The sequence below is a fragment of the Paracoccus sigandri genome (assembly GCF_003709565.1).
Lineage (GTDB): Bacteria > Pseudomonadota > Alphaproteobacteria > Rhodobacterales > Rhodobacteraceae > Paracoccus > Paracoccus siganidrum.
The window spans coordinates 1-96,604 of record NZ_QNRC01000016.1 but is presented as its reverse complement, the minus strand read 5'-3'; the positions used below and the strand labels follow the sequence as shown (position 1 = coordinate 96,604).

The following is a 96,604-nucleotide window of genomic DNA, read 5'->3' as shown; positions in this document are numbered from 1 at the left end:
GGGTGAAACCGGCGGTGCTGGAGCCCGAGACGGCGAAGCTGATCGAGGGCGACCCGGCCGAGGGGGTGCTGTGCATCAGTGACAGCTGGCCGGGGCAGATGCGCACGCTGTGGGGCGACCACCAGCGCTTCGAGGAGGCCTATTTCCAGCAATATCCGGGCTATTACTTCACCGGCGACGGCTGCCGCCGCGACGAGGACGGTTATTACTGGATCACCGGGCGGGTCGATGACGTGATCAACGTTTCCGGCCACCGGATGGGCACGGCCGAGGTGGAATCGGCGCTGGTGGCCCATGCCAAGGTGGCCGAGGCGGCGGTGGTGGGCTATCCGCATCCGCTGAAGGGCCAGGGGATCTATGCCTATGTGACGCTGATGAACGGCGTCGAGCCCTCCGAGGATCTGCGCGCCGAGCTGGAGAAATGGGTGCGCACCGAGATCGGCCCGATCGCCAAGCCCGACCTCATCCAGTGGGCGCCGGGCATGCCGAAGACCCGTTCCGGCAAGATCATGCGCCGCATCCTGCGCAAGATCGCCGAGAACGACTTCGACAGCCTCGGAGACACATCAACCCTCGCAGAACCCGAAGTCGTCGACGAACTCATCAGAAACAGGATGAATCACTGACGCGGGCAGCCCTGGAAGGAAGCCGCCGGGACGGCTCCCGGCGGCGGTTCGGCGCGGCGCCCTAGAAGCCGCTGACCCGCGGCAGCCAGGTCGAGATGGCGGGAACGAAGGTCAGGATCATCAGGATCGCGATATTGGCCAGGAAGAAGATCGGCATCTCGCGCAGGATCGAGGTGACAGGGATCTTCACCACCGAGGAGACCACGAAGAGCAGGCTGCCCACGGGCGGCGTGACCAGCCCCATCGTCAGGTTGACGATCACGATGATGGCGAAATGGATCGGGTCGATCCCCAGCGAATGGGCGATGGGCGCCAGGATCGGCACCAGGATCATCACGCCGGGCAGCGGGTCCATGAACAGGCCGAAGACCAGCAGCAGCAGGTTCACCGCCAGCAGGAAGACGATCGGCGACAGTTCCAGCGCGACGATGTATTGCGCCACCGATTGCGGCACGCGCTCGATGATCAGCACCCAGGCGAAGGCGCGCGCGGCGGCCAGGATCAGAAGGATCGCCCCCGAGGTGATCGCCGCCGTCGCCAGGATCGACGGCAGCGCCGACAGCTTCAGGCTGCGATAGACGAACATGCCGCAGAACAGCGCGTAGAAGACCGCGACGACCGAGGCCTCGGTTGGCGTGAAGATGCCGCCGCGGATGCCGCCGACGATCAGCACGATCAGCATCAGCGCGGGCAGGGCGGCGATGCTGTTTCTCAGCATCTGCCCCAGCGCCGGCCGGTCGGCCGCGGCGCGATAGTTGCGCCTGCGGCTCATGATGTAATTCGCGCCCGCGAAGCAGCACGAGATCAGCAGCCCCGGCAGGATCCCGGCCATGAACAGCCCGCCGACCGAGACGCGTTCATCCTGCATGGCATAGATGATCATGGTGATCGATGGCGGGATGATCGGACCCACGATCGCGGCCGAGGCGGTCAGCGCCGAGGCATAGGACTTGTCGTAGCCCTCCTTCTCCATCATGCGGATCATCATCGCGCCGGGCCCCGCCGCATCGGCCAGCGCCGAGCCGGAAACCCCCGCGAACAGCGTCGAGGAGAAGACATTGGCATAGCCCAGCCCGCCGCGCATCCGCCCGAAGAACTGCGCGGCGAAGCGCAGCAGGATCAGCGTCATGGCGCCGCCGGTCATGATCTCGGCCGCCAGCACGAAGAAGGGCACGGCCATCAGCGGGAAGCTGTCGAGGCCGGTGAACATCTCCTTCACCACGACGATCGAGGGGTAGCGCCCCTGGATCATCACCGCGCCGAAGGCGGAAATGGCGATGGCGAAGGCCACCGGCATCCCGACGACCAGAAGGATCGCGAAGATCGCGAAAAGCGAGATGGCCATGATCGTCCCTCAGCCCTTGACGGCGGCCACGTCGGCCTCGGTCGCGTGGTCGAAATGGCCCTCGGCCAGGAAGCGCCGGGCAAGCAGCAGCGTGTGGATCAGCAGCAGGCCGAAGCCGACCGGCATGGCGTAATAGATATAGCTGAACGGGATCCGCGTGGCCGGGGTCAGCTGGCGGCCCATGCGCGACAGGTATTCCCAGCCCGCGAAGACCATCCACCCGAAGAAGACCAGCAGCACGGCCAGGATCAGCAGCCGCGCGATGCGGCGCGGGGCCGCCGGCAGGCGGCCGTGGACCTGGCTGACCGAGACCAGCATCCCCGCCCGCAAGGCCAGCCCGGCGCTGAGGAAGGTCATCCAGATCATCAGATAGCGCGCGACCTCCTCGGCCCAGACGATCGAGTCGTTGGTCAGGTAGCGCAGCACGACATTGGCGAAGACGATGCAGCACATCGCCGCCAGCAGAAGCACCAGCACCCAGCGGTTCACCGCGATGAATATTCTCTCGGCCATGACGGGCTCCTTCGGCCGGGGCGCACACCGTCAGAGGGCGCCCCGGCAATCTGCACCGGCGGGGATTACTCGACCTTGCCGATCTCTTCGATCAGTTCGGCGCCGAACATGCGGGCATAATCCTCATAGGCCGGGGCCAGGGCCTCCTGCAGGGCGGCCTTCTGGTCCAGGTCCAGCTCGTTCACTTCCATGCCGCCATCGGCCATCGCCTGCGCGCCCGAGGCCTCGGCCTCGTCCACGAAGGCCCGCATCGCGAGGCCCCCTTCGACGGCGCCCTTGCGGAAGGCTTCCTGCTCGTCCTCGGACAGGCCGTCCCAGAAGATCTTCGACACCATCAGCACGTTGGGCGCATAGACATGGCCCGACAGCGTCAGGTATTTCTGCACCTCATTGAGCTTGGCCGAGACGATCACCGACAGCGGGTTTTCCTGCCCGTCGATGGTGCCCTGCTGCAGCGCCGAGACCACCTCGGGCCAGGCCATCGGCGTGGGGGCGGCGCCGAGCGTCTTGAAGGCCTCGATATGGACCGGGTTCTCCATGGTGCGCAGCTTCAGCCCGGCCAGGTCGCCGGCCTCGGCCACCGGGTTGCGGTTGTTGGTGATGTGGCGGAAGCCCTGTTCGCCCCAGGCCAGCGCGACCATGCCCTGGTCCTCGAATTTCGCCAGCATCTCCTGGCCGATCGGGCCGTCCAGCGTGGCGCGGGCATGGTCGAAATCGCGAAACAGGAAGGGGATGTCGAAGACGCCCGCCTCGGGGACGAAATTCGACAGCGTGCCCGAGGAGACGATGGTCGCCTCGACCGTGCCCAGCTGCAGCCCCTCCAGCACCTCGCGTTCGCCGCCCAGGCCCGAGGAGCCGTAATGGACGAAGCTGAAGGCGCCGTCGGTCTCGGCCTCGGTCACCTCGGCCCATGTCAGCGCGCCGGCGCCGTAATGCGAATTCTCGGGCAGGGCATAGCCGATCTTCACCTCGGTCTGCGCCTGGGCGGCGCCGGCGAAGGCAAGGGCGGCCATGCCGAACAGGGTAACTTTCATGCTCATCTGATCTTCCCATCATGCCAGAAATTGCAGCATCTGCTGACCGATGCGAAAGCAAATGTAAAGCGCAAACAGCCCGGTCCGGGCCGCCCCTGGCTGGGCCGGGGCGAAGCCGGCCTCAGAAATCCAGGCCCAGGTCCAGCGTGCGCGCCGAATGGGTCAGCGCCCCGACCGAGATGTAGTCGACCCCGGTCGCGGCGACCTCGGCGATCCGCTCCAGCCGCATGTTGCCCGAGGCTTCCAGGACCAGCCGCCCCCCGGTCATCGCCACCGCCTCGCGCAGCGTGGCGGCGTCCATGTTGTCCAGCAGCACGACATCGGCGCCGCCTTCCTCCAGCACCTCGGCCAGCTGGTCCAGCCGGTCCACCTCGATCTCGACGCGCATCATGTGCGAGGCATGGGCCTTGCAGGCGCGCAGCACCGGGCGGATGCCGCCGGCGGCGGCGATGTGGTTGTCCTTGATCAGGATCGCGTCCGACAGGCCGAAGCGGTGGCTGAAGCCGCCGCCATGGCGGACGGCCTGCTTCTCGACCAGCCGCAGGCCGGGGGTGGTCTTGCGGGTGCAGGTGATGCGGGCCTGCGTGCCCCGCGTTTCGGCCACGAAGGCGGCGGTCATGGTGGCGATGCCGGACAGGCGGCCGGCGAAGTTCAGCGCCACCCGCTCCGCCGACAGGATCGCGGCCGCGCAGCCCTCGACCTCGGCCAGCGTGTCGCCGGCCGCGAAAGCCTGTCCGTCCGGGCAGAGGATGCGCAGCGCCAGCGCCGGATCGACCAGCCGGAAGGCGATGGCGGCAAGCTGCATCCCCGAGGCCACGCCCGCCTCGCGCGCGACGATCCGCGCGCCGTAGCGGGTGCCCGCCGGGATCACCGTGCGGGTGGTGATGTCGCCGGATGTGCCCAGATCCTCGGCCAGGGCGGCGCGGACCAGCGGTTCCAGGATCAGGTCGGGCAGGGGGGGCAGGGCGGTCATGTCGTCTCCGGTTCGGGGGCGGGGCGCAGGGCCAGCGCCTCGGCCAGGGTCAGCCGCGACCGCCGCGCCTGCGGCAGCGTTTCGGGGAAGTCGCTGCGGCAATGCGCGCCGCGGCTTTCGCGCCGCATCAGCGCGGCCGCGGCGATCAGCGTCGCGGTGGCGGTCATGTTCAGCAGCGCCGGGCAATCGGGCTGGGCGGCCTCGATCGCGGCGATGCGGGCAAGGCAGCGGCTGAGCCCAGGGGCATCGCGGATCACGCCCGCGCCTTCGGTCATCGCCCGGCGCAGCCGCGCGACCAGCGCCGGATCGGGGCCCGCGGCGGGGGGCGGATCGGGCAGGGCGACGGGGGCGGCATCCGGGATGGCGCACAGTTCCCCGGCGATGGACAGGGCCGCGCGGCGGGCATAGACCAGCGCCTCCAGAAGCCCGTTCGAGGCCAGCCGGTTCGCGCCGTGCAGCCCGGTCGAGGCGACCTCGCCGCAGGCCCACAGCCCGGCAAGGCTGCTGCGCCCGTCCGCATCGGTGGCGACGCCGCCCATGTGGTAATGCGCCGCGGCGGCGACCGGGATCGGCTGCGTCACCGGGTCGATGCCGGCCAGCGCGCAGGCCTGCGCCACCGCCGGGAAATCGGCCAGGATGCGCGGCCCCAGCGCGGCGCGGGTGTCCAGCATCGGGCGCAGACCGGCCTGCGTCTGGGCATAGATCGCGCGGGCCACGACGTCGCGCGGCGCCAGTTCGGCATCGGGATGCAGATCGGCCATGAAGCGCTGGCCCAGCCGGTTGACCAGCTGCGCGCCTTCGCCACGCAGCGCCTCGGTCGCCAGCGGCGCGGGATCGGCGCCGCAATCGATGGCGGTGGGGTGGAACTGGACGAATTCGGCATCCGCGATCACCGCCCCGGCGCGCGCGGCCATGCCGACCGCCTGCCCCCGGATGCGCGGCGGGTTGGTGGTCAGCGCGTAAAGCCCGCCCGAGCCGCCGCCTGCCAGCAGCACCGCCGGGGCCGTTATCCGCAGCGCGGCCGAGCCCTCGGCCCGCGCCACCTCGACCCCGGTGACGCGCCCGGTGTCATGGGCCAGCCCGGTCGCCAGCCAGCCCTCGGCCACCTGCACCGAGGCTGCCGCGCGCGTGGCCGCGACCAGCGCGCGCATGATCTCGGCCCCGGCCTGGTCGCCCTTGACCCGCACCACGCGGGCGAAGCTGTGGGCGGCCTCGCGCGACAGCACATAGCCGCCATCGGCCGCCCGGTCGAAGGGCGTGCCAAGCCCGGTCAGCTTCAGGATATGGGCGCGCGCCTCGGCCGTGACCATGCGGGCGATGTCGGGATCGACCGTGCCCGCGCCCGCGCGCAGGGTATCAGCGGCATGGGCATCGGCGCTGTCGGCGGGATCCATCGCCGCCGCCACCCCGCCCTGCGCCCAGGCCGAGCTGGCCCCCTGACCCAGCGGCTCGGGCGAGATCATCAGCACCGGGCGCGGCGCCAGCATCAGGGCGGCATAGAGCGCGCCGAGGCCCGCGCCGACGATCACGATCCGGCCCGTGGCGATCCCCTGCATCGGCCGGTCTCAGGCCGCCAGGCGGCGCGACAGGTCGATCATGCGCTCAACCGCCCGCCGGGCGGGCGCGGCGATGGCGGGATCGACCTCGACCGCGCCGCTCATGCTGTGCAGCGACCACAGCACCTTTTCCAGGGTGATCTTCTTCATGAAGGGGCACATGTTGCAGGGGCCCAGGAACTCGACCTCGGGCAGCTGGTCCGAGATGTTCGAGGCCATCGAGCATTCCGTGACCAGCATCGCCTGTGCCGGCTTCTCGCGATGCACCCAGTCGATGATATGGGCGGTCGAGCCGGCGAAATCGGCCTCGGCCACGACATCGGGCGGGCATTCGGGATGGGCGATGATCTTCAGGTCGGGATGCCAGGACCGGAAGTCGCGCAGGTCCTGCGGGGTGAACTGCTCATGCACGATGCAGGCGCCGTCCCACCAGACGATGCGCTTCTGCGGCACCTGCGCGGCGACATTCTGCGCCAGCCACTTGTCGGGCGTCATGATGACCGTGTCGCCCTGCATCGCGGCGACGATCTGGGCGGCATTCGACGAGGTGCAGCAGATGTCCGAGGCCGCCTTCACCTCGGCGGTGGTGTTGACATAGCTGACCACCGGCGCGCCGGGATAGCGGGCGCGCATCTCGGCGATGCCCTCGGCGGTGATGCTTTCAGCCAGGGAACAGCCGGCCTCCATGTCGGGCATCAGCACGGTCTTCGCGGGGTTCAGGATCTTCGAGGTCTCGGCCATGAAATGCACGCCGCATTGCACGATCACCTCGGCTTCGACCCGCGTCGCCTCGATCGCCAGCTGCAGGCTGTCGCCGACCACGTCCGCGATGCCGTGATAGATCTGCGGCGTCATGTAGTTATGGGCCAGCACGACGGCGCCGCGTTCCTTCTTCAGCCGGTTGATCGCGGCGACATAGGGCGCATGGATCGCCCAGTCGGGCAGCGGCATCACCCGGTCCATGCGGGCATGGATGTCGGACATGCTCTCGGCCAGCTCCAGCGAGGGGGCAAGGTCGTAATGGTCGTGAAGCTCGGTTCGGATGGCCGTCAGGTCAAGCAATGCGGTCTCCTCGGGGTCGCGATGCCTAGCGGGAATCCCGGCGCGGCCTGGCAGGTGCGAACGGGACGGTTCAGCCTTGAGACGCGGTTCCTAGCGCGAAGTTGACGCATGGGCAACGAAAAAGCCGGGATCCGCGGCATGAAAGCGACCGTATCGCCGTCATAAGCGACCGTCGCGACACTGTCACGCAGGAGTTTGGCGCCGCTCATCCCCGCTTTGCGGCCTGTTTCGCGGCCCGGCGCGCGGCGCGGGCCTCTCGCGCGGCTTTCTGGCGCGGCGCGCCATAGGCCAGCCACATCGCCGCGGCCCACCACAGCGCCACCATGGTCCAGATATCGGCCATCAGCCGCTGCCAGGCATCCTGTCCCGGCGGGTTCATCTGGAAGGCGTCGCCCAGGATCGACAGCAGCACGCAGATGACGAAGGACCACAGCCCGCCCCGGCCGATCTGCTGCAGCGCGACACCCAGGCGACTGTTTGCAAGCCGCTCCATGATGTCGGCCAGCGGCACTGCGACCAGCCAGCTGGCGGCCATGATCGCCAGGTAGCGGGTGCCGTCCAGGTTCCACTTGTCGATCTTGCCGCCATAGACGACCTTCAACGCCCGGCGCAGCGGCAGGGCGGCATCGCCGAAGCGCGAGGCGATGACGATGGTGGCGCCGAAGACGAACATGCCGATCGACAGGATCGTCAGCAGCCGCGCGTGGCGCAGCAGCAGCGGCATGAATTCCTTGCGAAACAGCCCCATCGCCACGCCCGAGAAGAACAGCAGCTGCCAGCCGAAGGGGTTGAACAGCAGCCCGCCCGTGGCGCGGTGGTTGGGAACCAGCCCGTTCAGGATCGGCGCGAACCACCACAGGACCAGCGATCCCGCCGCGAAGCTCAGCGGCCAGCGCCGCAACAGCGGCACCAGCAGCGGCACCAGCGCCAGCAGCACCACATAGACCGCCAGCACGTCCAGAAGGTTCGGCTGCAGCCACATGGTCGCCAGCACGCCCAGGTAACCCAGCGGGTTCTCCATCACCCAGACCGAATACTGGAACCAGATGGCGGTGTGCTTCATGTCGACGGCGAACAGCCATGCCGACAGCAGCGCCATGATGACCCCGCCGATGACCAGCGCGCGCCAGACCTCGAAGGCGCGGCGGGCAAAGCGCCATTGCGCGGCGCGCATCCCCTCGGTCCGCTCGACCGACAGCCAGACCAGCCCGACCAGGAAGCCCGACAGCAGCACGAACAGTTCGGCCGCGTCGAAGATCGAGAAATTCGCCAGCGTGAAGCGGCGCAGCGGCGAGATCGGCATATGGTCGATCATGATGCAGACCAGCGCGTAGCCGCGCAGCATGTCCAGTGCGACAAGGCGTTTCATCGGGGAAGGGCGCTCCATTGCCGCAGCAGCGCGGGGTCCGAGACCAGCGCGTCGGTCTCGGCCTTGTCGAGAAAGCTCAGCGCCTCGGCCTGGCTGGCGGCATTGGCGATCTTGGCCGCCGCGGTGATCTGGTCCAGCCGCTCGGCCGCGGGGCGGTCCTGGGGCGCGGGCAGCATCGAGACGTGCCGCGCCAGCATCTGCGGGTCCTGGCCCAGCCGCGCCAGCGTCCCCGCGTCGCGGGCGGGGCGGGGCAGGCTGCGGGCGATGGCGGTGGCCTCGGCCATGACGGGGGGCGGCATCCGCTCCTCGGGCGTGACCAGCAGCCCGCGCATCCGCGCCCACCGCCCGAAGACCGGGCTGGCCGAGAAGCGCGAGGTGAAGGGCGACAGGATCAGCCCGGCCAGGATCGGCGACAGCCAGACCAGCTGCCAGGGCGAGAAATTGGCCAGCACCGCCAGCGTGCCCAGCCCCAGCGCCACATGCACCCAGTGGCGGCTGAGGACCACGGCCCAGCCCGGCATGGACCCGGCGCGCACCTGCGCCTGCCAGCCGCTGTCATGGCCGCGCAGGATCTCGTAGATCTGGCGGGTCTGGGTCAGCATCTGCACCGGCGCGATCAGCGCCGACAGCAGGATCTCGAACAGGGCCGAGGCGAAGATCCGCGCCCGCCCGCCGGAATTGCGCGCCAGGGGCCGCCACCAGGCGCGCAGCGTGCCGATCAGCTTGGGCAGCAGCAGAAGGCCCATGGCGGCGGCGAACAGCCACAGCATCCGCCGCGAATCGAAGACCGGCCAGGTCGGGAACAACTGGTAGGCATTGGGGAAATATTCCGGCGTGGACAGCAGCACCGTGGCTGACAGCACCAGGCCGACCAGGATCAGTGCCAGCCAGATCGGGCTCATGACAAAGCCCATGATGCCGATGATGAAATGCGCCCGGCTGACGCCGCGCATCCCGCGCATCCCCATCAGGCGGATATGCTGCAGGTTGCCCTGCGCCCAACGCCGCTCGCGCGCGGCCATGTCCAGAAGCGTCGGCGGGCAGCCTTCGAAGCTGCCGCGCAGGTCGTGGTCCAGCCGCACCTTCCAGCCGCAGCGGCAGAGCGCGGCGGCCTCGACGAAATCGTGGCTGAGGATGGTGCCGCCGAAGGGCGGCTTGCCGGGCAGGCGGGGCAGGCCGCAGCTTTCGGCGAAGGCGCGCACCCGGATGATCGCGTTATGGCCCCAGAAATTGCCGGTATTGCCCGACCAGGCGGCGACGCCGCGGGCGATCATCGGGCCATAGACGCGGCCCGCGAACTGCGTCAGCCGGGCGAAGATCGTCTCGCCGCCGACCAGCATCGGCATGGTCTGGATCAGCGCCAGTTCCGGGTCGGCCTCCATCCGCGCGGACAGCTCGCGGATCGTGGCGCCGCTCATGACGCTGTCGGCGTCCAGCACCACCATCTGGTCATAGCGCCCGCCCCAGCGGCGGATGAATTCCGAGATGTTGCCGGTCTTGCGGTCGATGTTGTCCTGGCGCCGCCGGTACCAGATCGGCAGCGGCGACTGCGCGCGCGCGGCCGCGACGGCCTGGGTCTCGGCCACGGCCACGGCGGGGTCGCGGCTGTCGGACAGCACGAAGATCTCGGCCCGGTCAGCCATGCCCTCGGCCGCCAGTTCGCGCGCCAGCGCCGTCAGCAGCCCCAGCGAGGCCGAGGCGTCCTCGTGATAGACCGGCATCAGGACGACCAGCTTCGCCTCGCCCGGCACCTCGGGCGTGCGGTGGCGCGGCGCCAGCAGCCCGGCCAGCGTGGCGAAGAAGGAGAAGCCCACCCAGGCGAAGGTCGGCACGAACAGCACCAGAAGCGCGATCTGCATCGGCGTCGGCTTGTCGCCGAAGGTGATCAGCATCTGCTGGAAGCCGATCCAGGCCGCCGCCGCCGTGCCGCCGAAGGCGATCAGCCGCGCCAGCCAGGTCGCCGGCGATTCCCAGCGCGACGGCCAGGCCTTGCTGGGCCGCGCGCGGAAATCCTGCTCGGGCATGTCCAGCGGCGCCTCGGGCGGCAGCGCCGGCAGCGCGGTCATGGGGCTGGTCATGCCGTCCAACGGGACATCCAGCTTTCGCTGAGAGCGAGCCCGTCCTTGTTGCGCAGGACCGCCTGCAGATCGGCCAGCTGCGCGTCGCCCGGCTCGAATTCGAAGGCCAGCCGCAGCACGCCCTCCCTCGGCAGCCGCTTCTGATAGGCGTGCAGGATCTGCCCGGCCGAGCAGGTGACGTGGATCTCGGGCAGGTTCTCGGCGAACAGCCGCAGGTCATAGTCGATGATGTAGCTGCGCGCGGCGCTGTTGTTGATCGAGCGCCCCGAGCGGGTCTGCCGGATCTCGGCCAGCGGCGCATCGACCGGCGGCAGGTCCGAGAAGGTCAGCCGATAGCGGAACTCGTGCCGCTCGCCCGCCGCCAGGGGTTCCTTGGGCTGCCAGTAGCAGACGATGTTGTCGTTGAACTCGTTCTCGACCGGGATCTCGATCAGGCGCACCTCGCCGGGGCCCCAGTTGCCCTCGGGCTCCACCCAGCCCGAGGGGCGCAGGTGATACATCGCCTCGGCGTCCTGGTAGCTGGTGAAGTCGCGGGCGCGCTGGGTCAGGCCGAAGCCCTGCGGGTCGCGATCCACGAAAGAGGCGATCTGCAGCGCCCGGTGCGAGGCCAGGCTGCGCCACAGCGACAGGCCCGAGCCGGTGCGCATCTGCAGCCCGTCGCTGTCATGGACGGCGGGGCGATAGTCGTCGACATTGCGCCGACTGCCCGGCCCGAACCAGAACATCGAGGTCTGCGGCGCGATGCCCGCCCCCGCCAGGTCCACGCGGGGAAACAGCGCCATGCGGGTGCGGATCAGCGTCCGCGCGCCGGGGGTCACGTCGAACTGATAGGCACCAGCGACCGAGCGGCTGTCCAGGATCGCGTGGATGCGGATCCAGTCCTGGCCCTCGGCGGGCTCGTGCAGCCAGAAATCGGTGAACAGCGGGAATTCCTCGCCATCCGGGCTGCCGGTGCGGATCGCCAGCCCGCGGGCCGAAAGCCCGTAGATGGTGCCACGCGCCACGGCGCGGAAATAGCTGGCGCCCTGGAAGACCAGGAATTCGTCCATCACGCCGGGGCGGTTCAGCGCGGTGCGGACGCGAAAGCCCGACCAGCCCATGTTGCCGGTGGTTTCCAGGTCCGGCCCGTCGGGGAAATGCGAGGGATCGAAATCCAGCATCGAGGGGTCGAAGCCCAGCAGGCCGGGGACACCGTCGCGCACGATGCTGATATTGACCGGCTCGTCGAAGATCGCGCCCGGCCCCAGCAGGTCCAGCCGGAACTTGTCGTGGCTGCCCCAGGGGTCGTGGTCGCGGCGGAAGCGGATGCCGCGATACTGGTCGTAGCTGAGATTGGCGAATGAGCCGACCAGCTCCGAGGCCGGCTGGCGATAGTCGGCGCCGGCCCGCTCGGCGGCCAGGGCCGCGACATCCTCGAATCCGAAGGGTTTCGTTTCGGGCAGTTGCGGTCCCTGCATGCGCGGATCGGGGCCGGGCGCGGTCTGCGCTTCGGCTCGCGTTGTCAGGACGTGGCCCCCGGCGGCCAGCGCGGTGGCTGCGTTAAGAAAGTGACGGCGCTTCATGAGAGGAGTTCGATGCCAAAAACCCGTTTATGATAAAAGGACTGGGCGTGACCGACAAGTCGATCGGTAACGCCGCGATGCCGCAGGGGGTTCCTCCGCTGCGACCGTGGGGCTGGTATGGCCGGTTTTCGCCTATTGTCGGGCCAGCCATTCGGTGATCGGCCGCCGAAGATTGGTCAGCCCCTGTGCTTCCGCCTCGTCGATGACCCGGCGCAGGTCGCCGATCGAGACGCGGCGGATCAGATGCTTGACCGGCCCGATCGAGGCCGGGCGCATCGACAGCCGCCGGATCCCCAGGGCGGCGAAGGTCAGCGCCTCGATCGGGCGGCCGGCATCCTCGCCGCAGAAGGACAGCGGCACCCGCGCCTCCTCGCAGCACTGCACGATCTGGCGCAGCAGCGACAGGAAGGACACGTTCAGCGTGTCGTAGCGGCGGCGGACCCGTTCGTTCTCGCGGTCGGCGGCGAAGAAGAACTGCTTGAGGTCGTTGCCGCCGATCGAGACGAAGTCGCACATCTCGAAGAAGCGCCGGGGCGCGAAGGCCAGCGAGGGCGTCTCCAGCATCGCGCCGACGCGGATGTCGCTCGGCATCTCGCGGCCCAGCTTCTGCTCGCGCGACAGCTCCTGCATCAGCACGCGGTAGGCTTCCTCGTATTCGCCGATATCGGCGACGAAGGGGAACATCACATGCAGCGGGCGCCCGGCCGAGGCGCGGATCAGCGCCTGAAGCTGCATCCGCAACACGCCGCGCTTGTCCAGCCCGACCCGGATCGCGCGCCAGCCCATCGCCGGGTTCGGCTCGTCCTGCGGCTTCATGTAGGGCAGCACCTTGTCGGATCCGATGTCCAGCGTGCGGAACATCACCGGCCGGCCCTTCGCATTGTCCATGACGCGGCGGTAAAGCGCCGCCAGTTCCGCGCGGCGCGGCACGTGGCTGCGGATCAGGAACTGCAGCTCGGTGCGGAACAGGCCGACGCCCTCGGCGCCCGAGCCTTCCAGCGAGGGCAGGTCGGCCATCAGCCCGGCATTCATGTAGAGCTGGATGGTCGTGCCGCAGGTGCCGGTGGCGGGCAGGTTGCGCAGGCTGGCATAGCGGTTCTGCGCCTCGGCCTGCATGGCGATCTTGTCGCGGAAGGCGACGGCGACGGTTTCCTCGGGGCGCAGATGCACCAGCCCCTGGTCGCCATCGACCAGGATCGGATCGCCGTTCAGCGCCTCGGAGGTGATGCGCGCGGCATGGATCACCAGCGGGATGGCCAGCGCGCGGGCCACGATGGCGGCATGGCTGCCGACCGAACCTTCTTCCAGCACGACGCCCTTCAGCTTGCGGCCGTATTCCAGCAGCTCTGCCGGGCCGATGTTGCGCGCCACCAGGATCGGGTTCTGCGGCATCTCGGCGCCGGTGTCGCTGCCCTGTCCGGTCAGGATCCGAAGCAGCCGGTTCGACAGGTCGTCCAGGTCGTGCAGCCGGTCGCGCAGATAGGGGTCGGCGGCCATTTCCAGCCGGGCGCGGGCCTGCGACTGTTCCTTCTCGACCGCTGCCTCGGCGGACAGGCCCAGCCGGATGTCCTCTTCCATCCGCTTCAGCCAGCTGCGCGAATGGGCGAACATCCGATAGGTCTCCAGCACCGCCGCATGTTCGCCGTCGCCGGTCATGTCATTGGCGGCCAGCATCGAATCGACGGTCTGGCGCAGCCGCTCGACGCCTTCATGCAGGCGGACCAGCTCCTTGTCGGGATCGTCGCCGACGGGGTTCGAGACGACCACGCGCGGCTCGTGCAGCCAGACCCGGCCCTCGGCCGCGCCTTCCTGCGCCGTCGCGCCGCGGATCATCAGCGGGAAGCGATGCGCCTGCGGCATGCTGTCGGACTGGCCGCCCTGGAAGGCGCCCAGCTCGGTCATCTCGGCCAGCACCATGGCCACGACTTCCAGGCCATAAAGCTCGTCTTCCGAAAACTGCCGCGACTCTCGGGACTGGACGACCAGCACGCCCAGGCGTTCGCCCACGCGCTGGATCGGCACGCCCAGGAAGCTGGGAAAGACCTCTTCGCCGGTCTCGGGCATGAAGCGGAAGCCGGGCTCCGAGGGCGCGTCGGCGGTGTTCACATGGCGGCCGCTGCGGGCGACGCGGCCGACCAGCCCCTCGCCCAGCCGTAGCCGGGTCTGGTGGACGGATTCGGGCCGCAGCCCCTCGGTCGCGCAAAGCTCCAGCGTCTCGGGGTCGCGGAACAGGTAGATCGAGCAGACCTGCGTGCCCATCGAATCGGCGATGTGATGGGTGATCTGGTCAAGCCGGTCCTGCCCGCCGCCGGGGGCGGCCAGGATCTCTTTCAGCCGCTGCAGCAGCTTGCGTGAATCGCTGTCCTTACGGTCTTGCATCGGCGAGCCTGCCTTTGCTGACGAAGTGGCCGCACGGGCCGTGCCGGCCGAGGCCGGATCGGTCTTCGTGCCCCGTGTCAGGCCGTTTCCAGTCCGAAGGCATCATGCAGCGCCTGCACCGCCAGTTCCATATACTTCCGGTCGATCAGCACCGAAATCTTGATCTCGCTGGTGGAGATGACCTTGATGTTGACGTTTTCGTCGGCAAGCGCCTTGAACATCCGCGCCGCGACGCCGGCATGGCTGCGCATGCCGATCCCGACGACGCTGACCTTGGCGACCTCGGTATCCACGACCAGCTCGTCATAGGCGATATGGCCGGCGGCCTTGGCCTCCTCCATCGCCTTCTTGGCGCGCTCGACCTGGTTGATCGGCACCGAGAAGGTCATGTCGGTGACCGAGCCCGGATGGTCCTCGTAGTCCTTTTCCGAGATGTTCTGGACGATCATGTCCACGTTCACGCCCGCATCGGCCAGGGGCGCGAAGATGGCGGCCGAGATGCCCGGCCGGTCCTCGACCGTCACCAGCGTGATCTTGGCCTCGTCGCGCGAATAGGCGACGCCGTTGACGACTTTCGATTCCATGATTTCATCCTCATCGCAGACCAGCGTGCCGGAGGTTTCGTCGGTATCCTCGAACGAGGATAGCACGCGCAGACGGACCTTGTAGCGCATTGCCAGTTCGACCGAGCGGGTTTGCAGCACCTTCGCGCCGAGGCTGGCCAGTTCCAGCATCTCCTCGAAGGCGATCTTTTCCAGCTTGCGCGCCTTCGAGGTGATGCGCGGGTCGGTGGTATAGATGCCGTCCACATCGGTATAGATGTCGCAGCGCTCGGCGTCGAAGGCGGCGGCGAAGGCCACCGCGGTGGTGTCCGAGCCGCCGCGCCCCAGCGTGGTGATGCGCCCGTCGGGGCCAAGGCCCTGGAAGCCCGCGATGACCGCGACCTTGAAGCCCTCGGCGAATTTCTGGTCCAGATTGGCGCGCGGGATGTCGACGAAGCGCGCGGCCGAATGGGCGGCGGTGGTGTTGATCGGCACCTGCCAGCCCTGCCAGCTGCGCGCCGGCACGCCCATCTCCTGCAGGGTCAGCGCCATCAGCCCGGCGGTGACGTTCTCGCCCGAGCTGACCACCGCGTCGTATTCGCGCGCGTCGAACAGCGGCGAGGTCTGCTCGACCCAGCCGACCAGCTCGTTCGTCTTGCCGGACATGGCGCTGACGATGACGATGACGTCATAGCCGCGATCCACCTCGCGCTGGACCTTCTGGGCGGCGTTCCGGATCCGATCCAGGTCGGCCACGGAGGTTCCACCGAATTTCATGACCAGAAGCGGCATCCGAGGGCCTCCAGCAAGGGGTTTCATTCGGCGGGGTTTTTATGGGCGGGTGCGGGGAACCGCAAGGGGGCCTGCGGCGTCGCGACGCGCCGGGACGCGGTTTTTCGCGCGGGCGGCCGACGGTCGATCGTGGCGGGCGGCTGCGGCGGGCGGCTCAGTTCACCTTCTGGCGCGGGCGGAAGGGCAGGGGCGCCACCGGCACGCCTTCCTCGATCAGCTTGCGGGCCTCCTCGGGGCGGGCCTCGCCATGGATCGCGCGGCTGGGGCGGTGGCCTTCATGCATGGCGCGCGCCTCCTCGGCGAACTTGAGCCCGACATAGTCGGAATTCCGCTCGACATGTTCGCGCAGCTTTTCCAGCGCCGCCTCGGCGGGGTTGCGCGGTTCGGTCAGGCTGGTCTTCTCGGCCGGGACGGCCGGGGCCATCAGCGCCTTTTCCACGCTTGCGCTGCCGCATCGGGCACAGCTGACCTGACCGGCCGCCCGCATCGTCTCGAACCCTTCGGACGAGCGGAACCAGCCGTCGAAATCATGCCCGTTCGCGCAGCGCAAGCTATAGCGGATCATGCGGTTACCCCAAATTGCCACTATTGAATATCGGGTCGGCGCGCGCCCTGCGCAAGATCGCGCAGCCGGGCGAGCAGGGGGGCGGGATCGCCCGCGCGTTCCTCCAGCAGGGCGCGGGCGGCATGGCCCATGCGCCGCGCTTCTTCGGGCGCCGTGGCCAGGCGGGCGACGGTGGCGGCCAGGTCCTGCGCGGTGACGGGCAGGGCGGCCCCGGCCCGGTCCAGCGCGGCGAAATTCGCGGCGTGGTTGCTGACATGCGGCCCGTGCAGGATCGCGCAGCGCCAGGCGGCGGGCTCCCAGGGGGTATGGCCGCCCCGGTCGGTCAGCGATCCGCCGACCAGGCAGATGCCCGCCCGCGCATACCAATGCGCCATCTCGCCCAGGGTATCGGCCAGCAGGATCTCGGCATCCTCGGCCCCCGAGGACCGGCGGGCGACCGGCAGGCCGCGCGCGGCGATCAGCGCGGCGACCTCGTCGCCCCGGCGCGGGTGGCGGGGCGCAAGGATCAGCCGCAGGCCGGGGCAGGCGGCGCGGGCGTCGATGAAGGCCTCCAGCACCTGCGCTTCCTCGCCCTCATGGGTCGAGGCCGCCAGCCAGACCCGGTCGCGGGCCGGGTCGTCGGGCGGCGGCGGGATCGCGGCGGGGGCCAGCAGCTTCAGGTCCAGCCGGGGCAGGATCGCGGCATCGGGCAGGCCCAGGGCGCGCAGCCTTGCCTCGCTGCCCGCGTCCTGCGCCGACAGCGCCTCGATCCGGCCCAGCACCGGCGCGATCACCCCGCGCAGCCGCCCCCAGCGTGCCGCCGAACGCGCCGAGATCCGCGCCCCGATCATCGCCTGCGGCACGCCCCGCGCCGCCAGCAGCCGCGACCGCAGCGGCCAGAACTCGCCCTCGACGGTCAGCGCCAGCCGCGGCCGGGCGGCGTCCAGGAACCGCCCCAGCGCCCCCGGCACGTCCAGCGGCGCCAGCCGCGCAGGCAGCCCCCAGCCGGCGGCCATGTCGCGTCCCGTGGGGCTGTTCGCCGTGACCAGCACCCGCATGTCCTGGGCCAGCGTCTCGATCACCGTCCGGGCCGAGACCAGCTCGCCCACCGAGGCGCCATGTACCCACAGTTCGGTCGGCTGGGGCGGGGCGTCCATCACCAGCCGCTCGCGCAGCGATTCGCCGCCGCCAAGGCGCGCGCGCAGCCGCAGGCCGGCTTCGGCAAGGCGGGCGGCGGCAAGGTGAATCATCGGCGGCATCCGGTCAGCAAACGGGCCTTCGTTGTAAGGCGGCGGGGGCGCGCTTGGGAAGCCTATCGCGTCCGTTCCGTGGCGATCCGGGGTCGCAGGGGCAGCCGTTTGAAAACGCATGGAAATCCTGACGATCGGCGAAAATCTTCTCAAATACACGATAAACACAGTAGACATTTTGTTATTTTGAGGCATCCTTCCGCAAGGAATGACGGGCCGGGTGCCCGACTGGCTGAAGGGACGACCGCAGATGGACGCGCTTGATCTGATCGACCGAAAGATCGTTGCCGAGCTGATGCGCGACGCGACGATGCCCGTGGCGCGCATCGCCGACAGGGTGGGGCTGACGCAAACGCCCTGCTGGAAACGCATCCAGAAACTGGAAGCGACCGGCGTGCTGACCGGCCGCGTGGCGCTGGCCGATCCGGCGCGGCTGGGCTTCGGCCTGACCGTCTTCGTCGGCGTCGAGGCCCCGGACCACAGCGCCGAATGGCGCAAGCAGTTCGCCGCCGCCATCGACAGCCTGCCCGAGATCATGGAGGTCTATCGCATGGCTGGGGAACTGGACTACCTTCTGCGCGTGGCCGTGGCCGACATGCGCGATTTCGACCGGCTCTATCGCGACCTGACGGACGCGGTGCCGATCAAGAACGTCACCTCGCATTTCGTGATGGAGCGGATGCGCTTCACGACCTCCTACCCGGTCGACACCCGCAACCGCTGAGTTCGCCCTGCGCTCCTGATAGCGCGAACTTCCTTGACAGCCCGCCCGCTCCTGCGCCATTGCCTGCGCAGCTTCGGTTCCGGCGTTCGCGCGCCGGATGAAAAGGGAACGCCGGTGCGCCGGGACCGTCCGCGGTCCCTGGCAATTCCGCGGCTGCCCCCGCAACTGTAAGCGGTGAGCGACGGCCACAGGTGCCACTGGAACCCCGGTTCCGGGAAGGCGGGCCGAAGCGGCGATCCGCAAGCCAGGAGACCTGCCGAGGCGATCACCCATTTCCGGCGCGGGGCGCGCCTGGAAAGCGGCCGTTCCGCAGAGGTGACAGTCACCGATCCTGTGGCGGCCCCGTGCCTGCCGCGGTCACAACTGCAAACCGCAGGCCGTGCCTGCGCAGGAAAGGTCCGGGCATGTTCCGTTCCCGTTTTTCGCTGATCGCCCTTGCCGCCGCGACGATCCCCTATGCCGCCACCGCCCAGGACGGTACGCTGATGCTGGACGAGATCATCGTCTCGGGCGGGCTGACCCCCTTCGCCGCCGACAGCTATGCCCGCGCCCATACCGTGCTGACGGGCGAGGAGATCGAGGCGCGCGGCATCGCCACCGTGCAGGACGCGCTGCGCGGCGTTCCGGGCGTCGCCGTGACCTCGACGGGCGAGACCCTGACCGGCATCCGCATCCGGGGCGGCGAGTCCAACCACGTGCTGGTCCTGATCGACGGGGTCGCGGCGAATTCCCCCGGCAGCGGCGACTATGTCTTCAGCGGCATGCTGGCCGAGGATATCGAGCGGATCGAGATCCTGCGCGGCCCGCAATCCTCGATCCACGGGCCCAACGCCGCCTCGGGCGTGATCTCGATCACCACCCGCCGGGCCGAGGCGCCGGGCCTGACCTATGGCGGCGGCGTCGAACTGGGCGGTCAGGGCACCCGCGCCGCCAATGCCCATATCCGCGCGATGGGTGCGCGCGGCGCCATCAGCTTCTTCGCCGCCACCCGCCGCACCGATGGCGAGGATACCTCGCGCACCCCCGGCGGCGATCGCGATTTCAACGACCGGACGGTGCTGGGCCTGAACGGCTCCTACGACCTGACCGAGACGGCCAGCGCCGGTTTCACCCTGCGCCGAAGCTGGCAGGAATACGGATATGACCAGGCCGGCTCATATGATGACGAGGGCTTCCCCGTGCTGGTCGATCATCCCGACGACTACGTCATCGACATGCCGCTGATCGCCGACCGGGACGAGCTCTATGGCTCGATCTGGCTGGAGGCCGAGGCGATGGACGGCAGGCTGCTGAACCGGCTGACCCTGTCGGGCACGAACCAGACCGCCGACCATTTCCGGGATGGCGTGCCCGATTACGACGATGCCGCGCGCCGTCGCGACTTCCGCTATACCGGCACCTGGGCCATCGACGGCACCGACGCCCGCGATGCCGCGCAGAAGCTGAATTTCGCCGTCAGCAGGCAGCGCGAGACCTTCGCCTATCGCTATTCCTTCACGTCCGGCAGCCATCAGCGCGACATGACCTCCTTCGCCGTCGAATATCAGGGCAGCTTCGACAATGGCGCCAGCCTGCAGGCCGGTATGCGGCGCGACCTGAACGACGTCTTCCGCGACGCGACCTCGTGGAGCATCGCCGGTGCCTGGCAGGTGCCGGGCCGCGATCTGCGGCTGCGCGCCGCCGCAGGACGGGCCACGGTCAACCCGGACATGTTCCAGCAATTCGGCAGCTCTGGCAGCTATCGCGGCAACCCGGACCTGAGGCCGGAAACCACGCTGGGTTACGAGATCGGCGCCGATCTGGTCCTTGCCGGCGGGCGGGGCGAATTCGGCGCGACGCTGTTTCACGGCGATGTCGAGGACATGATCGTCGGCGCCGGCGACAGTTCGCGCAATATCGACGGAACCAGCACCCGCAAGGGGGCCGAATTCACCCTGTCCCACGAGGTCGGCGGCTGGCTGCGGGTCGGGGCCTCCTATACCTATACCGATGCCCGCACCGAAAGCGGCGAGCCGGTCGTCCGCGCGCCGCGCCATCAGCTGGGCCTGAACATGGGCGCGCTGTTCGCCGGGGGGCGGGGCATGGTCGCGGCCGATCTGCGCCATGTCGCGGGTAGCCACGACGCAGAGTGGTATAACACAGTGTGGCCGGATGAGCCCGCAGTCACCCGACTTCCCGACTTCACCACCGTCAACCTGGCGGCGCATTACGACCTGACCGACAATGTGCGGCTGAATGCGCGGGTCGTGAACCTGTTCGACGAGGATTATTCCGAAGCCTGGGGCTATTACGGCCAGGGCCGCACCGCCTATCTGGGGCTGCAGGCGAAATGGTGATCCGCCGGCCTTGCCGCGGCGGGTGGCGCCCATGAAGCGCTGCCACGGCCGGTTGGCGACCCGCAAGCCGCAAGGGCGCAGGCCATGACCGCGCGCCGCTATCACCTGCTGCTGGCCGGGCTGTCGGCGCTGGTGCTGGCGCTGTTTCTGGCCTCGCTGCTGATCGGGCCGGCGGGGATGCCGCTGGGGGCCAGCCTTGCCGCGCTGTTCGGCGGAGGCGAGGACATCCTGGTGCTGGTGATGCGCGAATTGCGGCTGCCGCAGGCGCTGCTGGGGGCGATGGTCGGCGCGGCGCTGGGGCTGACGGGGGCGGTGATGCAGGGCTTCCTGCGCAACCCGCTGGCCGAGCCGGGGCTGATCGGCACCTCGGGTTCCGCCGCGCTGGGGGCGGTGCTGGCGATCCATACCGGGCTGGCCGCCGCCTGGCCGCTGGGGCTGCCGCTGGCGGCGCTGGCGGGGGCGCTGGTCTCGGTGCTGGTGATGCTGCTGCTGGCCGGGCCGCGCGGCGGCACGCTGGTGCTGATCCTGGCGGGGATCGCGATCTCGGCGCTGGCCGGGGCGGCGACCTCGCTGGTCCTGAACCTGTCGCCCAATCCCTTCGCCGCCAACGAGATCGTCTTCTGGATGATGGGCTCGCTGGCCGACCGCTCGATGGTGCATGTCTGGACGGCGGCGCCCTTCATGGCGCTGGGGCTGGCGCTGCTGTGGCGGATCGGCCCGGCGCTGGACGCGCTGACGCTGGGGGAGGACACGGCCGCCAGCGCCGGCATCCGGCTGGGGCGGCTGCGGCTGGCGATCGTCGGCGGCGTGGCGGCGCTGGTCGGGGCGGCGACGGCGGTGGCGGGCGCGATCGGCTTCGTTGGGCTGGTGGTGCCGCACATGCTGCGCCGCGCCGTGGGGGCCAGCCCGGCGCGGCTGATCCCGGCCTCGGCCCTGGGGGGCGCGGCGATGGTGCTGGCCGCCGATATCGCGGTGCGGCTGGTCCTGCCGGGGCGCGACCTGAAGCTGGGGGTGCTGACCGCGCTGATCGGCGCGCCCTTCTTCCTGCACCTGATCCTGAAGACGCGGAGGCAGGGGCTGTGACCGCGCTTCTGGACCTGCAGGACCTCGGCGTCTGCCGCAACGGCCGCCCTGTGCTGGAGCGGATCGGGCTGCGCATCGGGGCGGGCGAATTCGTGGGCCTTCTGGGCCCGAATGGCGCGGGCAAGACCACGCTGCTGCGCGCCGCCCTGGGCCTGCTACCGGCCGAGGGCCGCTCCTCTCTGGCCGTGATGGGCAATGCGGAACGCGCGCGCGCCGCCGCCTTCATGCCGCAGGGGCGCGAGATCGCCTGGCCGATGCCGGTGGAATCGCTGGTGGCGCTTGGCCGCATCGCCCATCCCGGCGCCGCCCGCGCGGCGGACCGCGCCGCCGTCCAGCGCGCCATTACCGCCCTGCACCTGGAGGACCTGCGCCATCGCCCCGCCACCGAACTGTCGGGCGGCGAGCAGGCCCGCGCGCTGATCGCCCGCGCGCTGGCCCAGGAATCGCCGCTGCTGGTCGCGGACGAGCCCATCGCCGGGCTGGACCCGGCCGCGCAGATCTGGGTCATGCGGCTGTTTGCGCGTCTGGCCGGTCAGGGCGGCGGCGTGCTGGCCTCGCTGCACGACCTGGGGCTGGCGGCGCGGTTCTGCACGCGGCTGGTCATGCTGCACCAGGGCCGCATCGCCGCCGACGGCCCGCCCGAGACCGTGCTGACCGCCGCCAACCTGGCCCGCGTCTTCGGCATCACCGCCCATCTGGCGCGTGGCCCCCAGGGCCTGCTGTTCCAGCCGCTGGACATCATCCCCTGAGCCCGCAAGGCTCGACGCATCGGAGAAGGCCATGCCGCATGATGACCCGACCAGGTTCCTGACCGAGGCCCTGACCCAGCCCGAGACCGGCTGGTCGATGGGCTCTTTCGGGGCGATCTGCGAATTTCACCATGTCGCGGGCGACCCCGTCCCGCAGCGGCTGCCGGGCTGCGCCGTCGTCACCGCCCGCGGCGGGCTGCGGCTGGACGACATCGCGGCGATCCGCCCCGTCGCCTGGGAGGCGCTGAGCCCGCGCCTGCATCGCTGGCAGCAGGGCATCTCGCTCTGCGTCGAGGCGGGGCGGGCGCCGATGGCCCGGCGCGACGTGCTGACCGAGCTTGGCCCCGACGAGGGCGCCCTGCGCGAGGCCGATCGCGGCGCCATCCTGTTCGACATGGGACTGGCCCAGCCGCAGGTGGATTTCTGCATCCGCAGCCGGGATCCCGACCTGATCGCGCTGCTGCGGGCCGAGGCCGGAAAGCCGCTGGCCGATCCCGATTGCCGCGCCATGCCCGCGATCCTCAAGGCCCATCCGCATCGCGTGGCGCTGACCCGGATCGGCCGGGTCGAGGTGTTCCAGAAGATCGGCGGGCCCGATACCGGCGGCGTCTCTCCGGTCGGGCCGCATTCGCATGTGCTGCCCAGGCTCTTGCGCGCGGGCCGCAGCCATTCCGCCAACACGCCGATCCCCGACGGGCTGGTCCCGGTCGCCGGCCTGCATCCGCCCAGCCCGGTCATGGACCCCTTGGGCGCGGATCGCGATTTCGACCCCGCCGCCTTCGCCGCCTTCCAGCGGTTGCTGGCGCTGTGGGGCGATCCGGCGCATGGCGACCTGAAGGCCGAGACCTGGTATGCGCTGGCGGCGGGCGACGGCCCCGACCGGCTTGCCGCGCCGCAGGACCGCTTCTCGCGCATCGCGCTGCGGGTGGCGCTGCGCCAGGCCGCGCGCCGCGACGGCCCGTCCGAGCTGCTGTCGCGCTGGCGCGCCGCCTTCGACCGCGCGAGCCCGGCCGAGGCCGAGGACGATGATGCGCCCGGACATTGAGAACGGGGCCGGGCAGGGCGCCACCGTCTTCGTCTGCCGGGAGTGTCCCGGCGGGGCGGACCGGCTGGAGCGGGTCAGGCGCGCGCTGTCCGGGACGGGCTGCGACACGCGCCCGTCATCCTGCCTGTCGGGCTGCCGCAGCGGCGCCTCGGTCGCGATCCGGGCGCCGGGGCGGATGGCTTGGCTCCTCGGCCCCGTGACCGAGGATGACATGGCCCATCTACCTGAATTCATGCGGCTTTACCGCGCCGCCCCGCAGGGCGCGATCACCGATGCCCGTTCGCTGGGAACGCTGCGCCTGCGGGTGCTGGCGCGGATCCCGGCCCTGCCGTAACCGCTTGACCGGCTTCGGCCCCGCTGTCACAGTGGGCCCCGCGCATGGCGCTGCCGGACAGCCCCGGCAGACAGGGAACATGGCAGGCCCCGGCCTGAACCAGACCGCCCCCGCGACTGTGAGCATCGAGCTTTCGGGACAAGCCACTGTGGCGGCTCGCCATGGGAAGGGTCCCGCAAGCGATGACATGCGAGTCAGGAGACCGGCCCTGCGCATCGGTTCCAATCCGCCGTCGGGGATGACGGCAAGGAGGTTTGATATGGCCACACTTACCCGCAGCGCAGGCGCGGATACGGTCTCGGCGGCGAATATCGCCGTCGTGGCGCTGCTCGGCGCGGTGCTGATCTTCGTCGCCGGCCTGGCGCAGTCCGAAACGCTGCACGACGCCGCCCATGACGTCCGGCACGCGACCGGCTTCCCCTGCCACTGAGATGCTGTCGAAATTGCTGACCAGCGCGCTGATCGCTGGTGCTGCCGCGGGGCTGATTGCCGCCCTGCTGCAGCTTGTCTTCGTGCAGCCCGTCCTGCTCCATGCCGAGCTTTACGAGGGCGGCGAGCGCACGCATTTCGCCGCCGCCTCGGACCACCACCATGGCGAGGAGCCCGACCCCGAAGCCGCACCGGCCGATCACGACCATGCCGCGGCCGGCCACGACGCCCCCGGCATCGGCTTCGAGGCCGGGCGCGACGGCCTGTCGATCCTGTTCTCGATGCTCGTCTATGCGGGCTATGGCCTGCTGCTGGTGGCGCTGATGGCACTGACCGAGAATCGCGGCCACCGGATCGCCCCGCGCGAAGGCTTGCTGTGGGGCCTGGCCGGCTTCATCGGCGTGCAGCTGGCCCCGGCCTTCGGGCTGGCGCCGGAACTGCCCGGCATGGCGGCGGCGGATATCGGTGCGCGCGCGCTCTGGTGGGTGGCGACGGTGGTGCTGACATGCGCGGCGCTGTGGCTGATCGCCTTCGGCAATGGCTGGGGCGCATGGGCGCTGGCGATCGTGATGGCGCTGGCGCCGCATCTGGTCGGCGCCCCCCATCCGGCCGAATTCACCGGCCCGACCCCGCCCGAGCTGGCCGCCCAGTTCGCCGGCCGCGCCCTGGGCGCCGGGCTGGTCGCCTGGACGCTGCTGGGCCTCTTCGCCGCCAGCCTGTGGTCGCGCGCGCGATCGGCCTGACGCCCGCACGTGCAAGCACGCCCCGCGCGGCCCATCGCCGCGCGGGGCCTCCTGCTTTCCGGGCGGCGAAAGAAGATCCCCTGCGGCCAGGAATGGGCGGATTTCCGCCGATCCCGATGGCTGCCGCGAGGGCAAAAACCCCTTCGCTGGTGATGCCGGGGATTTTCTGTATAGTTCCGCCCAAAAACAAGGATACGAGGGCGGAGTCATGAGGATCGTTCCGAAGCTGAAGGTTGCGCTCTGCGCGACGCTGATCGCAGCGGTTGCCGCACCGGTTTCGGCCCAGGGGCTTCGGCTTTCGGGCTCATCCAGCAAATCGCGCAGCGAACAGTTCGAACGCCAGACGCGGCTGATGGATTCGCGGCTGGCGGCGCAATACCAGCGCTCGGCGCGGCTGCAGCCCGGCGGCGATCGCAACGCCAGCACGGCCGGCAATATCGAGCTTTCGGCCAATATCCCGGCCTATCGCGGCCGGCGCAGCGAATTTCTGCCCCATGCCCGCGCGGCGGCGCAGCGCCACGGCATCCCCGAGGACCTGTTCCTGCGCCTCGTGCAGCAGGAATCGGGCTGGAACCCGCGCGCCGTCTCGCACAAGGGCGCGACCGGTCTGGCGCAGCTGATGCCCGGCACGGCGGCAAAGCTGGGCGTCAACCCCCACGACCCGCTGCAGAACCTGGACGGCGGCGCGCGCTACCTGCGGATGATGTACAACCAGTTCGGCAACTGGCGGCTGGCGCTTGCCGCCTATAACGCCGGCCCCGGCGCGGTCCAGAAACACGGCGGCATCCCGCCCTATCGCGAGACGATGAACTACGTCCGCATCATCCACGGCAGCTGAACCGCACAAGCCGCTTTCATCTTGGCGCAAATATCCTCGGGGGGTGAATTGCGCCGCAGGCGCAAGAGGGGGCGCGAGCGCCCCCTTTCTTGGTCAGACCTCCTCGATGCGCAGCTCGACCGGTTCGCCGACCAGCACGCCGGTCTTCGGCAGCGCCTCGATGGCGAAATCGATCGCCTCGGGCGTGGTCTTGTCGGTGACGATCAGCACCGGCACGCTGGCCCCGTCGGGATGGCCGTATTGCCGCATCCGGTCGATCGAGATGCCGGCATCGCTCAGCACGGTGGCGACCTTGGCCAGCGCGCCCGGCTTGTCCAGAAGCTCGATCCGCAGGTAATAGGCGGCCGGCACCGCGGTCCGGGCGGGGCGGGCATCGGTCAGCCCGGCGGCGGGCTGGCCGAAGACCGACAGCCGGACGCCGCGGGCGATCTCGACGATATCCGACATGACCGAGCTGGCGGTCGGACCCTCGCCCGCGCCGGCGCCGCGCAGCACGATCTGGCCCACGCTGTCGCCCTCGATCACCACCATGTTGGTGCCGCCCATCAGCTGCCCAAGCGGGCTGTCGGCGGGCACCAGGCAGGGCGACATGCGCTGCTCCAGCCCGCGCGGCGTGGTCTGCGCGACACCCAGAAGCTTGATCCGATAGCCCATGTCGGCGGCGCGGCGGATGTCGTCGATGCTGACCCGCTCGATCCCCTCGATCTCGACCGCGTCGAAATTCACCCGGGTGCCGAAGGCGATCGAGGACAGGATGGCCAGCTTGTGGCCGGCGTCGATCCCGCCCACGTCCAGCGTCGGGTCGGCCTCCAGATAGCCCAGCTGCCGCGCCTCCTCGAAGACCGCGTCATAGGGCAGCCCGGCGCTTTCCATCCGCGTCAGGATATAGTTGCAGGTGCCGTTCATCACCCCCATGACGCGGGTGATGCCGTTGCCCGCCAGCGATTCCGTCATCGTCTTGATGACCGGGATGCCGCCCGCCACCGCGGCCTCGAAACGGATCACCCGGCCCAGGCTCTCGGCCAGCTCGGCCAGCTCCTGGCCATGCATCGCCAGCAGCGCCTTGTTCGCCGTCACCACGTCCTTGCCCGCGCGCAGCGCCGCCTCGATGCTGGCCTTTGCGACGCCGCCCTCGCCGCCGATCAGCTCGACATAGACATCCACGTCCTCGGCCCGCGCCACCGCCATCGGGTCCTCTTCCCAGCGATAGGGCGACAGGTCGGCATCGCGGTTCTTCATCCGGTCCCGCGCGCTGACCGCGGTGATCGCCACCGAACGGCCCGAGCGCCGCGCCAGCAGCTCGGCATGTTTCTGGACGATCTTGACGACACCGATCCCGACGGTGCCAAGCCCGGCGATGCCCAGGCGGAGGGGGGACGACATGAAAGCCTCTCGTCTTGGATTTGACGGGTGTTAGCGCGCCGCCGCCCGCGTTGCAACGCCCGCCTTTCACGCCCCCGTCAGCCCGGTCGTCCGGCCCTTTCATCTTGGCCCAAATATCCTCGGGGGGTGAATTGCGCCGCAGGCGCAAGAGGGGGCGCGAGCGCCCCCTTCCTTCGCCCTATGCCGGCTCGTCTCCGGCCGGCGCGGCGTCATGCCCGGCCCATTCGCCGGCGATCCCCGTCGCGCGCATGATCGACACCACCCGCCGCGCCACCTTCAGCGTCTCGGCATGGATCGCGTGGACATCGGCGGCGCCCATCTCGTCGGGATGGCGTTCGCCGCGGGTGTTGATGAAGGTCGGAAACCAGCGGCCCGGCTGGCTGCCCGGCCGCCACGAGGCATGGCACAGCAGGTTGCGCTTCAGCCGGATGTCGTCCAGCGCCTCGGCCAGGATGTGGCGGTCCTCGATCCGCGCCTGCCGCATCGCCGCCCCGAAGCTGTCGATCAGCGTTCCCAGCGTGTCGTCGGCGATCTCCTCCATGCGGCGCAGCCATTTCTCCAGCGCCTCGTCGCTGGCATCCTCGCCAAGCCCCTGCCGCGTCAGCGAGAAGATCGCCCGCTTCAGGGCTTCCTCCAGGAAGCCGAAGGCGGATACGGCGTGGCCGATGGCGGCGGCCATCTCGTCGGACAGGCGGTCGGGTGCGCGGGGCAGGCTCATGGCGCTGTTCTAGCGCCGCCCAAGGGGGCTGTCTGCCCCCTTTTCAAGCGGCGGCACGGGGCGTCAGATGCGGATCTCGGCGCCGCTCTCGTCCAGCTCCCATTGCAGGCGCCGCCCGGCGGCGGGGGCGGCCTCGGCCAGCAGCGCGAAATGGATCTCGGAGGGGCCGGGGGCGCGGGCAGCTGCGGGGCGGTCCGTGTCCAGCCAGGACCACAGCGCCGCGTCGGGCTTCATCCGCTCGCTCTCCGCCACCAGCCGCCAGCCGGGGGCGGTATGGACCGCAAGGATCCGCCCGCCCCAGGGCATCGCGGTTTCCAGGCACATCAGCGCCAGCATCACCAGCCGGATCTCGGGGCGCGCGAAATCGCCCTCGGCCTCCAGCCGGACCTCGATCCGGCCCTGGGCGGAAAATGTCGCGGCCAGCCGGTCAAGCTCGGCCCGGCCGATGCGCTGGTCGCGGGGGGCATGGCCGAAGGCCAGCCGGAAGGCCTGGATCCGCTGCTGCGCGGCCTGGACGGATTCGGCGATCAGCCGCAGTTCGGGGCTTTGCGCCAGGCCCGGAAACTCGGGCGACATCTGCAGAAGCTCGACCCCGTTGCCGATGGCGCCAAGCGGGGAAACCAGGTCGTGGCACAGGCGCGAGCCGACCAGGGCGGCCAGCTGGTCGGCAGCGATGCGCGCGGGCGCGGTGGGTGCGGTTGTCTGGGGGATCATCGGAGCATACCTTTTAACCATGAACGGACGTGTTAACCATGAATGGACGGGCCGAGAGATGAACGAGATACTGGAGCCCGGAATGATCGTGCGTCACCCCGGCGCACCCGAATGGGGCGAGGGGCAGGTGCAGTCGCGGATCGGCGACCGGATCACCGTCAATTTCACCGAGGCGGGCAAGCGCGTGATCGACGGCAGCCGGGTGACGCTGAGCATCGTGCGTCGGGACGAACTATAGGCACTGGGCAACAGGAACATGGCCGCAGGATGCAATCATGGATTGTTTTAATCAATGATTTTCAACCGGCCAGCGGCCCTGCGGCGGCACGACCTGTTGCAATGAAGTGTCGCCCCGCCTAGACAGGCGGCGCCCCACTCGCCAACCTTCCCGCAGGCCGCATGCGAACAGACCCGTCCTATTTCGACATCCGCATCGCGCAGAGCGAGGACGACCTGCTGGCCGCGCAGCGCCTGCGCTATCGCGTCTTCGTCGAGGAGCTGGGCGGGGACGGGGCGCTGGTCGATCACGAGAAGCGCTTCGAGCGGGACGAGTTCGACCCGGTCGTGGACCATCTGTGCCTGATCGACCGCCGCCGCTCGCGCGAGGATCTGGACCATGTCGTCGGCGTCTACCGGCTGCTGCCGGGCGTCCGGGCAGCGCGTTTCGGGCGTTTCTATTGCGACGGCGAATACGACCTGGCGCCGCTGAGGAACTGCGGCCGCCCGTTGCTGGAACTGGGCCGCTCCTGCGTCGATCCGGCCTTTCGCGGTGGCTCGGGGATGTTTCTTCTGTGGAACGCGCTGGCCGATTACGTGCTGGACCACGGGATCGAGCTGCTGTTCGGCGTGGCCAGCTTCCACGGCACCGACATTCCGACGCTGGCGCCCTCGCTGTCCTGGCTGCATCACCACCACCTGGCGCCCGAGGGCCTGCGCCCCGTCGCCCGGCCGCAGGGCTATCAGCGCATGGACCTGATCGCGCCCGAGCGGCTGGACCGGCGCGAGGCGATGATCGGGATGCCCGCGCTGATCAAGGCCTATCTGCGGCTGGGCGGGCTGGTGGGCGAGGGGGCCTTCATCGACCGCGATTTCAACACCACCGACGTGTTCCTGCTGATGGATACCGCCGCCATGTCCGACAAGCACCGCAAGTTCTACGAAAGCCGCTGGCAGGGGCAATGAGCGACCAGCGCCCCCTGCGCGAGGCGACCTGGCGGGGCGAGGCCACGCCCGTCCTGCCGCGCCCGCGGGGCATCGCCGGCTGGTGGCGGGTGCTGCGGCGCGGGGTGCCTGCGGTGCTGGTGCTGCTGGCCGGCGTCCTCCTGATCCTGCCCATGCGCGGTCTCGAGCGCCTGGTCCACGGCGCGCGCCGTCCCTGGACCGGCCCGCATGTGCAGCTGGTCTGCCGCCTGACCCTGGCCGCCATGGGCATCCGCTGGCGGCGAGAAGGCCGGCCGATGGACGGCCCCGGCGCGGTCGTCGCCAACCATTCCAGCTGGCTGGACATCCTGACCATGAATGCCGCGATGCCGGTCTTCTTCGTTTCCAAGGCCGAGGTCGCGGGCTGGCCCGGCATCAATATCCTGACCCGCGTCACCAACACCCATTTCGTGGTCCGCGACCCGCGACTTGCCCGCCAGCAGGCCGAGGAATTCGCCGCCCGCATCCGCGCCGGGCACCGGCTGCTGTTCTTCCCCGAGGGCACCTCCAGCGACGGGCGCCGGGTGCTGCCCTTCAAGCCGACGCTGTTCCAGGGCTTCCTGGACCCCGGCCTGCCCCGGGACCTGGCGATCCAGCCGATGAGCGTGACCTATCACGCGCCGCCCGGCGCGGACCCGCGCTTCTACGGCTGGTGGGACGACATGGAACTGGGCGCCCATCTGCTGACGGTGCTGTCGGCGCCGCGCCAGGGCGACGTGGTGGTGCGGCTGCATACGCCCGTGCCCGTCGCCGGACACAGCCGCAAGACCCTGGCCGCGCAGACCGAGGCCGAGGTGCGCGCGGGCTTTCTGGCGGATCTTGCGCCCCCCGGCTGAGCGCCCGCCCTTTGACGGGACCCCCTCCGACCCCATATCCTGTATCCGCCAGCCGATCTGCGGAAGGATATGCCCATGAGCCGCTTTGCCGCCCCGATCGCCGAACAGATCTGGGACATGAAATACCGGCTGAAGGATGCCGGAGGCCAGCCGCTGGACCTGACGGTCGAGGACAGCTGGCGCCGGGTGGCGCGCGAGCTGGCCTCGGTCGAACCCGATCCGGCGCTGTGGGAGGACCGCTTCTACGCCGCGCTCGAGGATTTCAGGTTCCTGCCCGCCGGGCGCATCCTTGCCGGCGCCGGGACCGGCCGCGCGGTCACGCTGTTCAACTGCTTCGTCATGGGCACCATCGAGGACAGCATGGCCGGCATCTTCGAGGCGCTGAAGGAAGCCGCACTGACCATGCAGCAGGGCGGCGGCATCGGCTATGACTTCAGCACCATCCGCCCGAAGGGGGCCGAGGTCAGCTCGATCGCCGCCGACGCCTCGGGGCCGCTTTCCTTCATGGATGTCTGGGACGCGATGTGCCGGACGATCATGTCGGCGGGATCGCGGCGCGGCGCGATGATGGCCACGATGCGCTGCGACCATCCCGATATCGAGGCCTTCATCGAGGCCAAGCAGGACAGCGCCCGGCTGCGCATGTTCAACCTGTCGGTTCTGGTGACGGACGCCTTCATGGAGGCGGTGAAGGCGGATGGCCCGTGGGAGCTGCAATTCGGCGGCAAGGTCTATCACACGGTCCAGGCGCGCGACCTGTGGAACCGGATCATGCGCGCGACCTATGACTATGCCGAGCCGGGGGTGATCTTCATCGACCGGATCAACCAGCTGAACAACCTGCATTACGCCGAGACGATTTCGGCCACCAATCCCTGCGGCGAACAGCCCCTGCCGCCCTATGGCGCCTGCCTGCTGGGCTCGGTCAACCTGGCGCGGCTGGTCGCGGATCCGTTCACCGATGCGGCGCGGCTGGACGAGGCGGGGCTGGACGAACTGGTCCGCGTCGCGGTGCGGATGATGGACAACGTGGTGGACGTCTCGCGCTTCGCCCTGCCGCAGCAGGCGGCCGAGGCGCGCGCGAAACGCCGCCTCGGCCTGGGCGTGACCGGGCTGGCCGATGCGCTGATGATGCTGGGCCTGCGCTATGGCGTGCCCGAGGCGGTCGCGCAGACGCGGGCCTGGATGAAGACCATCGCCCGCTCCGCCTATCTGGCCAGCGTGGACCTGGCGCGCGAGAAGGGCTCTTTCCCGCTGTTCGATGCCGATGAGTTCCTGAAATCGGGCTTCATGCAGCGGATGGATGCGGATCTGCGCGACGCCGTGGCCCGGCACGGCATCCGCAACGCGCTGCTGACCTCGATCGCGCCCACCGGCACGATCAGCCTCTATGCCGGCAATGTCAGTTCCGGGATCGAGCCGGTCTTCGCCCATGCCTACAGCCGCAAGGTGCTGCAGAAGGACGGCTCGCGCACCGAGGAAGAGGTGGTCGACTATGCCGTGCAGCTGTGGCGCGAGCGGCATGGCGACGCGCCCCTGCCGGATCATTTCGTCAATGCCCAGACCCTGGCGCCCCGCGATCACGTCGCGATGCAGGCGGCGGCGCAGGAATGGGTGGACAGCTCGATCTCGAAGACCATCAACTGCCCCGAGGACATATCCTTCGAGGATTTCAAGGATGTCTACCTGGCCGCCTGGAACCTGGGCTGCAAGGGCTGCACCACCTATCGCCCGAACGACGTGACCGGCAGCGTGCTGTCGGTCAGCGAGGCGGCCGATGCCGTGCCCCAGGCCGACCGGGGTGCCGACGTGGTCTACCTGACCGAGCCGCTGGACCGCCCCGCCGCGCTGGAGGGCGCGACCTACAAGCTGAAATGGCCCGCCAGCGAACATGCGATCTACATCACCATCAACGATATCGTGCAGGCCGGCCACCGCCGCCCCTTCGAGATCTTCATCAATTCGAAGAACATGGAGCATTACGCCTGGACGGTGGCGCTGACGCGGATGATCTCGGCCGTGTTCCGCCGCGGCGGCGATGTCAGCTTCGTGGTCGAGGAGCTGAAGGCGGTCTTCGATCCGCGCGGCGGCGCCTGGATGGCTGGGCGCTATGTCCCCTCGATCCTTGCCGCCATCGGCGGCGTGATCGAGCGCCACATGATCGAGATCGGCTTCCTGGAGGGCGAGGGCATGGGCCTGAAGACCGACCCCAAGGCGACGGCGCTGGCCATCGGCGACCAGCCCCGCGGCCCCGCCTGTCCCAGCTGCGGCCAGTTCGGGCTGCAGATGATCGAGGGCTGCATGACCTGCCCCAGCTGCGGCTATTCGGAATGCGGCTAAGCGCGGGCGGCCGGTTGTGCAGCCAATCATAAAATGACCCTTGCACGGTGTTTTTGACCCTTCCTGCAAGCATAAAATGACCCTTGGAAAATCCTGGTCTGGTTTTTCCGTTTAAAGTCAATTCAGTATGGAATCGCTTGCCTGCAGGCCTTGCCGCCGTTTTCTGCATCGCCGATGTGCCGCCGCCCCCGTTGACCGACAGGGTGTCGCTGAGCATGGTCGCGACATGCCCTCCGGTCTGGCGGCCAAGCAGTAGCTCCCCGCGCGCTCTGGACCTCACCAGTTCCTATCCTCTTGGCCGGGAAAGCACCGCTTTCCCGAACGGGATGGCCTTGTCTCTGGAAGGAGCTCCACCATGCCTGGCGGCTTCGTCCTGCACAGCTGAACCCAACCCTGTCCTGCCTCACCGCACGGCCGGCTGACTCCCGGTCGATGACCGAGCATGGCCGAAAGAACCCCCGCCCATGTCCCGTATTCCGTTCCTCCTCGTCCGAACCTTCGATCCCGCGGAAACGCTCGCCTCCCTCGAAGAACGCTTTCTCCGGCATTTGGGCAAACTGCGTGGCGTTGACCCGTTCGCCGATAACGAAGCCTGGGAGCACACCGAGCCGGAAACTGAAGATCCTCCCATGATCCGTATTGCCGATCAGCACCGGATTCGCGAGCGAATCAAGTGCATCCTGGTGGTGCGAAGCGCGATCAGCGGATTCGGTCGCCAGAAAGCCGAGGACCGCGCCCGCCTGGAAAAGCTGCACGACGGTGTCCGCCTTGTCGGCATCACCTCGGAGGCCCATGCTGACGAGGTCGCTGCCCGGTTGCACGGCGAATTCCCCCGGCTCGGCGCGGCCTCGGAGTCCGTCTGGTGGTCGCTGCGCCGATCGGTCCGCGACGGCCTTCCCGGCGTCAGATTGGAGCCGCTGCTCCTGGACGGTCCACCTGGAATTGGCAAATCGGCCTGGTCGCGCCATCTGGCGAAACTGCTCGGCACGCCGATCACGGAGATCGATGCAACGAACGAAAGCGCCAGCTTCGGCATCGTCGGTTCGCAACGCGGTGGGGGCAATTCGGCCCCGGGTCGGGTGCTTTCCGACATGCTGCAGCACAGGGTCGGCAACCCGCTCGTGGTGGTCGACGAGATCGAGAAGTCAGGCACCCCCGTATACTCGAAGGATCGCGTCTTCGATCTTCCCTCCGCCCTGCTGCCGCTGCTCGAGCCCGCGACGGCCAGGCGCTGGACCTGTCCCTACCACGAGTTGCCCTTCGACATGGGCTGGATTGGTTGGGTGCTGACCTCGAATGACGCCTCCTTGCTGCCGGAACCCCTGTGGAGCCGCTGCCCGCCCCTGCGGCTGCATAACCCTACAATCCCCGAACTTGTGGTCTTCGCCCGGCGCGAGGTGACCTGCCATGGGATTTTTCCTCCACCGTCGATTAGAGCCCTCCCCCACGTGAGGACGGAGAATGAAGCGAACGCGATTCACGGATGAGCAGATCATTGGCATCCTAGCCTAACACGAGGTAGGTGCGAAGTGCGCGGACCTATGTCGTAAACACGGCGTGTCGGAAGGCACCTTCTACAAATGGAAGGCCAAGTTTGGCGGCTTGTTGGTGTCGGAGGCTAAGCGGCTGAAGGCGCTCAAGGAGAGAACGCGAAGCTGAAGAAGCTCCTCGCCGAGCAGATGCTGGATCTGGTCGCGATGAAGAATCTGGTCTCAGAAATGTATGGTCCGCCCCGCGGTTGCAAGATTGTCGTGCGTGGCCGTCCGGCTTGCGTAAATGTATCCGGCCTCTGATCAGTTAGCCGCTTTTGGCGGCAAGGCCTTGATGAGATCCGCGCCTCGGATTTCAGATGAGTGGTGCGGGATCGGGTCCCGCTTTCTTGCGCGTAGCTTACCCGAGGTCGATCAACCGTTTGGTCATCACTTTTCACTGCAATCGGTTCTGCGGTCGTCCGGTCAGCTCAAAACTGCCCCCTTCGACTGCAGATAGACGGTGCCGGGCTTCGTCAAGATTGCCCAGACGATCCGGGCCAACTTGCTGGCCAAGACGACGACGGCCTTGTTGCGATGGGTTCCAACGTCCTCTCTTGGGCCTGCAGCCTACGTCATGGAGGAGCACTTTTCAGGGGGCAGACCAGTCGATGGCCCGGGACCCGAGGGTCCCTGTCGATCGAAAACCGACCAGGATGCGCCATGACGCCCGGCGGGCGTGGCCATGGGGCGAGCTGGGGTGGCCTTCAGGCAGGGGCGATGCAGCTGATCAGGCCCGCGCCATGGGCATGGCATTCGGTATCGGATGACGGCGTCGCGCAGGCGCAGGGCAGGGGAAGCGAGGCGGCAAGCAGCAGGGCGCGGATCATCGGGCCTCAGCGGTTGGCGCGTTCGATCGGCGGCGGCGGGACGCGCTGGGTGACCAGGTGGCTCTTGCGCTTCTCGTAGAAGGCGTTGCCGCCCGCCACCAGCACGTAATGCATGTTGTCATAGGGGAAGGTGTAGCCGTTGGTGTGGAAGAACATCGCGTTCTCGATCCGGGGCTGGCGTTCGCCGCGCAGCACCGCGATCGCGGCCTCGCGGACATCGGGCAGGGCGCTGGAATCCATCGGCCGGGTCAATACGCCGGGGGCGAACTGCCCCCTCTGGCCCACCACCCCGCAGACGGTGTCGGGGAACTGCTCGGATTCGACGCGGTTCATGACCACGGTGCCGACGGCGATCATGCCGGCGCGGCTGGAGCGGTTGGCCTCGAAGAAGATCGCCCGCTCCATACAGTTCAGATCCTGGGGCGAATAGGGGCGCGGCGCGGAGGAGGGGGCCGAACACCCCGTCAGCGCAAGAAGCGCAACGGTGACGGTCGCGGCAAGCCGCGTTCTCGATGCCTGGATTGTCATAGGCTTGCTTTGTTTTACTGTCCCACGCGGGGATTCTGGCGCGCGCATCCGGTCCTTTCAACCGCAAAGGCGCCGTGGCCGGAGCCTTGCGCGGAATTCGGCATACAACCGCCGATCACCTTCGCCCGTGGGCAGCAGGACCGCCGCCAAAGATCGGGATCATCGGCGTCGAATTGCCGGATGCGGAAGCGGCGCCGACCAGGCCGGCGCCGCATGTCCGTCGGGCGATCCCGGCTAGAGGATGAAATCATCCGCCGTCAGGCTGGTGACGCCATTCACCTGGATTTCGAAATCATGGATGCCATCGCCGTCCACGTCGCCGCGCACCAGCCGGTTGGCGCCGGACTGGACGGTCCACAGCCCATGGGCGCTGGCCTGCTGCCCGCTCCAGCTGAAGGCCTGGTCGCCGTTCAGCGTGGCATTGGCGTCGATCCCGGAAAGCTGGATCACGTCCGTGCCGGGAACGAAGTCGCGGATCACGTCGCGATTGGCGCCCTTCGCGCTGTCGCGGAGGCTGTTGAAGACGAAGATGTCGGTACGATCTCCTGTCGAGCCTGCGGTGTTGAGCCGTTTGCGTGACTCAAGCACGTCCTCACCGAATTGCCTCAGCGACCGGACGACGCCGATATTGAAGACCTGCTGCCCTTCAACTTCGCCAAGAACGATCCAGCCTGATCCGCTCCTGGCCGTGCGACCCCTCACGTAACTCTATCGCGTGCAGGGAAAAGCAGGCTTGCTTAACGGTTATCCCGGCAATGCTGCCACCATTCGATGACGGAAATCCCGCATTACTCGACCCGATCCGCTGCAATCCGCGCGGACCGTTTTGGGAAATCCGCGCCACAGCATCGTGACACGACTGATCGCCCGTGAGGGCCGCTTCTGCTTTTCCGAAGTCGCGCCTCGCCCGGCTGCCATCCTGCTCGGGTCCATCCACCGCACCGCTCTGCCTACACCCCATCGGGCAGCTTCGATCGCATCGCCTGCCTGCGGTCCAGCCTTTCGCCGTCGACAATGAAGGTGCCGTCGCCCACCGCGTGCAGGGTCCGCTTTTCCCCGCGATTGCCGTCGATCCAGGCCGCCAGCCCGTCCAGCACGACGATGCCGTGCGGCTCGATGATGTCGACCACCCGGCATTCGACATTGGCGAGGCAGTCGCGGATCAGCGGCGCGCGGACATGGCGGGCGGCCAGGCTCTGCAACCCGAACCGTTCGAACTTGTCCACCTCGGCGCCCGAGCAGGTGCCGATGCCGATCACCCTGTCGATCATGTCCAGCGTCGGGATGGCGATCACGCATTCCCGCGTCTGGCACAGCGCGGTCCAGGAATGGTTCCACGGGCCGGTGGTGATGGCGAAACGCGGGGTGAAATCCATCACCATGGTCCAGGTGATGGTCATCACGTTGTCCCGCTGGCCGTCATGCGTGGTGACCAGGGTCACCGGACCGGGCTCGATCAGGGTGAAGGCGCGGTTCAGCGGCAATTCCTGCATGATGCTTCCTTTCAGCGGGTTTGGGATTCGCCGGTCAGCCCGCCCTGTTCGATCCAGCGCATGAGGATCTCGACGATCCGGGCCTGTTCGGCCTCGCTCAGGGGCCGGCCCGGCGGGATGCCGTGCCATTTCGCCAGGCAGGACCGGCAGCAGGTGGCGGTGGCGTGCTGGGCGATGAAGACCGGATGGCCGCGCATCGGGGTCTGCCTCCCGTCGTTCTTCGGCAGGGCCGGGGCCAGCCTCGCGGCGATGAAATCCTCGGCATGGCTGCGGATCGTGGCGGGGCCCTTCGCGGCCAGGTAGGCGCGCTCCTTCGGGCCCAGCCGGAAGCGGCGGCGGAAATCCGACCGGGCGAGGCGGGCGAAAACCGTGTCCCCGCTCATGGCACCAGCACCGCCGCGCCCTGGAAACGGCCGTGGCGCAGGTCGTCCAGCGCCTCGTTGGCGCGGGCCAGGGGATAGGTCGTGGTCTCGGCCCGCACGCCCGCCCTGGGCGCAAGCGCCAGGAACTCGGCCGCGTCAGCGCGGGTCAGGTTGGCGACCGAGAGGATCTGCCGTTCCTCCCACAGGATGGAATAGGGGAAGGACGGGATGTCGCTCATGTGGATGCCGCCGCAGACCACCCGGCCGCCCTTGCGCACCGCCCGCAGCGCCAGCGGGACCAGCGCACCCACCGGCGCGAACAGGATCGCGGCGTCCAGCGGCTCGGGCGGCATCTGATCGGAACCGCCGGCCCAGGCCGCCCCCAGCTGCCGCGCCAGGGCCTGCGCGGCACCGTCGCCCGCGCGGGTGAAGGCATAGACCTCGCGCCCCTGCCAGCGCAGCACCTGCGCCAGCAGATGCGCGGCCGCGCCGAAGCCGTAAAGCCCGATCCGCCGCCCCTCGCCCGCCATCTTCAACGAGCGCCAGCCGATCAGCCCCGCGCACATCAGCGGCGCAGCGGCGACCGGATCAATGAGGCTCTCTAGCGGAAAGGCATAACCGGCATCGGCGACGACATGGGTGGCGAAGCCGCCGTCGCGGGTGAAGCCGGTGAATTGCGGCGCGTCGCAGAGGTTCTCGCGCCCCTCGGCGCAATAGGGGCAATGCCCGCAGCTGTGGCCCAGCCAGGGGACGCCGACGCGGCTGCCGGGGATCAGGGCGACGCCCGGCCCCGCGGCCTCGATGCGGCCGACGATCTCGTGGCCGGGCACGATGGGCAGCGGCCCGCCCGGCAGCTCGCCGTCCACGACATGCAGGTCGGTGCGGCAGACGGCGCAGGCCTCGACGCGCAGCCGGACCTCGCCCGGACCGGGCTGTGGCAGGGGGCGTTCCTCCCAGGCCAGCGGTTCGCCGATCCGGCGCAGGACCATGGCGCCCATCCGGCCGGCGGGAAGATGCTGCGGTGACGTCATCGGTGCCTCCTGTCGCGGGGCTTCCTGCGCATTCTGGCAGGGCCGGGACGGGCTGCCAATCGCGCATCGCCTGCCGGACCTGCGGCGAAAGGCGGCAGGGGGTGGTCCAAACGGGCAGGCGTTCGGCCTGTCCCTCGACGAGAACGGGCCGGTGCCGACGGAACGATACTGCGCCAATATTGTCGACAGTCGCCATTTTTGGTTGCCCCATGGGTATTTTCGGCTTAGCTGGACGCCGAACACAACCACTGACGGGTGAGGGATGCGTGCTTCTGTCCTTGCGTCTTGCGTTCTCATCATTGCCGGACTTGCGGGATGGATTGCCTCGGCTCTGGCATTGCCGCTGGCCTGGGTGCTGGCGCCGATGCTGGTTGTGGCGCTTGCCTCCATGTCGGGCCTTCGGATGCCCGAGATCCGCACGGGACGACGGATCGGACAGCTGATCGTCGGCTCGGCCATCGGCCTGACCATGACGCCGGAAGCGGCAGGGATGCTGGTCCTGTGGTCGCCTCTGATGGTGCTGACCGCGCTGGTCGCGATCGGCGTCACGGTGCTGCTGACGGTTCCTTTCGCCCGGCTGTCGGGGCAGGGGACGGCCACCGCCTTCTTTTCGCTGACACCCGGAGGGCTTTCGGAAATGGCCCATGTCGGCGCGGCCGAAGGCGCAAGGACCGAGGTGGTCGCCCTGGCCCAGGCGGTGCGCGTCGCCGTTCTGGTGACGCTTCTGCCGCTGCTTCTGCGGAATTTCGGCGAGGACGGCGGCCTTCTGTCACAGGAGGGGCGCCCGGATCTGCCCGCATTCGTCTATGCGGGGGTGCTGCTGGCCTGTCTGGTTTCGATCCGGCTGGTGCGCTACATCGGGGCCAACAATCCCTGGATGATCGGCGCGCTGCTGGCCGCGGCGCTTCTGGCCGGGTCGGGGCTGGTATCGGGGCGAACGCCGGCGATTCCCTTTGCGCTTGGCCAGTATCTGATCGGCATTTCCATTGGCGCCCGGTTCGAACGCGAGCGGATGAAGGGCATATTGCGCATCCTTGGCCTTGCCATGGGGATGGTGCTGGTCATGTCGCTTCTGCTGGCGGGCTATGCCTGGCTTCTGTCGCGGATCAGCGGGCAGGGGCTTTCGACGACGATCCTGCTGACCTCGCCGGGGGGGATGGCCGAGATGGCGCTGACCGCCACCGCCTTGCATCTGAATGTGATGCTGGTCGCGGGGTTTCATTTCGTCCGATCCTTCATCGTCAATGCCTATGTGTCGAATTTCTATCGCCTGTTCCTGCGCTGGGGCGTCTTCGGCCATATCGAGCGTCTTCTGGACAGGCTGGCGGGGGCGAGACGCCGCTGATCGGGACCGAACATCTGAAGGAGGAGGAAAGCGATGCAGAGGAATGGCGAAGGGGACCGGATGCTCTCGGGCCAGGTGGCGCTGGTGACCGGCGGGGTGCGGCGCATCGGACGTGCGATCGCGCTCGCCCTGGCGGGCGCGGGTGCGGATGTGGTGATCAATGCCCGCAGCTCTGCCGAAGAGGCCGGCGCCGTGTGCAAGGAGATCGAAGCCCTGGGCGCGCGCGCGGCGGTGCATCTGGCCGATGTGACCGATGAGGATCAGGTCACGCGCATGCGGGACGAGGTGCTTGATCGCTTCGGCCGTCTGGACATCCTGGTCAACAATGCGGCCATCCGGCAAGAGGCGGCACTGACCGAGATGAGCCTTGCCGAATGGCGCGGCGTGCTGTCGGTGATCCTGGACGGGGCCTTCCTGACCAGCCGCGCGTTCCTGCCTGCGATGGCCGGGCAGGGCTATGGCCGGATCATCAATATCGGCGGTGTCAGTTCCCATACCGGCGCCAGCCGGCGTGCCCATGTCGCCGCGGCCAAGGCCGGGATCGAAGGTTTCACCCGTGCGCTTGCGGTGGAATTCGCCGGTTGCGGCGTCACCGCGAATTGCGTGGTCCCCGGCAAGATCGGCGGCAAGCGTTCGGCTACGTCGGGCGAATCGTTCAGCCTGCATGGCCATGAACTCCGCCCCATCGTCGGCCGCGAGGGACGGCCCGAGGATGTCGCCGCCATGGTCCTGACGCTCTGCGGCCCCGCGGGCGGCTTCATCACCGGGCAATCGCTGCATGTGAACGGCGGTTTGTTCTTGACATGAGGCGCGAATCCCGCGAGCTTAAAATTGTCGACAGACGACAGTTTACTATCAGGGCGCAGGGAGGCGTCCGGGAGGGGGAATTATGAAGTATCATGGAATCCGGGGGCTGCTGGGCGCGGCCGCCGTCGCCACGGCCCTTGTGACCGCGCCGCCCGCCCTGGCGGATTATCCGGTCCAGACCGTCCGTCTGATCACCCATTCCAGTCCGGGGGGCGGGATGGATGTCTTCCTGCGCAAGATCGGCCAGCATCTGGGCCCGATCATGGGCGTCAATTTCGTCGTCGAGAGCGTGACCGGCAGCGGCGGGGCGGCGGCCATGGCGGCCGTGGTGAACGGCCCGAAGGATGGCAGCGTCTTCTACGGCTCGACCCCGACCCACATCATCACGTCGCTGCTCAGCAATCCGTCGGTCACCTATGAAGAGATGGCGCCGGTGGTCAATCTCTTCAACGATCCGCAGACCGTCTATGTGCTGGCCGATAGCCCCTATCAGACCCTGGGCGATATCGTGGCCGATGCGCAGGAAAATCCCTCCAGCGTCGTGGTCTCGGTTTCCACGCCCGGCTCGCTCGACCGTCAGGTGATGGAGGAGTTCCAGGCGCTCACCGAGACCTCGATGATCGTGCTGACCCATGACGGCGGCGGCGACGCGATCCTCAGCGTGCTGAACGGCACCGCCCAGGTGGGCGTCAGCGAAATCGCCGAGCTGCGCGGCCAGATGGAGGCCGGCAAGGTGCGCATCATCGCCACCTATACCGATGAGCGCGTGCCGGGCATCGGCGACGTGCCGACGGCGCGGGAACAGGGCTATGACCTGGTCGTGTCGAAATTCCGCGGCATCGCCGGCGCGAAGGACCTGCCGCCCGACGTGATCGCCGCCTGGGAAGAAGGCGTGGCGACGCTGATGAAAGATCCCGAATTCCGCGACTGGTACGAGGCCGAGGGCCTGCAGAACGCCTATCAGACCCAGGCCGAGGCGCTGGCCGCGCGTGATGAATTCGTGGTCTCGCTGCAGGCGTTCTTCGACGAATTCGGCATCAACTGACCGGGGGCTGGGGTAACATGCACAAAGCGACACTGGCTGTATCGGCAGCCCTGTTCGTTCTGGCGGTGGCCTATTGGTTCGCGGCCGATGCCATTCCCGCAAGCCGTCTGGCGGGCCAGGTCGGGGCCGATGGCCTGCCGAAGCTGCTCGGCCTCGCGCTCGGGGTGCTTTCGCTGCTGCTGGCGGGGCAGACGCTGTTCGAGATGCGCCGTGCAGCGGCCGCAGGCCAGGGAGAGGATAAGGGCGAGGGCGGCGACCGGCTGCCCGGCTCGTGGCGCGAGCATCTGCGCGCGCTCGGGCTGATCGGGATCGGGGTGGGCTATCTCCTGCTGTTGCCGCATCTGGGCTACATCGTCTCGGCCGGGCTGCTGCTGGCGGCGGTTGCGACCTATGCCGGGTTGAAGCCGTCCTGGGCCACCCTGCTTTTCGCGGTCGGTGGCGGTGTCGTCTTCTATCTGATCTTCGTGAAGATCCTGCAGATCCCGCTGCCGGCGGGGTTCTGGCCCGGACTGCTGCGGTGAACGCGGCGCTCTTTTCCACCGTGGCAATCGGAATCGTATGATGGATGGACTGACTTACGCATTGGACGCCGTGACAACGCCCTCGACGGTGCTGGCGGCGGCAGGGGGCGTCCTCTGGGGCATTCTCGGAGGGGCGCTGCCGGGGCTTTCGCCCTCGATCGCGATGGCGCTTCTGCTGCCCTTCACCTTCGACATGTCGCCGCTGGCGGCGATCATCCTGCTGACCGGCGTCTATATCGGCGCGGAATACGGCGGCTCGATCCCCGCCATCCTGATCCGCACGCCGGGCACCAATGCCGCCGCCGCCACGGTGATCGACGGCTATACGCTGCATCAGCAGGGCCGAGGCGGCGAGGCGCTCGGCCTGTCGCTGGTCGCGGGCACCATCGCCGGGCTGGTCGGGCTGGTCTGCCTCGTGCTGCTGACCGCGCCGCTGTCGGCGCTGGCGCTCTATTTCAAGCCGCCGGCCTATTTCGCCCTGGCCTTCCTGGGTCTCAGCATCATCGCGGCGCTGTCCGAGGGCTCGCTGATCAAGGGGCTGATCATGGGGGTGATCGGGCTGATGGTGGCGACGGTCGGGACCGATCCGCTGTCCGGCGTCACGCGCTTTACCTTCGGCGAGCCGGATCTTCTGGGCGGCATCGACTATATCTTCGTCATGCTGGGCGTCTTCGCCGTGGCCGAACTGATGTCGAAGGTAGCAGAGAAAGACGGGGTCGAGGGCGGCGCCATCAGCAAGGCCGTGGCGCGCGTGAAGCTGCCCGGCCTGCGCAAGCTGTGGGATCTGCGGCGCGCCCAGGCCATCGGCACCACCGTGGGCATCATCGAGGGGCCGATCCCCGGCGCGGGCGGCACGGTCGCGGCCTTCCTGTCCTATAACGAGGCGAAGCGCTGGTCGAAGACGCCCGAGAAATTCGGCAAGGGCTCGGAAGAAGGCGTGGTCGCGCCCGAGGCCGCGAACAATGCCGTCACCTCCAGCGCGCTGATCCCGACGCTGTCCTTCGGCATCCCCGGCTCGAATTCCATGGCGATCCTGCTGGGCGGTCTGCTGATCCATGGCATCCAGCCGGGGCCGATGCTGCTGACCTCGCGCCCGGATCTGGTCTATGGGCTGTTCGGCGGGCTGTTCATGTCGAATCTCTTCATGCTGATCTTCGGCCTTCTGGTGTTGGGCCCGGCGATCTGGCTGGTGAACCGGCCCAAGCCCTACCTGACCGCCGGGATCTTCATGGTCGTGCTGTCGGGGATCTATGTGATCAACCAGAGCCTGTTCGATTTCTGGATCGTGCTGATCGCCGGGATCATCGGCTACGGGATGCGGCTGCTGAAATTCCCGGTGCTGCCGCTGATCCTGGGGATCGTGCTGGGATACATGGTGGAATCCAACTATCGCCGCTCGCTTCTGCTGACCAATGGCGAGCATCGGGTGTTCCTCGAAAACCCGCTGAGCCTCGGCCTGCTGATCTGCGCCGGGCTGATCATCGGACTGGCGATCCTGAGCGAGATCCGGCGTTTCCGGCGCCCGGGGATCGCGGCCCACGGCTGACGACGCAAGGGGCCGCCCCCAGGCGGGCGGCCCGCATATCCTGAGGAAAGACAGAACGATGGGAAAACACATGCTCGTTTCGGCCGGGGAGGCAGTGGCGGAACAATTCGCCGGCTGGGCGGCGGGGCTGCGGGCCGAGGATATTCCCGCCGAGGTCCGGGCGCGTGCGCAAGAGGCGCTGATCGACCATCTCGGTCTCGTCGTCTCGGCGCGGAACGAACCCTATGTTGCGGCCGTGCTGGCAGGGCTCGACAGTCGCGGCGCCTGCACCGCCTTCGGTCGCGCGGAGGGTTTCGACATGGCCGGCGCCGCGCTTCTGAACGGCACCGCCGCCCATGGAGAGGATTACGACGACACCTTCGAAGGCACGCCCATGCATCCCGGTGCCGCGATCATCCCGGCGGTGCTGGCGGCGGCGGAACATTCCGGCGCGACGGGCGAGGCGGTCCTTTGCGGCATCGTCGCCGGGGCCGAGCTGATGTGCCGCATGGCGATCGTCGCCCCGATGGCGCAGCACCGGGCGGGCTTTCATCCCACCGCCGTGGCCGGGGCGATGGGGGCGGCGGCGGCGGTCTCGGTCGTGCTGGGACTGAATGCGAAACAGGCCACGGATGCGCTTGGCATCGCGGGCAGCATGGCCTCGGGGATCATCGAATACCTGGCCGAGGGAACCTGGACCAAGCGTTTGCATCCCGGATGGGCCGCGCAAAGCGGCGTCCGCGCCGCCCATTTCGCGCGCGGCGGGTTCAAGGGGCCGCGCACCGTCTTCGAGGGCGAACACGGCTTCTTCTACGCCTTCGGCACGGCCAGCATCCCCCCCGATATCAGTCGCATCACCGAGGATCTGGGCCGGTGCTGGCATTTCGCGGATATCGCCTTCAAGCCCTATGCCTGCGGCACCATGGTGCAGCCCTTCATCGATTGCGCCATCGCCCTTGCGCGCGAGGGGCTGGAGGTGTCGCAGATCGACAGCATCCTGTGCAAGGTCGGCGAGGGCACGGTGCATCGGCTGTGGGAGCCTCTGGCCGAGAAGCGCCGCCCCACGACCCCCTATTCCGCCAAGTTCAGCGTGCCTTACGGCGTGGCGGTCGGACTTCTGGACAGGCAGGCCGGGCTCAGCCAGTTCACCGAGGAACGGATCCGGGATGCCGCGCTTCTCGATCTGACCGGGCGGATCGGCTACGAGATCGACCCCGGCGACGAATATCCCCGCAACTACACCGGCACCGTCATCGCGACCCTGAAGGATGGCGGCACCCGCATCGCGCGCCAGCCCCACCTGCGTGGCGGGCGCCGCGAGCGGCTGCCTCGGGCGGAGATCGTCGCGAAATTTCGGGCCAATTGCGGTTTCGGCGGCTGGGACGCCGAACGCACCGAGGCGCTGCTTTCGGCGGCAGAGTCGCTGTTTATGGCAGAGAATATGGCTATGCTTGCAGGATTCCGCGGGTAGAACGCCGAGGAAGGATCCGGGATTGATACAGGTGATGGCATGATGGGCGGAACCAGGCCGCAAAGCGAAGAAACCGACCAGCCGGGCACGTCCGGCATCCGCTTCCTGAAGGGAAATTCCCTCAGCGAACTGGTCCGCCACGAGATCGAGGCGATGATCGTCGCCGGCCACTTCGCGCCGAACGAGCGGATCAACGAGATGAGCCTTGCGGCGCAATGCGGCGTCAGCCGGGCGCCGGTGCGCGAGGCCTGCCGGGCGCTGGCGGCGGTGGGCTTGCTGGAATATATCCCCAACCGCGGGCTTTTCGTGCGCCAGATGGACGAGGCAGAGCTGCGCGAGGTGGATATCGCGCGCGGCTTCGCCTTCGGTGCGGTCGCCTGGAGCCTTGCGGAAAACGTCACGCCGGCGCAGCTGCACGAACTGCGCGGCCATATCCTGGGGATGGACGAGGCTGTCGCCGCCGACGATGTCAGCGCCTATTACCCGCTGAATGTCGCGTTCCACAGCGCGCTTTGCGAGATGTGCGGCAATCGCAGACTGGCCGGCACCTATCAGGGCTTCGCGCGCGAGCTGCATGTCCAGCGCTTCCGGGGTCTGTCGGCCCCCGCAAGCCTGCATCTGTCGAACCGCGAACATGGCCAGATCGTCGAGGCCGTCGCCGCGCGTGACCCGCAGGCGGCATTCGATGCAGCGCGGGGACATGTGATGAACGGCTATGCCCGGATCCTCGAGCAGCGCCGCGCCATGGAGGAATTGCAAGCAGGCGAGTCTGCGGAAGACCCGCCCCCCTGACGACGGACGGGGCCCAGGGCAGGCTGAACGCATCCCTGGGGCCGTTCCGGGAATTTGACAACTGAAAGGCTATGAAATGACCGACATTTCGGTGACCCGCAATCTTGCGGAATGGATTGTTGCACTCCGCGCCCAGGATATTCCCGACGCCGTTCGGGCCGAAGGTCTGCGCACCTTCGTCAACTGGTTCGGCTGCGCGATCGGGGGGGCGAACCATGTCACCGCAGACCGCGCGATCGCGGCGCTTGCCCCCTTTGCAGGCCAGCCCCAGGCTGGGGTGATCGGGCGCGGGGAAAGGACCGATGTTCTGCATGCCGCGCTGTTCAACGGCATCACCTCGCATGTGCTGGATTATGACGACACCCATATGAAGACGATCATCCATCCCGCCGGGCCGGTCGCCTCGGCGCTGATGGCGGTGGCCGGATACCGGCCGGTCTCGGGCGCCGATCTGCTGGATGCGCTGATCGTCGGGGTCGAGGTGGAATGCCGCATCGGCAACGCCGTCTATCCGCATCATTACGACCGCGGCTGGCATATCACCGGGACTGCGGGCGTCTTCGGCGCCGCGGCGGCAATGTCCAAACTGCTGGGACTGGACGCGGAACGGACGACCTGGGCGCTCGGGATCGCGGCCACCCAGTCCTCGGGGCTGCGAGAGATGTTCGGGACGATGTGCAAGAGCCTGCATCCCGGGCGCGCGGCGCAGAACGGCGCGGCGGCGGCCTTTCTGGCCGAGGCCGGTTTCGACAGCTCGCTGCGCGGCATCGAGGCGCCGCGCGGCTTTGCCAACGTTCTTTCGGACAAGCAGGACTATACCGAAATTCTCGGAGATCTGGGCAGCCGTTGGGAGGCCGCGCTGAACAGCTACAAGCCCTTCGCCTGCGGGATCGTCATTCACCCCACCATCGACGGATGCCGCCAGTTGCGCAAGCAGCTGGGCGCGGACGTGGCCGGCATTGCCTCGGTCCAGCTGACCACGCATCCGCTGGTGCTGGAACTGACCGGAAAACGCAGGCCGCAGACCGGCCTGGAAACCAAGTTCAGCGTCTATCACGCCGCGGCCGTCGCCTTGCTGCACGGTGACGGATCACCCACGGCCTTCACCGATGAGATCGCCCTTGATCCCCGTGTCATCGCCTTGCGCGACAAGGTCACCGCGACGGCGGGCGACATCGCCGAGGACGAGGTGCGGATCACGCTTGTCATGCAGGACGGGCGGCGGATCGATCATCATGTTGAACACGCGATCGGCAGCGTCGAACGCCCGCTGACCAATGAGGAACTGGACGATAAATTCCTGCGCCAGTCGGCGCTGGTCATCGGCGAGGAACAAACCCGCGATGCGCTGGACCTGGCCTGGAAGCTGCCGGAACTGGCTTCTCCGGCCGAGCTGGTCGGCGCGACCGTCCCGCATCCGGGCGGCCTGGTCGCCACCGTCGCCCGGTGAGGTCTTGCCATGTGTCGGAGGGCGCCCAGCCCTCCGTGCGCAAGACAGGGGCACCGATCGGCACCACCATGCGCCGCCATCGCCCCCGATATTGCCAAGGCCGGCCGTTTCCCCCATCATGCGTGATCGACAATGGATAGCTTCCCAGAGATGACGCCTCGCGCCCGCCGCGCCGCGCCTGACAGGCACGCCATCTGGATACTCAGCACGAGCGGGGCTTTCGGACGATGAGCTATCGTCACTCCATGATCTGTTACACCAATGGCATCAGCTGCGTGTCGCCGATGAAATGGCGCGGGCTGGACGGGCTGGTCAGCGTCTATTGGCAGGCCGAGGGGCAGGCCGATGCGCATGGCTATTATCTGTCGCCCGACCCGCGCATCATGTTCTTCTTCGACGACGTGTCCGCGCATATCCTGATCTCGAACCGCGACGACCAGATGCGGCGCAGCGGGCGGCCGATGATGCGGGCGCTCTATGTCCCGGCGGGCGTGCCGATGTGGTCGCGCTTTACCGGCCATCACGTCTTCGCGCATCTGGACCTGCATATCCACAAGGACCGGATGATGCGATTCCTGACGCCGACGGTGGGGGCCTCCGCCGCCCTGGCCGCGCTGCGCCGCCCGGTCGAGATCCAGGACGCCGATGCGATCCACACCCTTGCCGGGCTTCTGGTCGGAGAGGTCGCACAGCCCTCGCGCCACGCGGTTTTCGCCGAAAGCCTGGTCGGCAGCATCGTGACCGGGCTTCTGGATATTCCCGATGACGCCGCCGGGCGTGCCAGCGGCGGGTTGACCCCGGCGCAGATGAACCGCCTTGTCGCGCGTCTCGAAAAGGCCGGCGACCATCGCCTGACCGTGGCCGAGATGGCCGCGACCGTGGGGCTGTCGGAAAGCTGGTTCGCGACGGTGTTCAAGCAGACCACCGGGCAGACGCCGCTGCAATGGCAGATGGCGCAGCGTATCGGTCAGGCGCAGAAGCTGCTGGTCCAGACCGACCTGACCGTCGCCGATATCGCGGCCCAGATCGGCTTTTCCGACCAGGCGCATCTGACGCGCGTGTTCCGCCAGGTCGCCGGGGAAACGCCCGCCGCCTGGCGGCGGATGCAGCTGGTCGGCTGAGGGACCGGCCATCGCGACACCGACGGCCGGGCCCGCAGGCCTTACCAGCTGTGGCGCAGCGTCACCGCCACGGTGCGGCCCGGATTGTAGTAATCCGCCGTGCCCCGCCCGACGACATGCTGCTCGTCCAGCAGGTTGCTGATATTGATGGCCAGGTTCGTGTTCTCCTGCACCTGGTAGTTGAAGGCCGCATCCAGCGTGACCGACGCATCGGCCTTGCCGGTATCGTTCGAGATCGCATGGAAATACGACCCGATATAGCGCGCGCCCAGGCCGAAGCGCATGTCGCCGCGGCTTTCATTGCCTTCGAGCGTATAGTTCAGCCACAGCGACGCCATGTGGTTCGGCACTTCCGCGAACTCGTTGCCTTCGACGTCGACGCCCCGGATCGGGTCGGACCGAACGACCTTGGAATCCATGTAGGAATAGGAGGCGATCAGGTCGAGATTGTTCGCCAGTTCGGCCTTGCCCTCCAGGTCGAAGCCGCGCACGCGCTGTTCGCCGACCAGTTCGCGGGTGATGTTGCCGGTATCTGGATCGACGACGGCGACGGAGACGTTGTTCTTGGTCAGGTCATAGATCGAGGCCGAGATCAGCGCGTTCGTGCCAAGCGGCTGATATTTCAGGCCCAGTTCATACTGCTCGCCTCGCTGCAACTCGGCCCCCACGTTCTCCATGTTCGGAGGTGCCACGGATTCGACATAACTGGCGTAGGCCGAGATTTCGGGGCTGAACTTGTAGGTCAGTGCGGCTCGATATGAGGTTTGCGAATAATCGTTGCTTTCGTCGTAGGGGACCCGAACGCCGTCCGTCAGATTCCAGCCCTTGCTGGAAATATCCAGCCAGTCGTGGCGCAGACCAACCGTCGCGATGAACTGGTCGTTGAAGGAAATGTTCTGCTGCACGAAAAGCGACTGCGTCCGATAGTCGTTCTCGCGAAGCCGGTAAGGTGCAGCCAATGCGCCCGGCGCACCCGAATAGACCGGATTGGCCACGTCGATCGGCGTATAGAGGCCATAGAAAGGCAGCTCTGTCGCCGACGCGTCGCGGAACTCGATGCCGCCCAGGGTGCTGCTGTCGAAGCTGTCGAAGCTGCGGTCGTATTGCAGGACGACGTTGCCGATCAGTTCCCTGGCCGTGGAATCGCCGCCGAAATACCAGCGGTCCACCATCGTGCCGACGCGGGCCGCGCTATCCGACAGATAGACATAGCCGAAATCGCTTTTCAGGTCGCTGTAGCGCAGGTTCGCCCGCAGGCGCAGGCCGCTGTCGAACTCATGCTCGAATAGGGCGCTGATGCTGGAGCGTTCCACGTTCTGATAGTTGAAGTCCGGCTCTCCGAAGAAGTCGCTGCGGTCATATTCGCGATCCAGCGGATAGCCGCCGCTGTTGGGCGTGTTCTCGCGCTTCAGGTAATCCGCGATGACGCTGAGCTTCGTCACCGCGCTCGGCTGCCAGCTCAGGCCACCCATCAGGAAGGTGGAATCGTTGCGCGAATGGTCGTATTCCCGCTCGCCGTCCTGGACCTTGGCGGTCAGGCGCCAGGCCAGCGTCTGGTCCGCGTCCAGCGTGTCGCCCAGGTCGAAGCCGTATTCCGCGTTGCGCGGCGATCCGATCGAGCCGTAGGCTTCGCCGAAACGCTCGAAACGCGGCTGCTTGGTCACGAAGTTGATCGTGCCGCCCGGATCCGAGGTGCCGAACAGCGTCGAGTTGCCGCCGCGGATGACCTCGACCCGCTCATAGGCGAAGGGTTCTTCGCGCGTCGCGCGCATCGAGCCCAGGGTCAGCCCGTCGCGATAGGTCGTCGCCTGGAACCCGCGCACCAGGTAATATTCGTTGCGGTCGTCCGTCCCGTAATAATCGGTATGGATGCCCGCCGAATAGCTCAGCACCTCTTCCAGCGTGGTCGCCCTGCGGTCGCGGATTTCCTTTTCGGTGATGACCGACACCGAGGCCGGGGTGTCGAGGATGCTGGTCGCCACCTTGCCGCCGACCCACAATTCGCTGGCGACGATCGTGTTCGCATCGTCGTCGAACGGGCCGCTGGCGCTGATGATGATCGGCGAAAGCCGCAGCGGCGCGTCCTCGGTTCCCGCCCCGGATTCCGGCGGGACGGTTTCCTGGGCAAGCGCCGGGGATGCGATCAGCGCGGTGCAGCCCAGCAGCAGGGCGGTAAGGTGGCGGCGGGGGCCGCGCCGGATGTCATGTGCCATGGTTCAAGGTCCCGCATGGATGTTGTCGTTGCTGCTGGCTGCCTGCGGATCAGAAGGGGTCCGAGGCTGGCTGGCCCTGGAATGACGTCAAGCCCTCCGCGCCCGAGTCTGGGGCAGGGCCCGAGGCTGGGGCAGGGACGGCGTGGCGATCATGCTGGCGGCGCTTCTAGGGCCGGCGGCGCGGGCCTGTCTTGTAGAATCCCACTTTTTTTGTCGGAATCTTTGGGAAAATGCGGATACCCTGGCCGGCACGGGTTGACGCATGTCCCCTTGCGCGGGAAATCCGCAGGCAAACCTGCCAGGAAAGGCCATGACGATGCGGATTCTGCGCCCTGCGATGCTGGTCCTGATGACGACTGCCGCCCCCGCCCCTGCGGATGAGGCCGGGTTTCCCGTCAGCATCCCGCACGCCTTCGGCACCACGACGATCACGGAAAAGCCGCAGCGGGTGGCGACGGTCGCCTCGGGAAATCACGAGGTGCCGCTGGCGCTGGGGGTGGTGCCGGTGGGCATGGCGGCGGCGAATTACGGCGATGACGATGGCGATGGCGTGCTGCCCTGGGTCGAGGAGAAGTTGGCCGAACTGGGCGAGGACACCCCCGCCCTGTTCGACGAGGGCGACGGCATCGATTTCGAGGCCGTCGCGGCGACCGCCCCCGACGTGATCCTGGCCGCCTATTCCGGGCTGACGCAGGCCGATTACGACACGCTGAGCCGGATCGCCCCGGTCGTCGCCTACCCGGACTCGCCCTGGACCACCGATTGGCGGCAGATGATCCGCATGAACAGCGCGGGCATGGGCATGGCGGCCGAGGGCGAGGCGCTGATCGCGGCGATGGAGGCGCAGATCGCCGACACGCTGGCCGCGCATCCCGCCTTGCAGGGCAAGACCGCGATGTTCGTGACGCATCTGGACACCACGAATCTCAGCGTCGTGAATTTCTACACGGCCAACGACACGCGGGTGAAGTTCTTCCAGGATCTTGGCCTTTCCATGCCGAAAAGCGTCGTGGACGCCAGCCAGCCGGGCAGGTTCGCCGGCTCGGTCAGCGCCGAGAACATCGACGCCTTCGAGGATGTGGACATCGTCGTGACCTATGGCAGCCTGCTGCTTCTGGCCGCGATGAAGGTCGATCCGCTGGTCAGCCACATGCCCGCCGTCGCCAATGACAGCATCGTCATGCTGAAGAACGATCCGGTCGGGAACGCGGCGAATCCGACGCCCCTGGGCATCGCCTGGGTGCTGGACGATTACGTCGCCATGCTGGCCGAGGCCGCGCAGAAAGCCGAATGACCGAGGCCGCGACCATCCCGCTGCGCAGCCCGGCGCGCGCGCGCCTGCTGTGGCTGGTTGTGGTGCTGGCCGCGCTGCTGCTGCTTGGCGCGCTGTCGGTGGCCATCGGCACGCGGCAGGTGGGGCTTGACGACATCCTTGCCGGGCTGCGAGGCGAGGTCGGCACGATTGCGCAGGCCGCCGTCTCGGCGCGCATTCCGCGCACGGTCCTGGCGGTTCTGGCCGGCGCCTCCCTTGGTCTTTCGGGGGCGCTGATGCAGGGCGTGACGCGCAATCCGCTGGCCGATCCGGGCATCCTGGGGGTGAATACCGGCGCGGCGCTGGCCGTCGTCGTCGCGGTGGCGTGGTTCCAGATCAGCGCCGCGCAGAGCTTCATCTGGGTCGCGATCCTCGGCGCGGGCGCGACGGCGGTCTTCGTCTATGCCATCGGCTCGCTTGGCCGGGGCGGCGCGACGCCGCTGAAGCTGGCGCTGGCGGGGACGGCGACCTCGATCGCGCTTTATTCGCTGGTGGTGGCGGTGATGCTGACGCGCGGCGACATCGCCGGCGGCCTGCAGGCCTGGCAGATCGGCGGCGTCGGCGGGGCGACCTTCGCGCGGATGGGGCCCGTGCTGCCCTTCCTGGCGGCGGGGCTTTTGCTGGCGATGGCCTCGGCGCGCAAGCTGAACTCTCTGGCGCTTGGGGACGAGATGGCGGCGGGACTGGGCGAGCGTGTCGCACTTGCGCGCGCCATGGCGGCGCTGTCGGCGATCCTGCTCTGCGGAGCGACAACGGCGGTCTGCGGGCCCATCGGCTTCGTCGGGCTGATCGTGCCGCATCTGTGCCGGTTGCTGGTGGGGGTCGATCATCGCTGGCTGCTGCCCTTCTCGGCCCTGACCGGCGCGGCGCTGCTGGTCGCCTCCGACGTCGCCGGCCGCATCATCGCCCGCCCCGCAGAGCTGGACGTGGGCATCGTCACCGCCTTCATCGGCGCGCCCTTCTTCATCTGGATCGTCCGCCGCCAGAGGGTCCGGGACCTATGACCGCCGAGGCCATCACCGCCGGGCGCCTGCGCCGCGCGCGTTACCGCAGCCGGGTGATCTGGACGGCGCTGGTCCTGCTGGCGGCGGGGTTTGCCGTCACGCTGATGCTGGGCCAGAGCTTCACCCCGCCGCAGGACGTGCTGCGGGTGCTGGCCGGGCAGGAGGTGCCGGGCGCCTCTTTCACCGTCGGCCAGCTGCGCCTCCCGCGCGCGGTCCTGGCGATCCTTGCGGGCCTGTCCTTCGGCCTTGGCGGCGCGGCCTTCCAGATCATGCTGCGCAACCCGCTGGCCAGCCCCGACATCATCGGCATCAGCTCGGGCGCCAGCGCCGCGGCGGTCTTCGCCATCGTCGTCATGGGCCTCGACGGCGCGGCGGTGTCGGTCTTTGCGGTCGTCGCCGGGCTTGGCGTCGCGATCGCGATCTATGCGCTGTCCTTTCGCGGCGGCGTCGCGGGCACGCGGCTGATCCTGGTCGGCATCGGCGTGCAGGCGATGATGCAGAGCTTCATCTCCTACACGCTGTCGCGCGCGCCCTCGTGGGACCTGCAAGAGGCGATCCGCTGGCTGGCGGGCAGCCTGAACGGCGCGCAGCTGGCGCAGGCCGTGCCGGTGCTGCTGTCGCTGCTGGTCTTCGGCGGGCTTCTGGTGATGCGCACGCGGGATCTGGAGGCGCTGCGGCTGGGCGACGACGCGGCCTCGGCGCTTGGCACCGATGTCGGGCGGACCCGCGCGGTCGTGGTGGTCGCGGCGGTCGGGCTGATCGCGGTGGCGACGGCGGTGGTCGGGCCGATCTCCTTCGTCGCCTTCCTGGCCGGGCCGATCGCGGCGCGGATCGTCGGGCCGAACGGCTCGGCCCTGCTGCCCGCCGCGCTGGTGGGCGCGGCGCTGGTGCTGGCCGGCGACTATGCGGGGCAGTTCCTGCTGCCGGGGCGCTATCCGGTCGGCGTCGTGACCGGGGCGCTTGGCGCGCCCTACCTGATCTACCTCATCATCCACGTCAACCGCACCGGAGCGTCGCTGTGACCGCCCATACCCTTTCCGTCCAGCAGCTGTCGGCCGGCTATGGCGACCGGCTGATCCTTCAGGGGCTGAACCTCGACGTGCTGCCGGGCCGGGTGACGGCGATCGTCGGGGCCAATGCCTGCGGGAAATCGACGCTGCTGCGCGCGATGTCGCGGCTGCTGGCGCCGCGCGGCGGGCAGGTGCTGCTGGACGGCAAGGCAGTGCATCGCATGGCGCCGCGCAAGCTGGCGCAGGTGCTGGGCCTCTTGCCGCAATCGCCCGTGGCGCCCGAGGGGATCACCGTCGCCGACCTGGTCAGCCGCGGCCGCCATCCGCATCACGGCATCCTGTCGCGCTGGAACCGCGCCGACGACGAGGCCGTCGCCGCCGCGCTGGAGGCCACCCGCACCACCGACCTGGCCGAGCGCGCCGTGGACGAGTTGTCGGGCGGGCAGCGCCAGCGCGTCTGGATCGCGATGGCGCTGGCGCAGGAGACCGACCTGCTGCTGCTGGACGAGCCGACGACCTTCCTGGACATCGCCCATCAGGTCGAGGTGCTGGACCTGCTGTGCGACCTGAACCAGCGGCGCGGCACGACCATCGTGATGGTGCTGCACGACCTGAACCTTGCCGCGCGCTATGCCGATCACCTGGTGGCGATGGCGGCGGGGCGGCTGCATGTGTCGGGCAGCCCGGACGAGGTGCTGACGGCGGCGAATGTGCGGGCGGTCTTCGGGCTGGACAGCCGGATCATCCCGGACCCGGTCTCGGGGCGGCCGATGATGCTGCCCATCGGGCGGCACCGGATGGCGGGCGCCTGACCCGCCGGATCAAAGGCCGGACCAGCGGAAGCGGCGGCAGCGGCGCTTGTCCCGCTGCCGGGCCTGCCCTTCGGATTTGAAAGCAAGGGTCGGGACGCGGCGGGGCGGTGGCGGCGCCTATCATCACGACCTATGTGATGGAAGGAGCCGAGCGATGGAACTGGCGATGATGACCAAGACGGAAACCGAACGCGACCCGCGCTGGCAGGGCGTCCTTGCCCGCGATCTGGCCTGCGACGGCGCCTTCGTCTATGCGGTGCGGACCTCGGGCGTCTATTGCCGCCCCTCTTGCCCCTCGCGCAAGGCGAAGCCGCAAAACGTGTCCTTCTTCGACACGCCCGACCAGGCCGAGGCCGCCGGCTTCCGCGCCTGCCTGCGCTGCAATCCCCGCGGCCAGTCGTCGGCCCAGGCGAATGCGGCCATCGTCGCCGAGGCCTGCCGGATCATCGAACGGGCCGAGGAGGTGCCGCGGCTCGACGACCTGGCCGGGAAGGTCGGGATGAGCCCGCATCATTTCCACCGCCAGTTCAAGGCGATCACCGGGCTGACGCCACGGGCCTATGCGGCGGCGCATCGGGCAGGGCGCCTGCGCGCGGAACTGCCCGAGGCCGCCAGCGTCACCGATGCGATCTATGCCGCCGGCTTCAACGCCAGCAGCCGCTTCTACGAACAGTCGCCCCAGATGCTGGGCATGGCGCCCTCGGCCTACCGGCAGGGCGGCAGGGATGCCGATATCCGCTTCGCGGTCGGGCAATGCTCGCTTGGCGCGATCCTGGTGGCGCAAAGCGGCCGGGGCATCTGCGCGATCAGCCTGGGCGACGATCCCGATGCGCTGGTGCGCGCGTTGCAGGACCGCTTTCCGCAGGCCCGGCTGACGGGCGACGACGCGGATTTCGCGGCGCTGGTCGCGCAGGTGGTCGGCTTCGTCGAGGCGCCGGGGATCGGGCTGGACCTGCCGCTGGACATTCGCGGAACGGCCTTCCAGACCCGCGTCTGGCAGGCGCTGCGCGACATACCGCCGGGCCGGACCGCCAGCTATGCCGAGATCGCCCGCCGCATCGGCGCGCCGCGCGCCACCCGCGCGGTGGCCGGCGCCTGCGCCGCGAACCACATCGCCGTCGCGATCCCCTGCCACCGCGTGGTGCGGACCGATGGCGGCCTCTCGGGCTATCGCTGGGGCGTCCCGCGCAAGCGCGCGCTGCTGGAGAAGGAGGCCCAGGCATGAGCGCCCCCGCGACCTTGCAGCAGCGGCTGGCCGCGCGGGACTGGGCGGGTTTCGGGGCGGAACTGGACCGGCATGGCTGCGCGATCCTGCCCGGCCTGCTGACGGCCGCCGAGTGCCGCGATCTGGCGGCGCTCTATCCGCAGGAAGGCCATTTCCGCAGCCATATCCACATGGCCCGGCACGGCTTCGGCCAGGGCGAATACCGCTATTTCAGCTATCCGCTGCCGGACCTGGTGGCGGAACTGCGCGCCGGGCTCTATCTGCATCTGGCGGCGGTGGCGAATGGCTGGAACGCGCGCATGGCGATCGGCACCCGCTATCCCGGCACGCTGGAGGCCTTCCTGCAGCAGTGCCATGCGGCGGGCCAGACCCGCCCGACGCCGCTGCTGTTGCAATACGGGCCGGGCGATTTCAACTGCCTGCACCAGGACCTTTACGGCGACCTGGCCTTTCCCCTGCAGGTGGCCTTCCTGCTGTCCGAGCCTGGGCGCGATTTCACCGGCGGCGAGTTCGTGCTGACCGAACAGCGCCCCCGGATGCAGAGCCGGGCCGAGGTCGTGCCGCTGCGCCAGGGCGATGCCGTCGCCTTCGCCGTGCATCACCGCCCGGTGCGCGGCAGCCGGGGCGATTACCGCGTGAACATGCGCCACGGCGTCAGCACCCTCCGAAGCGGCCGGCGCCACACGCTGGGGATCATCTTCCACGACGCGACGTGATGTCGGCGCCGTAAGAACCCCCTCCGGCGCCGGACCGGGCACAGCACGACGGGGGGCAGTCGCCCAAACGAAAACGAGATCGCGGAAAGCCTCCAATTCATTGAGGAAATCGATGATCTGCGCCTGAAACCGGGCTCTCATCAATGATATGATGGACATTTGCGCCATGTCGGGGGATCCTTCCCTCGCCAGGTGGTGGGATCACCGCAATGCTCGACCGGGTGTCTGAAGCAGCGGCCGAAACGTCCCCGTGCCACTTCAAAGCTGAGGAGCAAACCCATGGATCTGACGATCAACGGAACCACGCACCAGATCGATATCGAGCCCGATACCCCGCTTCTCTGGGTGCTGCGCGACGAATTGGGCATGACCGGCACCAAATATGGCTGCGGCGTCGCGCAATGCGGGGCCTGCACGGTGCTTGTCGACGGCATGGCGACGCGATCCTGCGTGACCCCGGTGGACAGCGTGGCCGGGGCCGAGATCACCACCATCGAGGCCGTCGAGGACGATCCGGTCGGCCGCAAGGTGGTCCAGGCCTGGGTCGCCCACCAGGTGCCGCAATGCGGCTATTGCCAGTCGGGGCAGGTGATGGCGGCAACGGCGCTGCTGAAGGAAACCCCGCAGCCGGACGACGACGACATCGCGGGCGCGATGGTCAATCTGTGCCGCTGCGGCACCTATAACGCCATCGCGGCGGCCGTCCGCGACGCGGCGCAGGCGTAGGGGGGCGGAAAATGAACGACATGTTCCACAACGCCCGCCAGACCGGCAAGCCGTTCAAGCTGTCGCGTCGCGGCTTCATCGGCGCCTCGCTCGGGGCGCTGGTGCTTGGGGTGAACCTGCCGGCGAGGCGCGCCCTTGCGCAGGCGGCGGAAACCATCGCCCCCGGCAGCCGCGTTTCCGCCTTCCTTGAGATCCGCCCCGACAGCACCGTCCTGTTCCGCAGCGCCTTCAACGAGGGCGGGCAGGGCGTCTTCACCGCCCTGGCGCAGATCGTCGGCGAGGAACTGGACGTCGATCCGGCCAATTTTTCCGTCGAGAACGCGCCTCCCGGCCCGGATTACCTGCTGGTCGGCGGCGGGCGCTTTACCGGCGGCAGCATGTCGGTGCGCATGAGCTATGATGCCATGCGCAGGCTGGGCGCCTCGGCGCGGATGATGCTGCTGCAGGCGGCGGCGGCGCAGCTTGACGTGCCGGTGGACGAGCTTTCGACCGAACCGGGGCGCGTGGTCCATGCGGCGTCGGGGCGCGGCCTGCCCTATGGCGATCTGGCCGATGCCGCTGCCGGCCTGCCGGTGCCCGAGGATGCGGCCCTGCGCGACAGCGCCGATTTCCGCTGGATCGGCAAGCCGGTCCAGCGGCTGGATGCGCAGGACAAATCGACCGGCAAGACGCAATACACCATCGATCTTTCGCTAGAGGGGATGCTGCACGCCGCCGTCCAGCACAGCCCGCGTCTGGGCGGCGAGCCGGATGAGCTGCAGAACGAATCCGAGGTCGGCGCCATGCCCGGCGTCCACTCGATCCACCGGCTGCCCGGCGCGGTGGCGGTGGTCGCCAGCAGCTGGTGGCGCGCCCGGATGGCGGTCGAGGCGCTGCAGGTGACCTGGAGCGAACCCGCGCAGGGCACGGCCCATGCCATGCCGGCCGAGTTTTCGACCGAAGCGCATCTGGCCCAGCTGAAGGGGACGACCGGCGACGGCATCGATTTCGAGGCGGAAGGCGACGCCGCCGCCGCGCTTGCCGGCGCGGCGCATGTGGTCGAGGCGAGCTATGACGCGCCCTACCTGGCGCATGGCCAGCTGGAGCCGCCCTCGGCGCTGGCGCGCTGGAACGATGATGGCACGCTGGAGCTGTGGGTCCCGAACCAGGCGCCCGAGATGTTCCAGGCCGACGCGGCGCGGGTGGCAGGCCTCGCCCCCGAGCAGGTCATCATCCATTCGCCGATGCTGGGCGGCTTCTTCGGGCGGCATTTCCTGTATCAGTCCGCGAATCCGTTTCCGCAGGCGATCCTGCTGGCGAAAGCCGTGGGCCGCCCCGTCAAGCTGATCTGGAGCCGCGAGGAGGAATTCCTGCGCGACACCCTGCGCCCCATCTCCGTCGCGCGCTTCCGCGCGGGGCTGGACGATGACGGGCTGCCGGTGGCCCTGCACGCGGTGACGGCGGGCGAGGGGCCGGCCGGCCGCTGGTTCGGGCGCGAGCCGGACAAGGTCGACAGCTCCGCCGTCGAAGGCGTCGCCGGCAAGCTCTATGCGATCCCGAACCGTCGCGTCGGCCATGTCCATGTCGATGATCCGGCGATCATCGGCTTCTGGCGCTCGGTCGGCCATTCGATGAACGATTTCTTCTATGAGACCTTCTTCGACGAAATGGCCGATGCCGGGCAGCAGGATCCCTATGAGCTGCGCCACCGCCTGCTGGCGGACAGCCCGCGGCACAGAAACCTGCTGGAGGCGGTCGCCGATCTGTCCGGCGGCTGGAAGCGCGGCCCGTTCGAGGCCGGGGACGGCAGCCGGCGCGCGCGCGGCGTCGCGATGGCCTCGCCCTTCGGCAGCGAGGTGGCGACGATCGCCGAGGTCTCGATCCGGCAGGGCCAGGTCGTCGTGCATGACATCTGGGTCGCCATCGATCCGGGCAGCATCGTCAACCCGGCGATCATCGAGGCGCAGGTGAATTCGGCGGTCGCGCTGGGGCTGTCCTCTGCGCTGTTCGAGGAGGTCGTCTATGTGGACGGCATGCCGCAGGCGCGCAATTACGACGGCTATCCGATCCTGACGCCGGAGATGATGCCGCGCGTCCATGTGCGCATCGTCGAAAGCGGGGCGCCCATGGGCGGCATCGGCGAACCGGGCGTGCCGGGCGTGCCGCCCGCGGTGGCGAATGCGGTCTCGACCCTGACCGGGCGTCGCGTGCGCAGCCTGCCCCTGTCGAAACTCGATCTGGAAGAAGGAGGAGAGGCCTGAGGTCCGGCTTTCCCATGGCGGCAGGCGCCGAGGCGCCTGCCATCGACGCGCCCGACCGGGCAACCGATTTTCCCGCGAGGCATGAGTTGAACGAAACGGACACAGTTAACAGGCTGCCGACGCCGGTCCGGGCGCTGGAGACCGATGATCCGGCGGAACTGCTGCGTTTCGCGCTGGCCAGCTTCGGGCGGGGCCCGGTCGCGATCGCGACCCTGACCGGCATTCGCGGCGGCGCGGCGCGGGCACTGGGCGCGCATGTCGTCATCGCGGCGGATGGCGGTCATGCGGGCTTCGTGTCGGGTGGCTGCGTCGAGGCGGCGGTCGCGACCGAGGCCATGTTGGCCATGGCCGAAGGGCGTGACCGGACGGTGGCCTATGGCGAAGGCTCGCCCTTCTTCGACATCGTCCTGCCCTGCGGCGGCGGCATCACCGTTGCCATCCATGTGCTGCGGGACGTGGAGGCGATCGACTGCGTCCTGCGATGCCTGGAGGCGCGCCGGCCCGCCGCATTGCGCTATTCCCCGCAGACGCAGGCGCTGACCTGCGCGCCGGTGCCAGAGCGCGCCGGATGGGACGGCACGGGCTTCCTGTCGGTCTATCGCCCTGTAACCCGGCTGATGATCTCGGGCCGCTCGATCGAGGCGCAGGCACTGGCGCGACTGGCCGCCTGCGCGGGATATGACATTCTGGTGCTGGATCCGGCGCGGGCGATCCATGCAATCGAGGGGATGGCGGACGCCCATACCGCCATCGCCGTTCTGCACCATGATCCGGACGCCGAACTGCCTGTCCTTCTGAAGGCCTTGCAATCGCCGGGATTTTACATCGGCGCCATGGGCAGCATGAAGGCACATCGCGCCCGTGTCGAGCGTCTGCGCGACCAGGGGATCGCCGAGGCGGACATCGCCCGGATCAAGGCCCCCATCGGCATGTTCGGCCCGACGAGAGACGCATCCTCGCTGGCGATCTCGGTGCTGGCCGATGTCGCGGCGGCGCGGTTGACGCGCTTCGCGTAAGCCGCCTGGCCGGCATCGGCTCTCAGCCTTTCAGGCTTCCGCCCGCCGGTTTCACGGCTTCGGCAGGGTCCACGTCGCGAAGCGCGGCCGGACAATGCCGATATCCACGACTGGCCGCGCAGATTGCCGGATCAGGCTTCGGGCGCCCTGGTCGCCCGGCAAGTTGCGCATGGCCCCGTTCGCTACTCCACCGTCACCGATTTCGCCAGATTGCGGGGCTGGTCCACGTCGGTGCCCTTGGCGACGGCGGTGTGATAGGCCAGATATTGCATCGGCACCGCATAGACGATCGGCTGGAAGATCCCGCCGCCCGCGGGCATCGCCAGGCTGGCATGGGTGCCTTCCGCGGCCTCGGCCAGCCCGTCCTGGTCCGACAGCAGCAGGATCTGGCCGTGGCGGGCCATGACCTCCTGCATGTTGGAAACCGTCTTCTCGAACAGCCGGTCGCGCGGGGCCAGCACCACCACCGGCACGTTGCGGTCGATCAGCGCGATGGGGCCGTGCTTCAGCTCGCCCGAGGCATAGCCTTCGGCGTGGATATAGCTCAACTCCTTCAGCTTCAGCGCACCTTCCAGCGCCACGGGGAACAGCGCGCCGCGGCCCAGATACAGCACGTCCTGCGCCTCGGCCAGCCAGTCGGCCTGCTGGCGGCAGGCATCGGACAGCTGCAGAGCCTGCTGGACAAGGCCGGGGATGGCGCGCAGGTCCGCCAGATGCGCGGCCAGCGCGGCATCATCGATCCGGCCGCGGTCATGGCCCGCCTTCAGGGCCAGGATCGCCAGCACCGCCAGCTGGCAGGTGAAGGCCTTGGACGAGGCGACGCCGACCTCGATCCCGGCCAGGGTCGGCAGGGCGATGTCGGCATCCCGCGCGATGGCCGAGGTGCCGACATTGACCAGGCCGATGCTGCGGCTGACATGGGCCCTGGCGTAATGCAGCGCGGCCAGCGTGTCGGCGGTCTCGCCCGACTGGCTGATGGCGATGAACCAGCTGCCGGGCGACAGCGGCGGCTCGCGATAGCGGAACTCGGAGGCGACGTCGATGTCGCAGGGCAGGCCGGCAAGCTGTTCGAACCAGTATTTCGCGACATGGCCGGCGTAATGCGCGGTGCCGCAGCCGACCAGCGACAGCCGGTCGACCGAGGCGAAGTCCAGCCCGTCCGGCAACACGATCCGGTCGCCCTTGACGTAATGGTTCAGCACGTCGCCCAGGACCACCGGCTGCTCGGCGATCTCCTTGGCCATGAAATGGCGATAGCCGCCCCGGTCGATGGCGGTGCTGCCCACGTCGATGCGGCTGGCGGGGCGGCTGACCTGATGGCCCTCGCCGTCATGGATGCGCACGCCCGAGCGGGTCAGGACCGCGTGGTCGCCATCCTCCAGATAGGTGATGCGGTCGGTGAAGGGGGCCAGCGCGACGGCGTCGGAACCCACGAACATCTCGCCCTCGCCATGGCCGATGGCCAGCGGGCTGCCCTTGCGGGCGGCGATCATCAGGTCGGCTTCGCCCTGAAACAGGAAGGCCAGCGCGAAGGCGCCCTGCAGCCGGGCCAGGGTGGCGCGCGTCGCCTGAAGCGGGTCCATCCCCTGGCCCAGGTGATGGGCGGTCAGCAGCGCCACCACCTCGGTATCGGTCTGCGACTGCGGCTGGAGGCCGAGCGCGACCAGCTCCTCGCGCAGCTCGCGGAAATTCTCGATGATGCCGTTATGGACGACGGCGACCGGGCCGGACTGGTGGGGATGGGCGTTGTTCTCGGTCGCGGCGCCGTGGGTGGCCCAACGGGTATGGCCGATCCCGGAATGGCCGGGCAGCGGGTCGTGGACCAGCCGGTCCGACAGGTTCACCAGCTTGCCCACCGCGCGGCGCCGGTCCAGCCGGCCCTGCGCGTCCACGGTGGCGACGCCGGCGCTGTCATAGCCGCGATATTCCAGCCGGCGCAGCGCATCGACCAGCTGCGGAGAGACTTCGTGATTGCCCAGGATTCCGACGATGCCGCACATGTCAGCGCTTCTCCTTCTTCGCGCGCAGCGCGTCCATCAGGCGAATGGCAAGGCCCGGCTTGTTGACCTGGCGCGCGCGCGCCAGCGCCAGCGCCCCGTCCGGGACATCCTGGGTAATGACCGAGCCCGAGCCGGTCATCGCCGCGTCCCCGACGCTGACCGGCGCGACCAGCATCGTGTCGCTGCCGATGAAGGCGCGGGCGCCGATGCGGGTGCGGTGCTTCATCACGCCGTCATAGTTGCAGGTGACGGTGCCCGCGCCGATATTCGCATGTTCGCCGATCGTGGCGTCGCCCAGATAGGTCAGGTGGCCGACCTTCACGCCCTCGTCCAGCACGCTGTTCTTGATCTCGACGAAATTGCCGACATGGGCGTCGGCGCCCAGCTCGGCGCCGGGGCGCAGCCGGGCGAAGGGGCCGACCGTGGCGCCTTCCGAGACATGGCAGCCCGTCAGGTGGCAGAAGGGCAGGATCTCGGCGCCCGATTCGATGGTGACGCCGGGGCCGAAGACGACATTCTGGCCGATGATCGCGTCGCGGCCGACGACCGTGTCCAGCGCGAACCAGACCGTGCCGGGATCGGAGAGCGTCACCCCGTCCTCCAGCGCGGCGCGGCGGGCGCGGGCCTGGAAGGCGGCCTCGGCGGCGGCAAGCTCGGCGCGGGTGTTGATGCCGAGCGTTTCCTCTTCGTCGCAGGTGACGACATCGGCGCGGCGGCCCTCGGCGCGGGCCAGTTCCACAAGGTCGGTCAAATAGTATTCGCCCGCGGCATTGTCGTTGCCCAGCCGCACGATCAGCTGCCGCAGCAGCGCCGCGTCCAGCGCCATCACCCCGGAATTGCACAGCGCGATCCGGCGCGTGGCGGCGTCGGCATCCTTGTATTCGACGATCCGCTCCAGCCCGCGCGCGCCGGTGACCAGGCGGCCGTAGCGGCCCGGATCCTCGGCCTCGAAGCCCAGCACGACGATATCGGCCGTATGGCTGGCCAGCGCGGCCAGCGTGTCCTGGCCGATGAAGGGGGTGTCGCCGTAAAGCACCACCACCTTGCCCTCGAAGCCCTCCAGTTCGGGCAGGGTCTGGCGCACGGCATGGCCGGTGCCCAGCTGCTGGGATTGCAGCACGATGCGGGCCTCGGGCTCCAGGTCGGCGACGGCGTGGCCGACCTGATCGGCGCCATGGCCGGCCACGACGATGACCTGCTCGGGCTCCAGGCTGCGGGCGGCGGCCAGGGCATGGGCGATCAGCGGCACGCCCGCCAGGCGGTGCAGGACCTTGGGCAGGTCCGATTGCATCCGGCTGCCCTGACCGGCTGCCAGAATGACGACTGCGACCGGATTCTCTGCCATGCCCGCCCCTTTATCGGTTCCGTTTCCTTGCCCGGCGTTCTAATCGGGGAAGGGCGCGGGCGAAAGGGTGCCTGCGTTCACCTTTGTTTTCGAAACATTACGCGAGGGAATTCGGCGATGGCGGGAACGGTGGTTTTCGATCTGGACGGGACGCTGGCGGATACCTCGTCCGACCTGATCGCGGCGGCGAATGCCTGCTTTCGGGCGCGCGGGCTGGAGGCGCTGCTGGATCCCGTCGCGGATGCGCTGATCGCCTTCCATGGCGGGCGGGCGATGCTGCGGGCGGGATATGGCCGGATCGGGCCCGGCCACCTGCTGCCGCCGGGCGCCGAGGACGAGGATTTTCCCCGGCTGCTGGAGAATTACGCGGGCGCCATCGCGGTCCATACCCGGCTTTACGAGGGCGTCGAGGCGGCGCTGGACGAGCTGGCGCGGGACGGGTTCCGGCTGACCGTCTGCACCAACAAGCCCGAGGCGCTGGCCGAGGCGCTGCTGCGCGAGCTGGGCGTCCGGGACCGTTTCGCGGCGCTGGTCGGCGCCGATACGCTGCCGGTGCGCAAGCCCGATCCGCGGCCCTATCGCGCCGCGGTCGAGGCGGCCGGGGGGACGGTCGAGGCTTCCTTCCTGGTCGGCGATACCGAGACCGACCGCAGGACGGCGGCGGCGGCGGGCGTTCCGGTGGCGCTGGTCGCCTTCGGCCCCGAGGGCGAGGCAATCGGGCGGCTGGCGCCCGAGGCGCTGCTGAGCCATTTCGCGGAACTGCCGGACCTGGCGCGGCGCTGGCTGGGCTGAGCGGGGTCAACGAAGGAAGAAGGGGGGCGCTGCCCCCCTCGGCCCGGAGGGCCTCACCCCCCGGGATATTTGGGCCAAGATGAAAGCCGCGGCTATTCGGCCTCGTTGGCGGGCTTGGCGTTCAGCAACCCGTAATTCTGCTCGCCGATCGAATCGTAGAGCTCGAGTTGGGTTTCGAGGAAGTCGATATGGCCTTCCTCGTCCGAGATCAGATCCTCGAACAGCACCTTGCTGACATGGTCGCCGACGCTTTCGCAATGGTCGCGCGCCTCGATATAGAGGGTGCGGGCGTCATGTTCGCCGGCCAGGTCCGCCTCGAGCGTTTCCTTGAGGTTCTGGCCGATCCTGAGCGGGTCGAGCTTCTGCAGGTTGGGATGGCCCTCGAGGAAGATGATTCGCTGGATCAGCCGGTCGGCGTGATTCATCTCCTCGATCGATTCGGCGCGGGACTTGTCCGCGATGCGCCCGTAGCCCCAGTCCTCCTGAAGCCGGTAATGCAGCCAATACTGGCTGACCGCCGTCAGTTCAGACCGCAGCGCGGCGTTGAGATATTCGATGACCTTTGCGTCGCCCTTCATCCTGGCTGTCCTTCTTGATAGCTGGTTTGGCCCGCAAAATCGGCGGGGCTACGCCCAGACTATCGCAATGACGCATCGTGTCCAGAAAGAGCGGCATGCATCCTCCGCAATCGGCGCGCTTGCCGAGTGCGTGATAGATTTTCCCCGGCGTGATGATCGTGTCCGGGTCGGCGGTGCGCATCCATTCGATCGCGGCGTGAATCTCGTGATCTGAGATCTGGGTGCAGTGGCAGACGATCATGAATGGCTCCTGTTGCCGCATAACCTAGCGATTCCGTCAGAGATGTAAAGACCGAGTTTTTTACTTGGCCGTCACGGATGCTTGACCCGGCGCCCCGTCGGGCGCAGAAGCGCGGGCCATGAAACTGTCCGATTTCGATTTCGACCTGCCCGAGGGGCTGATCGCGACCCGGCCCGCGCGGCCGCGCAGCTCGGCCCGGCTGCTGCTGGCCGAGGCGGGCGGCATCGAGGATCGCCGAGTCAGCGACCTTCCCGGCATCCTGCGGCCCGGCGACCTGCTGGTGCTGAACGACACGCGGGTGATCCCGGCCCGGCTGAGCGGGACGCGGGTGCGCAAGACCGCCCAGGGCGAGGCGGTGGCGCGGATCGAGGTGACGCTGCTGGAGCCGGCCGCCGACGGCTGGCAGGCGCTGGCCAGGCCGCTGCGCAAGCTGCGCGAGGGCGAGGTGATCCGCTTCGGTGCGGCGCTGTCGGCCGAGGTGGTGGCGATCGGCGAGGGCGCGCTGCGGCTGCGTTTCGACGCCGAGGGCGATGCGTTCGACGCGGCGCTGGCCGAGGTCGGGGCGATGCCGCTGCCGCCCTATATCGCCGCCTTGCGGGCGCCCGACGCGCAGGACCTGCAGGATTACCAGACCGTCTGGGCGGCGCGTCAGGGCGCGGTCGCGGCGCCCACCGCCAGCCTGCATTTCGACCAGCCGCTGCTGGACGGGCTGGCCGCGCGCGGGGTCGAGTTCGCCCATGTCACGCTGCATGTCGGCGCCGGCACCTTCCTGCCGGTCAAGGTCGAGGACGTGACCACCCACCGGATGCATGCCGAATGGGGCGAGGTGTCCGAGGCCGCCGCCGCCGCCGTCAATGCCGCCAGGGCCGAGGGGCGGCGGGTGATCGCCGTGGGCACGACCGCGCTGCGGCTGGTCGAATCGGCCGCCACGCCCGAGGGCGCGCTGCGCCCCTTCAGCGGCACGACCGACATCTTCATCTATCCCGGCCATCAATTCCGGGTGATCGACGGGCTGATGACCAATTTCCACCTGCCGAAATCGACGCTGCTGATGCTGGTCTCGGCCCTGATGGGACAGCAGCGGATACGCGAGATCTATGCCCATGCCGTCCGCTCGGGCTATCGCTTCTTCAGCTATGGCGACGCGTCGCTGCTGATCCCCTGACGTCGGTTCCGGGCTGGCCGGAAAACCCGTCTCGGGCTAGGAGGGATTCGCTGCCGCGCCGGCAGTGGACTGGAACGCGTCATGGCCTCGGTACTTCGCACAACCTGGCCCCTTCTGCTGGGGATCCTGCTGCTGATGGTCGGCAACGGGATGCAGGGCACATTGCTGGGCATCCGGGGCGGGATCGAGGGCATCCCGACCTTCGAGATGTCGGTGGTCATGGCCGGCTATTACGGCGGTTTCCTGCTGGGCAGCCTGACCGTGCCGGACATGATCAAGACCGTGGGCCATGTGCGGGTCTTCGCGGCGCTGGGGTCGATGATCTCGGCCATCCTGATCGTCTATGCGGTCTGGCCGAACTGGATCGCCTGGACGGTGCTGCGCTTCCTGATCGGCTTCTGCTTCTGCGGCGTCTATGTGACCGCCGAAAGCTGGCTGAACGCGGGCTCCACGAACGAGACGCGGGGCCAGGCGCTGTCGGCCTACATGATCGTGCAGATGCTGGGCATCGTCAGCGCGCAGATGCTGCTGAATGTCAGCGATCCGGCCGGCTTCATGCTGTTCGTCATCCCCTCGGTGCTGGTCTCGCTGGCCTTCACGCCGATCCTGCTGTCGGCCCAGCCCGCGCCGCAATTCGAGACGATCAAGCGCATGTCCTTCGGCAAGCTCTACCGCGCATCGCCGCTGGGTTGCGTGGGGATCTTCCTGATGGGCGGCGTCTTCGCGGCGCTGGCGGGGATGTCCTCGGTCTGGGGGGCGGCGATGGGCCTGTCGGTGGCCGAGATCTCGCTGTTCGTGGCGGCGATCTATGCCGGCGGGCTGGTGCTGCAATATCCGGTCGGCTGGATCTCGGACCGCACCGACCGGCGCAAGCTGGTGCTGATCCTGTCGGTGCTGGGGGCGCTGACGACGCTGCTGGTGGTGGCGGTGCAGCCCGGCGTCACCGGGCTGATCCTGGCCGGGGTGCTGATGGGGGGGATGGCCAATCCCATCTATGCGCTGCTGCTGGCCTATACCAACGACTACCTGGACCAGTCGGACATGGCCTCGGCCTCGGCGGGGCTGCTGTTCATCTATGGCATCGGCTCGATGGGCGGGCCGATCATCACCGGCTGGCTGATGAACTGGATCGGCCCCGACGGCTATTGGGTGCATATGGGGGTGCTGCTGCTGCTGCTGGCCGTCTATGCCGGCTGGCGCATGACCCAGCGTCGCGGCCTGACCCCGCAGGAACAGGGCAGTTTCGCGGTGATCGCCCACAGCGCCACGCCCCTGGCCGTCGAGGCCGCGCTGGACGAGGCGCAGACGACCGGCGAGGCCGGCGAACAGGACCCGCAGGAAGGGGCTTCTTGACCGGAAGCCCGCGTGCCACCTAGTGTCAGCCGACGGGATGAGCGATCCGCGAGGCTGCCGTGGCAGGGGTTCGGACGACCGAGGGGCTGGAGATGCCGGCGCGCATTCGGCGGCCATCGGGCCACGATCCGGGCGCTGGAAGCTGAGCCCGAGCTGCTGGCCGAGGCCGCGCAGATCCGCTGCCCTGGGCTTGCGCCCGCCGCTGCTTGCTGACCTGCGCAAAATGGTTTAACGCTGAACTATCTTCATCAAGTGGGGGACTGCATGGCCCAGAATTTCGACATGGTGGTGATCGGCGCCGGCCCCGGTGGCTATGTCGCCGCGATCCGAGGCGCGCAGCTTGGCCTGAAAGTGGCCTGTATCGAGCGCGAGCATCTGGGCGGCATCTGCCTCAACTGGGGCTGCATACCCACCAAGGCCCTGCTGCGCAGCGCCGAGGTGTTCCACCTGATGGAACGGGCCAAGGATTTCGGCCTGAGCGCCGAGAAGATCGGCTTCGACCTGGACAAGGTGGTCGACCGCTCTCGCGGGGTGGCCAAGCAGCTGACCGGCGGGATCGGACATCTGTTCAAGAAGAACAAGGTGACGACCATCATGGGCGAGGCCAGGCTGGTCGCGCCCGGCAAGATCAGCGTCAGGACCGACAAGGGCAGCGAGGAGATTACCGCGAAATCCATCGTGCTGGCCACCGGCGCGCGGGCCCGCGAACTGCCGGGGCTGGAGCCGGACGGCAAGCTGGTCTGGAACTACAAGCACGCGCTGAAGCCGCCGCATATGCCCAGGAAGCTGCTGGTCATCGGCTCGGGCGCGATCGGCATCGAATTCGCCAGCTTCTTCAACACGCTGGGTGCCGATACCACGGTGGTCGAGGTGATGGACCGGGTGCTGCCGGTCGAGGATGCCGAGATCAGCGCCTTTGCGAAGAAGGCCTTCGTCAAGCAGGGGATGAAGATCCTGGAAAAGGCCAGCGTGAAGAAGCTGGACCGCAAGGGCGCGACCGTGACCGCCCATATCGAGGCGGGCGGCAAGACCGAGACGCAGGAGTTCGACACGGTGATCTCGGCCGTCGGGATCGTCGGCAATGTCGAGAACCTGGGCCTGGAAGAGCTGGGCGTGAAGGTGGACCGCACCCATGTCGTGACCGACGAATATTGCCGCACCGGGGTCGAGGGTCTCTATGCCATCGGCGACGTGGCCGGGGCGCCCTGGCTGGCGCACAAGGCCAGCCATGAAGGCGTGATGGTGGCCGAGTTGATCGCCGGCGGGCATCCGCATCCGGTCAAGCCCTCCAGCATCGCCGGCTGCACCTATTGCCATCCGCAGGTGGCGTCCGTGGGGCTGACCGAGGCGAAGGCGAAGGAGGCGGGCTATCAGGTCAAGGTCGGCCGCTTCCCCTTCATCGGCAACGGCAAGGCCATCGCGCTGGGAGAGCCCGAGGGGCTGGTCAAGACCATCTTCGACGCGAAGACCGGGGAATTGCTGGGCGCGCACATGGTCGGCGCCGAGGTGACCGAGCTGATCCAGGGCTATGTCGTCGGGCGTCAGCTGGAGACCACCGAGCAGGACCTGATGGAGACGGTCTTCCCGCATCCGACCCTGTCCGAGATGATGCACGAATCGGTGCTGGATGCCTATGGTCGGGCGATTCATTTCTGATCGCCGCCATTCCTGATCGCCGCGCGTGACGGGACGGTCGGCGGGGGGCCTTGCGCCCCCCGTCGCGTTTCACGCGACTCCCCCGCAGGGTATTGGGGCAACGAAGAAGCCGGCCTTATCTTGGGGTGAGGCGGGTGGTGCCGACGGCGGCGGCGCGGGCCAGTTCGGGGTCGAGCGACATCGAGATGTATTCGCCCCGGCGCCATAGCCCGGCCAGGTCGTCGTAATGGCGCGAGAAGGGATGGCCGGACTGGCCGGTCGAGATGATGAAGACCGAGCTGTCGGGATCGGCCAGGTCGTAGACGCCGCGATAGCCCGCGCCGTTCACTGCCTGCCAGGGCGCCGGGCCGCGGCCGAGGCTGACCGATTGCGCCACGGTGAAATCCCCGCCCGAGACCGATTGCGTCAGGTTCATGATCCAGCCCAGCCCGGTCCTGCCGCCGAGGCCGGGATGGATGTGGCGCGCCTGGTGCAGGTCGCCCCAGCGCCAGCTGGTCACGTCCGGCCCGAAGCGCTGGCCGAGGTCCAGGATGGCGCGGTCCAGCGCCTGGCGGGCGATGGTGGTGCAATCCTCGACCGGTGCGCTCTGGACGATGTCGCACCAGCGGGCGGCGCCGCCGCGGTTGCGGAACACCGCGTCGATGAAGGCCGGGCGCAGCCGGGTGATGTCGTCGGCCAGCGGGCCGAGCTCGTCGCGGATCAGCCGGTCCTGGAGCGCCGACATCCAGGCGGCATAGATCAGCGGCTCGGGCAGGTGTTCGTTCATCTCGCCGTCCCATTCGGCCAGCAGGCGCAGGGCGTCCTGGCGCTGGCGCTCGGGCGTGCCGGGGGCGGCGGGCTCTCCGGTGAACCACAGGTCGGCGCCGACCAGCGGCAGAAGCGCGCGGGCCGCCGGGCTGACCGTGTCCAGCTGCGCGGCGATGAAGCTGTCGCGCGAATGGACCTCGCGTTCCTGAAGCAGCCGGTCGAGCCGCGTGCGGCGCATTCCGCCAGGCGGTTCCTCGGTCGCGATGACCATGTCGGGCACCTCGTCGGCGGCCTGCGTGGCGGGGACGATGCCGGTCCAGCGCCCTTCGCGCAGCCAGCCCGGCACCGGCATGGCGCCGCGCGTCGGGTGGTCGTCGGGGCGCTGGGGCAGGGCGCCGATCAGCGCCTGGGCGACGCCCTCGGCATCGGCCAGCGTCACGGTCATGGCGGGGGCCACGAAGCCCGACAGGACCGTGCGGGCCTGGTCGCGGTCGCCCGCCGACATCAGCCCGATCAGCGCCGAGATGCTGCGGTCCTGGGCCGAGAGGCCGGTCCAGCGCAGCGCCGCGACATGGCCGATGGGCAGCACGTCGCGCAGGCCGGGATCGATGCTGCCGACGACCGGGCCGTTTTCCGTCTCGCGCAGGGTGATGGTCTGGTCGGCCCCGTCCAGGACCCGGATCACCTCGCGCCGGGTCATGAATTCGGTCCAGCCGGTCAGCCCGCGATAGCGCGCGGCATTGCCGGGCTGGACTTCCTCGATATAGAGGTCGGTGTCGTCCAGCGCGGCGGGGGTCATCCCCCAGGCCAGGCGCGGATTGCGTCCCGACAGGACCGCCGGGATGCCCGGAACGGTCGCGCCGATCACCCCGCCCGAGGCCAGTTCCAGCCGCGCCAGGTAGAAGAGCGAGGGCGCCGTCAGCGCGACATGCGGGTCGTTGGCCAGCAGCGCGCCGCCCGCCGCCGTCCGCTGGGGCGCGGCGGCGAAGCCGTTGGCGCCGATCCCCAGGCCGGGCGCCATGAAGCCGATCAGGTCGCGCTGCCGGTCTGCATCGCCGCGGCGGCGTTCCGGCAGGCCCAGCCGCGCGCCCGGAAACAGCGCCGCATAGGGCTGCAGCACCGGCCCGCTGCCGCTGAGCGAGACGATCTCGGGGCCGTGTTCGGGCGAGGCCAGCGACAGGCGGGCGCGCAGGATCTCGTCGGCGGCCGAGCGGCTGGCGGTGGCGGCCATCAGCTTCAGGATGGCGATGGAATCGGCGGGCTGCCAATAGGTGATCTGGTCGGGAAACAGGAAGAATTCCGGGGCGCCCCGGCCCATCGCGCCCAGGTTGACCTGCGCGATCCACTGGTTCACCCCGGCCGCATAGGCGGCCAGCGCCCGTTTCACCGGCTCGTCCTGGGCCTCCAGCGAGGTGACGGCGTTGCGATAGAGCCCCAGCCGGCGGGCCAGGTCGTCGGCGGGCAGGCTGCCCGCCCCGAAGATCTCGGACAGCCGGCCCTGGGCGGCGCGGCGCAGCACGGTCATCTGGAACAGCCGGTCCTGCGCATGGGCGACGCCCAGGGCGAAGAACACGTCCTCGTCGCTTTCGCCGAAGATATGCGGCACGTTCTCGGTGGAACGGACGATCTCGACCGGGGCGCCGATGCCCTCGACCTGGTAGCTGGCGTTGTAGTCGGGCAGCGAGCGGATGGCGAAATACCAGATCAGCAGGGCAGAGATCAGGCCCAGCACGATCAGCCCCACGGTCAGCCGAAGAAGCCAGCGGAAGATTGTCAGCATCGTGGGGCCTGTTCCATGGCTGTCGGGGGTCGCTCCGCTCTGCTCGGGGTTGTCGCTCGGCGCTTGACCCTGCGGCGCCGGGATGTTGTCGTGCTGCATAAGACAGCGCCGCCCGCTTTTCAACGCGGGCGGTCGCGTTCGGGCGGGGCTGTCGTCGAAAAATGCGCGTGAAAGAGGACATGATGGCGAAACTTGCGTTTCTGGGGCTTGGTGTGATGGGCTATCCGATGGCGGGGCATCTGGCCCGCGCGGGCCATGAGGTGACGGTCTACAACCGCAGCGCCGCCAAGGCCGAGGCCTGGGTGGCCGAACACGGGGGCCGCCATGCCCCGACCCCGCGCGAGGCGGCGGCGGGCGCGGAATTCGTCATGGCCTGCGTCGGCAATGACGACGATTTGCGCCAAGTCTGCCTGGGCCCGGACGGCGCCTTCGCGGGCATGGACAGGGGCGCGGTCTTCGTCGATCACACCACGGTTTCGGCCGCCGTCACCCGCGAGCTGGCCGAGATCGCGCGCAGTGCCGGGCTGGGCTATGTCGATGCGCCGGTCTCGGGCGGGCAGGCGGGCGCGGAGGGCGGGCAGCTGTCGGTCATGTGCGGCGGCGATGCGGCGGAATATGACCGGGCCGAGGCGGTGGTCGCGGCCTATGCCCGGATCTGCCGGCGCATCGGCGATGTGGGCGCGGGGCAGATGACCAAGATGTGCAACCAGATCGCCATTGCCGGGCTGGTGCAGGCGCTGTCGGAATCGCTGGCCTTCGCGCAGAAGGCGGGGCTGGATGCCGATGCCGTGGTCGAGGTCATCAGCCAGGGCGCCGCCGGAAGCTGGCAGATGGCCAATCGCCACAAGACCATGGCCGAGGGGCGCTTCGATTTCGGCTTCGCGGTGGACTGGATGCGCAAGGACCTGGCGATCTGCCTGGCCGCCGCGGACGAGGTCGGGGCGGCCCTCCCGGTGACCGCGCTGGTCGACCAGTTCTACAAGGAGGTGCAGGGCATGGGCGGCGGGCGCTGGGACACCTCCTCGCTGATCGCCCGGCTGACGCGCTAGGGGCGGCGGGCGCTTGACAGCCGGCGGCGCGGCGCCGAGGCTGGCCGGCAACGAGAAACGGGAGGCAGATCATGCGGACAAGGGCGGCCGTTCTGGCAGAGATCGGGCGCGCGCGGCCCTATGGCGACAGCCGGCCGCTGGAGATCGCCGAGGTCGAGCTGGAGGATCCCGGTCCGGGCGAATTGCTGGTCCGCATCGCGGCGGCGGGGCTGTGCCATTCCGACCTGTCGGTCATCAATGGCGACCGGCCCCGCGCGGTGCCGCTGGTCCTGGGCCACGAGGCCGCCGGCGTGGTCGAGGCCACCGGCCCCCATGTCACGCGCTTCCGGCCCGGCGATCACGTCGTGCTGGTCTTCGCGCCCTCTTGCGGCCATTGCCTGCCCTGCGCCGAGGGCCGCCCGGCGCTGTGCGAGCCGGCGGCCGTGGCGGCGGGGCAGGGCACGCTGATCTCGGGCGCGAAGCGCATCCGGCGCGGCGAGGCGGTGCTGGACCATCATATCGGCGTCTCGGGCTTTGCCGGCCATGCGGTGGTCTCGGAAGCCTCTTGCGTGAAGATCGACCGCGCGGTGCCGCTGGACCGGGCGGCGCTGCTGGGCTGCGCGGTGCTGACCGGCGTGGGCGCGGTGCTGAATACCGGGGGGTTGCGCGCGGGGCAGAGCTGCGCGGTGATCGGCCTGGGCGGCGTCGGTCTGGCGGCGCTGCTGGGCGCGGTGGCGGCGGGGGCGCGGCAGGTCATCGCCGTCGACCTGGCCGAGGACAAGCTGGCCACCGCCCGCGAGCTGGGCGCGACCCATGCGATCAACCCCAAGGAGCCGGGCGCGCTGGAGGCGCTGCGCGAGATCAGCGGCGGCGGCGTCGATCTGGCGGTGGAACTGGCCGGGGCGGTGCCGGCGCTGGAATTCGCCTATGAGGCCGCGCGCCGGGGCGGCACGGTGGTCACGGCGGGCCTGCCCAATCCGCAGGCACGGCTCAGCCTGCCCGCCGTCAGCCTGACCGCGAACGAAAAGACCCTGCGCGGCAGCTATATGGGATCCTGCGTGCCGATGCGCGACATTCCGCGCTTCGCCGCCATGATGATGTCGGGGCAATTGCCGATCGAGCGGCTGGTGACGCATGAGCTGCGGCTGGACCAGATCAACGAGGGCTTCGAGCGGCTGGCGGCGGGACAGGCGATCCGGCAGGTGATCCGCTTCGACTGAGCGGACCCGCCGGGTCAGACATGCAGGAAGCGTTCCGTGATCTCGGGGCTGTCGCGCAGGGCGCGGCTGTCGCCGGTCCAGACCGTGCGGCCCTTCTCGATCACCACATGGCGGTCGGCAAGGCGGCCGAGCGCGTCGACATTCTTGTCGATGATCAGGATCGATTCCCCCTGCGCCTTCAGCGCCCCCAGGCAGGCCCAGATCTCGTCGCGGATCAGCGGCGCCAGTCCCTCGGTGGCCTCGTCCAGCACCAGCAGGCGCGGATTGGTCATCAGCGCCCGGCCGATGGCCAGCATCTGCTGCTCGCCCCCCGACAGCTGGTTGCCCTTGTGGCCCAGCCGCTCGCCCAGGCGCGGGAACAGCTCCAGCACGCGGGGCATGGTCCAGGCGCCGGGGCGGGCCATGGCGACCAGGTTCTCGCGCACGTCCAGCGTCGGAAAGACCTGCCGCCCCTCGGGCACCAGCCCCAGCCCGGCCCGCGCGATCCGGTGCGGCGCGGCATTGGTCAGATCGGTCCCGTCCACCTGCACCCAGCCGCCGCGCGCCCGCAGAAGCCCGAAGATCGTGCGGACGGTCGTGGTCTTGCCCATGCCGTTGCGGCCCATCAGCGTGACGACCTCGCCGCGGTCCACATGCAGGTTGATGTCGAACAGGACCCGGCTTTCGCCATAGGCGGCCTGCAACGCCTCGACCTTCAGCATCACGGCTCCTCCCCGGCGGTTTCCTCGCCCAGATAGGCGGCGCGGACCTGCGGGTCGCCGCGGATCTCGGCCGGGCTGCCGGTGGCGATGATCCGGCCATAGACCAGCACGCTGATCCGGTCGGCCAGGGCGAAGACCGCATCCATGTCATGCTCGATCAGCACCAGCGTCAGCGACCCCTTCAGCGCGCGCATGACGCCGATCAGCCGCTCGGCCTCCTGCCCGGAAGTGCCGGCCAGCGGCTCGTCCAGCAGCAGAAGCCGGGGCCGGGTCGCCAGGGCGATGGCCAGTTCCAGCTGGCGCTTCTCGCCATGCGACAGGCTGGCCGCGCGGACATGGGCGCGATCCTGGATGCCGACCCGCGCCAAGGCCTCCATCGCGGCCTCGTTCAGCGCGGCCTCGCCGGCGACCGGGGCGAAGAAGCTAAAGCTGTGGCCGGCGCGTGCCTGCACGGCCACCGCCACGTTCTCCAGCGCGGTGAAGCCCGGCAGGATCGAGGTGATCTGGAAGCTGCGCGACATGCCCGCCCGCACCCGCCTGTGCATCGGCTGGCCCATCATCTCGGCCCCGGCGAAGCGGACCGAGCCCGCATCCGATCCCGCCTGTCCGGAAAGCTGCGCGATCAGCGTCGACTTGCCGGCGCCGTTCGGGCCGATGATGGCATGGAGCGTGCCTTCCCGGACCGTCAGGTCCAGATCGTCCGTCACCTTCAGCGCGCCGTAGGCCTTGCGCAGCCCGCGGACCTCCAGGATGTTCATGGCCGGTCCCTCCGCCTGAACAGCCCGCTGACCCCGTCGCGAGAGGCCAGCACGATGACCACCAGGATCAACCCGAACAGCAGCCGCCAATGTTCAGTCAGCAGGCCCAGCCATTCCTCCAGCAGCAGCGCGATGGTCGCGCCCGCCACCGCGCCCAGCAGGTTGCCGATGCCGCCAAGCACGACCATCACCACCAGCTCGCCCGAGACATGCCAGTTCATGAAGGCGGGCGAGACGAAGCCGGTCTGGTTGGCCAGCATCACCCCCGCGACCGAGGCCATCGCCCCCGAGATGACGAAGGCCGTCAGCTGATAGCGGAAGGGCGAAAACCCGATGGCCTGCATCCTGACCGGGTTTTCGCGCGCCCCGGTCAGCACCCGGCCGAAACGCGACCGGGTGATCGCCACCGCCAGCAGGTAGAGCGCGACCAGGATCGCCAGCGTGACGTAGTAGAGCGTGCGGTCGTCCTCCAGCAGCGGGCGGCCCAGCAGGGTCGAGCGTGCCCGCAGCGTCACCCCGTCATCGCCGCCATAGGCCGACAGCGACACGAAGAAGAAGAACGCCATCTGCGCGAAGGCCAGGGTGATCATGATGAAATAGATGCCGCGCGTGCGCAGCGAGATCGCCCCGGTGACCAGCGCGAACAGCACCGCCCCCGCGATCCCGGCCAGCAGATGCGCGCCCAGATCGGTGATGCCCGCGCGGCTGAGGATGGCGACCGAATAGGCGCCGATGCCGACATAGGCGGCGTGGCCGAAGCTGACCATGCCGCCATAGCCGAGGATCAGGTCCAGGGCCAGCGCGGCGATGGCGAAGCCCAGGATGCGGGTCGCGATCACCACCAGATAGCTGTCGCCCAGCATCGTGGCCACGAAGGGCAGCAGCGCGAAGCCCGAAAACAGCAGCAGCGCGGCGTTTCTGCGGGTCATCAGGCGGCTCATGTCTTCTGTCCGAAGAGGCCGGTCGGGCGCGCGGCCAGGATCGCGGCCATCAGGATATAGACCAGCATCGGCGCCAGCACCCGGCCGGCCTGGCCGGCGGCGGCGGGCTCCATCACCAGCCGCAAGAGGATCGGCCCGAAGCTGCGCCCCATCGTGTCCACGATCCCCACCAGCAGCGCCCCCGCGAAGGCGCCGCGGACCGAGCCGATGCCGCCGATCACGATGACCACGAAGGCCAGGATCAGCACCTGCTCGCCCATGCCCGGATCGACGGTCAGGATCGGCGCGACCATCGCGCCCGCAAAGCCTGCCAGCATCGCCCCGAAGGCGAAGATCACCGTGAACAGCTTGTGGATGTCGACCCCCAGCGCCGAGACCATGGCCCGGCTGGTCGCCCCGGCCCGCAGCCGCATCCCGATCCGCGTATGGCCGATGATCAGGTAGAGCCCCAGCGCCGTGGCCAGCCCCGCGCCGATCACCACCAGCCGGAACACCGGATAGCGCATCTGCCCGATCAGCGGGATCGAGCCCGACAGGGCCTCGGGCATGGCGACCGACAGCGGCGCGGCGCCCCAGATGATCTGCACGCCCTCGGTGACGATCATGACCAGCCCGAAGGTCGCCAGCACCTGGTCCAGATGCGGCCGGTCGTAGAGCCTTCGGAAGACCAGCAGCTCCAGCACCAGCCCGATCAGCAGCGTGGCGGGCAGGGTCAGCAGCAGGCCCAGCCCGTAGCTGCCGGTCATCTGGGTGAAGCTGACGGCCAGATAGGCGCCCACCATGTAGATCACGCCATGGGCCAGGTTCACGAAATCCATGATCCCGAAGACCAGCGTCAGGCCGGCGGCGATCAGGAACAGCAGGATGCCGAACTGCACCCCGTTGAGAAGCTGAAGCAGGAAGAGGCTGGTCATGGCGTCAGGCCCGTGGCGGCGCGGCCCGTGGGGCCGCGCCTGCCCGGATCAGTCCATCTGGCAATCGCCGACATAGCTGTCCTGATAATCCTCGAAGATCTTCTCGACGATCGAGGTGGCGAATTTTCCGTCCTCGCGCTTGACCACCTCGGTCAGGTAGAAGTCCTGGATCGGGAAATGGTTGGGGCCGAAGCTGAAATCGCCCCGGACCGAGGTGAAGGGCGCCTGCTCCAGCGCGGCGATCAGCGCATCGCGGTCGGCCACGCCGCCGGCCTCGCGCACCGCCGCGTCGATCAGCCGGGCCGCGTCATAGGCCTGCATCGCATAGACGGCTGGAACCTGGTTGAACTTTGCTTCGTAAGCCTCGACGAAGGCCTTGTTTTCCGGCGTGTCAAGATCGGGCGCCCAGTTCGAGCCGCCCAGGAAGCTGACCGCCGCGTCCTGCTGGGCGGGCAGGGTTGATTCGTCCACCGTGAAGGCCGACAGGAAGGGGATCGTCTCCAGCCCCGCCTGGCGGTATTGCCGCACCAGGTTCACGCCCATGCCGCCGGGCATGAAGGCGAAGACCGCATCGGGCTGCATAGCGGCGATCTGCGCCAGCTCGGCCGAATAGTCCAGCTGGCCCAGCTGGGTGAAGATCTCGCCCGCGACGCCGCCTTCATAGCTGTGGCGGAAGCCCGCCAGCGCGTCCTTGCCCGCCTGATAGTTCGGCGCCAGCAGGAAGACGTTGTCGAAGCCCTGGGCCTGCGCATAGGCGCCCATCACCTCGTGCATCTGGTCGTTCTGATACGAGGTCGCGAAGATGTTGCGGTGGCATTCCGCCCCGGCGAAGACCGAAGGCCCGGCATTGGGGCTGATCAGGATCGCGCCCGAATCCACCACCGGCTTGGCGATGGCGCCCATGATGTTGGAAAAGATCGGCCCGACCACGATATCCGCGCCATTGCGCTGGACCAGCTCGCGCGCCTTGTTGGTGGCGACATCGGGCTTCAGCTCGTCATCGACGACGATGATGCGGGTCGTCATGCCGCCGATGTCGCCGATCTCCTCGGCCGCCAGCTGGAAGCCGTCGCGCGCCATCTCGCCCAGCACGGCCGAGGGGCCGGAGAGCGTCAGCAGAAGCCCGATGGTCAGCGTGTCGTCATCCTGCGCGGCGGCAGGACCGGCAAGGCAGGTCGAGGCGGCAAGCAGGGCAAGGATCGTGCGAGATTGGGTCATGGGTGCCTTCCTGTTGGCGAAAGGCCGCGTTGCCCGCGGCGTGTCGTGATGCCTTTCCCCCTAGAACGCACCAACAGGCCGGGCCGAGTCAAGAAATCATTTCAGGTTCAAAATAATCTGCTCGCCCGCCGCGCAACGGCGTGGCGGGAACGCATCGCGGCCGGACCTGCCAGGCGATCAGAAGCCGAAGGAAAATCTCCGCACCACGCCCAGGCGGACGATGGGCTGGTCCTTGTCCTGCACGATCGGAGAATCGCCCGCATCGCCGACCAGGCGGCCATATTGCAGCTCGCCCAGAAGCGCGATCGAATCGGTGAGGGCATAGCGCGCCTCCAGCCGGGCGACGGCAGAGTTGATGCCGCCGCCGGGGCTGTATTCGGCGCGGCCCGAATTCGCGGCCTGTTCCGGCGAGATCCCGAAATAGGTCTGCGAATAGTCGGAATCGCCATAGCCCGCGAACAGGCTGCTCCACAGCGTCAGGCGATCGCTGACATCGAGGCGATGGCGCAGCCCGACCTCGCCCGTCACGCCGTGATGGCCGCCGAAGCCCTTGCGCAGCGTGCCATAGGCGGTCACCGGCCCGATGCCGTAGCGGACGCTGCCGCCGACCTCGTAGGCGCGGTCGATATCGCCCATGCCGGCAAGGCTGGCATCGTCGCTCTCGTCCCGCTCGCCGATCATGCGCAGCGAGGGCAGGAAGGAAAAGCCCTGCGTGTCGCCCGCCCCGGCATCGCCCCGGTTGCCGTTGCGCAGGATCAGCCAAGGCGCCACGTCATTGCTGTCGGCGCCGGGATAGACCGGCCGATAGCTGGCGCCGACGCCCATGTCGAAGGTCAGGTCGCGGCTGCCGCCCAGCAGGCCGAAATCCTGCGCCTGCAGGGGTGTCGCCAGAAGAAGCAGGGCAAGCGCATGTTTCAACATCGAATCGGACCGGGATCTGGGTGACGGGGTTGCGGTTGACTAGGCCGATGGCCGGGACAGGACAACCGTGGAATTCCCACCAGGAACGGTTTGGCGGCGCGACGGGTATTCGCGCAACAGTCGGAGCTTCAGTCCTTTTCGGCCAGTTCCAGGTTTTCCAGCGCGTTCATCCAGATATCCTCGGCCCGCGACATCGCCTCCAGCGCCTCGGCATGTTTGCGGCCCCATTTCTCGGCCTCGGCGGCGTTCTGGTAGACCATCGGGTCGGCCAGTTTCACATCCAGCTTTTCCAGCATCTCGGCCAGTTTCTGCACCCGTTCCTCGGCGCGGCGCGCCTCGGCCCGCAGGGCCAGCAATTCGTCGCGGGCCGGACGATGGGGGGCGGGGCGGCGGGTGGCGGGTTTCGCAGCCGCGGCGGGCTTCTCTGCCGTCCGGGCGCCGTTCTCGCCGGTCAGCAGGAAGCGGCGGTAATCGTCCAGGTCGCCCTCATAGGCGGTGACCGCGCCCTCGTTGACCAGCCACAGCCGGTCCGCGACCAGGCCCAGCAGATGCATGTCGTGGCTGACCAGGACCACGGCGCCGGTATAGTCGTTCAGCGCCTCGGACAGGGCCTCGCGGCTTTCGATGTCCAGGTGGTTGGTCGGCTCGTCCAGGACCAAGAGATGCGGCGCGTCGATGGTCGCGATCAACAGCGACAGCCGCGCCTTCTGCCCGCCGGAAAGCCGGGCCACCTTGGTTTCCGCCTGCGCCTCCATCAGCCCGAAGCCGGCCAGCCGGGCGCGCAGCTTGGCGGGCGCCTCGTCGGGGCGAAGGCGGCGGACATGGTCCAGGGGCGTCTCGTCCAGGTGCAGCTCATCGACCTGGTGCTGGGCGAAATAGCCCACCCGCAGCTTCGAGGACCGGGTGACGCGCCCCTCCATCGCCGCCAGCCTTTCTGCCAGCAGTTTCGACAGGGTGGACTTGCCCTGGCCGTTGCGGCCCAGCAGCGCGATGCGGTCGTCCTGGTCGATGCGCAGGGTCAGCCGGTTCAGCACCGCGCGGCTGCCATAGCCGACCGAGACCCCGTCCAGCGCCAGGATCGGCGGCGACAGCTGTTCCGGCTGGGGAAAGCTGAACCGGTGCAGCTTGGCGTCTTGCGGTGCGGTGATCGGCTCCATCTTCGCCAGCATCTTGATGCGGGCCTGGGCCTGGCGCGCCTTGGTCGCCTTGGCGCGGAAGCGGTCGACGAAGCTTTGCAGATGGGCGCGGCGCTCGGTCTGCTTCTTCGCCTCGGAGGCCAGCAGCGCGCGTTTCTCGGCCCGCATCCGGGCGAAATCGTCATAGCCGCCGGTATAGAGCGTCAGCTTGCGGTCCTCGAGATGCAGGATATGGCCCACCGCCCGATTGAGCAGGTCGCGGTCGTGGCTGATGATGATGACCGTATGCGGATAGCGCGCCAGATAGGTTTCCAGCCACAGCGCGCCCTCCAGGTCCAGGTAGTTCGTCGGCTCGTCCAGAAGCAGCAGGTCGGGGCGCGAGAACAGCACGCCGGCCAGCGCCACCCGCATCCGCCAGCCGCCCGAGAAATCGCTGGTCGGCCGCGCCTGGTCGGCGGTGGAAAAGCCCAGCCCGTCGAGGATCGAGGCGGCCCGCGCCTCGGCCGACCAGGCGTCGATATCGGCCAGCCGGGTCTGGATCTCGGCGATGCGGTGGGGATCGGCGGCGGTCTGGCTTTCCGTCAAGAGCGCGGCGCGTTCCTGGTCGGCGGCCAGCACCGTGTCGAGGACCGACTGGCCGGTGGCTTGCGCCTCTTGCGCGACGCCGCCGATGCGGGCGCGCGCGGGCAGGGCGATGTCGCCGGAATCGAGGCTCAGTTCGCCCCGGATCAGCCGAAACAGCGTCGTCTTGCCCGCGCCGTTGGGGCCGACGAGACCGACCTTGTGGCCGTCGGGAATGCTGGCCGAGGCCTGCTCGAAGAGCGGCCGGCCCTGGATGGAATACGAGATGTCACTGATGCGCAGCATGGACGGGGGGATGGACCAGCGGCGGGCGCGCGTCAATGGGCCGTCGTGCCGGTTGGCGCCGGGGCAGGGGTATTTGGGCAACGAAGAAGCGGCGCGGCGCGACGGGTCGGGGGCCGGGGGCGCGGCCGGGGAGGGCTGCGGGGTCAGGGGCGCGAGCGCAAGAGGCCCATGATCTCCTTGGTGCGATCGAGGATCGGGGTCGCGATCTGATCGGCGCGCTGCGCGCCCTGGCCCAGGATGCGGTCGATTTCCGCCGGGTCGGCCATGAATTCGGCCATCCTGCGGTTGATGGGGGCCAGCGTGGCGACGGCCAGCTCGGCCAGCGCCGGCTTGAAGGCGCCGAAGCCCTGGCCTTCGTATTGCGCCAGCACCTGGTCGGGGGTCTGGTCCGACAGGGCGGCGTGGATATTGACCAAGTTGCGGGCCTCGGGGCGGTCCTTCAGCCCCTCGATGCTGCCGGGCAGCGGATCGGCATCGGTGCGGGCCTTGCGGATCTTCTGGGCGATCGCGTCCGCGTCGTCGGTCAGGTTGATGCGGCTGGCATCCGAGGGATCGGATTTCGACATTTTCTTCGAGCCGTCGCGCAGCGACATGACGCGGGTCGCGACGCCCTCGATCAGCGGTTCGGTCAGCGGGAAATGTTCGACGCCGTAATCGTGGTTGAACTTGGCGGCGATGTCGCGGGTCAGTTCCAGGTGCTGCTTCTGGTCCTCGCCCACCGGCACGGCGGTGGCCTGGTAGGTCAGGATGTCGGCCGCCATCAGCGCCGGATAGGCCAGGAGCCCGAGGCTGACATTTTCGCTGTTCTTGCCGGCCTTGTCCTTGAACTGGGTCATCCGGTACATCCAGCCCACGCGCGCCACGGTGTTGAACAGCCAGGCCATTTCGGCATGGGCCGAAACCTGGCTCTGGTTGAACAGGATCGACTGCGCGGGGTCCACGCCCGAGGCCATGAAGGCCGCCGCCGCCTCGCGGATGTTGCGGCGCAGGGTCTCGGGCTCCTGCCAGACGGTGATCGCGTGCAGGTCGACCAGGCAGTAGATGGTCTCGGCCCCCTGGCCCTGAAGCGCGGCAAAGCGTTTCAGCGCGCCGAGATAGTTGCCGAGCGTCAGCCCGCCCGAGGGCTGGATGCCCGAGAAGATGCGGGGGGTGAAACGGGTCTTGCTGGTCTCGCTCATGTCCGGCCTGCTTGGAATTCGATCGCGCTTGGCTTAGCCCTTGGCCGCATGGATCGCAACCGGGAAGGAAAACCGATGAATCACCGCACGCACGAGGCGCCGATCAATCCGCTGCCGCCGGTGGTCTGGCTGCTGGCCCTGCCGATCGTCGCCTCGGAAGCCGTCTTCGCGCTGGGGCAGCTCGGCCTGCTGGGCGGTGCCGACGGGATCGGGCTGCGGCTGTCGGGCATGCAGCAGAGCGCCTTCGCGCCCGAGATGCTGCAGCGCATGGTCCTGCGCGGCGAGGTCGACGCGCGCGCGGCGCTGCGGCTCTTGACCTATCCCTTCGTGCATATGTCGCTGACCCATGCGCTGTTCGTGCTGGTCTTCCTGCTGGCGCTGGGGAACATGGTGGCGCGGCTGTTCCGGCCGGTGGCGCTGGCGGTGCTGTTCTTCGGCTCGGCCATCGGCGGCGCGCTGGTCTATACCGCGCTGTCGGCCTGGCTGCCGGGGCGGGCGGCGCCGCTGATCGGCGGCTATCCGGCGGTCTACGGGCTGATCGGCGCCTTCACCTTCGTGCTGTGGACCCGGCTGGAGGAACTGCACGAGAACCGGCTGCGGGCCTTCACGCTGATCGGCATCCTGATGCTGTTCCAGCTGAGCTTCGCGATCCTGTTCGGCGGCATGGGCTATGGCTGGGTGGCCGAGATCGCCGGTTTCGTCACCGGCTTCGGGCTGAGCTTCGTGCTGGTCGATGGCGGGGTGGCGCGGGTGCTGCGGCAGATCCGGCGGCGGTGAAGTCGTCCGGGGGAGCGGTGGGGGCGCTGCCCCCGTCGCCGGCTGGTTCTTGAACCAGTGGCGCACCATCCGGCGACCCCGAGGTATTTGGAAGGAGTGCGAGGGGCTTGGGGGTCGTCATCTGCGGCGGATCGCGGCCTTCAGTTCGGAGAGGCGGTAGGCGCCGGTGGCGAAGCTGAGGGCGAAATAGATCGCGGCGCCGCCGAAGACCAGGATCGCCAGTTCCGGGATGCGGCCGATGCCGGTGCCGTGCAGCCAGCCCAGCATCAGCCACAGGGCGGCGGCCATCAGCGCCGCCGCCAGCGTGATGCGCGGCGCGGTGCGGCGCAGGCGGGCATCGGCGCGGGCGGCCTGGCCCATGGACCGCGTGCCCCACCAGAGCTGCGCCACCATCGTCCAGGCGGCAAGCGTCGTGCCGATGGCGGCGGCCAAAAAGCCGATGAAGGGCATCAGCCCGAAGGCCACGGCCGCATTGACCAGCATCGACCACAGCGCGAAGCGGAACGGGGTGCGCGTATCCTCGCGCGCGAAATAGAGCGGCTGCAGGATCTTCTGCAGCACGAAGGCCGGCAGGCCCAGGGCATAGACCATCAGCGCCTTCGCGGTCTGGGCGGTGTCATGGGCGGTGAATTCGCCGCGCTCGAACAGGGTCGAGACCATCGGCTGGGCGATGATCGCGATGGCGAAGGCGGCGGGCAGGGTCAGAAACAGCGCGAATTCCGTGGCGCGGTTATAGGCGGACTGGCCGCCGGCGTGATCCTCGGCCCGCAGGCGGCGGGCGAGTTCGGGCAGCAGCACCACCGCCACCGCCGCGCCGACGATGCCGAGCGGCAGCTGGTAGAGTCGGTCCGAGTAATAGAGCCAGGAATTCGCGCCCTCGAAATGGCTGCCGACCTGGCGGCCGACCAGCAGGTTGATCTGCACCACGCCGCCCGCGAAGGCCGCGGGCAGGGCGATGGCCAGCAGCCGGCGCATGTCGGGCGTCAGGCGCGGGCGGCGCGGCCGAAAGCTCCAGCCGGTGCGATGCGCGTCCCACCAGACCAGGCCAAGCTGGGCGATGCCGGTCAGCGGCGTGGCCCAGGCCAGCGCCAGGCCGATGTCCCAGCCCTGCCATTTCGCCAGCCCCATCGCCGCCAGGAACAGCAGGTTCAGCAGCACCGGCGCGGCGGCGGCGGCGGTGAAGCGGCCATTGGCGTTCAGCACCCCCGAGATCATCGAGGCCATCGAGATCAGCAGGATATAGGGAAAGGTGATGCGCCCGTATTCGACCGCCATCCCGAAACGTTCATCCCCCGCATAGCCCGAGGCCATCAGCCAGACCAGCAGCGGCATGGAGATCATCGCCACGGCCGACAGGATTAGCACCACCGCGAACAGGCCCGAAAACGCCTCGTTCGCGAAGCGCTGCGCGTCGGCGCGGTCCTCCAGCTTCTTCGAGAACATCGGCACGAAGGCGGTGTTGAAGGCGCCTTCCGCGAAGAAGCGGCGGAACATGTTGGGCAGCGCCAGGGCGACGATGAAGGCGTCGGCCATGCCGCCCGTGCCCAGCCACCGGGCCATCAGGATGTCGCGCAGAAAGCCGGTCAGCCGCGACAGGAAGGTCCAGGCCCCCACAGAGAGGAATCCGCGCATCAGTCCCGGTTTCATCGCCTTGCCTATTCCTCTGCCCGCTTCACGCCGTCGGCGATCGCCTTGCGCAGCTTGCGCTCCAGCGTCTCGCGCTTCGAGGCGCTGTGCAGCTTCAGCCCGAACATGTCCTTGACATAGAAGCTGTCCACCACCTGCGCCCCGAAGGTCGCGATCACCGCGCTGACGATCTGGATGTGGTTGGCCGCCATGGTCCGGGTCAGGTCGTAGAGCAGGCCCGGACGGTCGCGCGTGTCGACCTCGATGATGGTGTAGATGTCGCTGCCGTCGTTGTCGAAGCTGATATGGGTCGGAAAGCGGAATTCGCGGTTGCGCTTCTTGGGCTTGTCGCGGGTGGCGAAGGCCTCTCGGGCGACGATCTCGCCCTTCAGGGTGCGCAGGATGGTCTGGCGCAGGCGCGGCAGGCGATCCTCGGCGAAGGGGCGGCCCTCGGCGTCCTGGACCCAGAAGGCGGCCGTGGCATAGCCGTCGCGCGTCGTATAGGTGCGGGCGTCGACCACATTGGCGCCCATCAGCGTCAGCGCCCCCGCCAGGCGCGAGAAGATGCCGGGATGGTCGGCCAGCACGAAGGCCGCGCGGGTCGCATCGCGGTCCAGGTCGGGATGCAGGTCGATGCGGATCTCGTCGGGGCCGATCTCGCGCAGCAGCTCGGCGAAGACGGCATGGGTCTCGGTCGGCAGCCCGCTCCAGTAATTGTCGTAATGGCGGGCGCTTTCGTTGCGGATCGTGCGGGCCTCCCAGCCGCGCGCGACCAGCAGGTGGCGCAGCGAGCGTTTCGCCTCGGCCTGGCGGCGGTCGCGGTTCAGCTCCTCCAGCCCGTTCTCCAGCGCCGCGGCGGTTTCCTGGTAGAGCTTGCGCAGCAGCGCCGCCTTCCAGTTGTTCCAGGTGCCGGGGCCCACGCCGCGAATGTCGCAGACGGTCAGCACCAGCAGCATGTCCAGCCGCCTGCGGGTCTTCACCGCCTTGGCGAAGTCGCGCAGCGTGCGCGGGTCGGAAATGTCGCGCTTCTGCGCTACGTCCGACATCAGCAGGTGGTTGCGTACCAGCCATTCGACCGTGTCCACCTCGTCCTGCGCAAAGCCGAAGCGGAGGGCGATGCGCCGCGCGATATGGGCGCCCAGGATCGAGTGATCCTCGGGCCGGCCCTTGCCGATGTCGTGCAGAAGCGTCGCCAGGTACAGCACGCGGCGGTTGATGTTCGTCGCCATGATCTCGCTGGACAGCGGCAGGTCCTCGGGATGCTCGCCCCGCTCGATCTCGGCCAGGGCGGCGACGCATTGGATCAGATGCTCGTCCACCGTGTAATGGTGATAGACGTTGAACTGCATCATCGCCACGACCGGCTCGAATTCCGGGATGAAGGCGGCCAGCACGCCCAGCTCGTTCATGCGGCGCAGGCTGCGTTCGGGATTGCCGTGCTTCAACAGCAGGTCCATGAAGATCCGCGTCGCCTCGGGGCTGGCGCGCATCTCGTCGTCGATCAGATCCAGATGCGAGGCGACCAGGCGCATCGCGTCGGGGTGGATCAGGATGCCGGTGCGCAGCGCCTCCTCGAACAGGCGCAGGATGTTCAGCGGGTTCTTCAGGAATTCGGCGTCATCCGCGATGGCCAGCCGGCCGCGCAGGTCGGCGAAGCCCGGCCGCAGCTTGCGGCGGCGGCGGAACAGGCGGCCCAGGAAGGGCGCGGTGCGGACATGGCGCGATTCCAGCTCGGTCAGGAAGACGCGGGTCAGCTCGCCCACGCGGGTGGCGTGGAGGAAGTAGTCCTGCATGAAATATTCCACCCCGCGCCGGGCGTTGCTGTCGTCATAGCCCATGCGGCGGGCGACTTCGACCTGCATGTCGAAGGACAGGATGTCGACCGGCCGGCCCGCGATCAGGTGCAGGTGGCAGCGCACGGCCCAGAGGAAATCCTCGGCCTGCCAGAAGGCCAGATGCTCGTCGCGGGTGAAGACGCCCAGATCGACCAGTTCCTGCGCGCGGTCGACCCGGTGGATGTATTTCGCAATCCAGTAGAGCGTCTGCAGGTCGCGCAGGCCGCCCTTGCCCTCTTTCACATTGGGCTCCAGCACATAGCGCTGGCCGCCCTGGCGCTGGTGGCGGGCGGCGCGTTCCTGCAGCTTGGCCTCGATGAATTCGGGGATGGATTTCGCGAAAAGCTCGCTCCACAGCCGGTCGCGCAGTTCCGCCGCCAGCGGCGCATGGCCGGCGACCAGCCGGTGTTCGACCAGCGAGGTGCGGATGGTCATGTCCTCGGCCCCCAGCCGCAGGCAGTCGTCGACGCTGCGGATCGAATGGCCGATCTTCAGCTTCAGGTCCCACATCATGTAGAGCATGGATTCGACCACGCTCTCGGCCCAGGCGGTGATCTTCCAGGGCGTCAGGAACAGCAGGTCCACGTCCGAGGCCGGCGCCATCTCGGCCCGGCCATAGCCGCCGACGGCCAGCACCGCCAGCCGCTCGGCCTCCGAGATGCCGCTTTGCGGATGCAGCCGGGTCGTGGCGACGTGGTGGACGGCGGTGACGATCGCGTCGGTCAGGGTCGCGATGGCGCGCACGGTCTCGCGCGCGGCGCGGGGATGGGTGGCGAAGCGCGCCTCGATCGCGGCCATCTCGCGGGCGCGGGCCTCGGCCAGCAGGGCGACGGTGGCGGCGCGGATCTCGCGCGGCTCGTCCAGATCGGCGATGCGGGCCTCCAGCGCCGGCAGAAGCGTCCCGGCGTCGAAGGCAGACGCCCCGGACGCTGCCGGGGCGGTGGTCGTGTTCATGTCGCTGCCCATGCCGTCAGGTTCAGAAACCGAAGCCGCGGAAGCCACTGGGCGCCGGGTCCAGCACCACGACCTGGCCGCCGCGGATCGTGGCCACGGCCAGGCCGCGCTCGGCGGTGCCGTCGGGGCGGAAGCGGAAGACGCCGCCGACCCCGGCAAAGCCGGTGCGCTGGGTCAGCCCGCTGCTTTGCAGCGCATCGCGCTTGCCCGCCCGCGCCAGCGAGGCGATGGCCGCGATGCCGTCATAGGCCAGCGAGGCCAGCTCGTGCGGCGCCTCGCCATGGGCGGCGCGATAGCGGGCCTGGAACTGGCCGCGCAGGCTCTGGTCGGGGATCGCGAACCAGCCGTTCTGCAGCTGCGGCATCCGCAGGCGGGTGGCGGGTTCGTCCCAGCGGGTCAGGCCCATGAAGGGCGTGGCCTGCGGATCGACCCCGGCCGAGGTCAGCTTCTCGGCCAGGTAGGGCAGGGCGGCCTGGTTGTTGCCGGTCATGAAGACCGCATCGACCCGGCCCGATCGCGCCGCCGCGACCACCTGCGGCGCCACCGCGTCGATGCCGCTGACCGAGACGGAATGGTTGCTGCGCCCGGCCAGGCGCGCGCCGTTGCGGGCGATGGCGGTCTCGATGGCGCGGCCGCCCAGCTGCCCGGCGATGTCGTCCTCGGCCACGACATAGAGGTTGCGCTTGCCCTGGCTGACGCCATAGCCGACCAGCCTGTCGGCGATATTGGCGAAGCTGTTGCCCAGGATGAAGACGTTGCCGCCGGCGATCTCGGCATTGTTCGAGAAGGACAGCACGTTGATGTTGCGCGCGCTGACCGCATTGCCGACCGCATTGGCGGATTCGGCGAAAAGCGGGCCGAGGATGATCTTGGCGCCGTCATTGACCGCCGCATTGGCCTGCGCGACCGCCTGTTCGGCGCTGGTGCCCGAATCGTAGATGCGCAGGTCGATGGTTGCCCCCTGGGCGTCGGCCGCGGCCATGCGCGCGGCGTTCTTGAGGCTGCGCGACAGCCATTCCAGATCCGCCGAGCCGCTGCCGCCGGGCGCCAGCAGGGCGACGGGGATCGGCTGGCGCGGATCGATCGGCTGGCCGGTGACCGGGCCGCTGGCGATGCCGCTGCCGCCGCCGGGTTCGCAGGCCGCCAGCAGGCAGGCCGAGATCACCGCACCCGCCCGCAGCGCCATCCGCCGCCAGCCGCTCTGCGCGCCGCTTTCCGTTCGCGCGGGGGCGCGATGCCGGGCCGGGCGTTCCGCTGTGGCTTGTCTCGGGCTTGTGGCGAATGCGAACATGTGAAACTTCCCCGCTGTGACGTTCCGTTGCGACGTTACGCGGGCACCCTATGTGCAACATGCGCGCTTGGCAATCGAGCGGTGGCGCGCCGAAGGCGGCGATTTCTGGCGCAAAGGAACCGGGCATGACGGATCGGACAAGACGGGACGCGGCGCAGGCGGGCGGCATCGAACCGGCCCGGCGGCTTTCCGCCCATGTCGAGGCGGCGGTGCTGGAACCGGGCCTCTACCTGGTCGCCACGCCGATCGGCGCGGCGCGCGACATCACGCTGCGGGCGCTGGACGTGCTGAACTCGGCCGACATGCTGGCGGCCGAGGATACGCGGGTGATGCGCCACCTGATGGATATCCACGGCGTCCCGCTGCGCGGGCGCAGGATCCTGTCCTATCACGACCACAATGCCGAGCGACAGCGCCCGGCGATCCTCGCGGCGCTGGAAGCGGGGCAGAGCGTGGCCTATGCCTCGGATGCGGGCACGCCGCTGGTCGCCGATCCCGGCTATCGCCTGGCCCGCGACACCGCCGGGGCCGGCGCGCGCGTCCATGCCCTGCCCGGCGCCTCGGCGGCGCTGGTCGCGCTGAGCCTCTCGGGCCTGCCGAGCGACCGCTTCCTCTTCGCGGGCTTCCCCCCCGCCACCCGCGCCGCGCGCGCCACATGGCTGCGCGAGCTGCTGAAGATCGACGCGACGCTGATCCTGTTCGAAAGCCCCAGGCGCGTTAAGCAAACATTGGAAGAATTGTGCGAGATTGATGCGAATCGATCTACAGTGGTGGCGCGGGAACTGACCAAACGCTTCGAGGAGGTCATTCGCGGGACGGCCGGGGAACTGGCGCAGGATCCGCGCATGGCGGCGCTGAAGGGCGAGGTGGTGCTGCTCGTTGACCGGCAAGGCGATGTGCAGGTCGATGAAGATGCGATCCAGGCGGCGCTGGCGGCGCGGCTTGGGCATATGACGGTGAAGGACGCGGCGCGCGAGGTCGCGCAGGAACTGGGGCTGGCGCGGCGCGAGGTCTATCAGATGGCGCTGAAGCTGGATGATGAAGGCAACGGGCACTAGGCCGCCCGCAGGGACAGGGGACGATCATGGGACTGCATCTGCGCGACATCGACGGCTGGGACAATTCGGCCGCCCTGGCGCCCGCCGCCCGCGCCGTCCGGGGACGGATGGCGCAGCTTGCGGGCGTAATGGCCGAAGACGCGGTTCTGGCGCGCTATGTCTCGGCGGGGTATGAATTGCTGGCCCGCCGCTGGCGTGGCCGGGCGGGCGAGATCGACCTGATCCTGCGGCAGGGCGAATGCATCATCTTCGTCGAGGTGAAGCAATCCGTCAGCCATGCCGCTGCCGCCGAACGCCTGGGGCGGGCACAGATGAACCGGATCTGCCTTGCCGCCTGCGAATTCTGCGGCGGGCAGCCGCGCGGCCAGCTGACCGAGATGCGCATGGACGTGGCGCTGGTCGATGGTGTCGGGCGCATCGAGATCCTCGAAAACGCCTTTGGCGGCTGCTGATCCCTTGCTCCACTTGCATCGCCGGGGCTGTCGCGCGACAAGCGGGCGGTCAGCCTAGGGGAGTTCGGGAATGAGCCTTTACGTCGCATTGCAGATGGATCCGGTCGAGCACGTGTCGATCGACGGCGACAGCACCTTCCGGATCGGGCTCGAGGCGCAGGCGCGAGGGCATCGGCTGTTCCAGTATACCGTCGATCAGCTGCGCTATGACGAGGGTCGGGTCATCGCGCATGGCCGCGATATCACCCTGCGGCGGGAACAGGGCAATCATGTCGGCTTCGGCCCGTGGGAGGAGAAGGAGCTGACCGCCTTCGACGTGGTCTGGCTGCGCCAGGATCCGCCTTTCGACATGGCCTATGTGACCTCGACCCATCTGCTGGACCGCGTCCATCCCGGCACCCTGGTGGTCAACGACCCGTTCTGGGTGCGCAACTGCCCCGAAAAGCTGATGGTTCTGGATTTCCCCGATCTGACCCCGCCGACGATGATCGCACGCGACCCCGCCGCCTTCCGCCGCTTCCGCGAGCGCCATGGCGAGATCATCGTGAAGCCGCTTTACGGCAATGGCGGGGCAGGGGTGTTTCACCTGCGGCCGGGCGATCCGAACCTGTCGGCGCTTCTGGAAACCTTCGCCGGCATCAACCGCGAGCCGATGATCGCGCAGAAATACCTGCCCGCCGTGGTCAGGGGCGACAAGCGCATCATCCTGGTCGATGGCGAGCCGGTGGGCGCGATCAACCGCGTCCCGCAGGAGGGCGAGACGCGCTCGAACATGCATGTCGGCGGGCGGGCCGAGCGGATCGGCCTGACCGAGCGCGAGCGCGAGATCTGCGCGCGGCTGGGCCCTGTCCTGCGCGAGAAGGGGCTGATCTTCACCGGGATCGACGTCATCGACGGTTGGCTGACCGAGATCAACGTGACCTCGCCCACGGGCATCCAGGAACTGGAACGCTTCGACGGCATCAACGCCGCCGCGCTGATCTGGGAAGCCATCGAACGCCGCCGGGGGTGACGCGGGCAGTCTTCGTGATCCGGGGGCGGGTTGGTCGGTCCCACAGCGTCAGGCGAGCCTCGCGTCACGCATCAGCCGCAGGGTGGGTCGCGGTCTTCGGCGGATCGTCGGAAGGCGGAGCTGGCGCGCGGGGCTGCGTTCGATCCGGCCGGCGGCCGGGGAAGGTCCGGTCTGGCGCACGGCCAGGGCGAAGGAAGACTGGCTCAGGAAATTCGTGCCTGGTCGGCTTGCGGTCCATTGCGGTGCGCGGCTCGGACGTCGGGGCGACCGGGCCAGGGAATGACCCGTCCGTGCAGAGCTGATGGCGTGGCCGATGCCGCGCGTGATCGCCGGGTCGGGAATGACCCGTCTGTGCGGAATTGATGGGTGAGTTACCATCCCGCCACTGCCATCGCTGTGCCTGGCGGGATCGTGCGGCCCCTTGGCGCGGGCCCCGACATGCCGAGAGTCGCCGGGCGGCAAGTCGCCCGCCGAGTTGCACGTCTCCAGCCAACGCGCGAGAAGGTGCCATTATCTTGCAGCGGCCGCGGCGTGGATCCCTCGCGGCCTTGCGCGGTTTCGCCCGAGGCAAGCGGCGGCGCTGCCCCAGCGGCAGCATCGCAATACCTCATCCCCGTCGCGACTCTGCGCGATGAAAAGAGCGGCAACCGCGCCAAGGCGGCAGAATCGCTATAGCCCCTCGTTGCGACCGACCCCGGCCGCCATCCCGCTTCAGTCCCGGCGCCATTTCGAGACGCAGGGGATCTTCGAGCGGTCGCAGCGATCGGCATATTTCCGGGCGATCTCCTGCACCTCGTCCAGCAACCCGTCCTGCAGCCGGATCGGCTCCAGCCCCAGCCCCAGGAAGCGGTCGTTGATGACATGCAGGTCGTTCTCGTCGGCCTCGTTGCGCGGGTTGGGCAGCATGGCCACCTCGACCCCGGTCTTGTCCGAGATCATCTGCGCCAGGTCGCGGATCCGGTGGGTCTCGGTCATCTGGTTCAGGATGTTCACCCGCTCGCCCCGCTGCGGCGGGTTCAGCAGCGCAAGCTCGATGCAGCGGCAGGTGTCCTGGATATGGATGAAGGCGCGGGTCTGGCCGCCGGTGCCGTGGACGGTCAGCGGATAGCCGATCGCCGCCTGCATCAGGAAGCGGTTCAGCACCGTGCCATAATCGCCGTCATAGTCGAAACGGTTGATCAGCCGGTCGTCCATCCGGGTCTCCTCGGTCTGGGTGCCCCAGACGATGCCCTGGTGCAGATCGGTGATCCGCACGCCGTCATTCTTGTTGTAATAGAAGAAGAACAGCTGATCCTGGGTCTTGGTCATGTGGTAGATGCTGCCGGGATTGGCCGGATAGAGGATCTCCTGCTGGCAGGGACCGTTCGAGGTATCTACCGTAACCTTCAGATAACCCTCGGGGATCTTCATGCCGGCGGTGCCATAGCCATAGACGCCCATGGTGCCCAGGTGCAGCAGGTGGGTGTCCTGGCCGGATTCCACGATGGCCGCCAGCACGTCGTTGGTGGCGTTCAGGTTGTTGTTGACCGTATAGCGCTTGTGCCAGCTGGATTTCATCGAATAGGGCGCGGCGCGCTGCTCGGCGAAATGGATCACCGCGTCGGGCCGTTCCTGCTGCAGCAGGGTCAGCAGGCGGTGATAGTTCTCGCCCACGGTGAAGCCCTCGGTGCGGATGGTCCGGCCGGTCAGCTCGTGCCAGGCTCGCACCCGCTCGCCCAGGGGACGGATCGGGGTCAGCGAGCCGACCTCCAGCTCCACATCGATCTTCCGGCGCGAGAGGTTGTCGACGATGATGACCTCGTGCCCGCGGGCCGAAAGGTGCAATGCGGTGGGCCAGCCGCAGAAGCCGTCTCCACCCAGAACGATGATCTTCATGATTGTGCCCTTGGTTGCCTTGCACGTCCGGAAACATGTCTAGGATCGAGTCGGAACAAGGGCCAGAGCGGGCCCGAGGCACGGGCGGCCGCCCGCCTGTCGCGCCTCAGGCGCCGGCCTGTTCCATGTTCTGCATATGCACCTCGATCGCCTCTTCCAGCTCGTGATAGTAGCTGAGCCTGCCATTCTCGAGCACCGCGCCCGCCTGGCAGGTCTGGCGCAACATATTCAGCGAATGTGACACGACGATGGCGCCGGCATTGCTCATCCGGTCGTTGAAGAGACGATTGGACTTGGCCTTGAACGAGGCATCGCCCACGGCCGAGACCTCGTCGACCAGATAGGTGTCGAAGGGCACCGCCATCGACACGCCGAAGGCCAGCCGCGCCCGCATCCCCGAGGAATAGCTGCGGATCGGCAGGCGGAAATGTTCGCCCAGCTCGGCGAAATCCTCGACGAATTCGATCATCTCGTCGGTATTGACGCCATAGAGCCGGGCGATGAAGCGGCAGTTCTGCTCGCCCGTCAGCTCGCCGTTGAAGGCGCCGGCGAAGCCCACCGGCCAGCTGATCGTGCCGCTGGACAGGATCCGCCCCGAGGTGGGCAGCATCGCCCCCGAGATCATCCGCAGCATCGAGGACTTGCCCGCCCCGTTGCGGCCCAGCAGCGCGACGGCCACGCCGGTCGGGAAGACCGCGTTGATATTGTCGGCCACCACCTTGCGGCGGCCGTCCAGCATGTAGATCTTGGTCAGGTTCTCCAGGCGGATCATCGCCGGTCGCGCAGGCTGTAGAAGATCAGCACGCCGATGGTCCAGACCACCAGCAGGAAGCCCGACAGGATCGCCATCAGCTTCATCCGCTGGGGATATTCGGCGATCTGGGCGAAGGTCGGGCGCACATAGGCGGCCAGATAGCGGGACTGGCGGACGGCCTCGGCGCGGGCGGCGTCATAGGCGGCCAGCGCGGCGGTATAGCTGCTTTCCGCGAATTGCCGGTCCACGGCCAGCGATTCGTACTGGCCGACCACCTCGGACAGGGCTTCGCCGGTCGGCGTTTCGGAACCGAACTTCAACCGCTCGGCGTCGATCTGTTCGCGGATCACCGAGATGCGCAGCTCGCCCTGCTCGATGCGCGGGTCGTTGGCCTGGGCATTGGCGCGCAGCATCCCCAGCGCGACCAGCTGCTCGGCCAGCTGCTGCTGCAGCGAGGTGACCACGCCGACCTGTCCCTGCACGTCGGCGGTCGGATCGACCAGCTGGTGGCGGTTGCGGAACTCGGTCATCGCCTGGCGCGCTTCCTTCAGCCGCTCGATGGCCTGGTCCAGCTCCTGGCGGGCATAGCGCAGCGCATCCTCGCGCGCGACGTCGTTCAGCTCGTTGATGCGGATGGTGCTTTCGTCCAGGATCGCCTGGGCGATGGCATGGGAATCCTCGGGCGTGAAGGCCAGGACGCGCAGGTCGATCATGCCGTCGTCGTAATAGACGCGGACCTTGCGTTCCCATTCGTTCAGCAGGTCCTCCATCGAGCCGCCGCCGCGATAGGCAAAGACCGGATCGCCCTCGGCCTTGGACCAGATCTCGGCCAGGTCCATGCGCTGGTTCACCCGCTCGACCAGGTCGTGGCTCTGGATGAACTTGTAGAGGATGTCGGTATCGGTCGAGGAACTGCTGGTCATGCCGACCAGCGTGGACAGCCCGCCCAGAAGCTCGCTGGAGGCGGGCGAGGATTCGCTGCGGACCGAGAAGCCCAGGTAGGAGGCATACTGGTCGTTGGCCTTGGCCCACAGATACCAGGCGCTGACGACGACCGGGATCGCAACGACCAGCAGGAAGCTGAGCGCGATGCCCAGGTGCCGCAGCTCGAACTTCGCCGGGGTGGCGGCCGGCCGGACGGGGCCTTGCGGCGGCGTGCGGCGCGGCTTGGGCAGGGCGCCCGCACGCGCGGCCTTGCCCTTGCCGCCCG

General features: G+C 68.7%; 84 protein-coding genes, 3 pseudogenes and 2 riboswitches. Of the genes and pseudogenes, 45 read left to right on the top strand and 42 right to left on the bottom strand.

Annotation, left to right across the window (positions count from 1 at the left end):
* On the top strand, window positions 1–626 hold a 626-nt coding region (locus tag C9E82_RS15220), incomplete at its 5' end, for an AMP-binding enzyme (RefSeq protein ID WP_147393176.1).
* A 61-nt stretch (window positions 627–687) separates the two neighbouring features.
* Here the strand turns inward: C9E82_RS15220 and C9E82_RS15215 are convergent.
* The 13 genes from C9E82_RS15215 to C9E82_RS15155 form a co-directional block, all read right to left on the bottom strand.
* Window positions 688–1,971, bottom strand: a complete 1,284-nt coding sequence (locus C9E82_RS15215; RefSeq protein WP_119901135.1) for a TRAP transporter large permease — start codon at window positions 1,969–1,971, stop codon at window positions 688–690.
* Window positions 1,972–1,980: 9 nt separating this feature from the next.
* Complete coding sequence (locus tag C9E82_RS15210; protein ID WP_119901134.1) at window positions 1,981–2,484, bottom strand: TRAP transporter small permease; 504 nt, start codon at window positions 2,482–2,484, stop codon at window positions 1,981–1,983.
* A gap of 65 nt (window positions 2,485–2,549) precedes the next feature.
* The gene (locus tag C9E82_RS15205; RefSeq protein WP_119901133.1) at window positions 2,550–3,524 is read right to left on the bottom strand and encodes a TRAP transporter substrate-binding protein; all 975 of its coding nucleotides are present in this window, start codon (window positions 3,522–3,524) and stop codon (window positions 2,550–2,552) included.
* A gap of 115 nt (window positions 3,525–3,639) precedes the next feature.
* On the bottom strand, window positions 3,640–4,491 hold the full coding sequence (gene nadC / locus C9E82_RS15200; RefSeq protein WP_122449316.1) for a carboxylating nicotinate-nucleotide diphosphorylase: 852 nt from the start codon (window positions 4,489–4,491) through the stop codon (window positions 3,640–3,642).
* Window positions 4,488–6,047: an L-aspartate oxidase gene (locus C9E82_RS15195; protein WP_122449315.1), complete on the bottom strand. Its 1,560-nt coding sequence runs from the start codon at window positions 6,045–6,047 to the stop codon at window positions 4,488–4,490. Before C9E82_RS15195 ends, nadC begins: the two co-directional genes overlap by 4 nt.
* Window positions 6,048–6,056: 9 nt before the next feature.
* Window positions 6,057–7,109: a quinolinate synthase NadA gene (nadA, locus tag C9E82_RS15190; protein WP_119897025.1), complete on the bottom strand. Its 1,053-nt coding sequence runs from the start codon at window positions 7,107–7,109 to the stop codon at window positions 6,057–6,059.
* A gap of 205 nt (window positions 7,110–7,314) precedes the next feature.
* Window positions 7,315–8,478 (bottom strand): OpgC domain-containing protein, encoded by a 1,164-nt coding sequence (gene opgC, locus C9E82_RS15185; RefSeq protein ID WP_119897026.1) that lies wholly within the window; start codon window positions 8,476–8,478, stop codon window positions 7,315–7,317.
* Window positions 8,475–10,544 carry a glucans biosynthesis glucosyltransferase MdoH gene (gene mdoH, locus C9E82_RS15180; RefSeq protein ID WP_240643439.1) on the bottom strand — a complete coding sequence of 690 codons (2,070 nt, stop codon included), beginning with the start codon at window positions 10,542–10,544 and terminating at the stop codon, window positions 8,475–8,477. The genes opgC and mdoH overlap by 4 nt, the downstream gene beginning before the upstream one ends.
* Before the next feature lie 8 nt (window positions 10,545–10,552).
* Window positions 10,553–12,013, bottom strand: coding sequence for an OpgD/OpgG family glucan biosynthesis protein (locus C9E82_RS15175; RefSeq protein WP_240643440.1), 1,461 nt, complete (start codon window positions 12,011–12,013; stop codon window positions 10,553–10,555).
* 237 nt (window positions 12,014–12,250) lie between these two features.
* Window positions 12,251–14,497, bottom strand: a complete 2,247-nt coding sequence (gene ptsP / locus C9E82_RS15170) for a phosphoenolpyruvate--protein phosphotransferase (protein ID WP_119897028.1) — start codon at window positions 14,495–14,497, stop codon at window positions 12,251–12,253.
* Between the two features lie 77 nt (window positions 14,498–14,574).
* Window positions 14,575–15,831 (bottom strand): aspartate kinase, encoded by a 1,257-nt coding sequence (locus tag C9E82_RS15165; protein ID WP_119897029.1) that lies wholly within the window; start codon window positions 15,829–15,831, stop codon window positions 14,575–14,577.
* Window positions 15,832–15,985: 154 nt separating this feature from the next.
* Window positions 15,986–16,396, bottom strand: coding sequence for a DUF1178 family protein (locus C9E82_RS15160; RefSeq protein WP_119897030.1), 411 nt, complete (start codon window positions 16,394–16,396; stop codon window positions 15,986–15,988).
* Window positions 16,397–16,416: 20 nt separating this feature from the next.
* Window positions 16,417–17,625, bottom strand: coding sequence for a 3-deoxy-D-manno-octulosonic acid transferase (locus C9E82_RS15155; RefSeq protein ID WP_119897071.1), 1,209 nt, complete (start codon window positions 17,623–17,625; stop codon window positions 16,417–16,419).
* 250 nt (window positions 17,626–17,875) lie between these two features.
* On the opposite strand from C9E82_RS15155, the gene C9E82_RS15150 reads away from it, so the two are divergent.
* From C9E82_RS15150 to C9E82_RS15110, 9 genes are all read left to right on the top strand, one after another.
* The gene (locus C9E82_RS15150) at window positions 17,876–18,349 is read left to right on the top strand and encodes an Lrp/AsnC family transcriptional regulator (protein WP_119897072.1); all 474 of its coding nucleotides are present in this window, start codon (window positions 17,876–17,878) and stop codon (window positions 18,347–18,349) included.
* A gap of 57 nt (window positions 18,350–18,406) precedes the next feature.
* Window positions 18,407–18,624, top strand: a riboswitch (cobalamin riboswitch).
* Between the two features lie 129 nt (window positions 18,625–18,753).
* Window positions 18,754–20,685: a TonB-dependent receptor plug domain-containing protein gene (locus tag C9E82_RS15145; RefSeq protein ID WP_119897031.1), complete on the top strand. Its 1,932-nt coding sequence runs from the start codon at window positions 18,754–18,756 to the stop codon at window positions 20,683–20,685.
* A gap of 84 nt (window positions 20,686–20,769) precedes the next feature.
* On the top strand, window positions 20,770–21,768 hold the full coding sequence (locus C9E82_RS15140) for a FecCD family ABC transporter permease (protein WP_119897032.1): 999 nt from the start codon (window positions 20,770–20,772) through the stop codon (window positions 21,766–21,768).
* Window positions 21,765–22,517: an ABC transporter ATP-binding protein gene (locus tag C9E82_RS15135; RefSeq protein ID WP_170162004.1), complete on the top strand. Its 753-nt coding sequence runs from the start codon at window positions 21,765–21,767 to the stop codon at window positions 22,515–22,517. The genes C9E82_RS15140 and C9E82_RS15135 overlap by 4 nt, the downstream gene beginning before the upstream one ends.
* Before the next feature lie 31 nt (window positions 22,518–22,548).
* Window positions 22,549–23,562, top strand: coding sequence for a DUF6925 family protein (locus C9E82_RS15130; RefSeq protein ID WP_119897033.1), 1,014 nt, complete (start codon window positions 22,549–22,551; stop codon window positions 23,560–23,562).
* Window positions 23,546–23,896, top strand: coding sequence for a DUF1636 family protein (locus tag C9E82_RS15125; RefSeq protein ID WP_170162005.1), 351 nt, complete (start codon window positions 23,546–23,548; stop codon window positions 23,894–23,896). Before C9E82_RS15130 ends, C9E82_RS15125 begins: the two co-directional genes overlap by 17 nt.
* A 28-nt stretch (window positions 23,897–23,924) precedes the next feature.
* A riboswitch (cobalamin riboswitch) is annotated at window positions 23,925–24,121 on the top strand.
* A 34-nt stretch (window positions 24,122–24,155) separates the two neighbouring features.
* Window positions 24,156–24,326: a CbtB domain-containing protein gene (locus tag C9E82_RS15120; protein WP_119897035.1), complete on the top strand. Its 171-nt coding sequence runs from the start codon at window positions 24,156–24,158 to the stop codon at window positions 24,324–24,326.
* Window position 24,327: 1 nt separating this feature from the next.
* Window positions 24,328–25,068, top strand: coding sequence for a CbtA family protein (locus tag C9E82_RS15115; RefSeq protein WP_119897036.1), 741 nt, complete (start codon window positions 24,328–24,330; stop codon window positions 25,066–25,068).
* A gap of 208 nt (window positions 25,069–25,276) precedes the next feature.
* Window positions 25,277–25,906 (top strand): lytic transglycosylase domain-containing protein, encoded by a 630-nt coding sequence (locus C9E82_RS15110; protein WP_119897037.1) that lies wholly within the window; start codon window positions 25,277–25,279, stop codon window positions 25,904–25,906.
* A gap of 93 nt (window positions 25,907–25,999) precedes the next feature.
* On the opposite strand, the gene C9E82_RS15105 is transcribed toward C9E82_RS15110, so the two are convergent.
* The 3 genes from C9E82_RS15105 to C9E82_RS15095 all read right to left on the bottom strand — a co-directional run bounded on the left by C9E82_RS15105 (window position 26,000) and on the right by C9E82_RS15095 (window position 28,721).
* On the bottom strand, window positions 26,000–27,289 hold the full coding sequence (locus tag C9E82_RS15105) for a homoserine dehydrogenase (RefSeq protein ID WP_119897038.1): 1,290 nt from the start codon (window positions 27,287–27,289) through the stop codon (window positions 26,000–26,002).
* 178 nt (window positions 27,290–27,467) lie between these two features.
* The gene (locus C9E82_RS15100) at window positions 27,468–28,007 is read right to left on the bottom strand and encodes a hypothetical protein (protein ID WP_119897039.1); all 540 of its coding nucleotides are present in this window, start codon (window positions 28,005–28,007) and stop codon (window positions 27,468–27,470) included.
* A gap of 63 nt (window positions 28,008–28,070) precedes the next feature.
* Window positions 28,071–28,721 (bottom strand): histidine phosphotransferase family protein, encoded by a 651-nt coding sequence (locus C9E82_RS15095; RefSeq protein WP_119897040.1) that lies wholly within the window; start codon window positions 28,719–28,721, stop codon window positions 28,071–28,073.
* Window positions 28,722–28,779: 58 nt separating this feature from the next.
* On the opposite strand from C9E82_RS15095, the gene C9E82_RS15090 reads away from it, so the two are divergent.
* The 6 genes and pseudogenes from C9E82_RS15090 to C9E82_RS15065 form a co-directional block, all read left to right on the top strand.
* Window positions 28,780–28,959 (top strand): DUF3553 domain-containing protein, encoded by a 180-nt coding sequence (locus C9E82_RS15090; protein WP_119897041.1) that lies wholly within the window; start codon window positions 28,780–28,782, stop codon window positions 28,957–28,959.
* Window positions 28,960–29,120: 161 nt separating this feature from the next.
* Window positions 29,121–29,903, top strand: a complete 783-nt coding sequence (olsB, locus tag C9E82_RS15085; RefSeq protein ID WP_119897042.1) for an L-ornithine N(alpha)-acyltransferase — start codon at window positions 29,121–29,123, stop codon at window positions 29,901–29,903.
* Window positions 29,900–30,757: a lyso-ornithine lipid O-acyltransferase gene (olsA, locus tag C9E82_RS15080; protein ID WP_119897043.1), complete on the top strand. Its 858-nt coding sequence runs from the start codon at window positions 29,900–29,902 to the stop codon at window positions 30,755–30,757. The genes olsB and olsA overlap by 4 nt, the downstream gene beginning before the upstream one ends.
* Before the next feature lie 75 nt (window positions 30,758–30,832).
* A complete protein-coding gene (locus C9E82_RS15075) occupies window positions 30,833–33,097 on the top strand; it encodes an adenosylcobalamin-dependent ribonucleoside-diphosphate reductase (protein WP_119897044.1) in 2,265 nt (754 codons plus the stop codon).
* A gap of 464 nt (window positions 33,098–33,561) precedes the next feature.
* On the top strand, window positions 33,562–34,584 hold the full coding sequence (locus C9E82_RS15070; RefSeq protein WP_119897045.1) for an AAA family ATPase: 1,023 nt from the start codon (window positions 33,562–33,564) through the stop codon (window positions 34,582–34,584).
* Window positions 34,559–34,827 (top strand): annotated as a pseudogene (locus tag C9E82_RS15065) (transposase); the annotation flags it as partial. The gene C9E82_RS15070 and the pseudogene C9E82_RS15065, both read left to right, overlap by 26 nt.
* A 506-nt stretch (window positions 34,828–35,333) precedes the next feature.
* Here the strand turns inward: C9E82_RS15065 and C9E82_RS25295 are convergent.
* The 3 genes and pseudogenes from C9E82_RS25295 to C9E82_RS15055 all read right to left on the bottom strand — a co-directional run.
* Window positions 35,334–35,456: a hypothetical protein gene (locus tag C9E82_RS25295; protein WP_276312073.1), complete on the bottom strand. Its 123-nt coding sequence runs from the start codon at window positions 35,454–35,456 to the stop codon at window positions 35,334–35,336.
* A 6-nt stretch (window positions 35,457–35,462) separates the two neighbouring features.
* On the bottom strand, window positions 35,463–35,984 hold the full coding sequence (locus C9E82_RS15060) for a cell wall hydrolase (protein ID WP_119897046.1): 522 nt from the start codon (window positions 35,982–35,984) through the stop codon (window positions 35,463–35,465).
* 234 nt (window positions 35,985–36,218) lie between these two features.
* Window positions 36,219–36,530, bottom strand: a pseudogene (locus tag C9E82_RS15055) (M10 family metallopeptidase C-terminal domain-containing protein); the annotation flags it as partial.
* Here C9E82_RS15055 and C9E82_RS25040 point away from each other — a divergent pair.
* Window positions 36,525–36,659: pseudogene (locus C9E82_RS25040) on the top strand (transposase domain-containing protein); the annotation flags it as partial. The pseudogenes C9E82_RS15055 and C9E82_RS25040 overlap by 6 nt on opposite strands.
* A 275-nt stretch (window positions 36,660–36,934) precedes the next feature.
* On the opposite strand, the gene C9E82_RS15050 reads toward C9E82_RS25040, so the two are convergent.
* From C9E82_RS15050 to C9E82_RS15040, 3 genes are read right to left on the bottom strand one after another with little or no spacing between them, the layout of a single operon-like run.
* On the bottom strand, window positions 36,935–37,477 hold the full coding sequence (locus C9E82_RS15050) for a flavin reductase family protein (protein ID WP_119897048.1): 543 nt from the start codon (window positions 37,475–37,477) through the stop codon (window positions 36,935–36,937).
* Window positions 37,478–37,488: 11 nt separating this feature from the next.
* Window positions 37,489–37,860 (bottom strand): DUF4186 domain-containing protein, encoded by a 372-nt coding sequence (locus C9E82_RS15045; RefSeq protein WP_119897049.1) that lies wholly within the window; start codon window positions 37,858–37,860, stop codon window positions 37,489–37,491.
* A complete protein-coding gene (locus C9E82_RS15040; protein ID WP_240643441.1) occupies window positions 37,857–38,870 on the bottom strand; it encodes a zinc-dependent alcohol dehydrogenase family protein in 1,014 nt (337 codons plus the stop codon). The genes C9E82_RS15045 and C9E82_RS15040 overlap by 4 nt, the downstream gene beginning before the upstream one ends.
* 337 nt (window positions 38,871–39,207) lie before the next feature.
* On the opposite strand from C9E82_RS15040, the gene C9E82_RS15035 reads away from it, so the two are divergent.
* The 9 genes from C9E82_RS15035 (at window position 39,208) to C9E82_RS14995 (ending at window position 48,947) form a co-directional block, all read left to right on the top strand.
* The gene (locus C9E82_RS15035) at window positions 39,208–40,215 is read left to right on the top strand and encodes an AbrB family transcriptional regulator (protein WP_170162007.1); all 1,008 of its coding nucleotides are present in this window, start codon (window positions 39,208–39,210) and stop codon (window positions 40,213–40,215) included.
* Window positions 40,216–40,248: 33 nt separating this feature from the next.
* On the top strand, window positions 40,249–41,022 hold the full coding sequence (locus tag C9E82_RS15030) for an SDR family NAD(P)-dependent oxidoreductase (RefSeq protein ID WP_119897051.1): 774 nt from the start codon (window positions 40,249–40,251) through the stop codon (window positions 41,020–41,022).
* An 82-nt stretch (window positions 41,023–41,104) separates the two neighbouring features.
* The gene (locus C9E82_RS15025; RefSeq protein WP_119897052.1) at window positions 41,105–42,067 is read left to right on the top strand and encodes a tripartite tricarboxylate transporter substrate binding protein; all 963 of its coding nucleotides are present in this window, start codon (window positions 41,105–41,107) and stop codon (window positions 42,065–42,067) included.
* 17 nt (window positions 42,068–42,084) lie between these two features.
* Complete coding sequence (locus C9E82_RS15020; RefSeq protein ID WP_119897053.1) at window positions 42,085–42,588, top strand: tripartite tricarboxylate transporter TctB family protein; 504 nt, start codon at window positions 42,085–42,087, stop codon at window positions 42,586–42,588.
* Window positions 42,589–42,628: 40 nt separating this feature from the next.
* On the top strand, window positions 42,629–44,134 hold the full coding sequence (locus C9E82_RS15015) for a tripartite tricarboxylate transporter permease (protein WP_119897075.1): 1,506 nt from the start codon (window positions 42,629–42,631) through the stop codon (window positions 44,132–44,134).
* A 94-nt stretch (window positions 44,135–44,228) separates the two neighbouring features.
* A complete protein-coding gene (locus C9E82_RS15010; RefSeq protein WP_221035992.1) occupies window positions 44,229–45,584 on the top strand; it encodes an MmgE/PrpD family protein in 1,356 nt (451 codons plus the stop codon).
* A 42-nt stretch (window positions 45,585–45,626) separates the two neighbouring features.
* Window positions 45,627–46,376, top strand: a complete 750-nt coding sequence (locus C9E82_RS15005; protein ID WP_170162008.1) for an FCD domain-containing protein — start codon at window positions 45,627–45,629, stop codon at window positions 46,374–46,376.
* 76 nt (window positions 46,377–46,452) lie between these two features.
* Window positions 46,453–47,826: an MmgE/PrpD family protein gene (locus C9E82_RS15000; RefSeq protein WP_119897056.1), complete on the top strand. Its 1,374-nt coding sequence runs from the start codon at window positions 46,453–46,455 to the stop codon at window positions 47,824–47,826.
* A gap of 245 nt (window positions 47,827–48,071) precedes the next feature.
* A complete protein-coding gene (locus C9E82_RS14995; protein WP_119897057.1) occupies window positions 48,072–48,947 on the top strand; it encodes a helix-turn-helix domain-containing protein in 876 nt (291 codons plus the stop codon).
* A 41-nt stretch (window positions 48,948–48,988) separates the two neighbouring features.
* Here C9E82_RS14995 and C9E82_RS14990 read toward each other — a convergent pair whose 3' ends face one another.
* Window positions 48,989–51,160: a TonB-dependent siderophore receptor gene (locus C9E82_RS14990; protein WP_119897058.1), complete on the bottom strand. Its 2,172-nt coding sequence runs from the start codon at window positions 51,158–51,160 to the stop codon at window positions 48,989–48,991.
* A gap of 310 nt (window positions 51,161–51,470) precedes the next feature.
* On the opposite strand from C9E82_RS14990, the gene C9E82_RS14985 reads away from it, so the two are divergent.
* The 9 genes from C9E82_RS14985 (at window position 51,471) to C9E82_RS14945 (ending at window position 61,221) form a co-directional block, all read left to right on the top strand.
* Window positions 51,471–52,454 carry an iron-siderophore ABC transporter substrate-binding protein gene (locus C9E82_RS14985; RefSeq protein WP_119897059.1) on the top strand — a complete coding sequence of 328 codons (984 nt, stop codon included), beginning with the start codon at window positions 51,471–51,473 and terminating at the stop codon, window positions 52,452–52,454.
* Window positions 52,451–53,476 (top strand): FecCD family ABC transporter permease, encoded by a 1,026-nt coding sequence (locus C9E82_RS14980; protein WP_119897060.1) that lies wholly within the window; start codon window positions 52,451–52,453, stop codon window positions 53,474–53,476. Before C9E82_RS14985 ends, C9E82_RS14980 begins: the two co-directional genes overlap by 4 nt.
* A complete protein-coding gene (locus C9E82_RS14975) occupies window positions 53,473–54,498 on the top strand; it encodes a FecCD family ABC transporter permease (RefSeq protein WP_119897061.1) in 1,026 nt (341 codons plus the stop codon). Before C9E82_RS14980 ends, C9E82_RS14975 begins: the two co-directional genes overlap by 4 nt.
* On the top strand, window positions 54,495–55,298 hold the full coding sequence (locus C9E82_RS14970; RefSeq protein WP_119897062.1) for an ABC transporter ATP-binding protein: 804 nt from the start codon (window positions 54,495–54,497) through the stop codon (window positions 55,296–55,298). Before C9E82_RS14975 ends, C9E82_RS14970 begins: the two co-directional genes overlap by 4 nt.
* A gap of 154 nt (window positions 55,299–55,452) precedes the next feature.
* Window positions 55,453–56,523, top strand: coding sequence for a bifunctional DNA-binding transcriptional regulator/O6-methylguanine-DNA methyltransferase Ada (gene ada / locus C9E82_RS14965; protein WP_240643442.1), 1,071 nt, complete (start codon window positions 55,453–55,455; stop codon window positions 56,521–56,523).
* A complete protein-coding gene (locus tag C9E82_RS14960; RefSeq protein WP_119897063.1) occupies window positions 56,520–57,239 on the top strand; it encodes a 2OG-Fe(II) oxygenase in 720 nt (239 codons plus the stop codon). Before ada ends, C9E82_RS14960 begins: the two co-directional genes overlap by 4 nt.
* Window positions 57,240–57,518: 279 nt before the next feature.
* On the top strand, window positions 57,519–57,965 hold the full coding sequence (locus C9E82_RS14955) for a (2Fe-2S)-binding protein (protein ID WP_119897064.1): 447 nt from the start codon (window positions 57,519–57,521) through the stop codon (window positions 57,963–57,965).
* 11 nt (window positions 57,966–57,976) lie between these two features.
* Entirely contained in the window at window positions 57,977–60,205 is a 2,229-nt protein-coding gene (locus tag C9E82_RS14950) for a xanthine dehydrogenase family protein molybdopterin-binding subunit (RefSeq protein ID WP_119897065.1), read from the top strand.
* An 86-nt stretch (window positions 60,206–60,291) separates the two neighbouring features.
* Window positions 60,292–61,221 (top strand): XdhC family protein, encoded by a 930-nt coding sequence (locus tag C9E82_RS14945; protein WP_240643443.1) that lies wholly within the window; start codon window positions 60,292–60,294, stop codon window positions 61,219–61,221.
* A 182-nt stretch (window positions 61,222–61,403) separates the two neighbouring features.
* Here C9E82_RS14945 and glmS read toward each other — a convergent pair whose 3' ends face one another.
* Both glmS and glmU read right to left on the bottom strand, forming a co-directional pair.
* The gene (glmS, locus tag C9E82_RS14940) at window positions 61,404–63,221 is read right to left on the bottom strand and encodes a glutamine--fructose-6-phosphate transaminase (isomerizing) (RefSeq protein WP_119897067.1); all 1,818 of its coding nucleotides are present in this window, start codon (window positions 63,219–63,221) and stop codon (window positions 61,404–61,406) included.
* A 1-nt stretch (window position 63,222) separates the two neighbouring features.
* Window positions 63,223–64,566: a bifunctional UDP-N-acetylglucosamine diphosphorylase/glucosamine-1-phosphate N-acetyltransferase GlmU gene (glmU, locus tag C9E82_RS14935; RefSeq protein ID WP_119897068.1), complete on the bottom strand. Its 1,344-nt coding sequence runs from the start codon at window positions 64,564–64,566 to the stop codon at window positions 63,223–63,225.
* A gap of 117 nt (window positions 64,567–64,683) precedes the next feature.
* On the opposite strand from glmU, the gene C9E82_RS14930 reads away from it, so the two are divergent.
* Window positions 64,684–65,358 (top strand): HAD-IA family hydrolase, encoded by a 675-nt coding sequence (locus tag C9E82_RS14930; RefSeq protein ID WP_122449314.1) that lies wholly within the window; start codon window positions 64,684–64,686, stop codon window positions 65,356–65,358.
* Window positions 65,359–65,450: 92 nt separating this feature from the next.
* Here the strand turns inward: C9E82_RS14930 and bfr are convergent, their stop codons facing one another.
* Window positions 65,451–65,936 carry a bacterioferritin gene (gene bfr / locus C9E82_RS14925; RefSeq protein ID WP_119900481.1) on the bottom strand — a complete coding sequence of 162 codons (486 nt, stop codon included), beginning with the start codon at window positions 65,934–65,936 and terminating at the stop codon, window positions 65,451–65,453.
* The gene (locus C9E82_RS14920; protein ID WP_090610708.1) at window positions 65,884–66,177 is read right to left on the bottom strand and encodes a (2Fe-2S)-binding protein; all 294 of its coding nucleotides are present in this window, start codon (window positions 66,175–66,177) and stop codon (window positions 65,884–65,886) included. Before C9E82_RS14920 ends, bfr begins: the two co-directional genes overlap by 53 nt.
* A 118-nt stretch (window positions 66,178–66,295) precedes the next feature.
* On the opposite strand from C9E82_RS14920, the gene queA reads away from it, so the two are divergent.
* The 3 genes from queA to lpdA all read left to right on the top strand — a co-directional run bounded on the left by queA (window position 66,296) and on the right by lpdA (window position 70,351).
* The gene (queA, locus tag C9E82_RS14915) at window positions 66,296–67,342 is read left to right on the top strand and encodes a tRNA preQ1(34) S-adenosylmethionine ribosyltransferase-isomerase QueA (RefSeq protein WP_119900482.1); all 1,047 of its coding nucleotides are present in this window, start codon (window positions 66,296–66,298) and stop codon (window positions 67,340–67,342) included.
* An 81-nt stretch (window positions 67,343–67,423) separates the two neighbouring features.
* Window positions 67,424–68,695 carry an MFS transporter gene (locus tag C9E82_RS14910; protein ID WP_119900483.1) on the top strand — a complete coding sequence of 424 codons (1,272 nt, stop codon included), beginning with the start codon at window positions 67,424–67,426 and terminating at the stop codon, window positions 68,693–68,695.
* 264 nt (window positions 68,696–68,959) lie between these two features.
* Window positions 68,960–70,351: a dihydrolipoyl dehydrogenase gene (lpdA, locus tag C9E82_RS14905; RefSeq protein WP_119900484.1), complete on the top strand. Its 1,392-nt coding sequence runs from the start codon at window positions 68,960–68,962 to the stop codon at window positions 70,349–70,351.
* Window positions 70,352–70,466: 115 nt separating this feature from the next.
* Here lpdA and C9E82_RS14900 read toward each other — a convergent pair whose 3' ends face one another.
* Window positions 70,467–72,878, bottom strand: a complete 2,412-nt coding sequence (locus tag C9E82_RS14900; protein ID WP_119900485.1) for a penicillin acylase family protein — start codon at window positions 72,876–72,878, stop codon at window positions 70,467–70,469.
* A gap of 182 nt (window positions 72,879–73,060) precedes the next feature.
* Here C9E82_RS14900 and C9E82_RS14895 point away from each other — a divergent pair, with 182 nt between their 5' ends.
* Both C9E82_RS14895 and C9E82_RS14890 read left to right on the top strand, forming a co-directional pair.
* Window positions 73,061–73,927 (top strand): NAD(P)-dependent oxidoreductase, encoded by an 867-nt coding sequence (locus C9E82_RS14895; protein ID WP_119900494.1) that lies wholly within the window; start codon window positions 73,061–73,063, stop codon window positions 73,925–73,927.
* Between the two features lie 71 nt (window positions 73,928–73,998).
* Window positions 73,999–75,126, top strand: coding sequence for a zinc-dependent alcohol dehydrogenase family protein (locus tag C9E82_RS14890; protein WP_119900486.1), 1,128 nt, complete (start codon window positions 73,999–74,001; stop codon window positions 75,124–75,126).
* A gap of 14 nt (window positions 75,127–75,140) precedes the next feature.
* On the opposite strand, the gene C9E82_RS14885 is transcribed toward C9E82_RS14890, so the two are convergent.
* From C9E82_RS14885 to trpS, 8 genes are all read right to left on the bottom strand, one after another.
* The gene (locus tag C9E82_RS14885; RefSeq protein WP_119900487.1) at window positions 75,141–75,827 is read right to left on the bottom strand and encodes an ABC transporter ATP-binding protein; all 687 of its coding nucleotides are present in this window, start codon (window positions 75,825–75,827) and stop codon (window positions 75,141–75,143) included.
* Window positions 75,827–76,585, bottom strand: a complete 759-nt coding sequence (locus C9E82_RS14880) for an ABC transporter ATP-binding protein (protein ID WP_119900488.1) — start codon at window positions 76,583–76,585, stop codon at window positions 75,827–75,829. Before C9E82_RS14880 ends, C9E82_RS14885 begins: the two co-directional genes overlap by 1 nt.
* Window positions 76,582–77,514 carry a branched-chain amino acid ABC transporter permease gene (locus C9E82_RS14875; protein WP_240643666.1) on the bottom strand — a complete coding sequence of 311 codons (933 nt, stop codon included), beginning with the start codon at window positions 77,512–77,514 and terminating at the stop codon, window positions 76,582–76,584. The genes C9E82_RS14880 and C9E82_RS14875 overlap by 4 nt, the downstream gene beginning before the upstream one ends.
* Window positions 77,515–77,522: 8 nt before the next feature.
* Window positions 77,523–78,440: a branched-chain amino acid ABC transporter permease gene (locus tag C9E82_RS14870; RefSeq protein WP_119900490.1), complete on the bottom strand. Its 918-nt coding sequence runs from the start codon at window positions 78,438–78,440 to the stop codon at window positions 77,523–77,525.
* Between the two features lie 48 nt (window positions 78,441–78,488).
* Window positions 78,489–79,658, bottom strand: a complete 1,170-nt coding sequence (locus tag C9E82_RS14865) for an ABC transporter substrate-binding protein (RefSeq protein ID WP_119900491.1) — start codon at window positions 79,656–79,658, stop codon at window positions 78,489–78,491.
* A gap of 177 nt (window positions 79,659–79,835) precedes the next feature.
* Complete coding sequence (locus C9E82_RS14860; RefSeq protein ID WP_119900492.1) at window positions 79,836–80,579, bottom strand: MipA/OmpV family protein; 744 nt, start codon at window positions 80,577–80,579, stop codon at window positions 79,836–79,838.
* Window positions 80,580–80,707: 128 nt separating this feature from the next.
* On the bottom strand, window positions 80,708–82,582 hold the full coding sequence (locus C9E82_RS14855; protein ID WP_122449313.1) for an ABC-F family ATP-binding cassette domain-containing protein: 1,875 nt from the start codon (window positions 82,580–82,582) through the stop codon (window positions 80,708–80,710).
* Window positions 82,583–82,725: 143 nt separating this feature from the next.
* Window positions 82,726–83,760: a tryptophan--tRNA ligase gene (trpS, locus tag C9E82_RS14850; RefSeq protein ID WP_119898384.1), complete on the bottom strand. Its 1,035-nt coding sequence runs from the start codon at window positions 83,758–83,760 to the stop codon at window positions 82,726–82,728.
* A 75-nt stretch (window positions 83,761–83,835) separates the two neighbouring features.
* Between trpS and C9E82_RS14845 the strand changes: the two genes are divergently transcribed.
* Window positions 83,836–84,537, top strand: a complete 702-nt coding sequence (locus tag C9E82_RS14845; protein WP_119898385.1) for a rhomboid family intramembrane serine protease — start codon at window positions 83,836–83,838, stop codon at window positions 84,535–84,537.
* Between the two features lie 117 nt (window positions 84,538–84,654).
* Here the strand turns inward: C9E82_RS14845 and murJ are convergent, their stop codons facing one another.
* Genes murJ through C9E82_RS14830 form a run of 3 tightly spaced genes read right to left on the bottom strand, consistent with a single transcriptional unit; the run spans window position 84,655 to window position 90,138 of the window.
* Window positions 84,655–86,184, bottom strand: coding sequence for a murein biosynthesis integral membrane protein MurJ (murJ, locus tag C9E82_RS14840; protein WP_119898386.1), 1,530 nt, complete (start codon window positions 86,182–86,184; stop codon window positions 84,655–84,657).
* An 8-nt stretch (window positions 86,185–86,192) separates the two neighbouring features.
* Window positions 86,193–88,952: a [protein-PII] uridylyltransferase gene (locus tag C9E82_RS14835; protein ID WP_240643554.1), complete on the bottom strand. Its 2,760-nt coding sequence runs from the start codon at window positions 88,950–88,952 to the stop codon at window positions 86,193–86,195.
* A 22-nt stretch (window positions 88,953–88,974) separates the two neighbouring features.
* Window positions 88,975–90,138 (bottom strand): penicillin-binding protein activator, encoded by a 1,164-nt coding sequence (locus C9E82_RS14830; protein ID WP_119898388.1) that lies wholly within the window; start codon window positions 90,136–90,138, stop codon window positions 88,975–88,977.
* Between the two features lie 230 nt (window positions 90,139–90,368).
* On the opposite strand from C9E82_RS14830, the gene rsmI reads away from it, so the two are divergent.
* From rsmI to gshB, 3 genes are all read left to right on the top strand, one after another.
* On the top strand, window positions 90,369–91,301 hold the full coding sequence (gene rsmI / locus C9E82_RS14825; RefSeq protein ID WP_119898389.1) for a 16S rRNA (cytidine(1402)-2'-O)-methyltransferase: 933 nt from the start codon (window positions 90,369–90,371) through the stop codon (window positions 91,299–91,301).
* Window positions 91,302–91,408: 107 nt separating this feature from the next.
* Window positions 91,409–91,753 (top strand): YraN family protein, encoded by a 345-nt coding sequence (locus C9E82_RS14820; RefSeq protein ID WP_240643556.1) that lies wholly within the window; start codon window positions 91,409–91,411, stop codon window positions 91,751–91,753.
* 70 nt (window positions 91,754–91,823) lie between these two features.
* Window positions 91,824–92,765, top strand: coding sequence for a glutathione synthase (gene gshB / locus C9E82_RS14815; RefSeq protein WP_119898391.1), 942 nt, complete (start codon window positions 91,824–91,826; stop codon window positions 92,763–92,765).
* Between the two features lie 711 nt (window positions 92,766–93,476).
* Here the strand turns inward: gshB and C9E82_RS14810 are convergent.
* The 3 genes from C9E82_RS14810 to C9E82_RS14800 form a co-directional block, all read right to left on the bottom strand.
* Window positions 93,477–94,640 (bottom strand): NAD-dependent epimerase/dehydratase family protein, encoded by a 1,164-nt coding sequence (locus C9E82_RS14810; protein WP_119898392.1) that lies wholly within the window; start codon window positions 94,638–94,640, stop codon window positions 93,477–93,479.
* A gap of 106 nt (window positions 94,641–94,746) precedes the next feature.
* A complete protein-coding gene (locus C9E82_RS14805; RefSeq protein ID WP_119898393.1) occupies window positions 94,747–95,412 on the bottom strand; it encodes an ABC transporter ATP-binding protein in 666 nt (221 codons plus the stop codon).
* On the bottom strand, window positions 95,409–96,604 hold a 1,196-nt coding region (locus C9E82_RS14800; protein ID WP_342354325.1), incomplete at its 5' end, for a hypothetical protein. The genes C9E82_RS14805 and C9E82_RS14800, both read right to left, overlap by 4 nt.

Excerpts from the sequence above, each read along its gene's own strand:
- C9E82_RS15215 (WP_119901135.1), bottom strand. The coding sequence starts at position 1,971 with ATGGCCATCTCGCTTTTCGCGATCTTCGCGATCCTTCTGGTCGTCGGG.
- C9E82_RS15210 (WP_119901134.1), bottom strand. The coding sequence starts at position 2,484 with ATGGCCGAGAGAATATTCATCGCGGTGAACCGCTGGGTGCTGGTGCTT.
- C9E82_RS15205 (WP_119901133.1), bottom strand. The coding sequence starts at position 3,524 with ATGAGCATGAAAGTTACCCTGTTCGGCATGGCCGCCCTTGCCTTCGCC.
- nadC (WP_122449316.1), bottom strand. The coding sequence starts at position 4,491 with ATGACCGCCCTGCCCCCCCTGCCCGACCTGATCCTGGAACCGCTGGTC.
- C9E82_RS15195 (WP_122449315.1), bottom strand. The coding sequence starts at position 6,047 with ATGCAGGGGATCGCCACGGGCCGGATCGTGATCGTCGGCGCGGGCCTC.
- opgC (WP_119897026.1), bottom strand. The coding sequence starts at position 8,478 with ATGAAACGCCTTGTCGCACTGGACATGCTGCGCGGCTACGCGCTGGTC.
- mdoH (WP_240643439.1), bottom strand. The coding sequence starts at position 10,544 with ATGACCGCGCTGCCGGCGCTGCCGCCCGAGGCGCCGCTGGACATGCCC.
- C9E82_RS15175 (WP_240643440.1), bottom strand. The coding sequence starts at position 12,013 with ATGCAGGGACCGCAACTGCCCGAAACGAAACCCTTCGGATTCGAGGAT.
- ptsP (WP_119897028.1), bottom strand. The coding sequence starts at position 14,497 with ATGCAAGACCGTAAGGACAGCGATTCACGCAAGCTGCTGCAGCGGCTG.
- C9E82_RS15165 (WP_119897029.1), bottom strand. The coding sequence starts at position 15,831 with ATGCCGCTTCTGGTCATGAAATTCGGTGGAACCTCCGTGGCCGACCTG.
- C9E82_RS15160 (WP_119897030.1), bottom strand. The coding sequence starts at position 16,396 with ATGATCCGCTATAGCTTGCGCTGCGCGAACGGGCATGATTTCGACGGC.
- C9E82_RS15155 (WP_119897071.1), bottom strand. The coding sequence starts at position 17,625 with ATGATTCACCTTGCCGCCGCCCGCCTTGCCGAAGCCGGCCTGCGGCTG.
- C9E82_RS15150 (WP_119897072.1), top strand. The coding sequence starts at position 17,876 with ATGGACGCGCTTGATCTGATCGACCGAAAGATCGTTGCCGAGCTGATG.
- C9E82_RS15145 (WP_119897031.1), top strand. The coding sequence starts at position 18,754 with ATGTTCCGTTCCCGTTTTTCGCTGATCGCCCTTGCCGCCGCGACGATC.
- C9E82_RS15140 (WP_119897032.1), top strand. The coding sequence starts at position 20,770 with ATGACCGCGCGCCGCTATCACCTGCTGCTGGCCGGGCTGTCGGCGCTG.
- C9E82_RS15130 (WP_119897033.1), top strand. The coding sequence starts at position 22,549 with ATGCCGCATGATGACCCGACCAGGTTCCTGACCGAGGCCCTGACCCAG.
- C9E82_RS15125 (WP_170162005.1), top strand. The coding sequence starts at position 23,546 with ATGCGCCCGGACATTGAGAACGGGGCCGGGCAGGGCGCCACCGTCTTC.
- C9E82_RS15120 (WP_119897035.1), top strand. The coding sequence starts at position 24,156 with ATGGCCACACTTACCCGCAGCGCAGGCGCGGATACGGTCTCGGCGGCG.
- C9E82_RS15115 (WP_119897036.1), top strand. The coding sequence starts at position 24,328 with ATGCTGTCGAAATTGCTGACCAGCGCGCTGATCGCTGGTGCTGCCGCG.
- C9E82_RS15110 (WP_119897037.1), top strand. The coding sequence starts at position 25,277 with ATGAGGATCGTTCCGAAGCTGAAGGTTGCGCTCTGCGCGACGCTGATC.
- C9E82_RS15105 (WP_119897038.1), bottom strand. The coding sequence starts at position 27,289 with ATGTCGTCCCCCCTCCGCCTGGGCATCGCCGGGCTTGGCACCGTCGGG.
- C9E82_RS15100 (WP_119897039.1), bottom strand. The coding sequence starts at position 28,007 with ATGAGCCTGCCCCGCGCACCCGACCGCCTGTCCGACGAGATGGCCGCC.
- C9E82_RS15095 (WP_119897040.1), bottom strand. The coding sequence starts at position 28,721 with ATGATCCCCCAGACAACCGCACCCACCGCGCCCGCGCGCATCGCTGCC.
- C9E82_RS15090 (WP_119897041.1), top strand. The coding sequence starts at position 28,780 with ATGAACGAGATACTGGAGCCCGGAATGATCGTGCGTCACCCCGGCGCA.
- olsB (WP_119897042.1), top strand. The coding sequence starts at position 29,121 with ATGCGAACAGACCCGTCCTATTTCGACATCCGCATCGCGCAGAGCGAG.
- olsA (WP_119897043.1), top strand. The coding sequence starts at position 29,900 with ATGAGCGACCAGCGCCCCCTGCGCGAGGCGACCTGGCGGGGCGAGGCC.
- C9E82_RS15075 (WP_119897044.1), top strand. The coding sequence starts at position 30,833 with ATGAGCCGCTTTGCCGCCCCGATCGCCGAACAGATCTGGGACATGAAA.
- C9E82_RS15070 (WP_119897045.1), top strand. The coding sequence starts at position 33,562 with ATGTCCCGTATTCCGTTCCTCCTCGTCCGAACCTTCGATCCCGCGGAA.
- C9E82_RS25295 (WP_276312073.1), bottom strand. The coding sequence starts at position 35,456 with ATGATCCGCGCCCTGCTGCTTGCCGCCTCGCTTCCCCTGCCCTGCGCC.
- C9E82_RS15060 (WP_119897046.1), bottom strand. The coding sequence starts at position 35,984 with ATGACAATCCAGGCATCGAGAACGCGGCTTGCCGCGACCGTCACCGTT.
- C9E82_RS15050 (WP_119897048.1), bottom strand. The coding sequence starts at position 37,477 with ATGCAGGAATTGCCGCTGAACCGCGCCTTCACCCTGATCGAGCCCGGT.
- C9E82_RS15045 (WP_119897049.1), bottom strand. The coding sequence starts at position 37,860 with ATGAGCGGGGACACGGTTTTCGCCCGCCTCGCCCGGTCGGATTTCCGC.
- C9E82_RS15040 (WP_240643441.1), bottom strand. The coding sequence starts at position 38,870 with ATGACGTCACCGCAGCATCTTCCCGCCGGCCGGATGGGCGCCATGGTC.
- C9E82_RS15030 (WP_119897051.1), top strand. The coding sequence starts at position 40,249 with ATGCAGAGGAATGGCGAAGGGGACCGGATGCTCTCGGGCCAGGTGGCG.
- C9E82_RS15025 (WP_119897052.1), top strand. The coding sequence starts at position 41,105 with ATGAAGTATCATGGAATCCGGGGGCTGCTGGGCGCGGCCGCCGTCGCC.
- C9E82_RS15020 (WP_119897053.1), top strand. The coding sequence starts at position 42,085 with ATGCACAAAGCGACACTGGCTGTATCGGCAGCCCTGTTCGTTCTGGCG.
- C9E82_RS15015 (WP_119897075.1), top strand. The coding sequence starts at position 42,629 with ATGGATGGACTGACTTACGCATTGGACGCCGTGACAACGCCCTCGACG.
- C9E82_RS15005 (WP_170162008.1), top strand. The coding sequence starts at position 45,627 with ATGGGCGGAACCAGGCCGCAAAGCGAAGAAACCGACCAGCCGGGCACG.
- C9E82_RS15000 (WP_119897056.1), top strand. The coding sequence starts at position 46,453 with ATGACCGACATTTCGGTGACCCGCAATCTTGCGGAATGGATTGTTGCA.
- C9E82_RS14995 (WP_119897057.1), top strand. The coding sequence starts at position 48,072 with ATGATCTGTTACACCAATGGCATCAGCTGCGTGTCGCCGATGAAATGG.
- C9E82_RS14990 (WP_119897058.1), bottom strand. The coding sequence starts at position 51,160 with ATGGCACATGACATCCGGCGCGGCCCCCGCCGCCACCTTACCGCCCTG.
- C9E82_RS14985 (WP_119897059.1), top strand. The coding sequence starts at position 51,471 with ATGACGATGCGGATTCTGCGCCCTGCGATGCTGGTCCTGATGACGACT.
- C9E82_RS14980 (WP_119897060.1), top strand. The coding sequence starts at position 52,451 with ATGACCGAGGCCGCGACCATCCCGCTGCGCAGCCCGGCGCGCGCGCGC.
- C9E82_RS14975 (WP_119897061.1), top strand. The coding sequence starts at position 53,473 with ATGACCGCCGAGGCCATCACCGCCGGGCGCCTGCGCCGCGCGCGTTAC.
- ada (WP_240643442.1), top strand. The coding sequence starts at position 55,453 with ATGGAACTGGCGATGATGACCAAGACGGAAACCGAACGCGACCCGCGC.
- C9E82_RS14960 (WP_119897063.1), top strand. The coding sequence starts at position 56,520 with ATGAGCGCCCCCGCGACCTTGCAGCAGCGGCTGGCCGCGCGGGACTGG.
- C9E82_RS14955 (WP_119897064.1), top strand. The coding sequence starts at position 57,519 with ATGGATCTGACGATCAACGGAACCACGCACCAGATCGATATCGAGCCC.
- C9E82_RS14950 (WP_119897065.1), top strand. The coding sequence starts at position 57,977 with ATGAACGACATGTTCCACAACGCCCGCCAGACCGGCAAGCCGTTCAAG.
- glmS (WP_119897067.1), bottom strand. The coding sequence starts at position 63,221 with ATGTGCGGCATCGTCGGAATCCTGGGCAATCACGAAGTCTCTCCGCAG.
- glmU (WP_119897068.1), bottom strand. The coding sequence starts at position 64,566 with ATGGCAGAGAATCCGGTCGCAGTCGTCATTCTGGCAGCCGGTCAGGGC.
- C9E82_RS14930 (WP_122449314.1), top strand. The coding sequence starts at position 64,684 with ATGGCGGGAACGGTGGTTTTCGATCTGGACGGGACGCTGGCGGATACC.
- bfr (WP_119900481.1), bottom strand. The coding sequence starts at position 65,936 with ATGAAGGGCGACGCAAAGGTCATCGAATATCTCAACGCCGCGCTGCGG.
- C9E82_RS14920 (WP_090610708.1), bottom strand. The coding sequence starts at position 66,177 with ATGATCGTCTGCCACTGCACCCAGATCTCAGATCACGAGATTCACGCC.
- queA (WP_119900482.1), top strand. The coding sequence starts at position 66,296 with ATGAAACTGTCCGATTTCGATTTCGACCTGCCCGAGGGGCTGATCGCG.
- C9E82_RS14910 (WP_119900483.1), top strand. The coding sequence starts at position 67,424 with ATGGCCTCGGTACTTCGCACAACCTGGCCCCTTCTGCTGGGGATCCTG.
- lpdA (WP_119900484.1), top strand. The coding sequence starts at position 68,960 with ATGGCCCAGAATTTCGACATGGTGGTGATCGGCGCCGGCCCCGGTGGC.
- C9E82_RS14900 (WP_119900485.1), bottom strand. The coding sequence starts at position 72,878 with ATGCTGACAATCTTCCGCTGGCTTCTTCGGCTGACCGTGGGGCTGATC.
- C9E82_RS14895 (WP_119900494.1), top strand. The coding sequence starts at position 73,061 with ATGGCGAAACTTGCGTTTCTGGGGCTTGGTGTGATGGGCTATCCGATG.
- C9E82_RS14890 (WP_119900486.1), top strand. The coding sequence starts at position 73,999 with ATGCGGACAAGGGCGGCCGTTCTGGCAGAGATCGGGCGCGCGCGGCCC.
- C9E82_RS14885 (WP_119900487.1), bottom strand. The coding sequence starts at position 75,827 with ATGCTGAAGGTCGAGGCGTTGCAGGCCGCCTATGGCGAAAGCCGGGTC.
- C9E82_RS14880 (WP_119900488.1), bottom strand. The coding sequence starts at position 76,585 with ATGAACATCCTGGAGGTCCGCGGGCTGCGCAAGGCCTACGGCGCGCTG.
- C9E82_RS14875 (WP_240643666.1), bottom strand. The coding sequence starts at position 77,514 with ATGACCCGCAGAAACGCCGCGCTGCTGCTGTTTTCGGGCTTCGCGCTG.
- C9E82_RS14870 (WP_119900490.1), bottom strand. The coding sequence starts at position 78,440 with ATGACCAGCCTCTTCCTGCTTCAGCTTCTCAACGGGGTGCAGTTCGGC.
- C9E82_RS14865 (WP_119900491.1), bottom strand. The coding sequence starts at position 79,658 with ATGACCCAATCTCGCACGATCCTTGCCCTGCTTGCCGCCTCGACCTGC.
- C9E82_RS14860 (WP_119900492.1), bottom strand. The coding sequence starts at position 80,579 with ATGTTGAAACATGCGCTTGCCCTGCTTCTTCTGGCGACACCCCTGCAG.
- C9E82_RS14855 (WP_122449313.1), bottom strand. The coding sequence starts at position 82,582 with ATGCTGCGCATCAGTGACATCTCGTATTCCATCCAGGGCCGGCCGCTC.
- trpS (WP_119898384.1), bottom strand. The coding sequence starts at position 83,760 with ATGAGCGAGACCAGCAAGACCCGTTTCACCCCCCGCATCTTCTCGGGC.
- C9E82_RS14845 (WP_119898385.1), top strand. The coding sequence starts at position 83,836 with ATGAATCACCGCACGCACGAGGCGCCGATCAATCCGCTGCCGCCGGTG.
- murJ (WP_119898386.1), bottom strand. The coding sequence starts at position 86,184 with ATGAAACCGGGACTGATGCGCGGATTCCTCTCTGTGGGGGCCTGGACC.
- C9E82_RS14835 (WP_240643554.1), bottom strand. The coding sequence starts at position 88,952 with ATGAACACGACCACCGCCCCGGCAGCGTCCGGGGCGTCTGCCTTCGAC.
- C9E82_RS14830 (WP_119898388.1), bottom strand. The coding sequence starts at position 90,138 with ATGGCGCTGCGGGCGGGTGCGGTGATCTCGGCCTGCCTGCTGGCGGCC.
- rsmI (WP_119898389.1), top strand. The coding sequence starts at position 90,369 with ATGACGGATCGGACAAGACGGGACGCGGCGCAGGCGGGCGGCATCGAA.
- C9E82_RS14820 (WP_240643556.1), top strand. The coding sequence starts at position 91,409 with ATGGCGCAGCTTGCGGGCGTAATGGCCGAAGACGCGGTTCTGGCGCGC.
- gshB (WP_119898391.1), top strand. The coding sequence starts at position 91,824 with ATGAGCCTTTACGTCGCATTGCAGATGGATCCGGTCGAGCACGTGTCG.
- C9E82_RS14810 (WP_119898392.1), bottom strand. The coding sequence starts at position 94,640 with ATGAAGATCATCGTTCTGGGTGGAGACGGCTTCTGCGGCTGGCCCACC.
- C9E82_RS14805 (WP_119898393.1), bottom strand. The coding sequence starts at position 95,412 with ATGATCCGCCTGGAGAACCTGACCAAGATCTACATGCTGGACGGCCGC.